Here is a 109,220-nt window from a genome sequence, read left to right on the forward strand (position 1 = left end):
GTAGGCCACAGCGGCAGACCGGGGAAGCGGCTCGATACAGGTGTGGAGCGCGTCCCGCACGAGCCTGGCCACGGCGGCGGTCGTGGTGGCCTCGACCGCCCTCAGCACCTGATCGAACCAAGCCGACGGTCGGCCACGGCGCAACGGCGATAGCTTGACCAGACTGATGAACATCCCGGGTTCCGGAACGCGAGATGTGGCGCGACGCGTTCCGGCGCCCGTGACGCCCGCGCCGACAGCGACGTCGTACTCCAGCCAAACATGATCCAACGTCGCGCGGAGCGACGCACTGGTGATCCAGCGACGGCAGAAGGCCTGGAGACTCGCCCACCAGCCCGGCGCGCACCCTGCGTCTGCGAACTCGTGTCGAGCCAGAATCGCGGCGCCGCGCGGATAGATCGCCAGGACCAGATCGACTTGCGGCGCCGCATCACGCAAGCGGCACTCGAAGTAAATCATCTTCGACAATGCGGCAGGCAGATGATCAACTGCCGCTCCCAATCTGCTCAGGACGTCGTTCGAAACGAGCGGAAGTGGCAGTCGCGAACTCGCGGCCTGTAGGGTCGTGGTCAGCGAGTGCATTAGCGTGGACCCGCGAGCGATCCCCAACGCATTGCGCTACTCGCCACTCCAGTTGTAACTACCGGTCGGATCGTAGATGGTGGCCGGGCCATCAACACCGATGCCTCCAGCAACCGCCTCGAGTTCCTCCGCCGACAGTTCGTCCTCGGAGACAGGGTCGGGCAGTACAAACAGCACATCGCAATCGCTGCCCTTCTCGATGAATCTCAACCGAAGGTTCTCCGGGAATGGGTAGTCAGTCATCGTCTGGAGAGTCCTTCGTGGATCCGTGAGCAATCCCCTGCGCAAGTCTTCGTCCGCTACAGCCCGCGCCAGCACCTTGTCGATCTGAGCCGCCAATTTGGTATTCACCGTGATTTGCCTCCTGGAATCCCCTTGTTCGTGCATACCTAAACGCCCCGCGCGGCAGCAGGACCTCGCCCGGTGGCCCCGGCCATGCCGCCGGAGCCACCGGCGTTCGCTGCGCGCCTCGCTCCCTACTCGCCGCTGAAGATCCAGCCGTTGCACAGGTTGATGTGGAGGTCGCCGACGCCACCCGCAACCGCCTCGAGTTCCTGATCGGTCAGTTCGTCACCGGAGATCGGATCGGGCAGCACGAACATCGCGTCGCAGTCGCTGTCCTTTTCGATGAACTTCACCCGCAGGTTCTCCGGCACCGGCTCGCCGGCCATCTTCTCGAGCGTGGTGCGCGGGTCGCTCAGCAGCCCCGCCCGGAACTCGCTGTCGAGGGCAGACTTCGACAGCACCTCCTGCACGCGATCGTTAACGTTCTCAGCCATGTCATACCTCCTTGGGATGATGAGGGGAGCACCGCACCATGCGTTCGCTCCGATGGCCGCAATGAACGCAAGCTGCATGCCAAGTGACGACGAACGTGTCGCGGCGCCCCGTTCCGGAACCCGTAGGTTGCGTCAGCAACTTCCGAAGAACGACAGATCCGCCCACAGGTAACGACCGACGTGATCCCATGGTGCGCGGCGGGGCGCCAGAAGCCCCTCTCGATTCGGAAGAAGCACGTCTACGGCGACTGCAACCGGAGATACCGGCGTCGCCGCCCAGCCTCGACCGTGTGCGTGCTGCGGGAGCGGTTCTCCTCGAAAAACACGGAGTGCGGTCGGCGCCGAACGCCGGCACCAATGAGTAACGCCGGTTGACATCGCTGCCGACACAGGGTGGCGGCAAGCTCGCTGGCTGGGTAGGCACCGGCAGTTCGCAACTCAATTGCGAGCCCGTAATCGCCAAGGCCAGGGTCACCGACCGGCGGTTCCGGCACGGACTTTGCATCCCCGCCGGACGTGCATCGAACCGCAAGCCCGCGGCCCGGAGATTGCAAATGGTTTCTGCCAGTTGGTCGTGGCGACCTGCTTGCGATCCTGAGCGCGGTTCCCCTGGCATGCACGCCCGTCGCGTTCGGGCAGACCGCACCCGTCGGAATCAGCATCGGCACCGTGATGACAACTGTCCTGGCGGAGAGCCCCGACATCGAGCGGAGCACCCTCGCGATCGAAGCAGACGCTGCCGACCGGATCACCGCCGCCAGCCCGTTCGATTTCCGAATGCGCACGACGGTAGGCGGCGGGCGCGACAACATCGAGGTGAGCGGGGCGCTCGCGCCGACCGGCAACCTGACCACGCTCCTCTCGGGGACAAAGCTCTTCCGGTCCGGCGTCGCCATCTCTGCGGACGCTTCACTCGGAAGGTCCCGCGGTCTAGGCTCCCTGTCGCTCAATCAGGCGGACTCGTCGGTCTCCATCCGTGTCCCGTTGGCCGGCGGGCGCAAGGGGGGCGCAGCGGCAGGTATCGAACGCTCGGCGGAGCAATCGTATCGAGCAGCTCTGTTGGATCGCAGTCACGTGTCGGCCCTCGCGGTATTGCAGGCAGTTGCAGGGTACTGGCAGTACGCCGCCGCGCAGGAGCGACTCGAAATCCACCGGGCTTCGGCCGAGCGTGCGGAAGTCCTGGTTGAAGTCACGCGGGCACTGATTCGCGCGGACGAAAGACCAGCCTCAGATCTCGATCTGGTGACAAGCAACCTGGCCAACAAACGGACCGCCGTATCGGCCTCCGAGCAGGGCGTGATCGACGCCCGCTACGCCCTGGGCCTCGCAATGGGCCTGCAAGCCGACCAGCTTCAGGGGCTCGGCCTCCCGCTGACGGCCTTTCCGGCTCCCGGAAGAGTCTCGGAGCGCGGACCCGGCGTGCTACCCGCTGTGTTGGTCCGCATGGCGATTGGCGCACGGCGCGACCTGGCAGCGGCCAGGGCGCGGCGCAACGGCGCGCGGCTCGCGTGGCAAGGAGCATTGCACGACCTCCGCCCCCGCTGGGACGTCGTAGCGACAGTCGGCCATACGAGCGTTTACCTGAGCCCGAATCAGGAGAAATCCGCCACACCGTTGGGCACGTCGGGCCTCAACACCTTTGTGCAGATGCGATACGAGCCAATCGCGACCAACAGCGCCGCCCGCGGGCTTGCCCTGCGAACGGAAACCTCGTACCGAACGGCGGCGGTTGCCGCAAACGACCTCACGCGTCGAATTGGAGCCAACGTACTGGCGGCGACTGCGGCGCTCAACAACACCGCAAGCGAGGTGGTAATCGCCCAGGATGCGGTCCGTCTCTCCGGACGCTCCGTTGAAACCGAAGAAGCGAAGCTCCGCCTCGGACTCGCCACGCTGTTCGACGCGATCCTGTCCACCGACGCCCTGACAAGTGCACAACTCCGCCTGACGGATGCGCGGTACCGGTACGCCATTGCCCTCGCTCGCCTGCGGTTCGAGACCGGCACGCTCCTGCAGCACAACGCGGGCGGCGTCTCCGCAGAAACCCATCGTGTCCTGACACTCGAACTGGAGGGCGAATCCCAATGAGCCGGGATCGAGTGTTTCGAAAGGTGGCGCTGGACCGCCTCGCCTCTCCCGAGCAGCTCGACAAGCTGCTGCAGGTGACGCGACCGCGCAGTTGGATTGCCCTGGCCGCGCTGGGGTGCCTGGTTGGATCCGCTGTTGTTTGGGGGTTTGAGGGCAGCATCCCTTCCAGGGTGAGCGGCCAGGGCATCTTGCTCAAGAGCGGCGGCGTCTTGGAAATCGCGACGGGCGCGGGCGGCAGGATCACTGATATCGCAGTGAATGTCGGCGATGTGGTTCGGGAGGGGCAGGTCGTGGCCCGAATTGCCCAACCCGACACCCTGAACCGCATCCGGCAGGTGCGGCTCGCGCTCGACAACCTCCAGGTCGCACATCGGCTGACGAGGACGCACCGAGAGGAAGAAACCAACCTGCAACTCGCCCAACTGGCACAACGTCGTGACGGACTCGAACAGTCAATCGACGCCGCGGCAGCCATCCTCATCTGGCTGGACAGCAAGATGGCCGCACAGGAGCAGCTCGTTGAACAGGGTCGATTGACGCGACAGGCACTGATTGACACTCGCCGTCAGCGTGACGGAACCGCGGAGGAAATGCGAGCTCGGCAAGACCAGTTGGCGGAGCTTCGAATCCAGGAAGTGGCAGCGCGAGCCCGTAACGCCCGTACTCTTCAAACCAGTGAATACGAAGTCGCTCGCGCGCGGACGGAACTGACCCAACTTGAGCGCGAGTTGAAGGAGATGTCCGAAGTGCTCTCCACTTTCTCCGGCCGAGTCATCGAAGTGATGACGGAGCAAGGCGATCTCGTCGCACCAGGACAGCCCTTGCTCCGGCTGGACCGCACCGGCCGCACTGTCACTGGCCTCGAAGCCGTCGTCTACGTGCCGTCGGCACATGGCAAGCGAATCCGATCCGGCATGACGGTGCGGATTGCGCCCGCGTCCGTTGCGCCGGAGGAGTATGGCTATCTGCTCGGCACCGTCACCTTCGTTTCGGACTTCCCGACGACATCACGCGCCGTTCAGCGAACGCTGCGGAATCCGGAACTGGTAGCCGCCCTCACCCGGGGCGACGCGCCGTACGAAATCCGGGTGGACCTGCGTCTTGATCCGACGACGGCAAGCGGCTACCTCTGGTCGTCATCGGACGGGCCGCCGATCGACATCCTTACCGGCACGCTCTGCAGTGTGCTCATCACGGTGGAGCGACGGCGGCCGATCGACCTCGTAATCCCCATGATTCGCGATCAGTTCGGGCTGTGACCGTGCCTTCCATTCCCGACCGGCTGCTGGCAGTCGTCAGTTCGTTCCGTGCAGGCCTGGAGGGACTGTCGCTACCTGGGCTTTCGGTCAGGTTTCCCGGGCAACGCCGGATCCACGTCCCGACCGTGTTGCAGATGGAAGCGGTTGAATGCGGCGCAGCCGCACTGGCCATGGTGCTCGGCTGGTTTGGCCGTTACGTCCCCCTTGAGGATCTGCGCGTTGCCTGCGGCGTGTCGCGCGACGGAAGCAAGGCTGCCAACATGCTAAAGGGAGCCAGGCAATACGGCCTCACGGCACGGGGTCTTCGCCGCGAACCGAACGACCTGCGACGGTTGCCGGTCCCGTTGATCGTCCACTGGAATTTCAACCATTTCGTGGTCCTCGAGGGCTTTGGGCGGGACCGCGTATTCGTCAACGATCCGGCGTCGGGGCCCCGCGCCGTGTCAGTGGAGGAGTTCGATCAAGCGTTCACCGGCGTCGTGTTGACGTTCGAGCGTGGCGCGGACTTCAGGCGAGGCGGGGCAAGGCGCCGCCTCGTTACGGCACTCCGGCCGCGGCTTGCCGGATCGTACCCGGCACTCGGCTACGTCGTCGGAACGGGGCTGCTGTTGGTCGTTCCTGGCCTGGTCGTGCCGACCTTCTCCAGGCTCTTCGTCGACGACGTTCTGGTCCGAGGCGCGGCTGAGTTGGCACGCCCGCTCTTCCTGGCGATGGGAGTCGCCCTGGCGGCAACCGCGACGCTGACGTGGTTGCAGCAACGCTACCTGCTGCGGTTGGAGACGAAGTTCGCCGTGACGACGTCAAGCCAGTTTCTCTGGCATGTGATGCATCTTCCGATGCAGTTCTTCTCACAACGATACCCGGGCGACATCGGTTCTCGTGTAGTCATAAACGACCGGATCGCCTATCTGCTGTCGGGGGAACTGGCGGCCGCCTTCATCAGCGCGTCCATGGCGGTTTTCTATGCGGCATTGATGTGGCAATACGACCGAGGGCTCAGCTTCGTAGCAATAGCGACAGCAGTGCTGAATGTCATCGCGTTGAAGTACTTCTCCGCCAAGCGGGTCCACCTCAATCAGCAGTTACTTCACGAGCAGGCGCGCATGCTCGGCACTGCCATGGGCGGACTGCAGAGCATCGAAACACTAAAGGCGATGGGCGCCGAATCCGACCTGTTCACCAAGTGGTCCGGCTATCAGGCCAAAGCTGTCGGTGCGGAGCAGCGGCTCAAGCTCCAGACAGAACTCCTGTCGACCGTACCTCGCCTGCTGATGCCGATCAGTACGGCATGCATCCTGGGGATTGGCGGCCTGCGAGTCATGGACGGAGGGATCAGCATGGGGATGTTGATCGCCTTTCAGGCCCTGATGCTGGGCTTCATCACCCCAATCAACCGCATGGTGGATCTCGGCAGCACGTTGCAGGAAGTCAAGGGCGACGTAGCGCGCCTCGATGACGTCCTGTCCGCTACCGCCGAGCTTCACCCGATGGATGACGGTTTCATGGTGATACCGGAGACCGGTACCGGCATGCAACAACCGTTGCAGCCCGCGACCGTCGGTTTCCAGGTCAAGCTGTCTGGATACCTGGAACTGCGGGACGTCAGCTTCGGCTACAACCCGCTCGAACCACCTCTGGTTGAACGGTTCAGCCTGAGGCTGCAACCCGGCCAGCGGGTAGCGCTCGTTGGCGGATCCGGTTGCGGAAAAACGACTATCGCCAGACTTGTCTGTGGCCTCTACCAACCCTGGAACGGCGATGTTCTCTTCGACGGCCGACCACGGCAGACGATCCCGAGACGATTGATGACCACTTCGTTCTCCGTCGTCGACCAGGACGTATTTCTCTTTGAGGGGTCCATCCGCGACAACCTGACACTCTGGGACTCAACCGTCGCGGAGGCAGACATGGTGCGTGCGGCGGCTGATGCTTGCATGCATGAAGAGATCTCCGCTCGCCCGGATCACTACAACGGCCCGGTCGAGGAGGCCGGGCGCAACTTCAGTGGAGGCCAGAGACAACGTCTCGAAATAGCCCGCGCGTTGGTAACCAACCCGACCGTGCTCGTGTTGGACGAGGCGACCAGCGCACTTGACCCGACCACCGAGGCCCGGATCGATGACAACCTCCGCCGTCGCGGCTGCACTTGCCTGATTGTTGCTCACCGCCTCAGCACCATCCGCGACTGCGACGAGATCATCGTGCTCGATCGGGGAGCGATTACCCAGCGCGGTACGCATGACGAACTGATGGAAACGGACGGTCCCTACAGCCGGCTCATCGCAGCCGCCTGACGGCGAGCCCGACCGGACGCACACGATGGAGATGAACGAGACGAGACATCGGGGAGTGACGCTGTTCTCCAAGTGCGATCCTGCCTACGAGACGGGGGCCAACCACCCGTTCCTGCTGGACGACGGCTCGGTGTGGTTCGTGCAGCAGGGAAGCCTGGACGTCTTCTGCCTCCGCCACAGCGCCGACGGCAAACTGTCCGGCCGAACGCTCGTGACTCGGATTGAAGAGGGAAGCTGCCTGGTTGGGGCGACCGCGGTCAGGGAAAGCGGCGGATCTCCGGGTGCGCTTCAGGCGGTGTCCCGCCCTGGAACGACGCTGCGCCACCTGGCCCCGGCAACCGCCCGCAAGCGGTTCGGGGAACCACAGGCGCGTGATGACGCGGCCCACCTTCTTGACCGCTGGATCGACGCGGTTTGTACTGGGCTGACCACCGACCCTCGGCCGCGGGACTGCCGTCCAGTCAGGCAAACGTCAAGTGTCCATCTCGCAAGAGGGGCAGCCGTCTCTTCGTTCAGTGGCGTTTCCTGGATTGCTCACCGCAAGGGCCGGTCGCGGTTGCTCGGGCAGGCCGCGCTTCCCATGGATGCGGCGCTGATTCCGTGCACGAAGCACATCTGGTTCGAGACCTACTGCCCGGCGGACGTGGCGGTACTCAGCACTCGGACCGTCCTGGCAACGGACGACATCTGGGCCGCGCTTGCCAACTTCCAGTCAGTCGTCATCCAGTGCGCTCTCTTGCGGATGGAACAGGCCGCAAAAACCGAGGCTGCCCGGCAGCAACGTCGCGACCTCAACCGGGTCGAATTGCTGACCGGTGCATTTGCCGACCTGCTTGCCGCGTACAACGCCTCGACCACCGGGTTGGCCGGCGACGTGAACAGGCCTGCGCGTACAGACGCAAGGAACAACGGCGACGGCGACGCGTCGTTCGCCAGGGCATGCGGCTTGATCGGAGACGGACTCGGCCTGCAGATCGCGACGGCGCCGAGCCGCGAGAGGGCGCCGGCAACCGACCCGGTGACGGCAGCGGCGAGGGCTTCCGGTATGCGTGTCCGGCAAGTTCTGCTGGAAGAGGGCTGGTGGCGAACCGATAGCGGCCCCCTACTCGCGCGGACTGAGGGCGAGCCGGCCCGATGGGTCGCCCTCCTGCAGGAAGCACCCGGACGCTACCTGCTTCACGGCCCCTCTGCTGCGGACGTTCCGCAGCGCGTAACGGGCGCCGTGGCGAAGACGCTGGCGCCTGTCGCCCACAGCTTCTATCGGCCATTCCCGGCGAGCGGGCTTTCGTTCCGCGGGATTCTGCGGTTCGCCGCCCGCGGATGCGGCCGGGACCTGACGAGGATAGTCCTGCTTGGCCTGGCCGGCGGTCTGCTCGGCCTGCTGACACCGGTCGCCACGGGCGCGTTGTTCAACACGATCATCCCGAGCGCGGAGCGCGATCAACTGTGGCAAGTGACCTCGATTCTCCTCGCCGGCGCCATCGCCACCGGGATGTTCGAATTGGGTCGGCGGCTGTCACTCGTTAGGCTCGACGGCCGGCTGGGCGCGACCGTACAGGCTGCGGTCTGGGATCGACTACTCAGTTTGCCGCTGGGGTTCTTTCGACCCTACTCGGCCGGCGACCTTGCGGTGCGCGCCATGGGCATCGATACGATGCGGCAGACACTGTCGGGCGCTGGTGTGACCGCGGCGCTGGGCGGAATGTTCTCGCTCTCGAACATCGGGCTCCTCTTCTACTACGGAGGAAACCTCGCGTGGTGGGCCGTCTTTCTACTCGTAGCCGCCATCGGCGCAACGCTGACGATTGGCTGCGGGCAGCTTCGGCTGCAACGCCGTATCGTCCCCCTCAGCACGAGGACTTCCGGCCTGGTCCTCCAGCTGCTGAACGGCATCTCCAAGCTCCGCGTCGCGGCTGCCGAAGGGCATGCGTTTGCCCAGTGGGCCAACCTGTTCAGTCAGCAGCGTCGCCTTCAAATACGGTCGCGCACGGTGAGCAACTCGCTCATCGTCTTCAATGCCATCTTTCCCTCTCTGGGCATGCTGGTGATCATGGCCGCGGCAACGGCAGGCGGGACTGCCGTCGCGGCGATACGGACAGGCGACTACCTTGCCTTCTCCGCAGCCTTCGGCGCCTGCCTCGCGGCATCGGTTTCGCTGAGCACCGCGGCGATCGAAGCGCTGGGCCTGGTGCCCGTCTACGAGGCGGTCAGGCCGATTCTGGCTGCAGCACCAGAAACGACCGACGCCGAGCGCGATCCCGGGGTGCTGAGCGGCCGGATCGAAGCGCAACACCTGACGTTCAGCTACCGGCCGGACGTGCCGGCCACGCTGATCGATGTGTCACTTTCGGTGCGGCCGGGTGAGTTCGTTGCGATCGTGGGACCGTCCGGATCCGGGAAGTCGACCCTGCTTCGCCTGCTGCTTGGCTTCGAACCACCAGACACGGGCTCGGTCTACTTCGATGGCCAAGACCTGGCCGGACTCGACGTGCGCGCTGTCCGCTCGCAGGTCGGCGTAGTCCTGCAATCGGGACGTATCATGGCAGGCGATCTCTTCACGAATATTGTCGGCTCGAGCATCCACACCCTGGATGACGCGTGGGCCGCAGCCCGCATGGCGGGACTTGATGACGACATTCGCGCCATGCCCATGGGAATGCACACCGTGGTCAGCGAGGGCGCCAATACCCTGTCCGGCGGGCAGCGCCAGCGGCTGCTGATCGCCCGGGCGATCGTCAACCGGCCGCGCATGCTCTTCTTTGACGAAGCGACCAGCGCCCTCGATAACCGTACGCAGGCGATCGTCAGCACCAGCCTCGCACAATTGAGCGCAACGCGCATCGTTATCGCCCACCGCCTCAGCACGATCGAACACGCGGATCGGATTCTCGTCATGGAACGGGGTGGCATCGTCCAATCCGGGCGATACGCCACGCTAATCAACCGGGATGGGCCTTTTGCCGAGCTGGCAAGCAGGCAGATGGCCTGATTTGGCAGGAACGGCGGCATCCATACGCGGTCACGCGCGCCGGAGGCAAGGAATGGGACGCTGGAATCTTGAACCCCTGCGTAACGCAATGGTCTCGATCGTACTGGCGGGGTTGCTCGGTACCGCTATGACCGGGTGTCAGGAGCATGAGTTCGCCAGAGGAGAGGAACAGACGCTCGCAGGGGGCCCGATCACCATTGCTGTGATCTGGCCGTGGGAATCGCGGGGAATGCTGCTCTACGGAGAAGGGCTGCAACTAGCGCTCGATGAAGTCAACGGCGCCGGCGGCCCCCTGGGCCGGCCGCTGGTCGTGCTGCGGGAAGACGATCACGAATCGGTGGATCGCGGACGAGTCGTAGCGCAGCGTCTCGCGCAGAACCATGACGTTGTCGCAGTGGTCGGTCACCTGCAGTCGTATGTGTCTCTTCCGGCGGCGGCCATCTATGACCTCTCCGGCCTGGTGCATGTTGCGCCGACCGCGACCGACCCGCGGCTGACGCAGCAGGGTTACCGCCGGCTGTTTCGCATCACCTTCACGGATCGGGAGACGGGTGCGCAGATGGCTGACGTCGCCGCGTCCCGTGGCTACCGTCGTCTGGCCATCTACTACATTCGAAACGCCTACGGGCGGAGCCTGGCGAACGCGTTCGAGGAGCAGGCGATTGAACGACGACTCGTAGTGGCGGATCGTCAGTCGTACGACCCGGACACGACGACCGGAAACCGCACCCTGTCAGACATCCTGACTGCCTGGCAAGACCTGGCGCTCGACGCGGTATTCGTTGCCGGAGAGCCGCGACAGGCCGCCACGATGATCGAGGCTGCGCGCGCCAGGGGGATCGGGGCCGTGATGCTCGGGGGCGACGCACTCGGCACGGTCGACTTCATCGATCGGGGCGGTGCGGCCGTAGAGGGAACCATCATTGCCACGGCATTCCACCCGCACGATCAACGCGAGGAAGTGCAGCGGTTCGCGGCGGGATTTCGGCAGCAGTACGGCCTGGAGCCGGATGCATCCGCAGCTCTCGGATACGACGCGGTTCATCTGATTGCCCACGGCATCGAGACGGCGAGATCGGTCGAGCCGGACCGAGTGGCGGACGCACTGCGCGCGACACGAGACTGGCGCGGCGTCACCGGTCGAGTGACATTCACCGACGCGGGAGAGCTGCTGGATCGCTCGCTCGGCACGGTCGTCGTGCGCAACGGCGGTTTCGACTGGCTGGGCGGTGCACGCGCCAATCCTCCGGAGAACGACTGAAGTGCCGGCGAGTATCGACGAGAGGGCTTCGGTGCTGAAGGACGCCGGCGCTTCGCCGGACGAGACGGAAGAACTGTTGTACTACAACGCCAATCGGTTCGATACGGCAGCACTCAAGACAACCGCTCATCTCCCGCTTGACGACGAACCGTTCGTGAAAACGTGGGAAGGATACGCCCGGGCCGCTGAGACATCCGGCGCATGGACCACGTTGCGCCAAGCGCTCCCTCAGCTCCGCTTTCCGGTCGAGGGAGGCATCAGCCGCAGACCCGCCTATCGAGCGTCGGTGCTCCGACTCGAACCCGTGCCGGAAGATACGCGGCCGCTGCGCCTGCATCGGCCAGAGGACCTTCGGATCACGCTCCACCAGACGCCGGCAGGCCGACTGCCGGTCCTTACCATTCCGCACAAGCCGGACTTCGTCCTACTGACGCAGGCGTTCACCGGATGGAACGAGCCGATCCCGGTCCCCGCGGCGCTGGGCGCGACAATGGTGTCCGGATACCCCAACGCGGATCGGATGCGACGTCTGAAGGCAAGCTGGCTGGTGTCGCATCCCGATGCAACCGAACTCGACTGGAGGATCGCGTTTCAGTCGTTCCGGTCGCAAAAAGGGAAGTACCTGGATCGGTTCATGCTGGCTTCGACCGCCCCCTACAGTGGCGTTCCGGGGGCGCGGCTCGGGCTCGATGCCAACACCTGGAAACGTCTTTCGCTCGCCATCCGTATCGAACACGAGGCGGTTCACTACTTCACGTGCCGCGTCTTCGGCTCGATGCAGAATCGTCTGCTCGACGAACTGATCGCCGACTACGCCGGTCTCGTTTATGGTACCGGCCGCTACCGCGCCGACTGGGCCCTGCGGTTCCTGGGCCTTGAGGCATTCCCTACGTACCGACGGGGCGCGCGACTGGAGTACTACCGAGGCGATCCGCCGCTCGGTGCTGGCGCGTTTCGTGTCCTGCAGTGCCTCGTCAAGCGCGCGGCACACAACCTGGAGGCGTACAACCGGGAACGTCGCACCAGTCTCCGCCCGGCGGGTCGTCTTCGGACAGTTGTGGCCCTAACCAGGCTCACGGTGGAAGACCTCGCCGCAACCAATGCCTCTCGACGGCTGGAGGCGGCTCTACACGAAGTGGAACCGCTATTCGCGCCAGCGGGCTCCGTCGAGCGGAACCAGGGTGACGAACCACCACTCTCCAGCGCAGGCGCCTTGCATCCCGGAGGGCCCCAACATGCCGTTTGAACCGAGGCTGGGTAGAGGCCTTATGGCCTTGTTGGACGCTGCCCGCCGCGCCGGCTACGCCTTTGAAGTGATCTGTGGCTACCCCGGGAATATCGTCCGCGTGGTGGACCACGACGCCTCGGGCTTCATCTTTCAGACCTGGCCTGGATTCCTGACGTTGCAGCGACGCGACGACTACGCCCGCTTGACTGACAAACCTGCGCAAAAACTGTTGCTGGCTGAGGTTGGATTGCCTGCGCCCCGGCTGCTTGCCTGTCTTGCCGCGGACGACGACGTGGGGGAGGTGCTTGAATCCGCACCGGTGTCCTTTCCCTGCGTGGTCAAACCATGCATCGGCACGTACAGCCGTTGGGTCTTCACTCACATACAGACGCGTCGGCTCCTCCGCATGGCTGTGGAACGGATCGCGGCCTCCGGCCACAGAGTGCTGGTTGAGCAACAGATCGAAGGGGCGCACTACCGGGTACTCTGCGTCGGAGGTGTTCTTGCCGGCTGCGTCGAGCGCCGGCCACCCCGGGTGACCGGTGACGGCGAGCGAACGGTGGCCGAGCTCGTCACCGAACGGAACCATGAACCAGGCCGCGATGGAAGCTGTGAAGACGGCCTGCTTCATCCGATCGTGATCGACAGAGCGGCCGAAGCATATCTCCGGCAGCAGGGTTACACACCAGAAAGTGTGCCACCGCCCGGAACAGCCGTGGCCCTCAACCGTCTCGTTACAGGGCTTGCGGGCGCCGACTTCATAGACGCCTCCGATCGGATTCACCCCGAAACTGTCCGCCTCTGCGAGACATTTGCCCGCCGACACCGCCTCTTCATCGCCGGATTCGATCTGATCACACCAGCGATCGATCGGTCGATCCGCGACGTCGGCGCGATCAACGAGGTAAACGTCCGCGAAGTCGACGCCACCTGCATCGAGCAGTGCAATGTCGGCAAGCGCCGTCCCGTTTCCAGCTACGTCTGGGAGCGACTGCCGTTCGACAGGATTGCAGCAACATCCTGCCCCATTTGGTAGTGGGCCCGCGAGGCCGGCGGGCGAGCCGAGGTCCGCTTGGCGGGATTCCCGCGTCCGGCGCGGATGGTAGAATCGCGCGACGGGCCGAATACCGGGGGGAACCATGTTCACGCGGGCTTCACGCGCGGTGATTCTGGGTGCGGCGGGAGCAGCCATCAGCCTCCAGGCGGGGCAGTCCGAGCCGGCGGCAGGGGCGGCACCGGTCGACTTCCAGCGCGAGGTGCGGCCGATCCTGGCCGACAACTGTTTCTCCTGCCACGGCCCGGACGAGAGCACGCGGCAGGTACGGCTGCGGCTGGACACGGAAGAAGGTGTGTTCCAGGAACGGCCGGCGGGGCAGCCGGTGGTCGTCGGCGACGCTGACGCCAGCCTGGTGATCCAGCGCGTCTCGCACTCGGACGAGCGGCTCCGGATGCCGCCCGCGGAGACGAACAAGTCGCTCACGGACGATCAGGTCGACACGCTGCGGCGCTGGATCGATGAGGGCGCCAACTGGGATCGGCACTGGGCCTTCGAGACCATCACGCGGCCCGATCCACCGGCGGTGGCGGACGCGGACTGGGCGCGGACGCCGCTCGACCGGTTCATCCTCGCCCGACTGGAAGCGGAGGGGCTCGCGCCGGCGCCGGAGGCGGACCGGCGGACCCTCGCGCGGCGGGCAGCCTACGACCTGACCGGCCTGCCGCCGACGCCGGAAGCGCTGCAGGCGTTTCTGGACGATGCCGCGCCGGATGCTTACGAGCGGTACGTCGACGGCCTGCTCGCAACGGAGCAGTGGGGCGAGCACCGGGCGCGCTACTGGCTCGACGCGGCGCGCTACGGCGATACCCACGGCATCCACATCGACAACTACCGCGAGATGTATCCCTACCGCGACTGGGTCATCCGCGCCTTCAACGAGAACAAGCCGTTCGACGAGTTCACCATCGAGCAGGTGGCGGGCGACCTGCTGGACGAGCCGACCCTCGATCAGTTGGTCGCCACCGGTTTCCAGCGGAACAACATCACCACCAACGAAGGCGGCGTCGTCCCGGAGGAGTACGAGGCGATCTACGCCAAGGACCGCGCGGAGACGATCGCCGGCATCTACCTGGCGCTCACCGTCGGCTGCGCCACCTGCCACGACCACAAGTTCGACCCGATCCGGCAGAGCGAGTTCTACGCGATGACCGCGTTCTTCCGGAACACGACGCAGTACGTGATGGACGGCAACGTCTCCGACCCGCCGCCCATTCTCGTGGTGCCGGAAGAGGCGGATCGCGAGCTGTGGCACGACCTGCGCACGGAAGCGGCCGAACTCGAGACGCGCATCAGCACGCGCGCCGCCGCGGTGGACGACGCGTTCGCGGAGTGGCTCGCCACCGGCGAGTACCGGACGCTGCGCGCGCCGCTCGAGGAGGCGTCGACCTGGATGGCGCTCGATCTGACGGACAGCGCGGCCCCGGCATTCGTGGTGGACGGCGAAGCCCATCCGGTCGAGTTCCACGGCGATACGCGGATTGCGCCCGGACCCCACGATCTGCCGGCGCTCCACTTCGGCGACGAGTCGTGGGCGGCTCTCCCGCCGTCGGCGATCGATAGCGACACGCCCTTCTCGATGGCCCTCTGGATCTACCAGCCGGAAGAGGAAGGGAACTACGTGGTGGCCGGCCAGTACGACCCGGACGACGGCAGCCGGGGCTGGTCTATGACCATCGGATCGCGGCAGCTCTCGTTCAGGCTGACCGGCGACAAGGACCCCGAAGACCCGGAGCGCCGCCCGGCCCCGCGCGTCTCCCCGACGAACCTGAAGCGGATGCCGCCGGGCGAGTGGACACACATCGTCCTCACGCATGACGGCACGGGCGAGCGGGCCGGCATGAACGTCTTCCGTGACGGCGACGTGCTGGAGGCGTCCGGCAGCGAGTACTTCACCCGGGCCATCGGCAGCATCCAGGTCGACACGCCGCTGGAGCTGGGCCGCGGCCGCACCACCGTCCGCACCGAAGACGCCATGCGCTACTTCGCGGGCGGGGGCGTCGCCGACCTGCGCATCTTCAACCGCGCCCTCACGGTGCAGGAAGCGGCCGTCGTCTCCCGCTGGGCGACGCTGGAGCGGGCGAGCGCGAAGGCGGCCGACGCCCTCGACGCCGGCGAGCTGGCGGCGCTGCGCCTCTACTACCTGAGCGTGCGCGACGAACCGTACCGGGGGATGCTCGCCCGCTCGCACGAGATCAACCGCGAGTGGCGCGAGATGCGCCGGCGGGGCGGCGTCACCCACGTGATGCAGGAATTGCCCGACACCGAGCCGGAAGCGCACATCCTGTACCGCGGCATGTACGACCAGCCGCGCGAACGGGTGGCGGCCGGCGTGCCCGCGGTGCTGCCGCCGATGTCGGAATCGCTCCCGCGCAATCGCCTCGGCCTTGCCCACTGGCTGGTCGACGAAGCGAACCCGCTGACGAGCCGGGTCACCGTGAACCGTTTCTGGCAGCAGGTGTTCGGCACGGGCCTGGTCACCAGCAGCGAGGACTTCGGCGCGCAGGGCGATACACCCACCCACCCGGAGCTCCTCGATTGGCTCGCTTCCGAGTTCCGGGAGTCCGGTTGGGACACGAAGGGCTTCTTCCGGATGCTGGTCACGTCGTCCGCCTACCGGCAATCGGCGCTGGCGACCCCCGACAAGCTGGAGCGCGATTCGGCGAACCGGCTGCTGTCGCGCGGCCCGCGCTACCGCATGGACGCCGAGATGTTGCGCGACACCGCGCTCGGGGCGAGCGGCCTGCTCGTGCCGACGATTGGGGGGCCGAGCGTGCGGCCCTACCAGCCGGAAGGAGTCTGGTCGACGGTCGCGATGCCGCAAAGCAACACCCGGCTCTACAAGGTGGACGACGGGGAGGCGTTGTACCGGCGCAGCGTCTACACGTTCTGGAAGCGTTCGGCGCCGCCCGCGTCGATGGAGATCTTCAACGCGCCGACCCGCGAGCACTTCACCGTGCGCCGCGAACGGACCAACACGCCACTCCAGGCGCTCGTGACGATGAACGATCCGCAGTTCGTCGAGGCGGCGCGGCATCTCGCCCAGCGTGCGCTGCGCGAAGGAGACAGCTTCGATGAACGACTTGATTTCGTTACCGTCCGCCTGCTGTCACGCCCGTTCGGCGACGCCGAGCGGGCCGTGAGCGAGAGGACGTTCGACCGGCTGCTCGACACCTATGAGGCGAATCCCGCCGAGGCCGACCGGCTGCTGTCGGTCGGCGAGTCCGAGGCGGACCCGGATCTCGGCGCGGCGGAGTCGGCAGCCTGGACGATGCTCGTGAACCAGGTGATGAACCTGGACGAGACACTGAACAAGTAGCGCTTCGGCAGGGAAGGGGTTCGACATGCATCCTGTGAAGGAAGCGGTTCTGGCCGAGACCCGGCGGCAGTTCTTCGGCACGGCGGCCAAGGGCATTGGCGGTCTGGCCCTCTCCACGCTGATGGCGAAAGACGCCTTCGCAATCCCGGGGCTGGTCCAGGCGGTCGAGGGAAGCGGCGAACGCGTGGGCGGACTGCCCGGGCTGCCGCACTTCGCGCCGAAGGCGAAGCGCTGCATCTATCTGCACATGATGGGCGCGCCGCCGCAGATGGACCTGCTCGACTACAAGCCGGAGATGCGCGACTGGTACGACAGGGATCTTCCCGAGTCGATCCGACAGGGACAACGGCTGACGACGATGACGTCCGGCCAGGCCCGCTTCCCGATCGCGCCGTCCGTCTTCGACTTCCATCAACACGGCCAGAGCGGGGCCTGGATCTCGGAGTTGCTGCCGCACACAGCGAGCATGGTGGACGAGATCGCCATCGTCCGGTCGATGCACACCGACGCGATCAACCACGAGCCCGGAATCACGTTCATACAGACCGGGCAGCAGATCCCGGGACGTCCCTGCATCGGCGCCTGGTTTGCCTACGGGCTCGGCAGCATGAATGAGGATCTGCCGACGTTCGTCGTCATGAACGCTGAAAAGAGCCATCCGAAGTCGGGCGTGCAGGCCATCTCGGCGAAACTGTGGAGCGCGGGATTCCTCTCTCCGGAGTATGCCGGCGTCGGTCTTCGGACGGGCGCCGACCCGGTGCTGTATCTCCGCGATCCGGAAGGGGTCTCTCGCGATGTCCGGCGCGAGATGCTCGACGGACTGAGCGAGCTGAACCGCATCCAGCACGAGCAGATCGGCAATCCGGAAACGCTCGCCCGCATCCAGCAGTACGAGATGGCGTACCGGATGCAGATGTCGGTCCCCGAGATGGCCGATCTCGGCAGCGAGCCCGACAGCACGTTCGAGCGCTGGGGCGAGGAGGCGAAGCAACAGGGCAAGTTCCAGAACGCGGCGCTGATGGCCCGGCGGCTGGTGGAGCGGGGCGTCCGCTTCGTCCAGATTTACCATCGCGGCTGGGACGTCCACGCGTTCGCGCCGGAGGTGCTCCCGGCGCAGGCGGCCGACGTCGATCGCGCGGCCTGGGCCCTGATTCAGGATCTGAAGGAGCGCGGCCTCTTCGACGAGACGCTGGTGATCTGGGGCGGCGAGTTCGGCCGCACCATCTACTCGCAGGGCCGGCTGACGCCGACCGACTACGGGCGCGACCATCACCCGCGCTGTTTCAGCCTGTGGATGGCGGGCGGCGGCGTGAAGGGTGGCGTCGTCTACGGTGAGACGGACGAGTTCTCGTACAACATCGTCAGGGATCCGGTGCACATCCGAGATTTCCAGGCGACCATCCTCCACCTGTTCGGCATCGACCACGAGCGCTTCACCCACAAACATCGCGGCCTGGATGCGAAGCTCACCGGCGTCGAGCCGGCAAGGGTGGTGCGGGAGCTTCTGGCGTAGCCGCTTACAGAGAACCGATCGCGGAGGGAATCGTGAAGAGACTGTTTGGCATCGTGGTGGCATTCGTGCTGGCGGCGACGCCGGCCTGGGCACAGGTGACGATTTCCGACTGGCGCGGAGCGTCAGTGACGGTCGAAGCGGGCGCGGTAGACAACGACGGGGTGCGGATTTCCTACCACACGGCGGGGGAGGGGCCGCTCGTCGTCTTCGTCCACAGCATCACCGGACCGTGGTTCGACTGGCGGCACCAGATGGTGGCGCTGGCGGCGGACTACCGCGTGGTCGCCATGTCGACCCGCGGCACCGACCGCAGCGACAAGCCGGAGGGCGTGGAGCACTACACGATGGCGAAGATCTCGTCGGATATCGACGCCATCATCCGGCACTTCGGCGAGGACAAGGCCATCGTCATCGGGCAGGACAGCGGCGGCTTCTATGCGTGGCACTTCGCCATGACGTATCCGGAGCGGGTGGAGCGCCTGGTTTCGGTCGGCACCGTCCATCCGGAAGGGCTGATTCGTCAGCTTGCCGTCGACACGGTGCAACAGGAAGCGAGCACGTTCCAGCGCGGCATGCAGGAAAACCCCAACGCGGGAGAGCAGTTCGGCCAGCGGATGCGTAACGCGCCGGCGCCTCCGGGCGAAGCCGAAGAGCTCGCGAGGCTGCGCAGCGAAGCGTACGGACGGCTCGACGGCCAATCGGTCGCCAATTTCTATCTCGCCAACTGGCCGCGGCCGCCCTTCACGCAGGAAACCGAAGGGTTCGGCTTCCGGCCCGGCGAGTTCCCGCCCGTGCAGGCGCCCACGCTGCTGATCTACGGCAAGGACAGCGGGCCGTTCACGAACGGTACGCTCGACGGCATGCATCAGTGGGTGGATGGCCGGCTGACGATCCACGTGCTGCCGGGCGTCGGCCACGGGCCGCACACCCAGGTCCCGGAGATCGTCACCCCCACCATTCTGGAGTGGCTCGCTTCCGAGTAGCGCCCGCGGATCGTCGACGGGCACGAGCGGCGTGCATATCCGGGTTGTAGACGGAAACGGCGCGCGGTGAGATAATCTGGGCTTGCGTTCTGGGGCCGTGGGTGGCACCCTTTGCGGAGCGTGTTCCGCAGGAGGATGAAATGACTCGCAATCTGAGCATCTGGAGCCTGGTGGCACTGCTGGCCGTCGCCGTGGCGTGTGGCGGTGGCAGCGGTGAGATGGAGTCGATGGACGAGGCACCGATGGCGGAGGCGCTGCCGCCCACGACGGGTGACGGGGCGCCGATGTTTGAGGTGGACCCGTTCTGGCCGAAGCCGATGCCCAACAACTGGCTGCTCGGCTCGACCATCGGTGTCGCCGTAGACGCGGACGACCATGTCTGGATCGTCCACCGCGGCAACCTGGGCGCCAACGAGCAGCCGGCCGCGCTCGACCCGCCGCTCGCCGCCGAGTGCTGCTTCCCGGCCCCGCCGATCCTGGAGTTCGATTCCGACGGGAATCTGATCCAGCACTGGGGTGGACCTGGTGACGGCTACGACTGGCCCGCTTCGAACCACGGGATCGCGGTCGATCACATGAACAACGTCTGGATCGGCGGCAACGGCGGCGACGACTCCCATGCGTTGAAGTTCACCCATGCCGGCGACTTCCTCCTGCAGATCGGCGAGCATGACCACGAAGGGCCCGACAGCATGTCGACCACGCGCTACTCGCAGGTCGCCAAGGTGTCGATTGACGCCGCGAACAACGAGGCGTACCTGGCAGACGGCTACGGCAACAAGCGGGTCGCCGTCGTGGACATGGACACCGGAGAGCTGAAGCGGTTCTGGGGCGCCTACGGGAACGAGCCGGACGACGCGGAGCCGCCACGGTTCGATCCGGACACGGCGCCGGCGAACGGTGACGTCAACACCGAAGCCAACGCGCACGATCCGCAGTTCCGCAACCCGGTCCACTGCGCCGATCCGACCCGCGACGGCCTCGTGTATGCCTGCGATCGCCCCGGCAACCGGGTGCAGGTGTTCACGACGGAGGGCGAGTTCGTCGAGGAGATCTACCTCCAGACGAAGACGCTGGGCGCCGGCGCGGTCTGGGATATCGCCTTCTCGACGGATCCCGACCAGACGTTCGCCTACGTCGCGGACGGCATGAACGAGAAGGTGCACGTCCTGCGTCGCCAGCCGCTGGAGTACATCTACAGCTTCGGCAGCGGCGGCCGGATGGCCGGCCAGTTCTACGGGACGCACAGCATTGCGGTCGACTCTCAGGGGAACGTCTACACGACCGAGACGTACGAGGGGAAGCGGGTGCAGAAATTCCGCTACACCGGCATGGGCAACCCGATGGGCGACGTCGGCGTGCCGCACCCCACCAACTAGGGCGCGACCGGACGGCGGAGTCTTTGATGGGAGGCCGGGTGCCCGATCCTGAATCGCGGCATCCGGCTTTTCACGTTTAGCGGGCTCAGACAGGACGGACCATGCGAATTCTTACTGGCTGCGTAGTGATGGTCACTCTGCTCGTCACCGGGTGCGGTGCGCCCGAGCCTCCTCCCGGGCCGCCGCTCGACCTGCGGCACAACACCCGCGATCTCATGGCCGGGATGATCGACGCCTCGGCCGACGCGCTCTGGGACGCGGTGGGCACCATACTCGACGACGAGGGGGAGACCTACTGGGAACCGGAGACCGAGGAGGATTGGCTTGCCGTGACCGGTGCCGCCATGACGCTGATGGAATCCGGCAACCTGTTGATGCTCGGCCCGCGGAAGCGTGACGACGAGAACTGGGTCCAGTTCTCCCAGGCGATGATCGACGCCTCGGCCATCGCGCTGGACGCGGCGCAACGACGCGATCCTCAGGCGGTCTTCGACAGCGGGGAAATCGTCTACAACTCGTGCAACAACTGCCACAACCTCTACTGGGTGGGAGACGAACAGCGCGGCCGCACGATTCGCTAGCGGCCCGTGGTGAAACCCCGCGTCGCACCGAGAGCGTCGAGGCACCCGGCTGCCAAGGCGCGACGAGAGAGCATAGCCCCAACCAGGTTTACTCGAATCGCCGTCGGCACGCCGGACCGGCGCGTCGGCGCGCGCCCTAGTTGGGCTGCGTCAGGTCGGCGATTGTGGGCGCCGACGCTTCCACGCACAGTTGCGCCCGGGCGTCGGAGCCGAGCGTGGAGACCGCGTCGTGCCGCGCTATATTCAGAAGGTAGAGACGATAGGCGGCCGGATCGCGTCCCGGGTGCCCGCACACCGCAACGGCATCCCCGCGCGTGAGTTCGGTGCCGTCGAGGCCGGCCCGCGCCAGACGGTCCGCCGCCCGCCACTCGACCGCCCAGGTGCGCGTCGCGCCGTCGCGGTCGGTCACGCGGATATGCAGAAGAGAGTGGGGGTTGCCGAAGAGGAACGCCTCCACTTCGCCCTCGAGGATCACCGTCCGCTCGTCGTCGTAGACCTCGGAGATGGGGTGATGGGCGCGCGCCTCAAGGCCCGCCAGAAGCAGGCTGGCGACGATCGGCGCGAAAAGCTTCCGGCTCACCACGAACCTGACCTAGTGCGTCATCATACTCCTGCTTGGCAGTGCGCGTACCTGACATTCCCCTGACACGGATTTACTGCCGGTCGTCTCGCCGGTAAGCTCGATCCGGATGGCATCCGCGATGCGCCTGCTGGTGGTCGAGGACGAACCAAAAGTGGCCGACGCGCTCCGCGACGGGCTGGAGAGCGAAGGTTACGATGTCGCCGTAGAGACTGATGGCGATGCTGCGTTCGCCCGGCTTGCAAGCGACCATTTCGACCTGCTGCTGCTGGACCTCACGTTGCCCGGCCGCGACGGCCTCGACGTGCTGGCCGCGGCTCGCCGCCTGGGGATAACCACCCCGGCGGTGGCGCTCACCGCCCGTGACACGCTCGACGACCGCGTCGCGGGTCTCGACGCGGGCGCCGACGACTACCTCGTAAAGCCGTTTGCGTTTGCCGAGCTGCTGGCGCGCATCCGGGCCATCAGCCGCCGAGGCCGCCCGCTGATGGTTGAACCGCTCACGGTCGACACACTGACAATCGACATTCCGGGCCGTCAGGTTACACGCGCCGGCCGGGTGCTGGACCTGACGTCAACGGAATTCGCGCTGATCGCCTGTCTCGCCCGGTACGCGCCGGGCGTCGTCACGCGCGACATGCTGATTCGCGAAGTCTGGCCGGACCAGTCCAGAAGCCTGACCCTCGACAACGTGATCGACGTCCATGTCTCACGGCTCCGCCGCAAGGTGGACGCGGCCGAGGCGGTGCCGCTGATACGTACCGTGCGCGGGATCGGCCTGGCGCTTCGGGCCGAGGAGAATGCGGAATGACCTTCCGGGTTCGTCTCACCCTCTGGCACATGGCGGCGATGATCGTCGTGCTCACCATCTATGCGGCCGCCGTGCTCACGCTGGTGACGCGCCAGCTCTCGGGTACTCTCGATGCACGTCTCCGCAGCGACTACCGCTGGGCCACCAGCATGGCGGAGCGGGCCCCGGACGGGTCGCTTACCTGGTTCGAGGGAGACCCATGGAACGAGGAGAGCCCCTGGCTCCAGGTCTGGACGCCGGACGGTCGGGAGCTCTTTCGGACGGCGGTTGCCTGGCGCCTGCCGGTGCCCGAGAGCGAGGCGCTCGCCAGTGCACCGGATGGGAGGATCGTGGCGGTGCCGGCCGAACCGGCGCCGTTCCGTATCCTGACCGAACGGACGACGGTGGGCGGCGATCCCGTGGTGATACAGGTGGGCCGTTCGGAAGCGCTGATGCGCGAGGAAGTGCGCGATCTGGCTCTGTTGTTGGCTCTCGGTCTGCCGCTCAGCGTCGCTGCAACGGGCCTGGGAGGCTACTGGCTCGCGCGCCGGGCGCTTGCGCCCATCGATCGCATGACGGAGCGCGCCCGCGAGATCACGGCGCGCCGCCTGCACGATCGCCTGCCGGTTGATCAGCCGAACGACGAGCTGGGACGACTGGCGTTTGTCTTCAACGAGATGTTGGCGAGGCTCGAGTCGTCGTTCGCCGAGATGCGCCGCTTCACGTCGAACGTCTCGCACGAATTGCGCACGCCGCTCACCGCCATCCGGAGCGTCGGCGAAGTGTCGTTACGCGGCGGCCGCGATGCGGCAGCGTACCGCGCGACTGTCGAGAGCATGCTGGAGGAGGCCGACCGACTCGCCACTCTGGTCGAACGCCTCTTGACCGTCGCCCGGGCGGACCAGGGCGACCGCCCGCGCGCCGACGAGCCGATCGATCTCGGGACGCTGGCCGATGCGGTGGTCGAGCAACTCGCCGTGCTGGCGGAAGAGAAGGAGCAGTCGTTGACCGTCACGTGCAACGGCGACAAGCCCGTCTGCCGTGGCGACCGTATCGTGCTACGCCAGGCCCTCGTCAATCTCGTGGACAACGCCATCCGCTACACACCCACCGGCGGCTCCATCGACGTGCGCGTCGACGCGGTGGACGGCGATTCAATCCTCGACGTGCGCGACAACGGCCCTGGGGTCCCCGAGAGCCGCGCGACGGCGCTGTTCGACCGGCTCCACCACGATCCGGCGGACCCGACCAACGCTGTTCCGCCAAAGGGCCTGGGCCTCGCCATCGCCCGGTGGGCCGTGGAGGCGCATCACGGCCGCCTCACCTATTCGCGAACCCCTACCGACCAAACCACGTTTCGCATCACGCTTCCCTCGACGTAAGGCAATCGTCAGGCCGATGGATCGGTAGACGGCTCGGGCCCTGGAGGGTAACCAGCTATCATCGTGACCATGCTGCGCCGCTGGCTGATCTGGACCCACCGCTACGTGGGCATTCCCCTCAGCGTGGTGTTCGTCATCTGGTTCGCCTCGGGAATCGTGATGATGTACACGGGCGGCATGCCCCGCATCACACCGGCGGAACGTTTCCTGCGCATCGACCCGGTCGATGCTGCGGAGGTTCGGCTGACGCCGGCCGAGGCTGCCGCGCGCGGCGGCCTGGACGGACCGCCGAGCCGCGTGGTACTGCTCACGGTGCTGGCGCGGCCGGCCTATCGCTTCGACGGCGTGACGGTGTTCGCCGATACCGGCGAACGGCTGGCGCCGATCGGATCGGCCGCCGCGGAGACGGTCGCGCTTCGATTCACTGGGGCGCCGGCGTTGGCCGTGACCTATGACCGGCTCCTCATGGATCCGGACCAGTGGACGCTGCAGTTCCGGGGCGCACTGCCGGCGCACCGGCTGCTCGTCGACGACGGGTCCGGGACGGAAGTGTACGTCTCGCAGCAGACGGCCGAAGTGGTGATGCTGACCACGCGGCGCAGCCGCGCGCTGGCGTGGGCGGGGGCGATCCCGCACTGGTTCTATGTTCGCGCGCTGCGGGTGGAGCAGACGCTCTGGACACGCGCCGTCGTCTGGACGTCGATCGTCGGTTGTGCGGTGGTGCTGCTCGGGCTCGCCCTCGGAGTGACGCAGTTCCGGTGGCGAGGAAACGGACGTCGGATTCCCTACGCCGGGTGGATGTGGTGGCACTACGTAACCGGCGTGATCTTCGGTATCGTCACCCTGACCTGGACTTTCAGCGGGCTGATGTCGATGGAGCCGTTCGCCTGGACCCGGGCCCGCGGCCTGGATCTGCCACGCGACACGCTGGCGGGGGGACCGCTTGACCTGGGCCAATTCCCGGCGATCCCGCCGGCCGCATGGAAGCGGGTCGTCAATGGACGCGAGGTGAAGGAAGTGGCGTTACGCCAAGTGGACGGCCAGCCCTTCTATGAGGCTCGGCTCCCGTGGGGGCCCACCAATGGGGCAACTGGCACCGGTCATGAGATCACTGGTAGTGCGTCCCCCGCGGCGGGATTCGACCGACTGCTGATCGCAGCGGATACGATGGAGGTTCGAAAGGAGCCGTTCGACGCCGCCACGCTTGTCTCTCGGCTGAAGGAAGCGTCGGGGGTCCCTGTCGTCGAGACGGAGCAACTGGAAGCGTACGACAGCTACTATTACAGCCGCCCGGAAGGCGCGCTTCCGCTGCCGGTGCTTCGGGTCCGTTTCGCCGATCCCCTGGACACCTGGGTATATGTCGATCCCGCAGCCGGGCAGATCGTCCGGAGTCTGCATCGGTACAGCCGCGCCGAGCGCTGGCTCTTCAACGGACTGCACAGCCTCGACTTCGGCTTCTGGTACAGCCGGAGACCGCTTTGGGATGTCGGCGTGATCCTCCTGAGCATCGGCGGCCTCGCGTCGAGCGGGATCGGCCTCTGGATCGGCGCTGGACGAATTCGCCGCGCGGTCTCGCGGTGGCTCGCGCCGGCGTGACGTGACGCCGCGAGCGGCGCACGAGGATGACCTCCGGACAATTAACCAGCTTACGCGGCGCCGGCAACCGAGACCAGCCAGTCGCCGTCGAGGCGTCGGACAGTCGCACTTACGCCGTACACCTGGGCGATCCGATCGGCCGTCAGCGTCGCCTCCGGCAGCCCGTCGGCAACGACGCGGCCTGCCGCCATCCAGGCTAGTCGGTCCGCGAACTGGGCGGCAAGCCCGATGTCGTGCGTGACGACGAGGACGCCGCAGCCGGCATCGGCGCTCGTGCGCAGCAGGCGCATGACCTGATGCTGGTGGAGGGGATCGAGCGCTGCCGTCGGTTCGTCCGTGATCAGCAGCGGCGCCTCGGCCGCGATGGCCCGCGCCACGTGCACGCGCGCCAGCTCGCCGCCGGAAAGGGTGGTCGCGGCGCGGCCTGCGAACGCCGTGAGATCGCAGACCGTCAGGGCGCGCTCCACCGCGGCGGCATCCGACGGACCCAGGCGGCCGAGCGCGACCCCATGCGCGAAGCGCCCGAGCGCCACGAGGTCGCGGACACGGATCGGCCAGGCGAGGGGACGGAGTTGCGGCAGGTAGGCGACACGACGGGCGCGCTCGGCGGCGCCGAGCCGCGCTGGATCGTCACCGCCAATCGCTACCGTCCCGCCGGTGCGCGGCGCCAGCCCGAGCAGACCGCGAAGGAGCGTCGTCTTGCCGGCGCCGTTCGCCCCGAGCAACGCCACCAACTCTCCCTCGCCCACCTGGAGCGACGCGTCGTCGACGATGGTCCGGCCGCCGAGCGCGACGCTCAACCCGCTTACTGTCAGGTCAGGCATTGCTCATGCTTCGACGTGCCGCGATCCAGACGAAGAACGGTGCGCCAATCAGCGCGGCCACGACACCCAGACGCAATTCCGCGCTGGTGGGTGCGATGCGGACGCCGATGTCGGCCACCACCAGGATCAACCCGGCCAGGAGCGCCGACGGCGCCAGGGTCCGGGCCGGGTCGTGATCAACGAATGGACGCACCAGATGGGGCGCGACGATGCCGACGAAACCGATGGCGCCGGCGACCGAAACCGCGGCGCCCGTGGCCAGACCCGCGCCGATGACGACGAGGCGCCGCGCGCGCGGGAGGTCGACGCCGACACCTGCGGCCGCCTCTTCACCCAGCGTCAGTGCCGAGAGACTACGCCGGGACAACGCCAGCAACCCCAGCCCGGCAATGCCGAATGGCGCAGCCAGCAGGAGATCGGCAAAGCTCCGGTTTGCGACCGTGCCAAGCGTCCAGCTCAACATGTCGGCAAGCGAGAAGGGGTTCGGCGCGAAGTTCATCAGGAGCGACATCATCGCCCCGGCGAAACTGGACAACCCGATGCCGACCAGGATGAGCGTCACCATCGAGCCGACGCGGAGCGCGGCGACGGTCAGAACGGAAGTAGCGGCGAGGGCGCCGGCGATCGCGGCCAGCGGCATCGCGAACGCACCCACGTCGACGAGGCCGTAGTAGATGACGAAGGTAGCTCCAAGCGATGCCGTGGCGGAGACACCCAGCACGCCCGGCTCGGCCAGGGGATTACGGAGCAGACCCTGCATCGCGGCGCCGGAGGCGCCGAGCGCGGCGCCGACGGCGAACGCGGCAAGGGCTCGCGGCAGGCGGATTTCCCAGACGACGATCTGATCGCCGGGAGATCCGGCGCCGGCCAGCGCGGCGACGACGCGGCCGATTCCGAGCGGTGTCGATCCAATCAGGCAGGCCGCGACGACAGCGGACGCGGACGCCGCGGCGAGCCACCAGAGGAGCGCGCGGCCAGTCAACCCGCAGACTCCACCAGCGCTTCGACGGCGTCTACCAGATACCAGCCGCCGCAGGTGACCGTCGCCCCATCGATCGGCGTCATCGGCCCCTCCGCCACGCGGCGGGTCGCGACCGGATGACGAAACGGGGTCCAGGCGTCGACGTGGCTTCGGTTCCGTCCGAACAGACCGACAGCGTAGCGTTCAGGTGTCTCGTAGGCGAGGCGTTCGAGCGGGAGCGAACGCCAGCCGGGCTGCCGCTGGAAGTTGTCAAAGCCCGCGGTCTCTATCAGTTCGTGGACGAAAGTGCCCGGTCCCGCACTCACGCCCGCGGGCGACAGGTAGAGGATGTCTGCGTCCACCGACTGGGCGCGCCGTTTCGCACGCTCGAGCCCGGCGTCCATCTCCGTCACAAGCGACTCGCCGCGCTCCGGGACGCCGAACGTGGCGGCGGCGCGACGAACGGTGGCCCGCACGGCATCGATATCCTGCATGAAGCCAAGTGCGAGAACCGGCACGCCCGCCTGCTGCAGGAAGAGCGTGGCGCGCGGCCCTCCGCCGTAGCTCCGGACCACAAGATCCGGGTGGAGCGCGAGCACGTCCTCGATGCGCTGGCGGACCGTCGACAGCCCCTCGGCCTCGTGGCGCAGGTACGAAAACGCCTCGCGGGCGTCGGGCGACAGGGCCAGGATCCGATCCCGGTCGGCGAGACCGAGGACGTACTGATCGGCGCAGTAGTCAAGGCTGACAATGCGCCGCGGAGATTCGGTCGGTGCATCCGGCGCCGGGCTGGCGGCCGGAACGGGCACGTCGGGCGAGGCGGTCGCCTCGTCGAGGGCCGGCAGCCCCGAGCCGTCGACCGCGCAGCCAGCCAGCACGCAACCGGCGGTGAAGAGTGACCAGAGACTTCGTGCGCGAGCGGCTTCGTGAGCGGCCACTGTTCCTCCTTGCCTCCCCATCGGAAGCAGTGCGAGGCGTGACCGGACCGGTCTCCTGGCTTGCAGGCGTCGCCTACTCTCCGCGCCTTCCCACCCCGAAGGGCAGTGGCCACCGTGCGGATTTCGTACCTGTTCACAGTTGCGAGGGCAGCGTCGGTCTAAGCACCGAACTTCCCGTCATCCGGTCACAACCGTGTTGTGCCCGCACTCTAGCACGCGCTCACCAAGCAGGGCAATCGCGCGTCCTCGCGTCCCTTGACAGGCGCGCCGTCGCAAGGAATCTATGGGTGCGCGCTACGGCGTGACGGTGACCGTCAGCTCGGCGCTGCTCGTGAGCGCGCCATCCCCCGCCATGCCGCGCAGTACGTAGGTGCCCGGCTCGTCGAAACTCACCGCGGCCATCCACCGGCCGTCTTCGGGTACCGGCGGGAGGATGTAAGGGGGCGACCAGGGAGAGTTGGAATAGACCCGCGTGTCCTGCCAGGTCTTCAACTGGTCCTCGCTGAACTGGACCTTGGACGCGTCGCCACGGTACACCATCCACGAAAAGCGGAGCGCCGCCGGGTTGCCCGGGACGATCTGGCGGGGCGGCGTGTAGGCGGGATGCGGCTTGCCCGGTTCCGGCTCCGGCGGCGTGTAGTTGCCGGTCGGGATCCCGTCGTCGGTTACAAAGGCGACCAACTGGAGCGGTTCGCCGACCCGGACCCGGCGCGGCTGATCCACTTGCAGGCGGACGGTCGGGAATTCGTTCGTTCGCCATTCGTCGATCACGCGGCCGAAATTCGCCCCCATCTCGGTCGCGATGGTCTGCGGATCCAGCAGGTAGTCGGTGCGGAGCGACCCGTAAGCGCGCTCCGTCCGTCCGTTGGTCGTGAGCGTCCAGACCACTTCGTCGTCACCGAAGTCCGCCGGCACCTCGACGGTGAAGAGGAACAGGTTCCGGCGCGGATAGAAGTGGGTCGGCTGGCCGCGGTCCGGGCCGCCCGGCTCGATGTGGTTGTCGGGGCCGACCGGGATGTGAAACGTCTCCTCCCAGTTGGAGTTCATGTACCCGAAGAACAGCGAGTACGTGCCGTCGTCGTTCTGCCACCACCCCTCGAACGCGGGGGAGACGCTCTGGCCGCGGCTATAGGTGAAGCGGGTCTGCGCCCCGGCGTTCGCCGCGGCAGCCACCAGCAACAGTGCCAGGACTACGGTCAGCCGCCGCATCGCCTGGGCTTAGGGACCGGCGTCGGCCGCCGCCTCCGCCTCCGACGGGAACTCCACGCCGCAGAGTGGACAGCCGATCAGATGGTCGTTCTTCGAGAGCTGCAACCGTTCGCGGCGTGCCGCCATCTCCGCTTCGAACTGCTCATCGGTCAATTCAACGGCCAGGCCGAGGTCGATGAACATGTTCGCGACGGACCGGCGGCCGCCACCCGACCAGTTGCGGGGGTCGGCGACGTTACGGTTCGACACGGTGGTGTCGAGCCAACCGATGATGTGCAGAATCGTGCCCTTCGGCAGCAACGGGGCGTAGTCGTCCTCATAGATGTACTGCTTCACCCAGTTGTGGTCGTAGTGGGCGCACGTCAGCGTCTCGATGTTGTGCCCCCAGATGGCCTCGAGACACATCCGCGTGCCGGGCGCGTGCTGGTGCGGCTCGAACGACAGCAGTTTCGTGTGTTGATCGAGGACCCGGTAGGCGTGCAGTTCCTGCCCCGCCTGATTCGGCTTGATATCGATATCGACGCCGTTGCCGGTAAAGGCGCGCGAGTAGTTGACCTCGGGCTCATACCCGGCAGGGTGCAGCTTGAACGCGAACTGCAGTCGGGCCCGGGTCTCGCGTCCGTTCGAATGCAGGTGAGCCGTCTCGAGATCGAGTACCGAGCCGGCTGCCAGCCGCCGCCCCGCGTTCGGCGGGAAGATGTCCGCGTTGCGGCCCACTTCGTGCACCGGCCAGCTCGTGGGCGCCGTCTGCGAGTCATCCTCGGGCGCGAAAGTGGTGTAGGTCTGGTGATGGAAGACGTAGCGGCCGCCCACCGTGTCACTCGCGGCGTCCTTGGGAACGTCGTTGATCTCGCGCACCTCCACCGCCGCCACGTAGCGATCCTCGGTGAGGCCGGTCGGGATCGAGCCAAGCGACGTCCACTTGTCGGGCGCCGCGGCGGGAACGACAATCTCCGGCGACTCCAGCACGAGGTCGGGTACGCCAATCGACCACTCGTCGGCGTTGCCGAAATCGAGCGGCGGCGGGAGGTTCGCCGGATCGCCGAGCGGCGCGCCGGAATCGGCCCAGGTGGCGATCTTCGCGATCTCTTCCTCGCTCAGGGAAGGATCGTTCTTGTAGTTCTGAATGCCGAGGTCCTTCTCGATGAACCAGGGCGGCATGGCGCCGCGCCGGTTGCGGAGCGCGGTCCGGTTCTTCATCGCGCGCGCCCAGGGCCGAGCCTCCTCGTAGGTGAGGAGCGACATCGGCGCCACCGATCCCGGGCGGTGGCACTGCTGGCAGCTCTGCTGAAGGATGGGCGCGATGTCCTTCGCGAAGGTCACGTCGGTCTGAGTCTGGGCCAGGGCGATAGCGGGAAGGAACAGGACGGCTATCGCCAGTCCGCCACGGACAAAGATCTTCATCGACATCCCCCGTCGGTTACGGCGTCCCCAGTATCCCCGAAAAGGACCCGCCACCGCAATCGGGCCCCGACCACCGGCCCAATTGACACGCTTCGACACGGTCTGCTACGCTCCGGCGCTACGATGACGTTTCCGGGTCGGCAGAGCGGTTCGTTCGAGAGTGGCGCGGCGCGTGCCCCCTACGGGTATTGGTGGCGTTACTCGTTTGGGCTGCCTGCTGGGGAGGCTGTCATCCGCACCTGATCAGAGACCGACGGACGACACCACAGCCTCTTCAGCCAGCCGGTTGAAGAGGCTTTTTTGTGTCCGGAGGCAGGACCGATGCCCAAGGCGTGGATTTGCGCGACCGTGACCGGCGACACGACAGCCGAGCTGCGCGCACACCGCGACGCACAGACCGAAGCGGACCTGGTTGAACTGCGCCTCGACACGGTCAACCGGCCGGACGTTGCCGCGGCAATCGCCGGCCGCCGGGCACCGGTTGTCGTCACGTGCCGGCCAACCCGGGAGGGAGGCCACTTCGACGGCAGTGAAACCGAACGTGAGTCGATCCTGTTCGAGGCGGCAGCCCGGGGCGCCGAGTACATCGATGTGGAACACGACGCGCCGTTCGCCAACAGGCTCATTCGGTCCCGCCGCGGCCACGGCGTTGTGCTGTCGTATCACGCCTTTGACCGCCGGCCCGACGATCTCGCCAAACGCTACCGCGCCATGCGCGCGACTGGTGCGGAGGTGGTCAAGGTGGCGGTTGCCGTCAGCAGTCTGACGGACGCGCTGCGCGTGACCGCCACCGGCAATCCGAGGAACGAAGAGGATGGCGGGCGGCGCGTGCTGGTCGCGATGGGCGCGGCGGGAATCCCGTCGCGCCTGCTCGCGGGACGCTTCGGATCCTGCTGGACGTATGCGGGCGACGGCGTCGCACCGGGTCAGGTTGACCTGAAACGCATGAGGAACCAATTCCGCGCCGGTGAAGTGACTTCACGCACGGCGGTCTATGGCGTTCTGGGCGCCCCAATCGGTCACTCCGTGTCTCCCGCGATGCACAACGCCGGTTTCCGCGCCCTGGGCATGGATGCCATCTACCTGCCGCTCGAAGCGGAGAGCACCGACGATTTCGCGGCCTTTGCCCGGTCGGCGGATCTACGCGGGGCCAGCATCACCGCGCCATTCAAGGAAACGGTGGCGGAATCCACTAGTGTCCGTGACGATGTGTCGTCGGCGGTCGGCGCCGTCAATACGCTACGGATCGTCGACGGGCGCTGGATCGGCTGCAACACGGACGTCGCCGGTTTTCTCGCGCCGCTCGCGGGTCGGCTGCGCCTCGCCGACGCCCGCGCCACGGTTCTCGGCGCCGGGGGCGCGGCCCGAGCGGCGGCGTACGCGCTCCGCCAAGCGGGCGCCATCGTGACGGTATGCGCGCGCCGACCGAAGCGGGCGGCCGAGGTGGCGCGCGCAACCGGCGTCGCCTCGGCGCCACTCCCTCCAGGGCGCGGATCATGGGACCTGCTCGTCAACACGACGCCGGTCGGAACGTTCCCCGATGTTGAAGCGAGTCCGCTGCCGGATGGACCGTTTGACGGCCAGATCGTCTACGACATGGTCTACAACCCGACCACGACACGTCTGCTGGCGGACGCGGCGAGCGCCGGATGTGAAACGATTGGCGGCCTCGCGATGCTGGTGGCGCAGGCAGAAGAGCAGTTCGCCTGGTGGACGGGCAAGCGCCCACCAGGCGGACTGTTTCGGGCTGCGGCGGAGAGGGATCTCGCGCGTCAGGCGACCGGCACAGATGGTGCGGCGACATGACGGAAAGCGCGATCGAAACGACGTTCGAGCAGTTCGCCGATCTCGCAGAGCAGGGGACCTTCATTCCCGTCTGCCGCGAAGTACGGACCGACCTCCTCACGCCCGTCTCCGCCTTCCTGACGGTGGCGGAGCACGCAGACCACGCGTTTCTGTTCGAGAGCATCGCCGGCGGAGAGCGGCTCGCACGCTACTCGTTCCTCGGCAAGGACCCCTTCCTCGTGCTGCGGTCCAGCGGCGGGCGGACTTTCTGCCGTGAGGCCGGCAGGAACGGCGGGGAGTCGATCGAACGGCCCGGGACTTTCATGGACGCGCTGCGTGACGTGATGGCGCGATACCGGGCGCCGCGTGTGGCATCGCTACCTCGGTTCACCGGTGGCGCGGTCGGCTATTTCGGCTACGACACAGCCGCCTGGTTCGAGTCCAAGCTTGCCGACGCCCGTTTCGCGCATCCGAAGCCGTTCGAGCAGGAGGGTGGCGGCGCGGCGGACGAGGCGGCGTTCATGCTCTTCGACACCGTGCTCGCATTCGATCACGTGAAGCATCGGATGCTCATCGTCGCCAACGCGGCGGTGGAGCAGGATTGCGACCTTCGCGCCCGCTACCATCTGGCCGTTGCGAAGATCGACTGCCTCCGCGCCGAGCTGCAGCGTCCTCTCTCGGCACCGCCTTCCGCGCCCGACGCGCCCGTCGCCTTCGAGTCGAACACGACGCGCGAGAGATTCGAGCAGGCGGTTCGAACCGCCAAGGAGTACATCGCCGCGGGCGACATCTTCCAGGTCGTGCTCTCGCAACGCTTCGACGCACGACTCGCGGCCGATCCCTTCGCCGTCTACCGGGCCCTCCGCCACGTCAACCCGTCTCCCTACATGTACTGCCTCCGGATGGGGGAGTTGGCGATAGTCGGATCGTCACCGGAGATGCTGGTCCGGGTGGAGAACCGCCGGGCCGAGACGCATCCGATTGCGGGCACCCGGCCGCGCGGCGCCACGCCGGAGGCCGACGAAGCGCTGGCGGAAGAGCTGATCGAAAACGAGAAGGAACGTGCCGAGCACGTCATGCTGGTCGATCTCGGCCGAAACGACCTGGGACGCGTCTCGGCGTACGGCTCGGTCCAGGTGCCGGTCTATATGACGCTGGAGCGGTACTCGCACGTGATGCACCTCGTGTCCCGGGTCGTTGGCCGGCTGACCGACGAGCACGACGCACTCGATGCGCTCACCGCCTGCTTCCCGGCCGGAACGGTATCCGGCGCGCCGAAGATCCGCGCCATGGAGATCATCGAGGAACTCGAGCCTACACGGCGCGGGGTGTACGCCGGCGCGGTCGGGTACGTCGACTTTGCAGGCCATCTGGACTGCTGCATAACCATCCGGACGATTGTGATCCGCGACGGGCGTGCCTCCGTGCAGGCCGGCGCGGGCATCGTGGCGGATTCCGATCCCGCGGCGGAGTACGAGGAAACGCGCGCGAAGGCGTCCGCGATGTTCCGGGCAATCCGGATGGCGCAAGGCGACTCCGGTGGAGACGGAGACCCATGACATGGTGTTGGTGATCGACAACTACGATTCGTTCACCTACAACCTGGTGCAGTACCTGGGTGAACTGGGCGCGTCGCTGCATGTGCGGCGCAACGACGCGGTCACGCTGGCGGAGGTGGAACGGATGCCTGTCGAACGGATCGTGATTTCCCCAGGGCCAGGACGCCCGGAGCACGCGGGCATCACGGTCGATCTAATCCGAGCGTCCGCGGGACGTATCCCGATTCTCGGGGTCTGCCTCGGCCACCAGGCGATCGGTCTGGCGTTCGGCGGCACGATTGTCGCGGCGCCCGCGTTGCTCCACGGGAAGACGTCAACCATCGAGCATGATGGGAATGGGCTCTTCGCCGGCTTGACCGGCTCCTTTTCGGCGGGGCGGTACCACTCGCTCGCCGTGGATCGCGACGGCCTGCCGGAAGAACTGGCGGTTGTCGCGACGGCGCGCGAGGACGGCACCATCATGGCGCTGCGTCACCGTTCATGGCCGGTGCACGGCGTGCAGTTCCATCCCGAGTCGATCCTGACCGGCGCGGGACGCCACATTCTCCGCAACTTCCTGGAGTGTGCATCGTGACGGAACCGACACCCCCGGGGACTCGGGCGCGGGAGGCTATCGAGACCCTGCTGCGTCGGGAAGATCTGGTCGCCGGACAGGCCGAGGCGGTGATGGAGGAGGTGATGTCGAGCGGGGCGACGCCGACCCAGATCGCCGGTTTCCTGATCGCCCTTGCCATGAAGGGCGTCCGGCCGCCGGAGCTGGTCGGGCTCGCAAGGACGATGCGCCACCACGCCGTGCGCCTTCCGGCGGTGCGTGAGGCCTGCTTCGACACCTGCGGCACGGGCGGCGATCGGTCGAACACGTTCAACGTGTCGTCCGTCACGGCAATCGTGCTCGCGGCGTGCGGGATCGAGGTGGCGAAACACGGTAACCGGTCGGTCTCTAGCCGGTGCGGCAGCGCCGATCTGTTCGAAGCACTCGGCGTCCGAGTGGACGCGGGCCCGGACATCGTGACCAGATGTCTCGACAAGGCGGGTATCGGGTTCTTCTTCGCGCCGGCGTTCCATCCCTCCATGCGCCATGCCGGCCCGGTTCGACGCGAACTGGGAGTGCCGACCGCGTTCAATCTGTTGGGCCCACTCACCAACCCAGCCGGCGCGCGCCGGCAGGTGATTGGCGTGCCGCGGCCGGAGTTGACCGACCTGCTGGCGCAGGCGCTGCTCGAGTTGGGGACCGAGCGTGCCTGGGTAGTCCATGGCACGGCCGGTCTCGACGAAGTGTCGACCGTCGGGCCGACGAAGGTGTGCGAGGTGCGCGACGGGGAGGTTGCCGCCTTCTTTCTGTCTCCCGGTGACTTCGGCCTGCCCGAGACGAACCTGAGTGACCTTCGCGTGGAGGGCCTCGACGAGAGTGTCGCCGTCGCGCGCTCCGTGCTCGGCGGAGAGAAGGGACCGGCCCGAGACTTCGTTCTCGCGAACGCGGGATCGGGCCTGCTGGTGGCCGGCCAGGTCGACTCGCTCAGGGACGGAGTGGCCTTGGCCGCGAGGGCAATCGACGAGGAAAGGGCGCAGGCAACGCTCGCCACGATGGCGCGGGTTTCGCAGGAGGGTAGCGCGTGACGTACCGTCCTGATCTCCTCGAGACGATCGTGGCCGCGACGCGGCGTGACCTCTCGGACCGGACGAGATCCGATCCGGCGGCTCGCGGGAAGGGCGCCGCACGCGGTCACCAGCCGCGGGGCCAGGTGTTCATCGAGACACTGCGCGAAACGGGTCGATGCCGGGTCATCGCGGAGTGCAAGCGGCGTTCGCCCTCTCGAGGCGTGATCCGCAAGGACTACGATCCTGCGGCCATCGCATCGAGCTATGCCGACGCGGGCGCCGCGGCGATCTCGGTTCTCACCGAGCGGGGTTTCTTCGATGGCGCCCTCGAACACCTCGCCGCCGTCCGGCGAGAGGTATCGTTGCCGCTGCTTCGGAAGGACTTCATCATCGATCGGCGCCAGCTGACGGACGCAGCCGAGGCGGGCGCGGATGCCGTGCTGCTAATCGTGGCGGCCCTCGACGACAGGAACCTCCGGGATTTGACGGATGCCGCCAGCGAACTTGGACTGGCAACCCTGACCGAAGTGCACGACCGCCGGGAACTCGACCGGGCGCTCGACGCCGGCGCGGACATCGTCGGTGTCAACAACCGGAACCTGCGGACGCTCGAGGTTGACCTCGATGCGTCACGCACCCTTATCGAAGCGATCCCCGAGGACGTCGTCGCGGTCGCGGAGAGCGGCCTGCGCACGGCGACCGATCTGGCGGGATTGCGGCGTGCCGGCTACGACGCGTTCCTGATCGGCGAGTCGCTGATGCAGGAGCCCGATCCGGGTGCATCGCTCGGTAGCCTCTTGAACGAGACGGGAGAGATCCCGCGTGGCAGGAGACCCGCGGCAGCGCGGATCCAGGCAACCGCATGATGGTGAACGTGAAAGTGTGCGGGATCACGCGGGCGGGAGATGCCGCTCTTGCAGCGAAGCTGGGCGCCTCCGCAGTCGGCTTCATCTTCTGGCCGCGCAGTCCCCGCTACATCGAGCCCGCGGTTGCGGCCGGGATCGTGCGGTCTATGCCCGGGAACGTCGTCCCGGTCGGTGTCTTCGTGAATCCGACGCGTGAAGAAGTGCAGGAGGTCGCCGGCACGGTCGGTCTCGCCGGGGTGCAGTTGCACGGCGACGAGCCGGCGACCCTGTGCGACGGCCTTCCGTACGATGTCTGGAAGGCCGTGGCGGTCGATTCGAATCGTGACGTCACGCGTGCCCGGGTTGATGAGGTGCCAGACGAAGTGACCGTGCTGCTCGATGCCTCGGACCGCACCCGCCGAGGCGGGACGGGCCGGACAATCGACTGGGAGATAGCCGCTGTCATCGCCGCCGAACGCCGCACCATGTTGGCGGGTGGACTAGCCCCCGACAATGTCGGCGCGGCGCTCCGGCGGGTACGGCCCCATGGCCTCGACGTGTCGTCGGGCGTCGAAGCGTCGCCCGGTCAAAAGGACCCGGATAGACTGCGCGCGTTCTTCAACGCGGTTCGCGCCACCCATCAGGCGATGGGCGACGGCATGCGGGCCGCGCCCCGGCGTACCCTGGAGAACTCGCGATGACGGCACCGGTCTTTCACCGGCGCGATCCCGATGCACGGGGCTACTTCGGCGCCTACGGCGGCCGGTTCGTCCCGGAGACGCTGGTAGCGCCGGTTGAAGCACTGGCCGCGGCCTATGACGAAGCGCGCGCCGATCCCGCATTCGCCGATCGACTCGCTGGCCTGCTGGAGCGCTACGTGGGCCGGCCGACACCGATTACGGCAGCCGACCGCCTGCGCGCCGCCGTCGCGGCGGACGCGGGAGTCGCCGTGGACCGGGTAGCCCGCATCCTCCTGAAACGCGAGGATCTCGCGCATACGGGCGCCCACAAGATCAACAACGCGCTGGGCCAGGGGTTGCTTGCGGTTCGGATGGGAAAACGGCGCGTCGTCGCGGAAACCGGGGCGGGGCAGCATGGCGTCGCGACGGCCACCGCCTGCGCCCTGCTCGGCCTCGACTGCCATGTCTACATGGGAACGGAAGACATGGCGCGGCAGGCGCTCAACGTCTACCGCATGCGTCTGCTCGGGGCGGACGTGACGGGAGTCGACGCGGGCAGCCGGACACTGAAGGATGCGATCAACGAGGCGATGCGCGACTGGGTAACGAACGTGACGGACACGTACTACCTGCTCGGCTCGGTGCTTGGCCCGCACCCGTACCCGTTGATGGTGCGTGAGTTCCAGTCGGTGATCGGCCGTGAGGCGCGCGCGCAAACCCAGACGCTGGTCGGCCGCAACCCGGATGCCGTGGTCGCCTGCGTAGGCGGCGGCAGCAACGCGCTGGGCATCTTCGACGGTTTTGTCGATGACGGACAGGTCCGGCTGATCGGCGTCGAGGCAGGCGGCGAATCCCTTGCGCCCGGACGCCACGCGGCCCGCTTCGCCACCGGCATGGCGGGCGTACTGCAGGGAACGCGCACCTTCATCCTGCAGGACGGCGACGGCAACATCGAGCCGACCCATTCCATCTCGGCCGGACTCGACTATGCTGCGGTCGGTCCGGAGCACGCGTGGCTGCGCGACCTCGGACGCGCCGAGTACGACTCGGTCTCCGACACCGATGCGCTGGCCGCGTTCCGGGAACTGGGACGGACGGAGGGCATCCTGCCGGCGCTGGAGTCAGCGCACGCCGTGGCTTACGCGAGGCGCCTGTCCCTTGCCCTGGGAGGCGGCAACGTAGTCCTTGTGAATCTGTCCGGAAGAGGCGACAAGGACGTCGAAGCGGTCCGTGATCGCGAGGCGGAAGGCAATCCAACCCCTGGGGGGAGCGCGAGCTGATGTCGCGCCTCGAAACGACATTCGCCGCATTGCGCCGGGCGGGCCGGCCCGGTCTGGTGACGTACACGACGGCGGGCGACCCCGACCTGGCTTGCTCCGGTCGCATTCTTCGGGCCCTCGATGCGGCGGGCGCCGACGTACTCGAAGTAGGCGTGCCCTTTTCCGATCCGCTGGCTGATGGGCCGGTCATTCAGCGTGCTTCCGAACGGGCGCTGTCCGCCGGCGCCACGCTCCGCCGGACCCTGTCTCTCGTGGCGGAGGTTCGACCGTCGATTCGGGCCGGAATCGTGTTGTTCACGTACGCCAATCCGGTGATTCGGATGGGGCTCGAAGACTTCGTCGACCGGGCGTCCGCGGCGGGCGTTGACGGCGTGCTGATGCTCGATCTGCCGATAGAAGAGGCTGACGGGTTGCGGGCGGCGTTGGACGGATCGGGAATCGACCCGATATTCCTGCTGTCGCCGACGACCACCGATGCGCGGCTCCGGAGGGCCGCAGCACTGGGACGAGGGTTTCTCTACGGCATCTCGAGACTCGGGGTGACCGGCGCGAGAGATACGATCGCCGTAGGCGCCAAGGCGCTCGTCGAGAGGATACGCGCGGCGTCCGAACTGCCCGTCGCGCTGGGCTTCGGGATATCGCGACCGGAGCAGGTGGCTGAAGTGACCCGCTGGGCGGACGCCGCGGTTGTCGGCAGCGCGCTCGTGGACGTGATCGCCCGTGCCACCCCGGACACGGCAGCGACAGAGGCGGCCCGGTACGTCGCCTGGCTCCGGGGAGCGGATGGAGCGGTCGCCGTCGCAAACGGAACGGCGGCGACGGCAGGGCCGGATGACGACTGAGCGACCTGGATGGACGGCGCGGGAACGCGCGGGAGCGAGACCCATGGGGGCAGACCAAAAGACAGAGACTCAGGGGGCGCCAGCGGCAGATGGCGGAAACGACATCACCACCAGCCTGGACGCCTTCCGGGGACAAATCGACCGGCTCGACGCAGAGATCGTGCGCCTGCTGAACGCGAGAGCCACCTGCGCAAACGAGATCGGCTGGCTCAAGGGTCGGGTGGGCATGGAAATCTACGATCCGGCCCGCGAGAAGGCGGTGCTCCAGCATGTCCGGCAGACGAATCCCGGCCCGCTCGACGGTGACGCGGTTGCTCGGGTCTTCGAGCGGATCATCGACGAGTCGCGCCGGATGGAGCGGCTGACAACGGAAGGACGCGAACGGCAGTAGGCACCGTTCGGAAACAGGATGAAGGAGAGAGATCATGGTTGTAGTGATGGAAGAACGGGCGTCGGAGGATCAGATCCAGCATGTCATCGCGACGCTGGTCGAGAAGGGGTTCGACGTGCACCGGTCGACCGGCGCGCTGAAGACCGTGCTCGGCGCAGTGGGCGGTAACCGGGAATTCGACTCCGCCCTTCTGCAGGTGATGGAGGGCGTGCAACAGGTACTGCGAATCACGGAGCCGTACAAGCTGGCGAGTCGAACCTTCAAGCCGGAACGGACGCTTGTCTCGATGGGCGACTTTCGCATCGGAGGCGACGAGGTGATTGTCATGGCCGGTCCCTGCTCGGCAGAGACGGAAGAGCAGGTGGAGGCATCAGCCACGGCCGTCGCCGGTGCCGGCGCCAAGATGTTGCGCGGCGGCGCCTTCAAGCCTCGCAGCTCGCCCTACAGCTTCCAGGGCCTCGGCGAGGATGGCCTCAAGATGATGCGCGCGGCATGCGACCGGCACCACCTGAAGCTCGTCACCGAGGTCATGGACGTCAGCCAGATCGACCTCGTGGAGCGCTACGCGGACATGTTGCAGGTCGGAGCCCGCAACATGCAGAACTACTCTCTGTTGCGGGAACTGGGTCGCCGACGGACGCCGATCCTCCTGAAACGGGGCATCTCCGCCACTATCGAAGAATGGCTCCTGTCGTCGGAGTACATTCTGTCGGGCGGCAACACCGACGTGGTGTTGTGCGAGCGGGGAATCCGGACCTTTGAGACGTACACGCGGAACACCCTCGACATCTCCGCCGTGCCCGTGATCCACAAGCTGAGCCATCTGCCGATCGTCGCGGATCCGAGCCATGGCACGGGACTGCGAAACAAGGTGGCGCCCATGGCTCGGGCCGCCGTCGCGGCAGGCGCCGACGGGCTGATCATCGAGGTGCATCCCGACCCGGACCATGCCAAGAGCGACGGGGCGCAGTCGATGTTCCCGGAGCAGTTCGACCGCCTGATGGCGGAACTGCGGATCATTGCGCCGGCCATCGGCAGGAGCATCTGCGTCGAGCCGGCCGCGCGCCGCGTCCCGGCGAGGGCGTGACACGGATCCGGACCGCCAGACGATGTCAGACGACGCGCGCCGCCTCCCCGTCGTGCAACCAGGGCGGGCCGGGACGATCCCGGCCACCGGCGACCCGCCGATCTTCGACAAGGTAGCCATCGTCGGCTTCGGGCTGATTGGTGGCTCCATCGCACTCGCCGCACGCCAACTCTGGCCTGCGGGTTTCGTTATCGGAGTCGACGACAAGGCGGTTCTCGAGCGCGCCATGGTCCGCCACGCGATTGACGTGGCGGCAGACGACCCGGTCGTGATGGCCGAGGCGGATCTCGTGATCCTGGCGGCGCCGGTCCGTGACAACCTGACGATCCTGGCCGACCTTGAACAGCACGTTTCCGGGCACGCCGTCGTCACCGACGTCGGCAGCGCCAAGCGGGACATCGTCTCGGCGGCACGCGCCCTGCCGACGCGCCTCACTTTCATCGGCGGACATCCGCTTGGCGGCGCGCCTCGGAGCGGGTTCGATCAGGCGCGCCCAGACCTCTTTCAGACTCGCCCCTGGCTCTTCACGCCGACGGACGATCATCACCCCGAGGCGCTCGACCGCCTCCGACGATTCGTCACCGCGCTCGGCGCGACACCGCACGTCGTCACCGCGGAGGCGCACGATCGGCTGATGGCATTCCTCAGCCACCTCCCGCAACTGGCGGCCAGTGCGCTAATGCACGTGGTGGGTGAGGAGATCGGAGCGGAGGGGCTTTCGCTGAGTGGTAGAGGGTTGTCCGATACGACGCGCCTCGCGTCGAGTCCGGCCGACATATGGCGGGACATCTGTGCAACGAACGAAGACGAAATCCACGTCGCACTCGATCGGCTTATTGCCGAACTGGAGACTATCCGCGATGGTCTCTCCGACGGAGGCGCGATAGACCGCGTGTTCGAGTCGGCCGCGGCGTGGCGCGAGGTGATGGCGGCAGGTTCCCGGACGGCGGGTCGCTGAACGCGCCGGACTTCTACCGGAAGCGCTGGCCGCGCACCTCAATGCGGGTTCGGGCCGAGATCAGCACGTCGTCCTGCCGCTTCAGGTGCAGCCGCACTTCGTACCGCCCGGGGTAGTCGAAGGTGTGGCGGACGGAGAAGCGCCGCCGGATCTCGCTCACGCCCGCCTCGAACGGATCGCAGTCAGGCGTGTTCTCCGAGATCGTGTCATCCCCCCAGTCCCATTCGATGGTGGGGCAGTAGAGTTCCTCGTTGTCGTCAGGTCCTCCCCGCAGTTCCCCAACGAAGAGAATGTCGTTGCCTGCGAACGCCACCCGCGGCGTTGCGCGGAGCCGAAGGTCCGCGTCGTCATCCTCATCCTGAGCGACAGGTGTCACGGCGCCGATGCTGCCCGCAAGCGCGAGCGCAAACATGAAGGTGAGCAGTCGGTAAGCCATGTTTCATTCTACTCCGGCCGGGGCTCGAACAGGCCGGAATTCGCGCGCCGCCGATATAATTGTGCCGATGCCCCGCACGCTCACGCCGGACGTGACCGCCGGCGCGTCCCTTCCGGCTGCAACCGATGCGGACGTGGTGGCCATTCCGATTCTGGGCGCTCCAGACGCCGATTCGCTGGATGACCTTCCCGGACTTGACGGCGCGGCGGACGGCGCGATCGCCCGGGCACGCACGTCGGGCGAATTCCGCGCGAAGCGGCATGAGACGTTCGTCGTGCATCTTCGGAATGACGCCTGGAGGACGTCGCGCGTCGTCCTGGTGGGCGCACCGGCAGCGAAGGCCGGCACGGTAGATGCCAACTCCGGCGATACGGATCGCTTGCGCGACGCCGCGGCTGTCGTGGGACGTCTCACGCGCGCGCGGCGTTTCTCGCGCGTGGCGTTCGTCTGCCGTGGTCCGGGCGACCGGCAGGAGTTGGCGCGGGCCGCGGCGGAAGGCCTGGTCCTTGGCGGCTATTGCGACACCCGCTACAAGACCGATGCCGACGTCATGGGGAATGGGCGCTCTGGCAATTCCGGCGACAACCCATACGCCTGCACGGTTCTCCAGCCGGATGGAACGCACACGGAGGCAATGGGAGACGCGGTCCGGCGCGGCGTGGCCCTGGGAGATGCAACCAACGTGGCGCGTCGTCTCGCAAACGAACCATCCAACATACTGACGCCCCGCGTCTTCGCCCGGGAGGCGGTCGAAGCGGTCGACGGCGCCGGCATCCATACGGAGGTGCTCGACGAGCGCGCAATCGCGAACTTAGGGATGGGGCTATTCCTCGGCGTCGCCCAGGGAAGTCGCGAACCGCCCCGTCTCCTCGTGATGCGCCATGACCCTCCCGGCGCCCCGCCGTCACCGCTGCTTGCCCTCATCGGCAAAGGAGTTACCTTCGACAGCGGCGGCATCTCGATCAAGCCGGCGGGCGGCATGGAGTGGATGAAGAGCGATATGGCGGGCGGAGCAGCCGTGATCGGTGCGATGCGCGCAATCGGCCAGCTCGGCGCCCGGCGCCGAGTGCTAGGTGTAGTTCCCATGACCGAGAACATGCCCGGTGGACGCGCGATCCGTCCGGGTGACATCCTGACCGGAGCCAGCGGTACGACGGTCGAGGTAATAAACACGGATGCCGAGGGGCGTCTGATCCTGGGCGACGCGATCTGGTACGCGCGCCAGCAGGGTGCTACCCACCTGGTTGATGTCGCAACCCTGACCGGCGCCTGCGTGATTGCGCTAGGCCATGCCACGAGTGGACTCTTCGGGCGGCCCAAAGCCTGGTCCGCGACCGTACGCAGCGCGGCTGCGCGCGCGGGCGAGGCGGTCTGGCCGATGCCGCTTTACGAGGAGTACCGGGAACAGCTACGGTCGGAGATGGCCGACCTCATGAACGTCGGCGGACGATCGGCGGGCGCCTGCACCGCCGCATCGTTCCTCGAGGCCTTCACTGACGGTTTGCCCTGGGCCCATCTCGACATCGCGGGCACCGCCTGGCACGAGAAACCCCGCGACGAAGCGGCGGCCGGCGCGACAGGCGTGATGGTCCGGACACTCGCGACTCTGGCGAACGACAACGGCTCCTGGGAGGCATGATGCTCGCGCAGCCAATGACCCCGGCTGTCTACGAGGTGGTGGAGCAGACGACGGAGCAGACCACGGTCGTTGACGTCCTGCTCGGGACTTTCGCCTTCGTCGGTGTGCTCGGCCTGGTAGCCGTGCTGCTTGGACTCGCGATGGCGGGCGGTCTGATCCTGCTCAACAAGGACCGCGGCGATCCGGCGTCTGGAGGCACCGGCGCTACACGCCTTGGTCTTGACACCACGAACCGGTAGACAGGCTGATCTCGACGTCCCGTCGGGTGACCGGACAAGGCAGGAACACCTCGTCCCGTCGCCGGGAGCTTGGCGCCGGCGCACCCACAGGGCGCGCTAGCGCAGGTGGGCGTCGATTTCCTCGAAGTAGTCCGGCTTGACGAGCACTTCGCGCGGCTTGCCGGCCGTGCCGGCCGAGACGAGACCGTCCGCCTCCATCATGTCGACAAGCCGGGCCGCCCGACTGAATCCGATCCGGAGTCTCCGCTGCAGATAGGAAATGGACGCCTGTCCGCTCGAGACCACGATACGGGCCGCCTGATCGAACAGATCGTCCCGCTCGATCGGCACCGCATCCGGCGCGGCCTCGTCTTCGGTGATCGATTCGTCGTAGCCCGGTCCGCCCTGCTTTCGAAGAAAACTGCAGAAACGGGCAGTCTCGCGCTCCGAGATGTACGGGCCGTGCAGCCGCACGCTACGTGACGTAGCAGGCGCCAGGAAGAGCATGTCTCCCTTTCCGAGCAACTGCTCCGCGCCGTTCGCATCAAGGATGGTCCGCGAGTCGATCTTCGACGACACGCGGAAGGCGATTCGCGAGGGGAAGTTCGCCTTGATCAGACCCGTGATGACATCGACCGACGGCCGCTGCGTCGCCAGGATCAGGTGGATACCGACCGCGCGCGCCATCTGCGCCAGGCGGGCAATCGACTCCTCGACGTCCTTGCTCGCCACCATCATCAGGTCGGCCAGTTCGTCGATCGCCAGCACCAGGTAGGGAAGCGGCCTGGGAAGTCCATCCTCTTCTTCCTCTTCCCCCGGCTTCGGCCCGGCGGGATTCTTCTCCTCCGCTTCCGCGCGGAGCAGGCGGACGTTGCGGTTGTACTGGTCGATGTTCCGAACACCCTCCGCGGCAAGCTGCTTGTAGCGTTCCTCCATCTCCCGAACCGCCCAGCGAAGCGCGTTGTTCGCCTGTTTGGGTTCGACGACAACCGGCGTCAGCAGGTGGGGGATGGCGGCGTACATTCCGAGCTCAAGCCGCTTCGGATCGATCAGAATCAGGCGGACATCATCGGGAGTTGCACGGTAGAGGATGCTGGTCAGCATCGCGTTGAGCGACACCGACTTGCCCGTGCCCGTCGCGCCCGCTATCAACAGATGGGGCATCGTCGCGAGGTCTGAGACGACCGGCTCGCCATGGATGGTCTTGCCAAGCACCAGCGTCAGCTTCGATGTCGAACGCTGGTACGGTTCGGATTCCAGCATCTCGCGAAGGGAGATCTGGTCGCGCACGGGATTCGGAATCTGAATGCCGACGGTGTTCTTCCCCGGAATCCTCTCGATTAGGACCGACTCGGCCTCCATCGCCAGGCAGAGGTCGTCCGCCAGGCCTGTCACCTTGCTGTACTTCACGCCTGGATTCGGACTGAATTCGAAAGTAGTGACGACCGGCCCGGGCTGAATCTGCGACACGGCTCCATCGACAGCAAACTCGCCGCACTTCTGCTCAAGCAGCCGAGCGCCTTCCATCAACCGGCGTTCGTCCACTTTCTGGGCCCGCTTCGGAGCGTCGAGCAGCGTGATCGGTGGATTCGTAAAGTCGCCGCCCCGCAGCCCGACCGGACGCTCCGTTTCCAGCGGCAAGCGCGGCTCCGCAACCGGCGCCCGCTTCTTCGACGCCTTGATCTTCGGCGGTGGCGAGAGCGTGATTGCGCCGGCCGGCTCGCCGCTGACAGGCGGCGCCTCGGCAACCGGAGGGTCGTCCACTTCCTCCGACGCGCGCTCGCGCCGTGCCTCCGCCCCGGTTTCGCTCCTTGCCAGGATCTCCATTCGGGCGGTGGAGGCGCCCGTCTTTGCCAGGTGCTTGTTCACCACGTCCCTGCGCTGACGCGCCTTGGCCCGTTCCGTCCGCCATCGGTGAATCCGCCCGCTAATGCTCCGGGCCGTGCGCGCGGCGAACCGGCCGCCGTGGGTGAATCCGTGACCGAGCGATGCCTGCGTCGACAGGATGATCGAGAGGCAAAGCAACGTCAGGACCACCACCAGAGACCCGGCGTGGTTGAAATAGTCGGCCATGCCGGTGGCAATCAGCCCACCGAGGATGCCGCCGGCATCAAACGACCGGCCCGTCGTCTCCGGCGAACCGAGCGAGAGGCTGAGAAACGCCGCCGTGCAGATGAACAACAAGCCCACACCGGCCAGTCTCATGTAACCGGCACTGATGGGACGGCACCAGAAGGCATGCCAGCCTAGCGCTCCCAGTGTCACGGGAACGAGTACCGCCGCAAAACCGAACACCTGGTGGGACACTTCCGCCAGGAACGCCCCAACCTGTCCGCCCAGGTTCGTGGCCTGCGTCTGCCCGCCCGTCTTGAAGAACCAGACGGGGTCCGCCGCTTCATAGGTCGCAATGGCAATCAGCCAGAACAGAGCCAGCCCGAACAGGGCAACACCCGTGCACTCGCTTATGCGTCGCGACAGAACGTCTCCAGACACGATGTGATCTCCATTCGACAGTCGGCGGACGCACCCGCCGAACGGGTCTACCACAATCTATCGGCACGACCGGGCGTTCAGATCAAGCGCAGGCTGCTGGGAAGGCCTGCGAAGGCGAGACGCGCTGCACGCAAGTGTAGCACGCGCGGTGGAAACACCCTCAGCACGCCATGCGGGCGTGTCAGCCCGCGCGCCTCAAGCCAACGCTACCCGTCATCCGCCCGCGGTGACCAGCGCCGCGTCCAGAGCCATCAGCTCGATGAGGGACAGAGTGCCAGGCCGCCGTGCCGGGTCAATGCCGGCCGCCCGGCAAATCCCGGCCGGATCCCGGTTCGCAGGATCTTCCGCCGGCAGCAGGGCATTCACGAGCTGCTTGCGCCGTCGCGTGAAGAGCCGCCGGACGAATGCGTCGAACCGAGCAGGATCGGGCGGCCCACACGGCAGGTCGCGGAACCTGAGGGTCACCACCGTGGAGCGGACCTTGGGCGGCGGACGGAACGCGCGCGGCGGAAGCTGCAGCACGCAACGCGCCGTGGCGTGAAGCATGGTCAGAATCGCAAGCGGACCATAGTCGCGCATTCCGGGCTCCGCCACCACTCGTTCCGCCACTTCGCGTTGCAGCATAAGAACGGCATCGCGGAATCCTGCGGCACGCGCGCTCCGAAGCATCATTGTGAGAATCGGCGAGGAGATCGAGTAGGGGAGGTTGCCAGCTATCCGCAGCGTTGCGTCGGCTGGCCCATGGTTCCGCAGGCGACGCGCCCATTCCCTTAGATCGTCAGCCAGAATGTCCTGCTCGACGATCTCGACGGTGTCGGGGACACGCTCCTGCAACCCGCGTGCTAGCGCTGGATCGCGTTCGACCGCCACGATCCTGGCCGCGCGAGCCGCCAGTGGCAGGGTCAGCGCACCGTGCCCGGGACCGATCTCCAGAATGTGTTCGTGAGCCTCCGGCGCTACCGTATCGATCACTCTCGCGACCCAGCCAGGTTCCAGGAAATGCTGGCCCAGGCGCCGGCGACGGCTACCGGTCGCTTGTATCTTCCGCTTCATCTGGATCGAGTCCGCGCGCTTCGAACCACTGGTCCCGCCAGAGCGCTTCCGCTTCGTCAATCTCCTCCTCGCTCAGACCGAAGTGGTGGCCGAACTCGTGGATCACCGTCTCGACAATCATGTCGCGCACAGCATCCTCGTCTTCGGCATCCACCAGGATCGGCTCCCGGAAGATGGTGATGCGATCCGGCAACATGCCGCTCATGCTCCATTCACGTTCCGTTAACGGCGTTCCTTCGTAAAGCCCGTACAGCGTGTCGGGAGGCGTAATGTCGAGCTCGGCGAGCGTCTCCGCAGACGGACGGTCCTCCACCACCAGCACCACGTTCTCCATCAACTCGCGCAACTCTTCGGGGATACGCCGCTGCGCGTCGGACACCAGCTCTCCAAACCGCGCGCTGGTCATCGATGCCCCGCCGCCTGCCGCCCGTCTCGTTCGACCATCGTCGGGTTTGCGGCGTACGCGCAATCCGAACGGGCGCCGCAACGGTCACAGAGCGGTCTAGGCCTGCAGATCCTCCGCCCGTGCAGGATGAACGAATCCGACGCGACGGTCCACTTGGTGCGCGGAAGGAGCCGGCAGAGCGCCGTCTCGGCGGCGACCGGATCGTCGGTCGCGATAAGACCGAGCCGGCGCGTGACGCGCAACACGTGCCGATCAACCGGGAAGCCCGGGATTCCGAACGCATGCCCGAGGACCACGTTGGCGGTCTTGCGGCCGACACCCGGCAGCCCGACGAGATCGTCCATGGAGGGCGGAACATCCCCGCCATGGCGTTTGACGAGCGCGCCCGCCATGCCAAGCAGCGCGCGTGTCTTCGACCGGAAGAAGCCGGTGGTCCGGATGAGCCGCTCGATTGTCTCAGGTCGCGCACGAGCGAGCGCCGACGCGTCCGGGTAGCGCCGGAACAGCGCCGGCGTCACCTCGTTTACCCGCGCGTCCGTGCACTGAGCCGACAGGATCGTCGCCGTCAACAGCTCGAACGGCGTCGCGTAGCGCAACTCCGTATCAGCTCCAGGATGGAGTCGCTCCAGCGCTCGCAGGATGCGTCGCGCGACTGTCTTCGACACCCGCACCGGCGCCTCAGAGGCGCCCGCCTGCTTCTCAGTGGACGGCATCGCGGGGCGGCGTCACTTTGGGTGGCGACTCGCTGAAGTTGCGCAGATGGTTCTGCAGCGCCGCAATCAGGTTGGGGATGAACTGCGCCGGCACGACAATCTGCGCGCGAACCGGCGCCCGAAGCTGCCGATTCGTCTCGGCCCGCCGCACGTCGCTCTCGGTTGGCGGTTGAACTTCACAGAAAGTAAGCGTGAAATCATACGGCGTGTGAGAAAGCGCGCAAAAGTTCGAGTAGAAACGGGGCGCGTCACCCGGTTCGCCCGGCACGACGGTGAAGTTGATTTGCTTGCGTTCAGCCATAGTTCTCCTGCGTCTGATGAAGTCGCCAATGCGACAGATGGTGGTCAGTATGTTCGCATGACACCAATGACGACCCCTTGCACCTGCACGCGCCCGGCGTCGACTGCGCTGGCCCCGACGGCAGGAGTCGCCGCTCCCAGGTGAATACGCTGGCCCCGCTGGCGGAAACCGCGCACCGTCACCGCCTTCCTGTCGATGAGGGCCAATACGAGGTCGCCATTCCTTACGCCTTTTCGCTCAGCGATGATGACGATGTCCCCGTGGCGAATCTGCTCCTCGAGCAACGTGTCGCCCCTCACGGCGAGCGCATAGAGATCGCTCTCGCGGGCGAGATCTTCCGGTACTGCCACCGTCTCTCGTGGGAGCACAGCGTCTATCGGCATACCGGCCGCCAGGTAACCAAGCAGTGGGACATCGACCGCGCGCGCGCCGGTCCGCGCCGGTAGCAACGTGATCGCTCGACTCCGGTTCCAGGACCGCTTGATGAATCCCTTGTCCTCCAGATTCGTCAGGTGTTTGTGCACGGTGGCGAGCGAGGAGAGGCCGAAGCGCTGGCCAATCTCCTCCAGACTCGGCGGGCGGCCCTCCCGGTCGATGCACTCCCGCAGGAAGTCGAGGATTTGTCGTTGCCGACGTGTCAGAGCCGGTTGCACGAGGGTCTCCGGTCGGAGTGTATCCCACCGCGCGGCGGCGGTTCGGCAGCGTGGTACAGTGAGAGCGTGCCGTGGCTGATGGCCATCGCGGTAGGGGCGGCAATCGCGAGCGCCGGTCAGACTGGGACGCTCAGCGCGGCGGACGGGCGGGCGGTCGAAGAGGCGCTCGACCAGATCCTTCTCAACGCGGCGACGGAACATACGACGGGCCGGCCACGAACGGTAGCGATCGCCGAGCGTTCCCTCAATGCGTGGTTCCGCTTTCAGGGAGCCGATGGCTTCCCCCCCGGCGTGACCGACCCGGAGCTCGCGTTCGAGGGGGCGGGCCGCCTGATCGCTCGCGCGACGGTCAACCTCGACGATCTTCACGCGGAAGAATCGGAGCGCGGCCTTTTCGACCCCCTTCGTTATCTGAGCGGTCAGTTGCCAGTCACTGCGGTTGGGCTCGTGCGGGCGCAGGACCGGACCATCCGTGTCGACATCGAATCGGTTGAAGTGGGCTCGGTGTCCGTGCCCGCCACCCTGGTCCACGAGCTCGTCCGGTACTACACCCGTTCCGACAGCCAGCCCGATGGCATCGATCTGACCGACACGTTCGACCTGCCGTACAGCATCGAGGCGGTCCGCATCGAGCCGCGCCAGGTGGTGGTGGTGCAATAGCGCGTGACCACGTCAGCAGCCGGCGTTGCTGCGGCGGCAGGCGCGCCGGCCCCGGTCGGGGCGGCCGCTCCGTCCCGCGGCTCGCTCGATGCGCCGGTGTCGGCTCTCCATGGCGTCGGGCCACGCCGTCTCGCAGACCTTGAAGCGGTCGGCATACGGACTATCGAGGACCTGCTGCTGTCACTGCCGCGCCGGTACGAAGACCGGGCGCCCGTCCGTTCGATCGCCACCCTCGAGCGGGGCACATCCGCTACCGTTGCCGGTCGCGTCGTTTCCTGCCGGCTGCGACGAACCCGGCGGCCGGGATTCACCCTCGTCGAAGTGACCATCGAGGACGACACAGGCCGAGCACGTGCCACATTCATGAACCAGACGCACATGGCCAGCTTCTTTCGGCCAGGACGACGCGTGGCGCTGCATGGCTTGTACGACCGCGGCCGAGGCGGCCTGGAGTTCACCAACCCCGACCACGAACCCCTCACGGACGCAACGGAAGGAACGGACGATGAGGACGAGGCGCCATACGGCAGCGGCAAGACTCCGGAGCCGGACAGTCTCCATACCGGACGAATCGTCCCTGTATATCCCGCAGCAGGGACGTGCACATCGAGAATGCGACGGCGATGGGCTCATGACGCGTTGGCGCGTCTGCCATCGAAGCCCGGAGACGACGCGCCATCCGATCCCCTGCCGGAGGAGATCCGGCGCAGGCACGGCTTCCCGCCGCGTGACGAGGCGCTGCGGTCGGCTCACTTCCCACCGGCCGGGACGTCGCTCGAGACGCTGAATGCGTTTCGGACACCGGCACAACAGCGGCTGGTCTACGAGGAGTTCTTCGAGTTCCAGGTCGACCTCGTGCGCCGACGGCGCCTTGCGGCCCGACGGGCCTCGTCCCGCCCCCTGCTGATCGATGATCGGATCCGCCGGGCGGCACGCGAGCTCCTGCCGTTCCGGTTGACCGGCGATCAGCGGACCGCGCTCGCGTCGATTGCCGACGACCTGCGAAGTTCCGCGCCGATGCGGCGCCTGCTGCAGGGCGACGTCGGTTCGGGAAAGACGATCGTCGCAGTGCTCGCGGCCCTGATTGCCATGGAGAACGGACGCCAGGTGGCGCTGATGTCACCCACGGAGGTGCTCGCCGAGCAGCAGTACGCCAACGTGGCGCGCCTGCTGGCGCCCTCGCATTTCTCTCCGCTCCTGCTTACCGGAGCGCTCACGCCCACCGCCCGGCGCGAGGCGGCGGCCAACATCGCGAACGGTAGTACGCGGTTCGTGGTAGGGACACACGCGCTGGTCCAGGACGAAGTCGCGTTCCGCGACCTGAGCCTCGGCATCGTCGACGAGCAACATCGCTTTGGCGTCATGCAGCGCGCAGCGCTTGCCGCGAAGGGGTTCCATCCGAACCTGCTCGTCATGACCGCAACACCGATCCCGCGCACGCTTGCGATGTCGGCGTACGGAGATCTCGATGTTTCGGAGCTGCGCGAGCGTCCACCGGGACGCCAGTCCGTCACGACCCACGTTTGGACGATGTCACGTCGCAACGAGGCTTACGAACGGGTGCGGGCCGAACTGAGTTCGGGCCGCCAGGCCTTCGTGGTCCATCCGCTGGTCGACGAATCGGAAACGCTCGACCTGCGGGGCGCAACCGCGCTTGCGAGGGAACTGGACACTATCGTCTTTCCGAAGCACCGGGTCGGCCTGGTCCACGGCGGACTTCCTTCGGTCGGTCGTCAGGAGACGATGACCGCCTTCAGCGCGGGCGCCATCGACGTTCTTGTCGCAACCACCGTGGTTGAGGTAGGCGTCGACGTGCCGAACGCGACGATCATGGTGATTGAGCAGGCTGAGCGGTTCGGCCTCGCACAACTGCATCAGTTGCGTGGCCGTGTCGGACGAGGCGAAGCTGCGTCCACATGCATTCTGCTGCATGCACCGGAGGCGGGCGAGCGGGCGCTGGCCCGTCTGGAGGTGCTCGCCGAAACCTCTGACGGCTTTGCGATCGCCGAGCGCGACCTGGAATTGCGCGGCCCGGGCGATCTCCTTGGTACGCGCCAGTCAGGCCTGCCGTTCTTTCGTATTGGCGATGTCGTCCGCGATCATCGCCTGATGGCAGACGCCCACCAAGCCGCCGCGGCGTGGGTCGCGGCGGCCGGCGCCGGGAAAGCCGGAGCGCCACCCGATGCGGATCATCTCGGGTGAGCTGAGGGGGCGCCGCCTCCGGACTCCCAGGTGGCCCGGACTGCGCCCGACTTCCGATCGATTACGCGAGACGCTCTTCGCCATCCTCGGGCACGGCGTCACAGGCGCCACCGTGCTCGACGGATGCGCCGGGACGGGAGCCATCGGACTCGAAGCGATCAGCCGGGGCGCTGCTTCCGTCACGTTCGTTGAGAGCGACCGCCGCGCCACGGCGCTCATTAGGACGAATCTGGAACAGTGCGGCGTCGCCTCCCGAGGGCGAATCATCCATGGCGCGCTGCCGGCCGCGCTCGACCGTGTCGAGCAGCCGGCCGCCTTCGATCTGGTCCTGCTGGACCCGCCGTACGGGTTTGATGACGGGGCCGTCAGTGCGATACTCTCCGCACTCACCCGGCGGACGGCGCCGGGGGGCTTGCTGGTGATTGAGCGGCCACGGCGCCGTGAACCGCTCGCGATGGAAGCGGAGGGGAACATCGCGCTGATCCACACGCGCCGCATCAGGGCAGGTGACAGCGCCCTGGACGTTTACCGGCGCGGCGCGCCGGACTCGGCCACCGACGAGTGACCGCAAGCGAACATGGCACCTGAAACACGAGACGACATCGCCGCGACAGCGAGCGACTCGCGGCGGCGGCCCCGGCTCGCCGTCTATCCCGGCTCGTTCGATCCGCTCACGAACGGCCATGTCGACATCATTCAGCGGGGCGCACGCCTCTTTGATCGCATCGTCATAGCGATCCTCGTCAACCTCGACAAGTCGCCCCTCTTCTCGATCGACGAACGCGTGGAGATCGCCCGCGAGGTGTTCCGCGATCAGCCGGCCGTCGAGGTAGAGACGTTCAATGGCCTGCTGGTGGACTATGCGGAGCGGCGTGGTGCCGACGTGATCGTACGGGGGTTGCGCGCCATTTCGGACTTCGAGTACGAGATGCAGATGGCCCTGATGAACCGGCACCTGCGCCAGTCGATCGAGACGGTCTTCATGATGCCGGATGAGCGCTACACGTATCTCAGCTCCCGCCTCGCACGCGAGGTGTTCGCCCTCGGCGGATCCATCTCCGGACTCGTGCCGCAGGTGGTCGAGCAGCGGCTCCGGCAGAAGGTGGGACCGGTGACGCCCGGCGTCCGGACGTAGAACGACCATGACCACCGCCACCAGGCAACGCCTTGCGCGCCGCCTCGACCGCGTCGCGCCGTCCGCCACCCAACTCGTGCTCCAGGCCGCGTCTCAGTTGCGCCGCGATGGTGTGGACGTGGTCGACCTGGGAGCTGGCGAGCCCGATTTCCCCACTCCGGAACCGATCCGCGCCGCCGGCATTGCAGCAATCAACGAGGGTTTCACGAAATACACGCCGAGCCGCGGCATCCCGGAACTGCGCGAAGCCATCTGTGACCGCTACCGCGCGGACTATGGCGTAACGTACCACCCGGACGAGGTCATCGTCACCGCCGGCGGAAAGCAGGGGCTCTTCAACGTCGCGCTGGCGCTCTGTGATCCGGGCGACGAGGTCGTGACTCACGCGCCGTACTGGCCGTCGATAGTGGAGCAGATCAAGCTGGCCGAAGCGGAGCCGGTCATTGTTCGGACGTCGGCGGAGCAGGACTTCACGGTGACCGCCGACGGGATTCTGGAGGCAGTGACACCGCGGACGCGCGCCATCATCATCAACTCGCCGGGCAACCCGACGGGGGCGCTGATCGCCGAATCGGAACTCGAGGCGATTGCACGCGAGACAGCTGAGGCCGGAATCTGGCTGGTGATCGATCTCTGTTACGAACGGCTTGTCTACGACGACGTTCCGCACAACCTGGCGAAGGTGACCGCCGAATATGCGCGCGACCGGACGGTCCTGGTGGGCAGCGCATCGAAGAGCTGGTCGATGACCGGATGGCGTTGCGGCTGGGCAGTCGGACCGAGGGAGCTCATCAAGGCGGCCGACGTCGTACAGGGCCATGCCACGACGAACGTCTCGTCGATTACGCAGCGCGCCGCTCTCGCCGCCCTGACTGGCCCGGATGACGACGTGCGGGCGATGCTCGGCGAGTACCGCGCGCGGCGCGATCGACTGATCGCCTGGATGGCGGACGAGCCACGCTACCGCGTCGTGCCCCCGGCCGGCGCGTTCTATCTCTTTCCGGATATCTCGGAGCTGCTGGCACCGAACGGCATCCGAACATCGGCGGAGTTCGCCTTGCGCCTGCTCGACGAGGCGCACGTGGCGCTGACGCCGGGAGAGGCCTTCGACGCCCCCGGATTCCTGCGACTGTCGTACGCGACGTCCATCGACCGGCTCGCCGAGGGCGCCGAGCGGCTGAAGAGATTCGCAGGCGGCCTTGGCTGATCCGCACGTCCCCGCCCACCCGCCAGGTCCTGGAAGTTCCTAGCGATTGGCGATCAGAAGTACGGTCAGGACGTAGCGGTCCGGATCGGGGTCCAGGAACGTCCGAAGGTTGAAGTTGCCGGTGTTGACGTAGGGAACGCCGGCGATACGGGCGAACGGTACGCCCCGCAGCGCAAGCGCCTCCGCGTCGTCGGAACGGAGAACGACAAGGACCCGCTCGGGGGAGCGGAGGAAATCGCGCACCGCCTCAAGGCTCACGAGTTCGGTGTGTGGCGTACCGACGTAATAGACCAGGTTCCGATCGAAGACGCGGTAACGCCCGTACGGTTCGTCCGCCTGTCGTGCTTCCGCCACGAGGGAGGCCATCCGCTCGACCGGAGCGGGTCCCGGTCCCGCCAGCACCATGGTGCGGGTTGCCGCGGCGGTGACTACCACCGCAGCCGCGATCGCAACCGGCACGGCCCGAAGGTAGCGGGACTTCCATGCGGCCCAGAGCGTGACCGTGGCCGCGATGCCGCCTACCATCGCGATAGCGTCGGCGACCCCACCAACCACCACACCCGGCCGCTGAATCAGAAGAGCACGCGCGTACCAGACGGACGCTCCGATCAGCGCAACGACGATACCCGCCGCAACCCCGCCAGCGACGAAGAGGCGCCGGTCGGTTCTTGTTGCATCGGCCTGCATCGCCTGGGTCAGCGCACGGCCGATCAGGACGGCGAGCGGAACCAGCATGGGCAGGATGTAGCGGGGCTGCTTGCCGACCGACAGCGTGTAAAAGAGCAACGGCACCGCAGCCCAGGCAACGAGGCGCACCGCGCGCGTGTCGAACTCCCTGCGGTTCCAGGCTCGTCGCAGCGCCGGGATCCAGAGCGTCATGAAGGGAGTCCAGGGAAGCATGCCCCCCGCAACGATAGGGACGTAGTACCAGATCGGACGCGGATCGTTGTACCGATCGGTCGCGAATCGATCGAAGTTCTCGGCGAAGAAGAAGCGATCGAGGTACGCGGAGCCGTGCCCGATCGCCATCGCGCCGTACCAGGGCAGGGCGAGCAGAAAGAAGAGCGCCGCCGCAAGCAACACATCCACCGTCCGCGCCCGCCAGAGAGCGCCGCCGCGCCACCAGTCGAAGGCGGCGGCAGGAACGACCGCCAGGGCCACCAGCACCGGGCCGACCGGCCCTTTCACGAGGAACGCACCGGCTGCGGCGACACCTGCAACGACCAGCCATGCGCGCCGATGGCGGCCGTCAGCGGCAGCGCCACCGTCGTGCGCGGTTTCCTCCAGCAATCCGACCAGCGATGCCCACGTGGAGAGCGCAATCAGGAACGCGAGCGGCAGGTCGGGCAGCGACTGGTGCGCCATGGCGACCGCGGCGAAGCAGGTCGCTGCCACCACACCGGCCATGAGCGCCGTCGGCGCGCCGTAGTACCGCCGCGCGCACGCCCAGGCAACGAACACCAGACCGAAGCCGGCCAGGGCCGACGGCAAACGCGCCGCCCCGGGAGAGACCCCGGCGATCTGATAAGCGGCGGCGGCAAGCCAGTAGTAGAGAACCGGCTTCTCGAAGCGGGGCTGACCGTTGAAGTACGGTGTCAGCCAGTCGTTCCGTTCGACCATCTCACGGGCGCTCTCGGCGTAGAACGCTTCGTCCGAGTCAGTGAGCGCCGGTTGCCCCAGGCCGACGAGGAACGTCAGCCCGCAAAGGCCGACGAGAATGGCCGCGTGACGGAACACCGCAGCGGATTATATGTCTCCGCTTGCCGTCCGGCGGCGGAGTTGACACACTCGACGCATGCGTATCGCAGTGGTAGGCGCGTCGACCGATCGGCGCAAGTACGGCAACAAGGCCGTCCGGGCACTGCTCGCCCAAGGGCACGACGTGGCGGCGGTGAATCCCGGACGCGCGGCGGCAGGGGAGTCTATCGAGGGGGTGCCGGCGCATGCCTCGCTTCGCGACGTGCCGGGCACGATCGACATTGCGACCTTCTACGTGCCTCCGGCGGTGGGGGAACTCCTGCTCGACGATGTCGTGGCGCGAGAGATTCGCCAGATATGGTTGAACCCGGGCGCCGAGAGTGACGCGTTGATGGCCCGAGCCCGTGAACTAGGCCTTGAGACGCGTCTCCAGTGCAGCATCCTCGCGGTGGGCGATTCGCCCGCGAACTACAACTAGCACGCCTTTCACGGGCGGGCGCGCAAGCTCCTGGCCCGGGGGCGGCGGGCGCGGCGGCGACTTGACAATGGTCCCGCGCGTTCCTATGCTACGTGGCAACCTGCTGCCGGAATTCTCGCGGGCAGCACTTTCCTGAACATTCTGGCCCCTGCGGCCGATTCACCACACCAATCGTCACCCCGGAGGTTTATCCGAGCATGGCCGACAAGAAGAACGCATCCACCGGAACTGTCGCCGTCCCCCCGTCAGACGAGCCGGTGCCGGTCGACGCCGAGCCGGGCGACGTTGAAGCCGAGGCCGAACCACACAGCAAGCCGCGCGGCAAGGGGAGAGGGAAGCCGGCCCTGAAGATTGCCGACCTGAAGGAGATGGGCATCACGCCCCTTACCAAGGTGGCCCAGGATCTTCACGTGCCGGGGGCTACCGGCATGCGGAAGCAGGAGCTCATCTTCCAGATCCTCAAGGCGCAAACCGAACAGAGCGGGTTCATCTTCTCGGAAGGCGTACTGGAGGTTCTGCCCGACGGCTTCGGCTTCCTTCGGGCGCCGGATTACAACTACCTGCCCGGCCCGGACGATATCTATGTCTCCCCATCGCAGATCCGAAAGTTCGACCTGCAGACGGGCGATACCGTCTCCGGACAGATCCGCCCACCGAAGGAGGGTGAGCGTTACTTCGCCCTGATCAAGGTGGAGGCAGTCAACTTCGAATCTCCGGATCAGGCACGCGAGAAGATCTTCTTCGAGAATCTGACGCCGCTCTATCCGCTGGAGCGCGTCCGGCTGGAGACCGCCGCCGACAATCTTTCGGCTCGCGTCATGGACCTGATGACGCCGATCGGCAAGGGGCAGCGGGGCCTGATCGTCGCCGCGCCGCGAACCGGCAAGACGATGCTCCTGCAAAACATCGCGCAGTCGATCGCCAGGAACCACTCGGAGGTGTACCTCATTGTTCTCCTCATCGACGAGCGGCCTGAAGAAGTGACCGACATGCAGCGATCGGTCGATGGCGAGGTGATCTCGTCAACCTTCGACGAGCCGGCGCAGCGCCACGTCCAGGTGGCCGAGATGGTGATCGAGAAGGCCAAGCGCCTGGTCGAGCACAAGAAGGACGTCTTTATCGTGCTCGATTCCATCACGCGCCTTGCCCGCGCCTACAACACGGTGATCCCGCCCTCCGGCAAGGTGTTGTCGGGCGGTCTCGATTCCAACGCCCTGCAGAAGCCGAAGCGGTTCTTCGGGGCGGCGCGCAACATCGAGGAGGGCGGCTCGCTCACCATCATGGCGACCGCCCTGGTCGACACCGGATCCCGCATGGACGATGTCATCTTCGAGGAATTCAAGGGGACCGGCAACATGGAGATCCACCTCGACCGCAAACTGGTCGACAAGCGCGTCTTCCCGGCGATTGACATACAGAAGAGCGGGACCCGGAAGGAGGAGCTGTTGCTCAGCCGAGAGGACCTGAACCGCGTCTGGGTGCTCCGCAAGGTCCTCCACCCGCTCCTGTCGGTAGAAGCGATGGAACTGCTGCTCGACAAGATGAGCAAGACCAAGTCGAACGCCGACTTCCTGGCGTCGATGCAACGGATGGGATGACTGCCATGCCGACTACGATCAGACTGCGCGACAACGGGCCTTGCCTTGTCGACGGTGACGACATCACCGTCGTGGACGCGGAAGGAAACCGGTACGAGATCGCCAGGCGGCCCTTTTCCCTTTGCCGCTGCGGACACTCGGAAAACAAGCCGTTCTGTGACGGCTCGCACCGAGGAGCAGGCTTCACGTCGGCACCGCGCGCCGGCTCGTAGTCCGCCCGCCGGGGCTGCTATGCCTCGGTTGCCTCGGCCATCTTGGCCGACACGGCGAACGACAACCCATCACCCCCGGCGTCCACTACAACCGTATCGCCTTCGCTGAACTCGCCCCTTAGCAGACGTTCGGCGAGTGGATCGAGCACGCGACGCTGCATCGTACGCCGCAGGGGGCGCGCGCCGTAGGCGGCGTCGTAGCCTTCGGCGACCAGATGCTCGGTTGCCGCGTCGGTCAGCTTCACGGTAACCCGGCGATCTGCCAGGCGGCGTCCGAGTGATGCCAGCTGCATGGCAGCAATCTGCCTGAGATGCGCACGGCCGAGTGCGTGAAAGACGATAATCTCGTCGATGCGGTTCAGGAACTCCGGCCTGAAGTGCGCACGCATCACCTCGTCGATTTGACGGCGCGTTCCCGCGTCCAGATCAACGTCGCCCCCCGAGGCCAGGCCGCTGCGTTCGGCGATCAGCTCGCTCCCCAGGTTGGATGTCATGATGACGACCACGTTCCGGAAATCGACGGTTCGTCCCTGCCCATCGGTCAACCGCCCGTCGTCAAGAAGCTGCAGCAGGACGTTCAGCACATCGGCATGCGCCTTCTCCACCTCGTCGAACAACACCACGGCGTACGGCCGCCGACGGACCGCTTCCGTCAGCTGGCCCGCTTCGTCGTAGCCGACATACCCGGGCGGCGCGCCGACGAGGCGCGAGACGGCGTGTTTCTCCAGGTACTCCGACATGTCGATCCGGATCAGAGCCCGTTCGTCATCGAAGAGGAACTCGGCGAGAGCACGTGCCAACTCGGTCTTTCCGACGCCGGTCGGACCCAGGAAGATGAAGCTGCCGAGCGGGCGGTTCGGGTCCTGCAGACCGGCCCGCGCGCGCCGAACCGCGTTCGCCACCGCGACAATGGCGTCGTCCTGACCGACCACCCGCTCGCGCAGGCGTTCTTCCATCCTGATCAGCTTCTCGACTTCTCCTTCCACTAGCTTGCTGACGGGAATGTGCGTCCACTTGCTGACGACCGCCGCGATATCCTCCTCGTCGACCTCTTCCTTCAGCATCCGCGGCGCCTCTCCGTCGCCTGGGTCGTCGCGACTTGACGCCAGCCTCTGTTCGAGTTCCGGGATGCGTCCGTACTGCAGTTCCGATGCGCGCGCGTAGTCCCCCTCGCGCTGGGCGCGCTCCACCTCCAGACGGAGGCCTTCGAGTTCCTCCTGCAGCTTGCGATCACCCTGAATCTGCGCCTTCTCCCGTTCCCACTGCACCCGCAGCCGCTTCCGTTCCTCCTTCAAGCCAGCCAGCTCCGTCTCAAGCCGGCCGAGGCGCGTCTTCGACGAGGTATCGGTCTCCTTGCGGAGGGCTTCACGCTCGATCTCGAGCTGCATCAGGCGCCTTTCCACCTCGTCGAGTTCGACGGGCAGCGAGTCGATCTCCATCCGGAGCTTCGACGCCGCCTCGTCAATCAGATCGATCGCCTTGTCCGGCAGGAATCGGTCACTGATGTACCGGTTCGACAGGACGGCCGCAGAAACAAGCGCCGCGTCCTTGAACCGGACGCCGTGATGGATCTCGTAGCGCTCACGCAGGCCACGCAGGATGCTGACCGTGTCCTGGACGGTCGGCTCGGCCACCATGACCGGCTGAAACCGGCGCTCCAGAGCGGCGTCCTTTTCGATGTACTGGCGGTACTCGTTGAGCGTCGTTGCGCCGATCGTGTGGAGCTCGCCGCGCGCGAGCAACGGCTTCAGCATGTTCGACGCATCGATGGCCCCTTCGGCCGCGCCGGCACCCACGACCGTGTGCAACTCATCGATGAAGAGAACGATGCGCCCTTCGGCGTCGGTGATCTCCTTCAGCACGGCCTTGAGACGCTCCTCGAACTCGCCGCGGTACTTCGCTCCCGCGATGAGAGCCCCCATGTCGAGCGCCGCCAGCCGCTTGTCCTTGAGTCCTTCGGGCACATCGCCTCGGACAATCCGCTGCGCCAATCCCTCGACGATGGCGGTCTTGCCAACTCCCGGATCACCGATCAGGACGGGGTTGTTCTTGGTTCGGCGCGACAGCACCTGGATCGCGCGGCGGATCTCCTCGTCTCGACCAATCACCGGGTCGAGCTTCCCGCCACGCGCCAGTTCAGTCAGGTCGCGTGCGTACCGCTCCAACGCCGGTTGCTGCTGTCCGTCCTCCGGCGGCGGTCGTCCGTGTCCGTTCATGATGGATCGTCAAGCAAACGGGCCAGCGACTCGAACTGTTTCCGCGCTTCCGGCGAGAGACTGCGGGGAAGCTTGACGTGCGCCGTTGCGTATTGATCCCCACGGTCACCGCCATTCCCGAGCGAGGGCATGCCCTGGCCACGGATTCGGAAGACCTGCCCCTCCTGCGTGCCGGCTGGCACCTTCAAGCGAACCCTCCGGCCCTCTATCGTCGGCACCTCCACCTCGCCACCCAGCACGGCGGTGGCTAGCGGCATCGCCGCACGCATGTAGAGGTCGCGGCCCTTCCGGGTGTAGATGGGGTGGGGCACGACCTGCACGCGGAGGTACAGGTCGCCCGCTGCGGCGCCGCCCGTCCCCTTGCCTCCCTTGCCTGTGACGCGGACGCGCGAGCCTGTGTCGACGCCCGCCGGGATCCGGACATCTACCGTGCGCTCTCCGGTATCGCCGCCCAGCCTCAGGCGCTGCGTCACGCCGCCAAACGCCTGCTCGAGGGTCAGCTCCGTCGCGTACTCCGCGTCACGCCCCTTCCGGGCGCGTGTCCGCTCCGCGTCGCCTGGGACAGCCCCGCGAGACTGGTCCGTCTCGCCTCCGAAGAACGCCTGGAAAAAGTCGGAGAAAGGACGCCCCTGGCCGCGGCCCGTACTGGCGGCGCCCCCAATCCCGCCGAACAGCTCTCGCAGTTCCTCCTCGGAGATGGACCGGAATCCGCCGCTGCCACCGGTCGTCGTCCAGCGGAAGCCACCCGGTCCTCTACCGGCGAACGGATTCTGGCCCGCCGCGCGGGCGCGCTCGTATTCCTTCCAGTTGGCGCCCAGCTCGTCGTACTTCTTCCGCGTGTCGGCGTTCCCCAACACTTCGTACGCTTCGTTCACCGCCTTGAAGCGGCGCTCCGCCTCCGAATCGTTCTGATTCACATCGGGGTGGTACTTCCGCGCCAGTTTCCGGAACGCTCTCTTGATGGCGTCCTGGGATGCCGATCGATCAACCCCGAGGGTCTTGTAGTAGTCCCTGAATTCCATTCCCCGTCGTCTCGATTCCAGTATAGAGGGGCAACCCCGGCTGGTGGCGAGGCTCGAGTCGAAGCAGGCGGGAATGCTCCCGGGGACTGCTACACTTCAGCGAGCCATCCGACACGGCCCGCTGGCCCGCACGCGATGCCGACCCAGACCAGCACCACCGGCTCCGACTTCTTCACTTCCCGCTGGGGTGTCATCGTCGCCGGTATCGGCATGGCGGTCGGTGCGGGCAACCTCTGGCGCTTTCCCCGTATCGCGGCGGAGAATGGCGGCGGCGCGTTCCTGATTCCCTGGCTCATCTTCCTCTTCGCGTGGTCGATTCCGCTCCTGATCGCCGAATTCGGCCTTGGACGCGGCGCGCGGCGCGGACCAATCGGAGCGTTCGCCGCCCTGGTAGGTCGCCATACCGCCTGGATGGGCGGTTTCGTCGTCGTCACCACCGTGATGATCATGTTCTACTACTCGGTCGTCACCGGGTGGGCGCTCAAGTACTTCACGGCGTCACTTGCCGGCGACCTTGCCTCCGGCGCCGACCCCGGAGCCTACTGGGAGACCTACAGCAACTCCATCTGGCAACCGATCCTGTTCCACGTCGCCGCCATTGCCGCCGCCGGCACCGTCGTGGCGCGTGGCGTTACGCGCGGTATCGAGCGCGCAAACCGGATTCTGATTCCGACGCTCTTTGTCCTGCTGTTGCTCGCGGTGACACGCGCGGTAACGCTGCCGGGAGCGGAGGAGGGGTTGCGCTATCTCTTCGTTCCGGATCTGGCCCGCCTCGCCGACTATCGCACATGGCTCGAGGCGCTGACGCAGTCCGCCTGGTCGACCGGGGCCGGTTGGGGACTGCTGCTCAGCTACGCCGTCTACGTTCGGTGCGACGACGACGTGGTAACAAACGCCGTATCGATCGGCCTGGGTAACAACCTGGCGTCGATCCTCGCGGCCATGGCGATTCTGCCGGCGGTCTTCGCCATCCTGCCGACCGCCGAAGCACTCGATGCGATGGCGGCTGGAAACACCGGACTGTCGTTTATCTGGATCCCGCAGGTATTCGCACTAATGCCGGCCGGGGAGGTCTTCCTGCCGCTTTTCTTTCTCACGCTTTTCTTCGCGGCGCTCTCCTCCTTGATCGCGATGGTCGAACTGGCGGTTCGCGTGCTGCTGGATGGCGGACTGCCGCGCAAGCGGGCCGTCAGCCTGGTAGTAGCGGCCGCCGCCGTCTGCGGGATGCCTTCGGCGGCAAGCCTGCAGGTATTCGACAATCAGGACTGGGTCTGGGGACTTGCGCTGATGGTTAGCGGGGTGTTCATTGCGGTCGCCGTAATCCGCTATGGAGCGGAGCGGTTTCGCACGGACCTGGTCAACACGAACAGCACGGGCCGCCGCGCCGGCTCACTCTGGAGCTGGGTGCTGACCTGGCTCGTGCCCATCGAGTTCGTGGTGATGTTTGCCTGGTGGATGTACCAGTCGGCGACCGTGTACGACCCGGAGGGGTGGTGGCACCCGATCCGCGTCCTCAGCATCGGCACCTGCGTCGCGCAATGGGGGATTGCGCTGACCATTCTCTGGCTCGGCAACCGCAGTCTGGCCGAACGTAGCCTTGCCGCGCCCCATCGGGGCGAAGCGGTATAATCGTGCTCGATCTTCGGCGCCATCCCAGGCGCTGGCGGGAATCGTAGAGTCACCAAGGAGCAAGAACGTGTATCCAGAATTCTTCATCGCCCCGATGCGGGAGGAATTGACGCGGCTCGGGGTCAAGGAACTGCGAACGGCCGAGGCGGTCGATGAGGCAGTTGCCGGTACTTCGGGAACCTTGATGGTCGTCGTCAACTCCGTCTGTGGCTGTGCCGCCGGCAGGGCCCGTCCCGGAATTGCGCTCGCGCTGCAGCACGGGACTCGGCCGGATGTCGTCGCCAGCGTCTTCGCCGGAGCCGACCTCGAGGCGACCGAGCGGGCACGTGGCTATTTCGTCGGCTATCCTCCGTCTTCGCCTTCAGTCGCCCTGCTGCGCGGCGGCAAGCTGGTCTACATGATGGAGCGGCACCAGATCGAGAATCAGGAAGCGGACGCGATAGCCCGCGACCTGGCCGCCGCCTTCGACGAGCATTGCGCACCGGCCGGGGCTGCGGTCAGCTAGCCGTCCGGCCATCGTCCTACGGTTTCTTCGGTTCCGAGCGGCGTCATGACCGGCTGTACCGACGCAGCGTGCTCGCGCCGGGCGGGTGGTGGCGGTTCGACTCGCGCCGGAGGATCGGGCGAGACAATCGGCAGCGGGCGCCCACCACGCGCCCATTCGTCGCGTGTCAGTTCCGCCAGCAGATCGAGGAATGCCGGATGGTCGTTTGCGGCGGACGCCCGTTGCATCGGAAGGTCCATCGCGCGGCAGAGGTCCGCCGCTTCCGTGTCGAGGTCATAGAGGACCTCCAGGTGATCGGCCACGAAGCCGATCGGCGCAATAACTACCGCGGCTAGACTACGGTTTCGTTCCACCCGCAGATAGTCGTAGACGTCCGGCTCCAGCCACGGATCCTGGGGACGTCCGCTCCGGCTCTGGTACGTGAGGGCCCAGTCGCAAGCGCCGGCGGCGTTGGCGACGAGACGCGCGGACTCCAGCAATTCCGCCTCGTAACGGCATGCATCCGCCATCGATTGCGGAATGCTGTGGGCAGTGAAGACAACCCGGGCGTCCCGCTGCAATTCCGGCGGCAATCTGCGCCGCGCTTCGGCGACGCGTTCCGCGTTCGCCATGACATAGCCTGGATGCGCGTGCCAGTCGCCGGCATACGTGACCTCGATGTCGGGGCGGCCCGCGGATCGGAGCGCCCGGCGTGCGTCGTCGACGTTCTGGCGGTACTGGCCGCAACTCGAATAGCTGTGCTGCGCCGCCATGATGATGCCGAGGGCGCGACGAACACCGGCATCAGCCATTCCGGCAAGTGTCTCGTCGAGGAACGGATGCCAGTTGCGCATGCCTATCCATACCGGCAGATCGGGCGTGGCCGCGGCCAGACGCGCACGTAGACCCTCCGCCTGCCGGCGGGTTATCGCAGTGATCGGTGATCTCCCGCCAAACTGCTCGTAGTGATGCGCCACCGCTTCGATCCGTTCCGCGGGTATGCGGCGACCACGCAGCACGTTGCGGAGAAAGGGCCGGATCTCGTCCGGACCCTCCGGGCCGCCGAAGCTGATGAGCAGGACGGCGTCGAACGGGCCGCCGGTACGTGCCATCACCGAATGATAGCGGGAGCACGTCAGACAGCCGCGAGCGGCGGCGTGATAGGATGGGCGCCTGCCGGGGGAGACGACTGATGCCCAGATTTGCCGCCAGCGTGGCGATGATGTTCAACGAGTGGGATCTGCTCGACCGTTTCGAGCAGGCGGCACGCGTCGGGTTCGAGGGAGTGGAGATTCAGGCGCCCTACGGAGAATCTCCCCAGGACATCGCGGATCGGGTACAGCAGCACGACCTGGTCGCAACCCTGATGAACGTTCCAGTTGCGGCTGGCGCGATCCCCGGGCGCGAGCAGGAGTATCGTGACGGCCTGTCGCGTGCATTCGACTATGCGGAGGCGGCGGGCTGCGGTCAACTCCATTGCCTCGCCGGCCGGACCGATGATGCGCGGGCGGAGGACACGTTCGTGGCCAACCTGGAGTGGGCCTCCGAACGGGCGCGCCCGCTCGGGATCCGGCTGCTGCTCGAACCCCTCAACACGCAGGACAATCCCGGCTACTTCCTGAGCGGGTCGGCGCAGGCCAGAGGCATCATCGAGCGGGTCGGCGCGGATAATGTCTTCCTGCAGTACGACTTCTACCACATGCAGATCATGGAGGGATACCTGGCCGAGACGGTCCGGGCAAACCTGGACATCATCAGCCACTTCCAGATCGGCGGCGTGCCGGGGCGGAATGAGCCGGACGAGACCCAGGAAATCAACTACCCGTACCTGTTCGGGGTGATCGACGAGATCGGCTTCGAAGGGTGGGTCGGCTGCGAGTACCGCCCTGCGGGAGAGACCATCGCGGGGCTGGAGTGGGCCCGACCGTACGGAATCAACCCGGGTTAGGTAGAATAGAAGACCCCTTGGTCGGGGCGTGGCTCAGCCTGGTAGAGCACTCGGTTCGGGACCGAGGGGTCGGAGGTTCAAATCCTCTCGCCCCGACCAACCTCCACCTTCCGGCTACGGACCTTCGTTCGTCGTGACGTACTGCTGCGCTTCCGTGTAACCCGGGTCGCTGGAGTCCCCGATCCAGAAGTCGGCCAACGTCGCGTAGTACCCGCGGGCTGCCTCGCGGTCACCGGCGGCGGCGGCGGCGCGCCCGGCGCCTAGCAGCGATCGCATTCGATTCGGCATCCGGAGAAGAGAAGTCTCGAACTTCTCAAGCGCCTCCCCGGGACGGTCCAACTCGAGCAGGATCTCGCCATACAACTCGTACGGGGGCTTTATGGGGCTCGCCGCGCCATTCGGAAGCCGGAGCGTCTCCACGATCTCAAGTGCCTCGTCCATCAGCGCGATCGCTTCATCTGCCTTCCCCTCGGCGGTGCGGACGGATGCCGCGACCTCGCGATAGGCGATACGATTCTGGGCGCTGTCCTCATCAGCCATCGTCTTGAGGGCAGCTTCCGCTTCCCGTGCGGCCGCGAGATTGCCGGTCCGCACGGCGCTCAACCCAGTCGCGAGCAGCTCATGCATTGACGAATCGTCCGTTACGGGCAAGACCCGCCACTCCTCGGTTTCCACGACATAGCGGGCGTTCACCAACGGCAACGTGTTAACCGCGCGCTGCTGGCCATCGCTGTCGGCGATCAGGTTCTCCAGTCGCTCGATCCAGACGCGGGCCTTCCCATAGTCGCCGCGCTGCAGGTCGCCGTACTGCCCCCAGTCGAGCGAATGGACCGCATCGCCCACGCTGTCGCCCGGCTGCCAGAGGGCGATCGCCGCCTCGTGGGCCGACTGGTTATGGTTTGAAACGAGATCCCACATGCCATGCTGAATGAAGATGTGCGTCGGCATGTGCCGGGCGTGCGAAACAGCAGGCGCGATCTCCGCGTACCGCCGTGCGGCAGCGAGCGCAAGCGGCGCATGAATCGGATCGTCGAATGAGTGGATCGTGTAGTGCGGCGCGCCCGGATGATCCGGGTTCTCGTTGAAGACGCGCATCGCAATCGTTCCCGCCCGCACCTCAAGGCGTAGCGACTGATCGCCCAGCGCGCGCGATCCGGCCAGCATCGAGAGGGCATAGAAGGTGGCGACCTCGTGGTCGTCGGGGTACCGGTCGTAGAGTCGCTCCATCGCCTCCATGTAGCGGACCTGCCGTTCGGCGTAGGTTCCATCCTCCGACCAGAGCTCCTCGACCGCCTCGAGGAAGCCGCGCTCTCGGTCCGTCGGCGCCTTCGCGGCGCGCTCGGACCGGGTCGGAGCAAGGCGGCTCAGGACCGCGCGCGGGTTCTCCTCGTCGAGGCCGCGACCTGCCCCGAACAGGGGATGGTTGTAGCAGAGCGTCTCGCCCCAGTACGCGAGGGCAAAGTCGGGCTCAATCTCCTGCGCCGCCTGAAACTGCTCGATCGCCTGCTTCCAGCCAAAACTGTGCAGGATGGCAACGCCCCGCAGAAAGTGATTCTGCGCCGCTTCCGAGCTGGCTGAAGTAGGAAAATCGAGCGAACCCACCTCCGTGAACTGCGCCGCGGCGGGAACCGCCGCGCCGAACGTCAGAAGAAGGGCAAGGAGAATGGCGGGAGTGCGGGCGCATGCTTGCATCATGTTCTCTCCGTACAGACGTCAACTGAGGGTAACACAGGAAGTCCGCTTCCGACCGATGGTTATAATCCCGCAGGCAATCTGTGGCGGACGAAGTCCAATGCACATAGCACGTCGTTTCCTGGTGAGTGGCCGCGTACAACGGGTCGGTTTCCGCGCGTTCGTCGCTAACGCCGCGCGCCGTGAGGGAATCCGCGGCTTCGTCCGAAACCTGGCCGACGGGCGCGTGGAAGCGGTGGGCGAAGGGGACCGGGAAGCCGTCGAACGCTTCGTCCGGGCTCTACACCAGGGCCCGCCCTTCTCGAAGGTGCTGGACGTGATCGTCGAAGAGCTGGCCCCGCTCAACCTGACCGGGGATTTCACCGTCCGCGTCTGATCGCACGAACCTTCACGCAGCTCGCGCAAGCACTCCACGGAAGAACGAGGTCACATGGAAGCACTGAAGCAATTGATCCGGGAAGTGCCCGACTTCCCGAAGCCGGGAATCCTCTTCTATGACATTACGACGCTCCTGATGGATCCCGACGGTCTGCGTCACGCGATTGACTGTGTGGTGAAACCGTACCGTGACGCGCCAGTCGACAAGGTGATCGGCATCGAGAGCCGCGGATTCATCCTGGGCGCAGCAGTCGCGAATCACCTCGGCGTGGGCTTCGTGCCGGTCCGCAAGCCCGGCAAGTTGCCGTCGCGGTCGGTGCGGAGGGAATACGCGCTGGAATATGGCACCGACGCGCTCGAGATGCACGCGGACGCGGTGAGTTCCGGGGAGCGCATCCTGATCGTCGACGACCTCCTTGCGACCGGCGGCACCGCGCGGGCGGTCGCGGATCTGGTTGGCGAACTGGGCGCCACGGTCCATGCACTGGCGTTTCTGATCGAACTGGACGCGCTGCATGGCCGCGACAGGCTCGACGGACACGAGATCTTCTCGGTCCTGCACTACTGATCCCAACGCGGGTACCGGAGCCTTGGATCTCACGCTGATCGTCGTCGCGGTAGTGCTCGCCGTGGCCGCGGCCGGCGTGGCCGAGCGCTACCGGCGAGAGAGGCGCCGCGACCACCAGGAACGCATCGTTGCGCTGCTCCTCACCACCTTCATGCCAGCCGTCGCGCGCGCCGACCCGCGCGAGTTGCTGGCGTGGCGAACTTCCGCGGACTCCGTCCGCGAGTTGTTTCCGGAGGCGGTGGCAACGATAGAAGCGCAAACCGGCGAACGATTTCCGTTCCCGCGTGCCGTGGTCGAAGACGCCCACGCACAGTGGACCGCCGATTGGCTGGCGTGGGAGCGGCAGCATGACACGGCATATCGCGAGCGGGCCGCGACGCTCGAGGCGGAACTTCAGGCGACGGGCGGTGATGACGCCGCCGCGGCCGTGCGCGCAAAGATCGCCACGCTCGAGGACGAGAGGCTGCAGACGTATCAACGCCGTTACGAGGATTACGTCCGGGTGGGCAACGGCCTCATTGCCCTGACCGAGACGGCCGGCTGAGGGCCGGAGCACCGTATACACTCATGGAGCGCGTGCGCGTGTAGCTCAGCTGGATAGAGCAGCCGCCTCCTAAGCGGCAGGCCCCCGGTTCGAATCCGGGCACGCGCGCCACCCACCCGTGGGTCCGTTCCGGACACATGGGCTACGGAAACTACGGATTCGGAGTCGATTACAGGTCCCGGTTGGCGTAGTGGTTCCAGCCGAACGCTTCCTTGACGGCCATCGACAGGTCGAAGCCGTGCTGTACCGCGTCGGGCACCGTCAGGTTGAAGTCGAAGGGGAAGATGGCGTGCCCTTCGAACTCCTCGTTCCACGACCCGACGATGTAGGTGGGGGCGGGCAACGCTGGCGTGCCGAGTTGCGCAAGCCAGTTGGTCTCGATGTACTCGTGCAGGTGGACATCGCGCAGCAGTTTCAGAAAGTCCGTGTAGGTTGCGCGGTTGATCTGCAGCGTCGGATAGCCAGGCTTGGCGAACCCGGGCGACAGGTTCGGAATCACCAGGATGCGCCGGCCGGTGAACGCATTGTTGATCGAGCCGATCGTTGCGTAGTTGGTCCGCAGGATCGTGAGGAGGTTCTCTATGTAGGCGCGGCTTACCGGCAGCGCGAGAGGCGTCTGCGTCGGCTTGAGCGCGGCGTGATGATAGACGTAAATCGCATCGAAATTCGTGGACCGCAGTTTCCGATCCTCCGTGACATCCCGCGTCGACGCCAGGTAGACCTCGTCACCCACGAGGTACGGGAAGGCGCCATATATGTCGCGGAACCGGTTCCGTAGCATTCGGATCGCGTCCCTGATGGCGGTGTAAGCAGCAGCGTTGGGGGGAATCGTCCCCCAGGTATGCGAGCCGAAGATGAAGATGACGGGGCGGCCGTCGAGTGTGAAGATGCGGACCGGTGTCTCGTCGCGCACCTCCACCAGGAAGCGGGCCATCTCCTCGAAATCGTCGCGCAGTCGTTCGATGACACCCGCGGTACGGAAATCGAGACGCTCGAAGGGATCGCCCGAGTTCCTCAGGTTGGCAATCGTGTTCTCGTAGATCAAACAGGCGTAACGCGTGTTGGCATTCGGCGCCTGCAGGTACCCCTGCCGGTAGTTTTCCTGGTTCGAGTGGTTGTGGAGATCGCGCGCCGGAATCCAGCTCAACGCGTCGACCGTCACGCCAAACTCGTTCTTCAGCTCGTTAAAGGTCGTCTCGACCACGGGATCCGCGGAGAGGTAGTTCCCGCCTCGGAAGCGTGTCGTCTGAAGGGCCACGGGCCGGATCGTGGACTTGTACCAACCGTAGTGCCAGGCAATCGTGATCGGCCGGGTTCGTGTCTGCAGGCCGGCGCCGTAACGCTGCACCGAGTGTTCGATGGAGTTGACGGAGGTGGCATCCACCGTGCCTCGTCCGAAAACATCGGCCCGCGGATCGAAGCCGTGGGCAGGCTGCAGGCCGAAGCCGCGGTTCGTGAACAGCGCCGATGCGGCCAGGTCCCGATCGGACGCACCGACCGCGCCGTCGCCGTCGACATCCGCGACCCAGGAGGGAAGCAGCACCGGCGTCTGTGCATTCGACTGACTTACCCGCGCGGCGGCGGCCGCCACCGCTGCGCCCGCGGTCGCCATGAACCGCCGCCGGGGCGCGGTCCGCGTCATTCGTGACCGTCCCATGGGAAGTCAGCAGTGCTTCAATTCCAATTCCGTCCCGCTCCGGAGCGCGGCAGCCAACAGTCGCCGCAGGGGCCGTACCGTAGCCCAAGATCCGGGCATCCTGTCAAGCCCTGCATGGGCCCACTGCTCCGGGCCTTTCGCCAGTCAGCGCACGACACCGCCAAAACGGGCGGATTTGGTAAGCTAACTGGTCGGAGAGGCGGTTGTGCGCCCGGATGGACGCGCGCCGGAGCTCGCACCATGAAGCGATCAGAACGGCACCACCTGAAGGAAAACCCGCTCGCGACCTTCCTCGCGGAATTGTCCGAGACCAACTGGGTGAGCACGCGAGCGGTCACGGGCGCCGCCCTGGTGGTGGGCGCGCTGATTGTCGCCGGCACCGTCTTCGGCTGGCAGCAGTACCGTTCGTCGAGAGCGAGCGCGCTCCTCGCCTCGGCGATGGCCATCGTCGATGCGCCGGTCGCCGCCACGGACGCAACCGATGGTGCGAGCGGACCGGCGTCGAGCACGGAGCCCGGCACGCCGACGGAATTCCCCTCAGTCGCCGCCAAGCTGGAAACGGCCGTGCCGCAACTGCTTGAGGCGGCGGAAGCCTATCCGAGCCTCTCGCAGGGGATCGCCGCACGCTACCAGGCTGCGGTGGCCCTGAGCGTGCTCGGAAGGACCGAAGAAGCGGATACCCAGTACCAGCAGGTCATGGAATTGGACGGAGACGGTACCTACGCTCGAATGGCCCGTCTCGGCCGTGCCGAGGCACTGTTGGCCACCGGTGACTACGACGGCGCCATCACCCTCCTGGCCGAGGCGTCGGCCGCGCCGGCAACCGACGGCGCGGGACTGCCGCGCGATGCCCTGCTGATGCGTCTCGGCCAAGTGTACGCGCTGGCCGGCCAATCGGCCGAGGCGGTCTCCACCTTCCGTCAGTTGATTGATGAATTCCCGGCCTCCGGGTACCGCTTCGAGGCCCAGCGCGAACTCAATACCCTCCCGCAACCGGGCGACGGGTAGACACCCCGCCTTGCCTGGCGCACCAGCCATGCACGCCGGCAGTTTCACCGTCGGCCTCGTGCAGATGCAATGGCCCGGATCCACAGCCGCCGCACACGATGCGGCCGAGGCGGGAATCCGCGAGGCGGTGGGGCAGGGAGCCCAGATTGTGTGCCTCCAGGAGCTCTTCGGTTCTCCCTATTTCTGCCAGAAGGAAGATGCCGCCTGTTTCGACCTGGCGGAGGCGCTGCCAGGCCCAACCACGGACCGGTTCGCGGCGGTCGCGCGTGAACTGGAGGCGGTGCTTGTCGTTCCCGTCTTCGAACGGCGAACCGCTGGCCTCTACCACAACACGGCGGCAGTGATCGATGCGTCGGGGGAACTGCTCGGGACGTATCGAAAAATGCACATTCCGGACGATCCCCAGTACTACGAGAAGTTCTACTTCGCACCCGGCGATCTGGGGTACCCGGTGTTCGAGACGCGCTACGCCCGGCTCGGTGTCCTGATCTGCTGGGATCAGTGGTACCCCGAAGCGGCGCGCCTCATGGCTCTGGGGGGAGCGGAACTGATCTGTTATCCGACCGCCATCGGATGGCCAGCCACCGAGCCCGGACCGGAAGGCGAGGCGGAACGCGACGCCTGGCGCACGGTGCAACGGGGGCATGCCGTGGCGAATGGCATCTGGGTGGCGTCCGTGAATCGCGTCGGCGTGGAAAGCTCCTCGTCCGACCGCCTGCGGTTCTGGGGTAGCTCCTTCGTATGCGATCCGGCCGGACGGGTCGTGGCGGAAGCGTCGGAGGAAGCCGCCGTCGTCGTCGCGCGATGCGAGCGCAATCTGGTGGAACAACAGCGCCGCGCCTGGCCCTTCCTTCGTGACCGGCGGGTCGAAACCTACGCACCCCTGAGCCGGCGGTTTCTCGACGGCCGCGAATGAGTGCGCAAGTCGCCGGCGCCCGGATGCCGGCGGAGTGGGAGCCACATGCGGCCACGTGGCTCGTCTGGCCCCACAACCGTGACGACTGGGGCGTCAAAACCGGCGCCGTCGAGTGGTGCTACGTCGAGATGATCCGTCATCTGGTACGTGCTGAGCGCGTAGCACTCGTCTGCCAGGATGCGCGCGTGCGTCAGCGCGCGTGCAGTCGCCTCGAGCGATCCGGGGTCGACATGGCGCGCATCGACCTTCATTTGATCGCGACGAACCGCTCGTGGATTCGCGACAGCGGACCCATCTTCGTCGTGCGCGGCACGGGGCCGCGCAGGACCGTCCTGGCCACCGACTGGCGTTTCACGGGGTGGTCGCGGTACCGCGCGCATGCGCTGGACGACGCACTGCCCCGACACATCGCACGGCGTCTCGGAATGAAACGGATCGACTTGCGTGACGGAGCTGGCCGCGTCGTTCTCGAGGGCGGCAGCATCGATGTCGACGGCTCCGGCTTACTGCTGACGACCGAGACCTGCCTGCTCGGCCATGCGCAAGCGCGCAATCCCGGACTCTCACGCGAGGTGCTGGAACAGATCCTTGAACGGTTCCTGGGAGTCAAGCAGGTGCTGTGGCTGCCGGGTGGCGACGGAGAAACGGTGCTGGCTGGCGACGATACCCACGGGCACGTCGACAACGTGGCGCGCTTCGTCGGACCGGCAACCGTATTGGCGGCCGAAACGGACAATCGGCACGATCCGCGCTACCCGCTCCTCGCGGCGAACATGGCGCGGCTTCGGTCGCTACGCACGGCGCAGGGCAGAACCATCGGCGTGATCCCGATCCGGATGCCGCGGCCACTCGTCTTCGACGGAGAACCGCTGCCGGCAAGCTACCTCAACTTCTACATTGCGAACGACGTTGTGCTCGTGCCTACGTTCAACGACCCGGCGGATCGCGACGCGCTCTCGACCCTCGCCAACTGCTTCCCCGAAAGGGAGGTGGTAGGCATCCACGCCGTCGATCTGATCGTGGGTCTGGGCGCCATCCATTGCGTCACGCAACAACAGCCGACCGGCCACAACAGCCCGTGAGGCAGGCTTCCTCAGGCTTCCGCGGCTTCGCCATCGAAATGATCGACGGGGACGGGCCGGCCGTCCACCACGAGGATGCGGTCCTTTAGGTCGAACGCCGGTGGCCGGCGCATCGAGAGCTCGTCAGTGGCGGACCCCGCCAGCGCGGTGGCGATGATCGGCAAGGCGACGGTCGCATCGGCGGACACCGTCACGCGATCCGCGTCACCAGCCAGCTTGCCCCAGCTCTCCGCTTCGTCGAGGGTCGATCCGCTCGCGCCTCCGAAGTGCGGCACGTCCGTTACGACCTGAAGCGCGTAGCGGTGTCCCTCGATGCCGTCGCGATAGAACGCCGCCTGGACGCTCGCCTGGTTGATGAAGTTCTTCGGCGTGCCGCCTCCCAGAACCACGGACGCGGTCCGCGGGCGGCGGATCACAAGGTTGGCGGATTCGATGATGTCGCCAATGACGTCGATCTGACCCGCCTCGGCGGCGTCGTGACGCGCTTGCGACAGTCCCATCCCGAGGGACGAGTCGGCGATGGCGGGGCAGAAAATGGGGACGTTCGCCCGGTAGGCCGCGGTCAGAATACCGTCCGCGCCCGTTTCATTCCAGAGTCGTTCACCCAGCCGGTAAAGGAACTCGCGCGTGGTGTGTCGTCTCGGCTCCAGGGTCGCGGCGAATCCCGCAATCCAGATGTCGTTGCGGACGAACTCATCTTCATCGACAAACGTGTCGTAAACACGGTCGATACGAGCATCGGCCAGCGCCCGGTCATCGGTCCGAGGCGAACCGATGAAGTGGCGCTGACCACGTGTCTCGTGCAGGTCGTGGTACAGGTTCGCGCCGGTCGACACTACGCAGTCGACGGCGCGCCGGTGAATCAAGTCGGCGAGGATCAACCGCAATCCCCCCGCGCTGAGAGCCCCGGCAATGCCCAGAAAGATCAGTAGCTCGTCGCCGAGCATCCTCTGCCATACCCGATGGGCCGCAGCGAGGTTCCGTCCCTGGAACGAGATCCGCTCCATCCGCCGAAGCACCTCGTCAACCGGGAGACCTCCTTCTACCCGGTAGGGTTCGACCGGCGTGGCAAGAAACCGCGACTTCTTGGACCTGGTCATGGAGCGGCGGGCTAGCGTCCTCGTTCCCGGGCGCGCACTGCGTCGGGGCGGCGAACGTACAACGGCTGTACCGCGTGCGGCTCGACGGCGGTGTCAACCGTTTCGACAGCCAGGCGGATCATCGCGGGAGCGAGCGGCGGCGGCTCGCGCAGCTTCCCACGTGATCCCAGCCTCGCGTCGAGCAGATCGCGCGTCGCCTCGATGCCGTCGCCTATCACCGTTAGGGAGCGACTCGCCAGTAGGGGCGCCCAGTAGTCCAGCAGCGCCGCCGCCGGACCAACGCGCGGCTCGTCGAGGGGAGTCCGCCCGTCGGCATCGTAGAGGCCGCCGAAGATCTCCTGCCGCTGTCCGTCCATCCAGACGACGACCCGCTCCTGGGCGGTTTCTCCCTGCGGACCGGTATCCGCGCCAATCCGGGCAAGGACATCCAGCGTCGACAGCGGTACGACCGGACGCCCCGCGGCGAGTGCAAGCGCCTGCACGGTCGCGATGCCGACACGGAGACCGGTGAACGATCCGGGGCCGATCGCAACGGAATAGTAGTCGATGCCGGCCAGGGCAACCCCGGCGGTACCAGCCAGCCCAATCAGGTCGTTGGGCAGGCGCTCGCCATGCGTCCGGGACGGATCGCCCCGCAGGGAGGCAACTACGTTGCCGTCCTGGGCAACCGCCGCGCTGCCACCCCGTGTGCTCGTGTCAAGCGCCAGAATCCACATGAGCGGTCCCTGATGGTGGCGATGCTACCATCGGCACGATGACCGCCTCGCCGCTGACGCTGACGGAGGCACGCCGCCATGCCACTCCCGCGATGCGTCAGTACCTCGACGCAAAGGCCCAACACCCGGACGCCCTGATCCTCTTCCGTATGGGCGACTTCTACGAGCTCTTCTTCGATGACGCCGTAACTGCGGCCCGCGAGCTCGAACTGACGTTGACGTCGCGCTCGAAAAACGCCGCTGGGGGCGAGATTCCCATGTGCGGGGTTCCACACCACGCAATCGACGGCTATCTGGTCCGCCTTGTCAAGAAGGGGTACCGAGTCGCGCTTTGCGAGCAGATGGAAGACCCGAGAAAGGCGAAGGGCCTGGTCCGTCGGGAGGTCGTGCGCGTCGTCTCGCCCGGCACGTTGACCGACAGCGGGTATCTCGAATCACGTGAATCGGTGTTCCTGGTGGCGATCGCGCCAGAGCAGGCGGGAGGCCTACCCAAGGGGATTCCAGCATACGGACTGGCGACGGCCGATTTGTCGACTGGCGAGTTCCGCGTCTCTCAGCACGCTGGTGCGTCTGCCGCCGCATTGGTGGCGGACGAGCTGGCCGCACTCCGTCCGCGCGAATTGTTGCTGCCGTCCGAAAACGGGGCAACGCCGACGATGCCCGGGCTCGACGCCGGAATCCGCGTCACGGGCGCCGCTCCCTGGACCTTCGATCTGAACCATGCGATCCGTGCGTTGACCGAACAGTTGGGGACCGCATCGCTTGACGGCTTCGGCCTGGCGCCCGATCGCCACTCGGCGGCGATCTGCGCCGCGGGCGCGCTGGTTCACTATCTTCGCGAAACGCAGAAGGCAGAGCTTGCGCACTTTGCAACACTCGAATTCCGTCCCGAAGCAGACTATCTGCTGTTAGACGCGGCGACGTTCGAACATCTGGAGATCCTGCGGGGCGCGAACGACGCGCGAACCGGATCGCTCGTGGCCGAACTGGATCTGACCACTACCGCGATGGGCGGCCGTCTGCTCCGCGCGTGGCTGCAGCGGCCGCTCGCCTCGCGGGATCCAATCCGCGACCGGCTGGACGCAGTCGGTGAGTTCGCCGCGGGTACGACGCTCCGGACACGCGTCCGGACCGTGTTGAAATGCGTACAGGATCTCGAGCGGCTGATCTCCCGCGTCGCCCTCGGCACCGCGGGACCGCGCGAGTTGCTTGCCCTGGGTCGCTCGGTCGCCGCCATACCGGACCTCCTGCCGATCGTGGCCGAGTTGCGCGCCCCGCTCTGCGTGAAGCTGGTCGGCGAGCTGGACGAGCTGGCGGATGTCCGCAAGCGCGTCCTCTCGACGCTGACCGACGACCCGCCGGCCCTTGCGCGGGATGGTGGAGCGATCCGCAAAGGAGTGGATCCCGAGCTGGACGCGCTGCGGAACATGAGCGGCGACGCGAAGCACGCGATCGCCGCAATGGAAACCTCTGAACGGAAACGGACCGGCATAACGAACCTCAAGGTCCGATTCAACCGGGTCTTTGGCTACTACATCGAAGTATCGAAGTCGAACCTGGAGGCAGTACCCGACGACTACACGCGGAAACAGACGGTGGCGACGGGGGAGCGGTTCAGCACCCCCGCCCTGAAGGAGTACGAGCAGAAGGTGCTCACCGCGGACGAACGGATCGTGGAGCGTGAGCAGGCACTGGTGGAGGAGCTTCGCCTTGGGGTGCTAGCCGAAGCGGAACGGGTGCAGCGGACCGCGCGTGCCCTGGCCACGCTGGATGTCCTGGCGACATTCGCCGAAATCGCCACCCGGCGGGACTATGTCAAGCCGGCGATCGCCGAGGACCGCGAGCTGACCATCACCGATGGCCGCCACCCGGTGGTGGAAAGGACCGTCGACGGCTTCGTTCCGAACGACCTTCACCTCAACGATACCGATCACCAGGTGCTGTTGCTCACCGGACCCAACATGGGAGGCAAGTCGACCTTTCTTCGACAGGCGGCCCTGATCGTGCTGATGGCGCAGGCGGGCTCGTTCGTCCCGGCTCGCGCGGCGTCACTGCCGGTGGCAGATCGCATTTTCGCCCGGATCGGCGCCTCCGACAACATCGCGCGCGGCCAGTCGACCTTCATGATCGAGATGCAGGAGACGGCGAAGATCCTCCACCAGGCGACCTCCGACAGCCTGGTGCTGCTCGACGAGATTGGCCGCGGCACCGCGACATTCGATGGATTGAGCATTGCCTGGGCGGTGGCCGAACATCTGGTGAGCAACCCGCGCGCCCGGCCGCGAACGCTATTTGCGACGCACTACCACGAACTGACCGATCTCGCCGACACGCACGCCGCAGCGGTCAACTATCACGTCGCGGCGCGCGAATGGAGGGATGGCATCGTCTTTCTTCGAAAGGTCGAGCCGGGACGCTCCGACCGCAGCTATGGCATCCATGTCGCTCGTCTCGCGGGACTGCCTCCCGAGACGGTAGCCCGTGCCCGGACCATTCTTGCGGGCCTCGAGCGCGACGAACTATCGCGCGGCGGACGGCCGTCGTTCAGTGGCCCCTCGATTGCGAGTGACCGTACCCAGCCTCAGCTCGCCCTGTTCGAGCGCGCGGCGCCACCCCCCGCGGAGGGGGAGGCGGCGGAGCGAATCCGGAGCGTCGATCTCGACGAAACGACACCCAGGGAAGCCCACGCGCTGCTGACCGACCTGCAACGGCTTCTTGGCGTGGATGACTCCGAACGACGGTAGTGATCGTCCACTCTCGGGGCCGCCCACCACCCGGTTGAAACGGCCCATGCCGTGTGATACGTTGCAGTCGGAATGCGCAATCGGCGGTCAGTCCTAAGCAACGATATCCCGGACAGGAGGCGCCATGACGCGAGAGCAGCACGCCCGTGAAGTGTTGCTGCAGGAGGACGACGAGTACCGTCGTCTGGCCGAGCAGCATCAGCAACTGGAATCCCGCCTTGACGAGCTGCTCGGCAACCGTTACCCCTCCGGCGCCGATGACCTGGAACGAACCACCCTCAAGAAGCAGAAGCTGCAGGTGAAGGATCGCATGGAGCGGATCCTCCGCCGCCATCTGTGACCATCGATCGCGCCGGAATCCCGTTCATCGCGGCCCCCGCCCTGGCGGGGGGCACGCTTTGGCTTGTCGGACAGCCGGCGATCGGTGCAGCGCTGGTGCTGATCGCCGGAGCCATCACGCTGTTCTTCCGGGACCCGGAGCGTCCCTTGCCGGCTGGCGTGAGTCCGGATGCAGTTCTCGCGCCAGCGGATGGCACGGTACTCCATGCCGGGGAACCCGATCCGGAAGCTGCCCCCGAGGGCGCCTGGTGGCAGGTGAGCATTTTCCTGTCCCTCCTTGATGTCCACGTGAACCGCGTGCCCATCGGCGGGCAAGTCGTCTCCGTCAACCACCGCCCGGGGCGGTTTCTACCCGCGTTTCATCAGCACGCGGCTGACCGGAACGAACGGACCGAGGTGCTGATCGACCATGACGGCCAGCCGGTCGTCTTTCATCAGGTCGTGGGAGTGCTGGCGCGCCGGGTCGTGTGCCGCATAGAACCTGGAATGGAGGTGGCACAGGGACAGCGGTTCGGTATCATGAAGTTCGGATCGCGCATGGACCTGTTTGTTCCCCGCTCGGCGAAGCTCGTAGTGGCGGTTGGGCAAACGGTGCGTGGCGGGGAGACCGTCCTGGCTCGCCTGGCAGCCTGTAGTGAGACCCCACGCCGCACCGAGAGCGGCGAGGCGCCCGGCTGACGAGGCGCGACGAGACACAAGAATGAGTCCGGTCCTGGCGATGTTCAAACGGCGGCAAAGGCAGCGGCGCAGGGGAGCGTACCTTCTGCCGAGTCTCTTCACGGTCGCGAACATGTTCTGCGGCTGGGCCTGCATCGTCTTCACCCTCAGAGGGGAGTACGTGACCGCTGCCCCCTTTGTCGGCTTCGCAATGGTCCTCGACCTGCTCGACGGCCGGATTGCGCGGTCGACCGGGTCGACGAGCGAGTTCGGAACGCAGCTAGACTCGCTGGCCGACGTCATCTCGTTCGGCATCGCACCGGCAACGCTCGTCTTCGCCTGGGGGCTCGAATCGCTTGGCCGGGTCGGCTGGGCGGTGGCCTTCCTCTGGCTTACCGCCACCGCGGTTCGCCTCGCCCGGTTCAACATCAGCGGACACGAAGGAGACAGACGCTACTTCATCGGGCTGCCGAGTCCGGCGGCGGCGGGTGTGCCGGCAGCGACGGTATTCGCCTGGCCGCTTGGCTTCGGGGATCCGGCGACCGCTGTTGCGGCCCTGTCGATTGTTCTCGTCCCGGCAATCCTGATGGTGAGTCGTCTCCGCTTCCGGAGTTTCGGCGCCCTGATTCCGGGCCGCCGGCGTTCCTATCTGACGCCGGTTGTGATTGGAGCCGTGATAGCCGCCATCGCGGCACAGCCGGAAGTGGTCCTGCTGCTGATGGCCTACACGTATCTCGCCTCCGGCCTGGCCGGCGCCCTGTGGAACCGCGCCCGGCACCCGCCCCGCGACGAAACGGCTTCTGAAGCCTCATCCGATCGACGCCATCGCCCCGCCTAGCAGCTCCGTCTGGACGGCGTTCCCCAGTAGACAAGGTCCTCCTGTCACTTGCCGGGTCAGAAGGTGGAGTCTCGAGTTGCCGGCCTGGAGACCGACGCACCAGCCGGCGCACCGCTAACCGGCCGGAAAGCGGAGCGTGACGGTCGTCCCCGTACCCTTTGCGCTGGTGACGCGGATCGTTCCGCCGTTCAACTCCACGTTTCGCTTCGCGATCGCCATTCCGAGACCCGTGCCGGAGGTGCGTGTCGAGAAGTACGGCTCGAAGATACGCCCGAGCGTCGCCTCGTCGAGACCGATGCCATCGTCCTCAAGCCGCAACGCGACTTCTCCGTCGTCTGCGTAGGCGTCAATCGTGAGCGTTCCTTCGCCGGGCATCGCGTGAAGCGCGTTTTCGATCACGTTGGTGAGGGCGCGGGCAATCAATGTCCGATCGATCGTGAGAGCTGGCAGCACCGGTGGAACGTCGACCTTCAGACGGATCCGTTCGTTGAGACCGACGCGGTACGGCTCGACCACATCCGCCACCAACACAGCAAGCGACGTCGGTTCCCGCGCGACCGGCGGCGAAATCGCGTAGGTCGAGAAGTCTGACGAGATCTGACGGAGGATCCGCACCTGTTTCAGGATCGAGTCGACACAGTCACGCATCACCGTACCTAGCGGCTCGCCCCGGTCGCGGTGAACGCGCAGCAGGTGCTCAGCCGAGAGCTGCACCGGCGTCAGCGGGTTCTTGATGTCGTGGGCCACCTGCCTCGCCATCTCCGCCCAGGCCTCCAACCGGTTGGTCCGCTCCAGCTGACGGCGCTGTTCCGACAGGTCCTGCGCCATGCGGTTGAACGACCCGACGAGCCGTGCCAGCTCGTCAGCGGATCGCGTGGCCACACGCGCTTCGAAGTCGCCTCGAGCGATTCGGCGCGTCGCGCGCGTCAGTCGCTGAACCGGATCGGCAATCCTCTCGGCCATGGTGAAACCACTTGCGGCGCCCAGCAGGATCAGCAGGGTCACGCCAAGCAGGATGCCCCTATCCAGATTCGTGATCTGCTGTTCGATGGCCTGCTGCTGAGACGCCAGCGGGATAGTCAGGATGGCATCGGGACCAACCGAGTTGATTGGCACTGCCGCCACGAGGTAAGGCTGCGCCCCGATCCGGTCCTCGGCCACGAAGCTGGGCGCGCCAGCAAGCGCAATCGCGCTGTAGACGGGTGCGGGTGTACGGGCCGGGAGCAGTCCCGAAGCGAACAGGTCGCGCTGGCTGGTTGCGAGCAGTTGCGCACCGTTGTAGACGTGGACGTCCTGATCGAGGATCTGGCTGACGAATACCAGCAGATCGTCGGTCACGACGGGACCGGTATCGCTTCCCGCCTGCTCCAGCTCGTCGATTACCCTCTGCGCCGTGGTCGCCGTCTGCGCCGCTCCCGCCTCGATGTCCGCCCGCAACTCCGCCGTCGAGTAGTTTCGGATGATCGTGGCGAGCACGAGCACCGGCGCGACGGCAACTACCACGAACGCGAGGAACAGCCGGCGATAGAAGCTGACCCGCAGTTCGCGAACCAATTCCCGCCCCAGGCGGTACCGGTCCCGCGTGAACGGCTGCACCAGTGTAAGGACAATCAGCCAGACGAGAAACGCGGTTCCCAGGATGGCCACAATCTCGGCCAGTTGGACAGCGTGGTCGAACATCGACAGCCGGCGATGCCCGACGGCGTAGATACCGCTCCGATCGTTCGAGATGTAGACGTCCGAAACACCACCACCGGCGCGCAGCGTCGTCCAGAACGGCTCGCGGGATGCATAGATCCGGCCAAACAGCTCCTCGTCGATTGTCCAGGCGCCCGTTCCCGACGTGAAAATCGGCGAAAGACCCCAGCCGTAGATGGACAGGGCGAAGTCACTCTCCACGCGGGGCGGCACAGCCGTCTCCGTGAACGGCCCGCGGAGCAGTTCGCCGTACGGGCTCGCCGAGGAAATGAACGGGAGCGACTGGTAGTCGAGGGGGACATGCACCACGACCGAGCCTAGAAGGCGCCGGCCGCCAACCTCTATGCCGTCTCCGTCGGGCGATCCGCAGATCGCCCGCTCCGCATGAAGCAGCCGGCGCTCCTGCGATCCGAAAGGAGAGACTTCACCGTAGGTGGTCCAGTCGCATGAGGTGGCCTGAAAGGACTGCGCGGTTGCCGTGTATTCCGGGAAGTTCAACGCGAAACGGCTGGCCAGCGCCCCTGCCGCGTCGTACAGTTCGATCGCCGAAGACAGACGCTGATCCGCCAGATCGGTCTCTCTCCACAGGGCAAAGGCAGCGTCCGGGGTGGGGCGGTCCGTCGAGTCGGGCACCGGCATCACCACCTCGCCGAGGTAGTCGTCGATATCCGCGCGGGCACGTGTCAGCGACGCAAGAAGCGTTTCGGGGTGGCGGGCCATTGCGGGTGCGAACTCCGCCTCGATGAATGTCCGGCGGGCGGCGTCCTGATAGTGGGTGATCGAGGGATAGGCCAGGATCGCCGGCAGGACGAAGCACGCCAGCAAGATCGTCAGGCGGCCGGACTCCGACGCGTGCCGCAGGCGCGGACGCAGTCGCCGCGACAGCAACCCGATTCCGATCGCCGCGCTTACCGCTGCCAGGTACGGAGTGGTCGGAACCGGAAGCACGAGCAGCATCACGATAGGGGGCAGGATCCACGCGGTGAGTCCGGCGACACCCAGTCGAAATCGGCGCCGGTTCCAGCGCGCGTCGGCCAGAACCAACGCCTGCGCGCCGAGCCAGATCGCCGATGAAGCGCCCACCAGGAGGCCGAACAGGACACCGAGCCGCGCCGGATTCCAAGGACCGGGCGTCGGGTCGAGCAGGTTGACCAGCGATCCGGTCAGGTTACGGTTCAGGACGCCGTCACAAACGACGAACCAGAGCGCGGTGAGCCCTCCGGCGACAAGGTGGCCAAACAGCATCACGCCACGCGAAGAAGCAGGCCGTGTCCGCCAAGCGAAGCGCGCGCCCTGAACGAAACGCACGGACGTTCCCGCGATCGCTGCGCCGAACAGCGAGAGCAGTAGCACGTCGACGGACGATCGGACGACTGGAGCGTCAGCGAACGGTCCCTCCGTAATCGGTTCCGCCGGAGCGCTGACGTACCACAGAAGGGCAGTCGCGACAGTCAGCCCACTCGCCCCGAACAAAGTCCGGCGAAGCACTTCCTGCCTGGCGGTGCGACGCGGCGCCAGCGCAAGTTCCGGCAAAGCGGCGACAAGCAGCATGGCCGCCACAAACCCGAGCAGCAGCCGGCGCATCGCCTGACGCCACTGCGCGCGGGCCGCCTCCAGGTCGGCCATCGCCACTTCGACATCAAGCAGTGGCGTACCGTCCGGCGCCTCCAGAACGAACCGGTTCGATCCGCCGGCCGCGGCCGATCCCGGCGTGACAGCGGTCGCGGCGGGCCGGAGGGTGACAGGGGCCAGCGGCGAATTGACGAGCGCCGGCTCCTGCGTTGAACGGAAACCGCCCGATAACGACAACGCGCGCTCTACGGCGACTGAGCCGAGGCGGCGTCCGGGCGTGACTTCATCGCCTGGCGCACTGATCGGCTCGACATGAACGAGGCGGAGACCAGCCGCCCCGGACGTGATGAACAGCGCGGCATCGGGCAGTCGCTCGAGAGCAATCTCCGACGGCTGCCCGCTCCAGGCACGAGGCGTGCCGCCGGAGTCATAAACGGTAACGTCGAGCCCGATCGGCCCGCCGGACGCTAGAAGATCGAACAGAGACGCGGACGCTGGAGCAGCGCTCCCGAGCCGTTGTGTCACTTCCGCGTGACGCGCCACGTCCGCCGCGCTCTCCGCCAACTCGCCGGTGAGTTGCGAGAATCGGTTCCGCACTTGTGCTTCCACCCGGTCGGCGGTGTCGTCGACCGAGGCGCCAAACCGGAAGGGCTCCCCGATCCACCCGACGCCGAGGAGCAACAATGCGCCGACAATCGTGAACGTCGCAATCCGGCGCCAGAGACCGAAAGGGGTGCTCATTGCGTCATCGGCGGTGTCGGCAGACGCAGCGGGTGCAACTCGGTCATCAGCGCCGGAGAAAGCCGATCCGGAAGCGGCAGGAGAGGGTGCGGCGGGAAGGAGATCGCGATCCGTGGCGGCCCCTCCGGCGCGGTCAACGCGACAAGGCGGCCGTTAGTGGTAATCAACGCGAGATGGGGCAAGACCGGCGGTGCTCCATCGTCCTCCGTCTCGGGCGGGGGAATGAGATACGGCGGCGCGGCCAGCTCGCCCGGCGCGTCGTAACGGCCTGCCGGGGCTCCGCTCTCGGCGTCGAAGAAGGACGCCGACTCCGACACGCCGGTCACGAGCAGAAGCGATCCCGCGAGAACCGGCCCGCTCGTCGGCCGGGAATCCAGGAAGCTTCGCCAGCGCCGAGCGCCGTTTTGCCGGTCTAGCGCCCGGAGCACGTTGTCGCGCGCCGTGAAGTACACGCGTTCTTCATCAACGACCGGCATGCCAACGATGCCGCCACCGGCCCGCCAGTACCAGTCATGGTCTCCATCGGAGAGCGCGAGTCGGTACAAGTGCCGATCCGTCGATCCGACAAAGATGGCCTCGCTTGCCAGTACCCCCTGCGGTTGCCCTCCCAGCGGACTCTCCCACAGGACCTCTCCCGTGACGAGCTCCAACGCGACGACGCGGCCGACATCAAGCGAAACGTACAGTCGATCCCCGGAAATACTGGGACGGACACCTGCGGTCGTGCCGATCTGTTGCCGCCACACCGTGCTTCCGTCCCGGCCCCGCAGCGCGAACAAACCGCCGCCGACGGTCGCGGCAACCAGCCAATCGCCCACAAACGCGAGTGGTGCGGCGATTGCGGTCTCGAACGACAGGGTCCAGTGGGGAAGGCCATCCCCTATGCGCCGGGCCGTTAACCGAGTCCCGTCGGCGACCACCACGAGTTGCTCACCGACGACTGGAGGCTGATCCGCCGGCTGCTCCACCGACCACAGGATCTCCCCGGAATGGAGTGCAACCGCGGCTAGTCTCCCGTTGCGCAGCGTAACGTACGCGGTCCCGGCGTCCCAGGCAGGTGCGTGCAGAGGACCGGTTTCAAACTCGAGCGTCCAGGCGACGTCAGCCGGGAGAACGGGCAGAGCCGCCGTCTCTTCATCCGGGGAGGGCTCCGCCTGACCGGCAGCCGGCTGTGGGGCAACCCCCAGCCAACAAACCGTCAGACCCGCGACGAACGCACGGATGCGCGCGCAGCTGGCCCAACCGGCGCCCATCCCGGTATAATACCGGGAGTCGCGACTTGCCCTGTTCCGGTGTTCCTTCCTTGCAGGGAATTCGCGTCGCCTCCGTGGACAGGTGAACCATCAAACCATTCTGGTTCTCGACTTCGGATCCCAATACACCCAGCTGATCGCCAGGCGCCTGCGCGAACTGTCGGTCTACTCCGAGATCGTCCCCTTCGATACGGGCGCCGCGGCGATCGTCGAGCGAAGAGCGGCGGGAGTGATCCTGTCCGGCGGGCCGTCGAGCCTTTCCGATGAGGGGGCGCCTCTGGTCGACCGGGCAATCTTCGAAGCCGGCGTACCGGTACTGGGTATCTGCTACGGCATGCAGACGATGACCGACGCGCTGGGCGGCGGAGTCGTGCCGGCAACCGAGCGTGAGTACGGAGACGCCACCGTCACGCTATGCGAGCGGGACGGGCTGTTCGACGGAGTCCCGGAGACGCTTCGCGTCTGGGCAAGCCATGGCGACCGGATCAGCAAAGCGCCGCCCGGCTTCATCGTCACCGCATCCAGCCCGAACGCGCCGGTGGCGGCCATGGCAGACCCCCAACGCCGACTCTACGGCCTGCTGTTTCACCCCGAAGTAGTCCACACGGAGCATGGCGCGGAAATCCTGCGCAACTTCGCCGGCCGCGTCTGCGGCTGTGCCGGCGACTGGACGATGGCCTCGTTTATCGAGGAGGCGACCGAACGGATCGATGCGCAGGTGGGACCGGACGGACGCGTGGTCTGCGGGCTGAGCGGCGGTGTCGATTCCACCGTCGCCGCCCTTCTGATCCATCGCGCCATCGGTGACCGCCTGACCTGCATTTTTGTCGATAACGGCCTGCTGCGACTGAACGAAGCAAAGCAGGTAGAGGAACGCTTCACCACCCGGATGCATCTACCGCTCGTGTGCGAGGATGCCTCCGACACGTTCCTGACGGCGCTCGATGGCGTCACCGATCCCGAGGCAAAGCGGAAGATCATCGGCCGTACCTTCATCGACGTCTTCGAGTCGGTAGCGGCGCGGCTCGGCGGGTTCGACTTCCTGGCACAGGGGACGCTCTATCCCGACGTCATCGAGAGCGTGTCCGTAGTCGGCCCGTCATCGGCGATCAAGAGTCATCACAACGTGGGTGGCCTGCCCGAACGCCTCCGGTTCAGGCTCATAGAGCCTCTGCGTGAACTGTTCAAGGACGAGGTTCGCGCCCTGGGAGAGGAGTTGGGACTGGAGACGGACTTCGTTTGGCGCCAGCCGTTTCCCGGTCCGGGCCTCGCCGTACGCATCCTGGGGGAGGTGACCCACGACCGCCTCGATCTGCTGCGGCTCGCAGATGCCATCGTCGTGGACGAGGTCCGGCAGGCGGGGCTGTACCGAAAGACCTGGCAATCCTTCGCCGTCCTCTTGCCGGTGCAGAGCGTGGGTGTCATGGGGGACGGCCGGACGTACGAGTACACGGTGGCTGTCCGTGCGGTCGAAAGCCGCGACGGTATGACCGCCGACTGGGCGCGCCTGCCCCATGATCTGCTGGCTGCCATCTCGTCGCGCATAGTGAACGAGGTGCACGGCATAAACCGCGTCGTCTACGACATCAGTTCCAAGCCCCCCTCCACTATCGAGTGGGAATAGGTGCTGGGTCGAGGGAGGAGTCCTCAGGTCGTGGCCGACTTCGTTCACCTTCATCTGCATACCGAATTCTCACTCCTTGACGGTGCCTGCCGCATTGGCGAGATGCTCGACCGCGCGGCGGAGCTGAAAATGCCGGCGGTGGCCGTCACCGAACATGGGAACCTCTTTTCAGCAGTCACCTTTCACGATGCGGCACGAGAGCGGGGGATCAAGCCCATCATCGGATGCGAGGTGTACGTCGCTCCTCACGACCGGCGCGACCGTAGCGGACAGCCAGGCGATACGGCGAACCATCTTGTGCTGCTCGCGTCGAACGAGACCGGCTACCGCAACCTGATCAAGCTGGTCTCATCCGGCTACACCGACGGCTTCTACTACAAGCCGCGGATCGACAAGGATCTCCTCGCTCAACACGCCGGCGGATTGATCGGGCTGAGCGCCTGCCTCAAGGGAGAAGTAGCGCAGCGTATCACTCGCCAGCAGATCAACGAGGCTCGCGCCGCAGCCGCCACGTTTCGCGACATCCTCGGCGCCGAGAACTTCTACCTGGAGATGCAGTACCAGGGGATCCCCGATCAACAGGTGGTCAACCGGGGACTGCAACCGATCGCGGCGGACCTCAACCTTCCCCTCGTATGCACGAATGACGTTCATTACCTGCAACAGGCGGATTTTGAGCCGCACGACGTTCTGCTGTGCATCGGCACCGGCAAGAACGTAGACGACGAGAAACGACTCCGCTACCACGGCGATCAGTTCTTCCTCAAGACACCGGAGGAGATGGCGGCTGTCTTTGGCGACTTCCCGGAAGCGCTCAGCAATACCCTGGCGATCGCGGAACGATGCAACGTGCAGATTCCGGGGGACAACTATCACCTGCCGCGCTTCGACGTACCCGATCCCTTCACGGGCCCGGACGACTACTTTGCGCACGTCACGCGGGAGGGATTCACCCACCGGCGGGCCCGGCTCGAGGATCTCGCGGCCCGCGGCCTGCTGAAGCATGGCCTCGATGAGTACGATCAACGGCTCCAGTACGAGATCGGCGTGATCCAGAACATGGGTTTCGCCGGTTACTTCCTGATCGTCTGGGACTTCATACGGTACGCGCGAGAGCGGGGCGTACCCGTCGGTCCCGGACGCGGATCGGCGGCCGGCAGCCTGGTTGCCTATGCTCTGCGGATCACCGACATTGATCCCCTGGAGTACGACCTGATCTTCGAGCGGTTCCTCAATCCGGAACGCATCTCGCTGCCTGACATCGATATCGATTTCTGCGAACGGCGGCGCGGCGAGATCATCGACTACGTCACCCGCAAGTACGGCCGCGAGAACGTGGCCCAGATCATCACGTTCGGGACGATGAAGGCACGCGCGGTAGTGCGGGACGTCGGTCGCGTGCAGGGGCTGTCCTACGCGGAGGCGGACCGGGTCGCTAAACAGATCCCGTCGGCGCTCGACATGACGCTCGAGAAGGCGCTCAAGGAAAACGCCGTGCTTCGCGACATGGAACAGGGCGACCCGAAGGTGCAGAACCTGCTCAGGGTGGCGCGCCGTCTCGAGGGGGTGACGCGCCACGCGTCCGTTCACGCCGCCGGGGTCGTGATCGCCCCGGAAGCGATCTCGGAGTTCGCTCCGCTCTACAAGAGCCAGAAGGACGAGATCACGACCCAATGGGGCTGGAAGGAAATCGAGCGGGTCGGGCTGCTCAAGATGGACTTCCTCGGCCTCAGCACGCTGACGCTTCTGCACGACGCAGTGGAGATGATTGAGCGGACGACAGGGAACCGCGTTGCCCTTGATGGTCTCCCGCTCGATGACGCCCCCACCTACCGGCTGTTCACAGACGCGCAGACAAACGGCATCTTCCAGTTCGAGAGCTCCGGCATGCGCGATGTGCTGCGCAAGGCGAAGCCACAACGGTTCGACGATCTGATTGCCCTCAACGCCCTGTATCGGCCCGGCCCGCTCGGTGGCGGCGTCATCAGCGACTACATCAGGCAGAAGGAGGGCTCGCAGAAGATCACGCACCCCACTCCGGAGCTCGAACCGATTCTGCGGGAGACCTATGGCGTGATTGCCTACCAGGAGCAGGTGATGCGGATCGCCGGCGAACTGGCCGGCTTTTCCATGGGCCAGGCGGACATCCTCCGCAAGGCCATGGGCAAGAAGAACGAAGCCGTAATGGAAGGGCAACGCGAGCCGTTCATGCAGGGGGCACTGAAGGAAGGCCTGCAGCACGAAACGGCGAAAGTGCTCTTCGACCGAATCAAGCACTTCGCCGGTTACGGCTTCAACAAGAGCCACTCGACGGCTTATGCGCTCCTGGCATACCAGACGGCCTACCTGAAGGTGCATTACCCGGCCCACTTCATGGCGGCGCTGTTGACCATCGAACGACAGAACACGGACAAGGTCGCGCTCTACCTGTCCGAGTGCCGCGACCTTGGCGTAACGGTGCTGCCACCGGACATCAATGAAAGCGACTGGCCGTTCAGCGTCACGCCGGACGAGGTTCGATTCGGCCTTTGCGCCGTGAAGAACGTTGGCGACGGCGCGGTCGAGGCGATTCTCGAGTCACGGCGGCGGGTAGGCCGCTTCACGTCGCTCCATCATTTCTGCGAAGAGGTGAGCCTCAGGCAAGTCAACAAGAAGGCCGTGGAAAGCCTGGTAAAGGCGGGTGCGTTCAACTCCTGTCGGCCGGAGGCCGATCCGGCGGGCGCAAATGGCGCCAGCGGGAGACGCTGGAGCGCACAGGTGCTCGCAGCTATCGATCCCGCGCTCGAACAGGGCGCCCGGCGCCAGCAGGATCGCGCCCAGGGTCAGCATGACCTGTTCGGCGACGGCGAGGGAAGCTCGCTGAACGAAGCGGCGAGGCGGCTTCCGGACGCTCGGCCCTGGACAGAGGCCGAACAGCTCGCTCACGAGAAGGAAGCGCTCGGCTTCTACCTGAGCGGACACCCAATCGACCGGTTTCGTGATGATCTGGCGCGCGCGGACGTACGGGCAATCGACACGCTGGACCGTCCGGCTAAATCCACGCGTGTCGGCGGCATCATCGCCGCCATCCGCCGCCTGAAGACGAAGAAAGGGGACCCGATGGCGGTGGTCACGGTTGAAGACCGTGGCGGCCGGATTGAGGCGGTGGTCTTCCCGGAGGCCTACCGGAAGTACGGCAGCATGCTCGACGCCGATCGGCTGGTGGTGGTGGAAGGAAAACTCGAGGTGGACGAAGACGAGCCCCGACTCACCGTGAACGAGGTGAAGGCGCTCGATACGGTGCTCGGCGAGGCGGGTCGCTTCCTCGCAATCCATGTGGCGTCGCCTCCCGCCGACAAGGCGACCTTCGTCGCACTCGCCGAGGTGTTGGGGCGGCACTACGGCGGCGGGAAGGTAGCGATCGACATAGAGCTCCGCGATCAGGTGCCACCCATCCGCGTTCGCGCAGAGTTGAGTCGGGCACGCGTCAATCCGTCGGAGGCCCTGGTCGCTGATGTCGAAGCTGTCTGCGGCAAAGGGGCCGTCACCTGGTAGCAGCGCGGTGAACAACGGCGGCGCTACGAACTCCGAGAGCAACGCAACCGTCTGGCGGCATCTCCCGCCGGGCGACCGCGCGGCGGCGAAGCATATCGAACGGGAACTAGGGATCCATGCGACGGTCGCCCGGCTCCTGGTACAACGGGGCCTCGCGGATCCAGCCGCAGCCGAACGCTTTCTCCATCCCGGCCTGGATCAGCTCCACGACCCGTCGCGGCTGAACGATCTCGACCGAGCCGTAGATCGGCTGCAGCAGGCAATAGAACGGCGCGAACCGATCGCGATTCACGGTGACTACGACGCCGACGGCGTGAGCGCCACCGTCATGCTGCGTCGCGTGCTGGAACTGTTGGGTGCCGACGTCACCCACTTCATACCGGAACGGCTGACCGACGGCTATGGGCTCCAGCCAGACACGATTGACCGGCTGAAGGCCGGCGGCCGGTGCGTCATTGTGACAGTCGACTGTGGCATCCGCAGCGACGCGGCGGCGGAGCGGGCGCGCGCGCTCGGCGTTGACCTGATCGTCACCGATCACCACGAGCCGGGACCAACATTGCCCCCTGCGCTTGCCGTCGTGAATCCCCGGCGGGCGGACAGCGTCTATCCCGACCGGAACCTGGCTGGCGCCGGCGTCGCCTTCAAGGTAGCGCAGGCGCTCTGCCAGCGGACGGACCGTGCTGCGTGGTTGCCAGCGTTGAGCAAACTGGCGGCAATCGGCACGCTGGCCGATGCCGTGCCGCTCCTGGGTGAGAATCGGATCATCGCCAGAATAGGCTTGGAGCAACTCTCGCAAGGACCGAATTCGGTTGGGCTGCAGGCGCTTCTCGAAACGTGCGGACTGGCCGGGGAGGCAATTGACAGCGACGCGGTTGCTTTCCGAATCGCGCCCCGCATCAACGCGGCCGGCCGTATGCAGTCGCCCGAGCTGGCGACCCGCCTGCTGCTGGCGACGGGCGACGCGGCGTCCACCGATGCCAGGCAGCTGGCCGAGACCCTGGACAACGAGAATACGCGGCGCCGCGCCGAGGAAACGGCTATTGCTGCGGAAGCGCGACGGACGGTGGAGAACGACCCGCAACTATCGGCCGAACGCCTGCTCGTGGTCTGGGGCGAGGAATGGCATCGCGGCGTCATAGGAATCGTGGCCTCGAAGCTGGTGGAGACGTTCGGACGGCCGGCGATCGTACTGTCCGTCGACGGTGCGGTGGCTCACGGCTCGGGGCGCAGCGTTCCCGGCTTCAATCTGCTCGGGGCACTCGAGAGCTGCGCCGATCTCTTCACGCGCTTCGGAGGGCACCGCCAGGCGGCCGGTATGGAGATCCGGTCCGAGCGGCTGCTCACGCTGCGTCGACGTCTTGCCGCCTACGCCGCGGAACGGATCGATCCGGAAGCGCTCGGCCCGCAGCTGACGGTCGACGCGCCGCTGCCGCTCGACGCGATCAACAGCGCGTTCATTCACGGCCTGACCGCCATGGAACCGTTCGGTCAGGGAAATCCGCGGCCGGTTTTCTGCGCCGAGCGAGTCGATGTGGTCGAGGGACCGCGCCCGTTGAAAGAACGCCACCTGCAGATGACGGTCCGCCAGGGCGCGGCGCGCTTCCGGGCCGTTGCCTGGCGGGCGGCCGAGCGGATCGATCGATACACCGATCGGGGTGACGGAATCAATCTCGCCTTCTCGTTGAGCGAGAACCGTTTCCGGGGAAGCGTCTACACCGAACTGACCGTTGCTGATGCGATGCCCGCCCGATAGAGTGAGTACGGGAACCGACCAACTGACATGTGGCAACGACCTCTGCGGCTTGCGCTGGCCCTTTCGGTCGTGGCGTTCGGCGTCGTTGTCGGGCTGGGGGTGCGCGACCGCAGGGCGCCGGAGGCGACCGTTGCCCTGGATGGCGCCGATCCGGACGCCATCCTCCAGAGTCGCGGTGCTCGGATCACGCTTGGCGACGGGACGGTCATCAAGGCGGATCAGCAGTTCGCGTATGCGGACGGCCGGTCGCGTCTGGTGGCAGTCGACGTGGCGGTGCCCGAGAACGACGAACGGATCGGCCTGCGGATCCGGGGAGGCGAGGCAACCGGCAGCCAGGACGAGGGGGAATGGACGCTATCGGGCGATGTCGCGATCGAGACTGACGACGGCATGACCGGGCTTACGGACGAAGCCTCCTACGCCGATGGTGACGGGATTGTCAGAATGCTGGCGCCGGCCCGCTTCGAACAGGGCTGGATGACATTGACGGGCGGGACGTCACGCTACGACCGTCGCCGCGGCCTGCTCCATCTCGATCGGCAGGCGCGCGTGCGCCTGCGAACCGGCAACGACGATACGGCAGGAGAGACCCGGATCGAAGCGGATCGCGCCCTGGTTGCCCGAGCGGACGGTTACATGCGTTTCGAGGGAAACGTCGTGATCGACGCGGGTGACCGGCAGATGGCGGCAAACGAGGCAATTGTCAATTTCGACCCCGACGCGTCTCGCCTGGAAGGCGTCGAGCTGACTGGTGGTGCGCGCCTAGAGGGGAGTGACAGTGCGCCAGGCGGCCTTCGCGCGCTGTCCGCCGAGGTGATTACCGTGACGTACGTCGACGGCGGGCTCGATCGTGCCGCGGTCGCCGGCGGTGGACACGTAGAGCTGCACAGCGATGCCGACCGTGACGGTGCAACGATTGCCGCCCAGACGTTGGACCTTCGGTTTGCCGGAGGCTCTGACTCCGACGGCTTCGATCAACTGCGTGCCCGCGACGGCGTCACGCTCAACCTTCCTGCCATCGATGGTCCCGCCCGGCAAATCGGGGCGGATCGGCTCGACTTGGAACTGGGCGAGTCCGTCGACCGGACTACGGAAGTGCGGCTCGACGGCGCTGTCGAGTTCCGTGAACCGGAGCCTACGGAATCGGGGGCCTCGTCCGGCGAACGGATCATACGAGCGGAACGGCTTGTAGCGGCGCTGCAAGACAACATTACGCGCCTCGGCGACGCCCGCTTCAGCGGCGCGGTAACGCTGGAGACGGGCGCAGTTCGCGGCGTGGCGGACGTCGCGACGTACGCGCCGGACGAGGCGACTTTCATTCTCCTGACCGACGAGGCGGGCAATCCGCCACGCGTTGAAGATCGCTGGGGGTCGATACAGGGCGCAACGGTAACTGTCCGTCTTGACGGCCCTGACATTGAGGCGGTCGAAACGGTTCGCGGAATCCTGCAGCTGGACAACGATGCCGACGGGTTGACGACGCCTGGCCTGTTCGACGAGGGACCGCCGATCTACGCAACGGGGGAGAGGTTCGTTTACGACGCTGGAGAGTCGAGTGCAACGTACGCAGGACAGGCGCGACTCTGGCAGGGAGAAACGGAGATCCGCGCCGAGACGATCTCTATTCAGGAACTGACGGGCAACCTGGAGGCGCGGGAAAGCGTTACGACGCGCACCACGATGGTGAGGCACGATCACGAAACCGGCGAGGCCGCACCGACGACCGCCAATTCTCGCGGGGCCGCGTTCGAATACGACAACGAAGCACGGCAGATCAGTTACCTGGGTGAGGCGAGGCTCGACAGCGACGGCACCGACCTGGCAGGGAAGACGATTACTCTCCAACTGGCCGACGATGCCAGGACCCTGGAGCAGATTGAGGCCAGCGACGAGGTGCGGCTGCTGCTTGATGGCCGACGCGCCGCCGGCGAGACACTCTCGTACGACGACGCCGACGGGCGTTACGACATGACGGGCACGCCAGTTCGAGTGGTCGAGGAACTAGGTGGCGGATGTCGTGAAACAACCGGCCGTGCCGTCACGTTCTACGTCGCCGGCGACTCGGTCACCGTGGACGGAAGGGCTGAGGCCCGTACGGCATCCTCCACCGGTCCCTGTCAGGAATTTTGATCGGACGTCCGTCCGTCCATGGCTTCCCTCAAGACTTCAGACCTCACCAAGTCGTACGGCCGGCGCACCGTCGTCAGCGGCGTCAGCCTTGAGGTCCGTCCGGGCGAGGTGGTCGGCCTGCTCGGCCCGAACGGTGCGGGCAAGACAACTACCTTCTACATGGTCGTTGGCCTGACTCCGCCCGACTCGGGACGAGTGTTGCTTGACGACGAAGACATCACCGGCCACCCGATGTACGTCCGTGCGAAGCGGGGTATTGGGTATCTCCCGCAGGAGCCCTCCGTGTTCCGCGGCCTGACCGTCAGGCAGAACATCCTCGCGATCCTCGAAACGCTCAAGCTACCGCGTGCTGAACGCCGACGCCGGGCCGACGATCTGCTCGCCGAACTGCATCTCAAGCCGCTCGCCGACGCCCGGGCGCACTCGCTTTCCGGAGGAGAGCGCCGACGGGTAGAGATCACCCGGGCACTGGTGATGTCGCCCTCGTTCATTCTGCTCGACGAACCCTTCGCCGGCATCGATCCGATCGCTGTGGCAGATATTCAGGGGATCATCTTCCACCTCAAGGAGCGGGGAATCGGCGTACTGATGACCGACCACAACGTCCGCGAGACGCTCAAGATCACCGACCGGGCGTACATCATCCATGACGGTCACGTGTTCAAGAATGGGACGCCGGACGAACTGGCGGGCGATGAAGCGGTCAAGCGTATCTTCCTTGGTGCCGACTTCCGACTCGACTGAGCACCCGTTGAGAGCCGCCGTCGGTCGGCGCTGAGAGCGCACCGTTTGGACTAAGATCGAAGGAAGCGTGCCGCGCCCGGCGGCGGCTGCATCAGGCGCTCGATGGCCATTCAGCAACGACTTCAGACGCAGCTTTCGCAAAAGCTCGTCCTGACACCGTCACTGCAGCAGGCGATAAAGCTGCTTCCGATGTCGACGCTCGAGTTGGCCGACCTCCTGAACCAGGAAGTGGTCGAGAACCCACTGCTCGAGGAGGTGCCGGAAGAGGAAACAGCATCGTCAGAAACCGCTGACACACCTGCGGCGCCCGAAACAGACGACGCCGCCTATCCGGAGGCGGCAGAGAGCCCGGCACTCGACGCGGCCCCGGACGGGACCGACGCCGGCGCGCCCGAACCGGCGGAGGCGCCGGCTACACCGGACAACTCGGCGGAGGCGCCCGAGGGAACGACGCAGCAGGAGGAATCCACCTGGGACGACGCCGATTACGAGTATTTCTTCGGCGACTATCTGGACGACGGCTACCGGCCGCGGAACGCCACGGAGACTCCGGAACTGCCGCCGATCGAGAACACTCTCGCGACCGCCGGCTCTCTGTCAGACCATCTTCGCTGGCAGCTGCTGATGCAAACCGATGACGATCAACTGCGGGAAATCGGTCTGGCTATCATCGGTAACCTCAATGAAGATGGCTACCTCGTCGCGTCGATCGAGGAACTGGCAGCGATGGGCAACTGGTCGCACGACGACGTCGAGGCGGCGCTCGCGCTGGTGCAGACCCTCGACCCGGCCGGTGTCGCGGCGCGCGATCTGCAGGAGTGTCTTCTCCTTCAGATCGACCGGCTCGACCTGACCGGCACCCCGAGCGAGACGATCGTCCGCGAACACCTCGGGTTGCTCCAGAATCATCAGTTGCCGGACCTGGCGAGACGGCTCGGTCTGACCCTGGCGGGGCTGCGTGAACACGTCGAGGTGCTGCAACGGCTGGATCCGAAGCCTGGCGCCAGTCTGAATCCGGTTCGATCGCAATACGTGATCCCGGATGTCTCCGTGGTCAAGGTGGACGACGAATTCGTCGCCATGCTGAACGAGGACGGCATGCCGCAACTGCGAATCAGCCCGGTCTACCGGCGCATGATGAACAAGAAGAGCGAGAACTCCGAGGAAACGCGAGCGTACGTCCGGGAGAAGTTCAGGTCGGCAATCTGGTTGATACGGTCCATCGATCAGCGGCAGAAGACTATTCAGCGCGTCGCGACCAGCATCATCCGGTTCCAGCGCAGTTTCTTCGAGCATGGAGTGGAGTGCCTCCGGCCGATGGTGTTGCGTGATGTGGCGGATGACATCGGGATGCATGAGTCGACGGTTAGCCGCGTGGTCACGAACAAGTACATGCACACCCCGCAGGGTGTGTTCGAGATGAAGTACTTCTTCAGTTCAGGTGTACATACCGTGTTCGGCGAGAACGTCTCGTCCGTGGCCATCAAGCGGCGAATCCGCAAGATGATCCAGGAGGAAGATCCGCGCAAACCACTCAGCGATTCCCGTATCGTGCAGCGTCTGGAGGAGAACGAAGGACTGAAGCTGGCTCGGCGCACGATCGCCAAGTACCGCGAGGAGATGAAGATCCCGACGTCCAGCCGCCGACGTACCCACTACTGACGTGATGAGCAGAACGAGAGACCCGGCAGGTGAGCCTCCCCGTCGGGTTGAGAAGCCCTGGGGCCACGAGTTGATCTGGGCGCGAACCGACCGTTATGTCGGGAAGGTAATCCACGTCCGCGCAGGCCATGCCCTCAGCCTGCAGTACCACGAGAGGAAGGAAGAAACCATCCTTCTTTGGCGGGGACGCCTGCACTTCGAGCTCGGGACGGGTGACAACGGCCAAACATGGGAGATGCAGCCAGGCGAGTGCGTGCACATCACGCCTGGCGTGGTTCACAGGATGACCGCCATGGAAGATAGCGACCTCTTTGAGGTCTCGACTCCCGAACTGGACGATGTCGTTCGACTCGATGATCGCTACGGCCGCACCGGAACGTCCGATCCCTAGCAGCTAGAACGGGATGTCGTCGTCCGCGAGATTGACGTTACCGCCACTGCCGCCGACACTGGCCGCGTCAGCAGCCGCCGCGGGCGCCTGATCGTCGTAACGATCCTGGCGACCCTCACCGTCCCGCCGCGAGCCGAGCAGCACGACGTCGTCCGCCCGCACGTCGAGCGAGTACCGAGCCTTGCCGTCGCGGTCCTCGTAGTCCCGCACGCGCAGCCGTCCGTCGACGAAGACGCGTTGCCCCTTCGTCAGGTAGTCCTTGATCCGTTCGCCGCGCTTGCCCCAGAAATCCACACGAAACCACTGGGTGTGCTCCTCCCGCTCACCCCGGTTGTTCCGCACCTCGGTCGTAGCGACGCTGAAGGTGACGACCGCGTCGCCGCCTGGCGTGTACCGCTGCTCGGCGTCCCGACCGAGATTACCGACAATACTGACCTTGCAAAGACTTGCCATGATGTGTTGTACCCCCCGCGCGCCCGCGCTCGAAGCTGGTTCGTGTGTGTGGTGCCTGTCTCTTCCTCTTATGTGAAGTCGACCGGCTACGGCTGGGGTTGACCAAGCCGATCGAGCGCCTGTTGTGCCATCGCCGCCATGTAGTGCTCGGGGTAGTTGACGACAACCAGTTCGAACGCCTGGCGCGCGCGATCCGGATCGTCGAGCCGTTCGAGCGCGAGGCCCCGCTTATAGGACGCATCCGGAACAACGTCGCCGTCGGGGTAGTTCAGCAACACCTGTTCGAAGGCGTCGACCGCTTCTTCAAAGCGACTTTCCGCAAAGTACGTTTGGCCGATGTAGAAGGCTGCGTCGTCGGCGAAGTCGGACTGCGGCACGGTCTCTATGTACGCCTCGAAGCCCTGCACCGCGAGCGCCCACTGTCCGTTGGTGTAGTCCGCCCACGCAGTGTCGTACAACCGCTGCGGCGACATGGCGACGCCCGGTGAGACCGCGGCGACCGGCGGTGGCTGAGCGTCGGTCTCAGCGGAGTCGGCATTGGGATCGGCGCCCGCGACCGGCTGGGGTGCGTTCGCCCCCGCAGTGGGCGCAATTGGCAACCCGGTCTCCGGATCGACCGACAGTATTGTCGTGGGCATCGGCATCGGCGGAATCGCTTCTCGCAGCGCTTCGATCTCCTGCGACAGCGACGAGATCCGAACATTCGACTCATCCACCTTCTCGCGGACGACGCGGATGACGGTCGCAATGTTCTCGGCCGTCAGTTGCTGATCCGCGAACGCGCGACGCATGGCGTCACCGATCGCTTCCTGGCCCGCCACGAGCTCGTCCATACGGGTGTCGAGCGCGTTCATCATCAGATGGAGGCGAAGCGCATGCTCCTGCAGCATCCGGATGTCGGCCATTAACTGCTCGTGCTCCCGGTCAGCTGCGGTGGCTGTCGCCGGGAAAGCCAGGATTACCGTAAGCATCACGCCGGCAACTGCGGTGAATGGGACTCTCATCACAATCCTCCGGAGGGGGTGTTTCAACTACTGTACTCTGGCCGACAACCGAACGCCAGAGCCCGCACGAGGGCGCTACCGGCAATCGGAATCGGCACGCGCGGCGCGCGGTTCACCGGGCCGTAACGACGAAGTGTGCGCGTCGGTTCGACGCCCAGGCCGCCTCGTGTTCCCCCGGCGTAAACGGGAATTCCTCGCCGTAGCTGATCGTCCGGATACGGTTCGCGTCGATCCCGAGATCCACCAGGTGGTTGCGGACGGCGAGGGCGCGCCGCTCGCCCAAAGCGAGATTGTACTCCGGCGTGCCGCGCGAGTCACAATGCCCCTCGATGGTGATCGACCAACTGGAGTACGACTCGAGCGTCGTCATGTTGGACCGGATCGCTTCCAGGGCATCCGCGTCCAACTCGATGCTGTCGTAGCCGAAGAAGACCGGCTCCAGCGGTGACGCGCGATTGATCTCCTCGAGCGTCCGCGACGAGAACTCGTCATCCGACAGTCGGGGAGGCGCATCGGGGGAAGGTGCCGCGGAAGGCGCTGGCGCCGGAACGGGTCGCGGTGACGCCGGGTCCGCCTCCGCCACCGATGGCGCCGGTGGAGCCGAAGGTGCAACCTGGGGAGGCGTTCGGACGCAGGAGGCGGCGAAGACAACAATCGCCGCCACCATCAGGAAACGGTACGCCGTCCACTTGCGACTCTGCATAGTCATCAGTTCTTCGTCCTCCTTGCCGAGGTCACCGAGACCAACTTGGCATCTCGTTGTTGCCGGCGTGCGTGACGCGACGCACACCACGTCCATCTCGTCCGATCTGCCAGATCTGCTTCTCACCGGAACCCCGCGTCGACGAGAACGCTAGGTGTCGGCCGTTGGCGGAGTAGCTGGGGCTCTCGTTGGTGCCGAGACCAAAGGTCAACTGCCGCACTTCGTTTGTAGCGAGGTCGACGATCTTGATGTCGAAGCCGGGGCCGGTGCGCGACGCATACGCGATTTCGTTGTACGGGCTCGGCGACCAGGTGGGACGATCGCAGTACGACTCGAAAGTGATGCGGCGGAGACCCGTGCCGTCGACCCCGACGACGTAGATCTGCGGTGATCCGGTCCGATCGGACGTGAACGCGATCTGTAGACCGACCGGCGACCAGGTGGGGCTGGCATCGATGCCCGGATGGGAAGTCAGGCGGCGAAGTCCCGTGCCGTCTACGTTCATCACGTAGATCTCCGGGTTGCCGTCCCGGTTCGACATGAACGTCATTTGCGTGCCGTCCGGAGAATAGGCGGGCAGGAAGTTGTGCGCGTCGCTGGTCCCGGCCGCGGGTGTCTCAAGGCGCCCTTCGTAAAGGTGCGAAACGACGATGTCCGGAAGACCGCTGCGGTACGACGTGTACGCCACCGAGCGGCCGTCCGGCGCCCACGCGGGATTGACATTGAGCGTGCGGCCCGTCGTAACGCGGCGGACGTTCGCGCCATCGTAGTCGGCGACGTAGATCTCCTTCGTCTGCCGATCCGGCACCAAGCCGAGAACCGACTGGCTGTCGCGATCTGACGTGAATGTAAGCTGGGTCTGCGCCACGCCCTCAAGGCCTCGCTGCCGTCGATGTATCTCGTCGGAGAAAGCGTGGGCGTAGGCGCGAACGTTGCGGAGACTGCCCGTATAGCGTTCGCCAACCGCGGACTCGTACGTCCGGGTATTGAACAGCCTGGCGTCGACCTCCACCCGATCCTCGTCAAGACGACGGACCGAGCAACTGATAACGCCGTCAGCGCCCAATTCGCGCCAAGCGTCGAACGGCAAATCCGTAAGCGTGCGGGCAACCGGGATCGAACCGTAGGTGTCGCGCGCGACCATCCGGAACTCCCGTTCGAATGCCAGATCGTCCCAGAGCACCTGCGCGATGATCTGCGAGGCATCCTGCATCTCGTCATCGCTCGTCAACGTCAGGCAGTCGGGCACCGCGAAACGTGGCTGCGCGCCGATCCGCCCTCCGATCCTGAGATCCACCTCGGACCGCTGGTTCTGAGACACGGGAAGCGGCGCCGCCAGCAGCCAGGTGCCAGTGACGGACACCGCCAAGAGGAATGCAACGGGCAAGGGACGGGCAATCTGCATCATGACTGGTACTCGAACGTGAGCCGGACGGCCAGGGTGTCTTCCGGGAACCGGGACGGCAGGGGAGGCATCGTGGCGGCGAGTACCACCGCCCGCTGCGCGCTGAGATCGAGTGCAAAGTGGCCACTGGAACGCGCCACCTGCACATCCCCAATCGCGCCACTCCGTTGTATGACGAACCGGATGACGACGAGACCGGGTACCCGCTGATTGTTGTCCCACTGCCGCCGGATCAACTCCAGCATCGTGGCGAGGTACTCCGGACAGCAGAAGTTGCCCACATCGAGTTCCAGGCCATCGCCCCCGAGACCGCCGGCGGACAGGCCGTCGCCCAATCCCTGGACGCCGGTATCCGCCATCGACGTGCCCTCGCGCACTTCGGGTCCTCTGGTGGGGGTCCGCCCGCGCGCTTCCTCCGGTTCGGTTGTCGTCTCGACTTCCGGTTCGGGACGCCGGCGTGACTCCGCCTCGGGCACCGGCAGGATCATCTCCGGCGGGGCTGGCGACGGAGGTTGAATCCACTCCGGACGGCGCGCGTCCGCGAGCGGCGCCACCTGCTGCACGGGCCGTCCGCCGAGCGGCGTCGCCCCGCCTTCGCCCGGCCCTTCCGGACCGCCCAGGCGAAGCACCATCACATCCAGGTCGGCCTCATCGCTTCCGGCAGCAAGCCACGACGACGGCGCGAGGAGCAACCCCACGACCAACAGGACGTGCGCTCCGGCGGAGACGGCAAACGGCCGCCGCAACTGGTCCGGCGGCTGCGCCCGTTCCGCGATGACCTGTGACGTTGCGTCCTGCACCCTGCTTCACCTTGCGTCAGGCCCCGGCTACCGTTGCGGGGGAAGGTCGAGCACCAGGCCGATCTCCTGAACGCCTCCGTCCTGCAGATAGTCCACTACCGAGATCAGCTCACCGTAGGTAATCTCTTCATCGCCTCGCAGGAACACCGACTTGTCCGTCCGGGCCGCCATCTCGTCTCGCATGAGGTCGGCCAGCACCTCGACCCGGACATTGTCGTCTCCCAGTTGCACGACACCGTCCGACCGGTAGGAGAGGGGCACGGTGACAAACAGGCGCTCCGCAACCAGCGGCTCCGCCCTGCGTGCCTCGGGTAGATTGACGTCGAGGCCACGCTGCATCATGGGGGCGGTCACCATGAAGATGACCAGCATCACCAGCATCACGTCGACGAGCGGCACGACGTTGATCTCCGAGAGAGACGTCGCGACGCGCCGTCCGCGCCGTCGGCCGCCACCACCTCCACCGCCGTCCGTTCCCTGAACCTTTGGCATCGTGCGATCGCATCAGGGCGAGAAGTGCCGCTCCGCAATGTTCAGGAACTCAAGCGAGAAGTCGTCGATTGCCGAGGCCGTGAGCTTCACTTTGTTGGTCAGATGATTGTAGAAGTAGACGGCGGGGATTGCCGCGAAAAGCCCCGCCAGCGTCGCGATCAGCGCATCGGCGATTCCTGGCGCCACTGCCGCCAGATTCGTCGACCCGGTCTCCGCGATCCCCTGGAAGGCGATGATGATGCCCCAGACGGTTCCGAACAGGCCGATGAACGGCGTGATGCTCGCCGTCGTCGCCAGTATTGGCACGTGGCGTTCCAGTTTCGTTACTTCCACGTTCGAGGCGCGGAGCAACGCGCGATCCAACGCCTCGAAGCTCCGGAGCGACGGCTGCTGACTGCCTTCCATCCCCGTGCCCTCGGACTGCCGGAGCTGGGTATTCAGCTCGACGTAACCGGCCTGAAAGACACCGGTGAGGGGGCTGGCCGCGAGTGACTTGCAGACGGATTGCACTTCGGAGAACTTCCGGCTCTTGCGGAAGACCTCCACGAACGCGCCGGTCTGCGACTCGACACGGCGGAACTGCAAGAGCTTGAAGACGATGATGCCCCATGAGGCCACGGAAAAGATCAGCAGCGTCGCCAACACCGCCTGCGACAGCAATGACGACTGCGCGATGAGGTTGATGATTCCGCTGCCGAACGCGCCGGACGACTCGGCTTCCATCCCGGTATCCGGCTGCAGAGCCAGTGCCTGAAAGAGAGGAAAGAAGTCCGCGCTTGTGCCGAACCGCCCCTGCAGCCCTTCGAGCCACTCCGTCAACGCGGGCGCCTGAAGGATCACAAAGGCAAGGTATCCGAGGATACGCACCTTAGTTCTCCCGTCGATGCTGACACTGGCGCGCCGCTGGGAAGGCGCAGACTTCGGCAAGCGTAGCCCGTGGCCTTGCCGATTGTCAAACCGTGCAGTCCTGTTTACGTCCTCTGGCGAAGACCCCCAACCGGGCTCCACGGCATTGCGTTCATCTGGGTGATACGATCGCTCGCCTCCCTCCCATGATCCGCTTTCTGGGTATTCGCGACCTCGCCATCGTTGACACCCTGGAGTGTGAATTCGATGCGGGATTCAACGTCCTGACGGGGGAGACCGGCGCCGGCAAGTCCATCATCGTCGGCGCGTTGGGCCTGCTGCTGGGCGAGCGGAGCAGTGGCAACACCGTCCGGACCGGGGCGGAATGCGCGGTGGTCCAGGCGGCATTCGAAACGGGCCTCGGTGAAGAGAAGATCGTCCGCCGCGAAGTGCCGGCGAGTGGCCGCGGACGCATCTTCATCGATGACGCGCTCAGCTCTGCCGCAACACTGAAAAAACTGGGCACCGGACTGGTCGATATCCACGGCCAGCATGCGCACCAGGCGCTTCTTGATCCCCGGAATCACCTGAGGCTTCTGGACACCTACGGCACACGTCGAACCGGCGTCGATCCCACAGGTGCGGTGAAGACGCGCTACGAACAGTGGCGCGACGCGAGGGCACTGCTTGCTGAAGCGGAGCAGCGGGGTCATGACCGCGCCGAGAAAGTCGACGTACTGAAGTTCGCCCTGGCCGAGATCGACCGCGTGGCGCCACGGCCGGGTGAAGACGGCCAGCTCCTGATCGAGCGCAACCGTCTCGCCAACGCGGAGAAACTGCAGGCGCTCGCCGGCGGCGCCTACGCCGCGCTGTACGAGAAGGATGACTCGGTCATTTCGCTGCTGGCCGCGATCTGGCGTCAGGTGGAGGAGCTGGCGCGCCTCGACCCGTCGTTTGCCCCCTATCTGGAAACCCGGGGCACGGTCGATTCGACCCTCGACGAACTGGCTCGGACCCTGCGTTCCTGCGCCGCCGACATCGAGACAACGCCCGACCGTCTCGCTCATGTCGAGTCCCGCCTGGCGGAAATCGAGCGTCTGGCAAGGAAGTACGGCGGCCACCTGGACACGATCCTGGAACGCCGGCAGACGATTGTGGCCGAACTCGACCGCGCCGCCGACGAGACGGCGCGCCACACCGATCTGGTTGCGGCTCTCGAGGCGGCCCGCGACGCGTACCTGGCGGCGGCGGGGGAGTTGTCGGCCTCGCGGGTCCATTGGGCCTCGGCTCTGGCGCCGGCGCTCGAAACGGAGTCGAAGGACCTCGCGATCGCCAACGGCCGGTTCGAGGTGCGACTGGAATCCGGGCTCCCCGAGACACGCTGGAGCGCCCGAGGCACCGACGAAGCCGAACTCTTCTTCTCCGCCAATCCGGGAGAAGACCTTCAGCCGCTCTCGAAGGTTGCCTCGGGTGGTGAACTGTCGCGCGTCATGCTGGCACTGAAGACGCTCGCGGCCACCGACGACGCGGGCAAGACACTGGTCTTCGATGAGGTCGACGCAGGCATCGGCGGTGACGCCGCGTACCGGGTGGGGGAGCGCCTTCGCGCCCTGGGAAAACGCTTCCAGGTACTGTGCGTCACGCATGCGCCGCAACTGGCCGCGCACGCCACAACCCACTTCCAGGTAACGAAGGAAGTGGCGGGCGGACGGACCCGGGCCCGGATCGAACGGCTCCCGGAGGACCGCCGGGCGGCGGAGCTGTCAAGACTGATGACCGGACGCGCCGGCGGCGCGGCCCTGGCTGGGGCGGAAGAACTACTGGCGCGCGCCGCAACGGGGGCGAAAGGCGAAAGAGAAAGTAGGGGCGAAAGGCGAAAACCCGCGTCGGCGGGATGACCTTCGGCCCCTTCTGCGGCGACTGCTACCTGTGCGGGTAGCCGAGAATAGAGGTAGGCTCAACATCGGCAATGGCCAGGACCTACATCATCGAGACGTTCGGCTGCCAGATGAACGTTCACGACAGCGAACGTCTCGCAGGACTGCTGCACCAAGCGGGCTATGCGCCGTCGCCGTCGGTCGACGGGGCAGACCTGGTAGTGGTGAATACCTGCAGCGTGCGCGAGCGGGCGTCGGAGAAGCTGTTCTCGCGACTTGACCGGTATCGCCACGTCGCGGTGGACGAGCGGCCGATCATCGCGGTAACCGGTTGTGTCGCGCAACAGGAGGGAAACCAGCTCCTCGACCGGGCGCCGTTGATCGATGTCGTCATTGGAACGCAAGCACTAACGCAGTTGCCCAGCGCCATCGAGGCAGCCCGCCGGACGCGCGTGTCGCAGGTCGACATCCACCCGTACGACAACATCTCGTTCCCTCTCGGAGTTGCGGTTCGAAGTGATCCCGTCAAGGCTTTCGTCACCATCATCGAGGGATGCAACGACTTCTGCGCCTTCTGCGTCGTTCCCTACACCCGCGGTCACGAACGGATGCGGCCGGCCACGGAGATTGTGGCGGAAATCGAGGAAGCTGCTGCTTCGGGACGCCGCGAAGTGCACCTGTTGGGCCAGATCGTAAACCACTACCAGGCGCCGGATCGGGGCGACTGCGATTTCGCCCGGCTCCTGGCACTTGTGCACGAGGTCAAAGGGATCGATCGAATCCGGTTCGCCAGTCCGCATCCCCGCCACGTCACCGGGCGTCTGATCGAAACCATGCGCGATCTACCCAAGGTATGCAAACACCTGCACCTGCCTGTGCAGTCAGGTTCCACGCGCATCCTTGGACTGATGCGGCGGCGACATACTCGGGAGCGCTACCTCGAACTGGTGGATGAAGTCCGTGCGGCAATACCGGAGATTGCGCTTTCGACCGATATTATTGTCGGGTTCCCGGGAGAGACTGTGGATGATTTCGAGCAGACCCTCAGCCTCGCGGAGAGCATCCGCTTCCATGGGATGTTCTCGTTCAAGTACTCCGAGCGGCCGAACACACTGGCGCGCCGTCGAATGCCGGACACCGTCCCGGAAACGGAGAAGGGGCGACGCCTGACCGTCCTGCAGCAAGCGCAACAGGATATCCAGCAGTCGCTTCACGAAGCCATGGTCGGCAGGCAGGTTACCGTTCTGGCCGACGCTTCCAGTCGCCGACGGGAGCGATCGAACGAATACACCGGACGCACCTGCGGCAACACTGCGGTCAACTTCGAGGCAGGACCGGACTGCCTGGGGCAGTTACTGGATATCAACGTTCGGCGGGCCGGGCCAAACAGCGTCTGGGGCGAGGTGATCTGATGCAGATCGAGATGACCATCAAGGGGCTCATGGTCGATCCCATCACCAGCATGCCGATTGTCATCCTGCGGGACGACACCGGCGATCGCGTGCTGCCGATCTGGGTGGGGGTCTTCGAAGCAAATGCTATCGCGATTCAGATCGAGAACATCACAACGCCGCGTCCCATGACCCACGACCTCCTGGGAAATCTGATCGCCGGGCTCGACGGCACGGTGGAGAAGATAGTCGTCTCCGACCTGAAGGAGAACACCTTCTACGCGCTCATCTACGTTCGCATCCGAGGCGACGTTGTCGCAGTGGACGCGAGGCCGAGCGACGCCATCGCGCTGGCGCTTCGCGTAAGCGCGCCTATCTTTGTCGAAGACGAGGTGATGGACAACGCGAAGAGCCTCGAGTTCGCACCCGGAAAGAGCGACTCGGAACGGCTCACCCGCTGGCTCGAAAGTCTCGATCCGGAGGACCTCGGCAGATACAAGATGTGACAATTGTCGGCCGGCCGACAATTGTGCGATCCTCCAACAATTGCGGGCCTTTTGAAGGCTCCGGTCAGGACTCGGTCGGTGCCGTTTCTTGACACGATCCGGCGTCACCCCTAGAATCACGTCACCCCGCGCTGCTGCGGGCGGTGGTCCCGCGTCCATCCACGCTTCGGCGAACCGGCCCATGATCGTCGCCATAGCCAACCAGAAGGGTGGAGTAGGAAAAACCACTACCTCCATCAACCTGGCTTCGGCGCTAGCCTTCCGCGGCAAGCCGACACTCCTCATCGATCTCGATCCGCAGGCAAACAGCACATTATCGGTCGCGCATCCCGATTCGGAGCGTCGCTCCGTCTACGACGCGATCACCAACGGCAGTTGCGGCCTCGCGGACACCATCATCCCGACGAACCAGGAGAATCTCGCCTTGGCGCCCGCGCGTATCGCCCTCGCCAAGATCGAATCGCAGCTCGTAGGCGAACTGGACGCGCATTTCCGTCTCAAGGATCAGATCGCCACGGTTCGCGAGCGCTTTCCCTGCATAGTCGTCGACTGTCCGCCGACGCTCGGCCTGTTGACCGTCAACGCCTTGGTAGCCGCGACGCACCTGTTGATTCCGATTCAATCGTCCTATTTCGCCCTGGAGGGAACGGACGACCTGCTCGAAACGGTCGAGAGGGTGCGCCAGCGCGCCAACCCCAGCCTGAGCATCCTGGGTGCGCTGATCACGATGCACGACCGGCGGACCACGATAGGGCGCGATACCCGCGATCAGATTCAGAAGGTCTTCGGGGACAAGGTCTTCCGGACCGTGATCGCCAGGAACGTCCGACTCGAGGAGAGTCCGGCGTACAAGGAGTCTATCTTCCAGTTCGCGCCTCATTCGACCGGCGCGCGGGACTACTACAGCCTGTGCGAGGAGGTGATGGACCGTGTCTAAGCGAGGATTGCCTTCAACCGTACAAATGCGGCACGGAGGACACTACGTCGACGCCCTCGCCGCATCGGCCGGTGAACCGATCGGGCGGCTGCTGCCGATCGATCGGATCGACCCGAATCCGGATCAGCCGCGGCAACAGATGGGAGATCTCTCCGAGTTGATCGCGTCGATCACCGAGAAGGGAATCCTCGAGCCGCTTATTGTCCGCGAGCGCGAGGGCCGGTTCCACATCATCGCCGGTGAACGACGCTACCAGGCAGCCATCCAGGTGGGATTGGCCGAGATACCGGTGATCATCCGACAGGCGGACGAAGCAGAGACCCTTGAAATCGCACTGATCGAGAACCTGCAGCGCAAAGATCTGACACCGTTTGAAGAGGCCGAAGCCCTGCACACCCTGGCGCAGAAGTTCGGCCACACCCACGCGGAACTGGCACAACGCATCGGCAAGTCGCGCACGTCGATCACCGAGTCGCTGGCCGTGCATACGATGCCGGACGAAATCAAGCAACTGTGCCAGCTTGGCAACATCACGTCGAAATCGTTGCTGCTGGAGGTCGTCCGGCAACGCACTCCACAGGCAATGACGGCGCTGATCGCGGAAATCTCGCGCGAAGGCACCGCCACGCGGAAGAAGGCGCGCGCCGCGCGCCGGCAGCCAGGGCGCCGGCCGAAGCCGTTCGTCTACAGCTACGCTGCACCCAACAAGGCGTTCAATGTACGGCTGGCATTCCGGAAGTCGAGCGTGCCGCGGAGTGAGCTGATTGACGCGCTCGAGAAGATCCTCGAACAATTGCGGCAGCGAGACAACTGAAGCAGCGCCTCTGCATGTCCGTCGCGGGAGGCACATCCAAGCCAAAGTTAACATAACATACCTTATCGGACGTTGGCTGGCGCCAACGTCCGATGAAGGTTTGGTCTCGCGAAACGGCTCCAGCGCTGCTGACACCACAGATGCCCCGGCCTGCCGAAGGCTGGCTGGCGCCAACGTCCGATGAAGGTTTGGTCTCGCGAAACGGCTCCAGCGCTGCTGACACCACAG

General features: G+C 66.1%; 93 protein-coding genes, 2 tRNA genes, 1 pseudogene and 1 riboswitch (1 of these 97 only partly in view). Of the genes and pseudogenes, 63 read left to right on the forward strand and 33 right to left on the reverse strand.

The genetic code is table 11. The annotated features are described in order from the left end of the window. From F4Y45_08620 to F4Y45_08630, 3 genes are all read right to left on the reverse strand, one after another. Positions 1 to 468, reverse strand: partial view of a hypothetical protein gene (locus tag F4Y45_08620; protein MXY24570.1) — the beginning only. The gene continues 543 nt to the left of window position 1, outside the view; the window shows 468 of its 1,011 coding nt (coding positions 1-468); the start codon lies at positions 466 to 468; its stop codon lies beyond the left edge, outside the window. Between the two features lie 150 nt (positions 469 to 618). After that, the gene (locus tag F4Y45_08625) at positions 619 to 933 is read right to left on the reverse strand and encodes a hypothetical protein (GenBank protein MXY24571.1); all 315 of its coding nucleotides are present in this window, start codon (positions 931 to 933) and stop codon (positions 619 to 621) included. A gap of 125 nt (positions 934 to 1,058) precedes the next feature. Further along, entirely contained in the window at positions 1,059 to 1,439 is a 381-nt protein-coding gene (locus F4Y45_08630; protein MXY24572.1) for an NHLP leader peptide family natural product precursor, read from the reverse strand. 594 nt (positions 1,440 to 2,033) lie between these two features. Here F4Y45_08630 and F4Y45_08635 point away from each other — a divergent pair. From F4Y45_08635 to F4Y45_08690, 12 genes and pseudogenes are all read left to right on the forward strand, one after another. Further along, the gene (locus F4Y45_08635; GenBank protein ID MXY24573.1) at positions 2,034 to 3,449 is read left to right on the forward strand and encodes a TolC family protein; all 1,416 of its coding nucleotides are present in this window, start codon (positions 2,034 to 2,036) and stop codon (positions 3,447 to 3,449) included. Beyond that, positions 3,446 to 4,708, forward strand: a complete 1,263-nt coding sequence (locus tag F4Y45_08640) for an NHLP bacteriocin system secretion protein (protein ID MXY24574.1) — start codon at positions 3,446 to 3,448, stop codon at positions 4,706 to 4,708. The genes F4Y45_08635 and F4Y45_08640 overlap by 4 nt, the downstream gene beginning before the upstream one ends. 65 nt (positions 4,709 to 4,773) lie before the next feature. Next, entirely contained in the window at positions 4,774 to 7,002 is a 2,229-nt protein-coding gene (locus F4Y45_08645; GenBank protein ID MXY24575.1) for an NHLP family bacteriocin export ABC transporter peptidase/permease/ATPase subunit, read from the forward strand. A 25-nt stretch (positions 7,003 to 7,027) separates the two neighbouring features. Beyond that, on the forward strand, positions 7,028 to 9,991 hold the full coding sequence (locus F4Y45_08650; protein ID MXY24576.1) for an NHLP bacteriocin export ABC transporter permease/ATPase subunit: 2,964 nt from the start codon (positions 7,028 to 7,030) through the stop codon (positions 9,989 to 9,991). Beyond that, complete coding sequence (locus F4Y45_08655; GenBank protein MXY24577.1) at positions 9,951 to 11,252, forward strand: ABC transporter substrate-binding protein; 1,302 nt, start codon at positions 9,951 to 9,953, stop codon at positions 11,250 to 11,252. The genes F4Y45_08650 and F4Y45_08655 overlap by 41 nt, the downstream gene beginning before the upstream one ends. A gap of 1 nt (position 11,253) precedes the next feature. Next, positions 11,254 to 12,372 (forward strand): annotated as a pseudogene (locus F4Y45_08660) (hypothetical protein). 148 nt (positions 12,373 to 12,520) lie between these two features. Next, positions 12,521 to 13,516, forward strand: coding sequence for a hypothetical protein (locus F4Y45_08665; GenBank protein MXY24578.1), 996 nt, complete (start codon positions 12,521 to 12,523; stop codon positions 13,514 to 13,516). 103 nt (positions 13,517 to 13,619) lie between these two features. Further along, the gene (locus F4Y45_08670; GenBank protein MXY24579.1) at positions 13,620 to 16,853 is read left to right on the forward strand and encodes a DUF1553 domain-containing protein; all 3,234 of its coding nucleotides are present in this window, start codon (positions 13,620 to 13,622) and stop codon (positions 16,851 to 16,853) included. Positions 16,854 to 16,878: 25 nt separating this feature from the next. After that, entirely contained in the window at positions 16,879 to 18,366 is a 1,488-nt protein-coding gene (locus F4Y45_08675) for a DUF1501 domain-containing protein (protein MXY24580.1), read from the forward strand. 17 nt (positions 18,367 to 18,383) lie between these two features. Beyond that, positions 18,384 to 19,349 carry an alpha/beta hydrolase gene (locus tag F4Y45_08680; protein ID MXY24581.1) on the forward strand — a complete coding sequence of 322 codons (966 nt, stop codon included), beginning with the start codon at positions 18,384 to 18,386 and terminating at the stop codon, positions 19,347 to 19,349. Between the two features lie 218 nt (positions 19,350 to 19,567). Further along, positions 19,568 to 20,728: a hypothetical protein gene (locus F4Y45_08685; protein ID MXY24582.1), complete on the forward strand. Its 1,161-nt coding sequence runs from the start codon at positions 19,568 to 19,570 to the stop codon at positions 20,726 to 20,728. Positions 20,729 to 20,829: 101 nt separating this feature from the next. Then, positions 20,830 to 21,309: a hypothetical protein gene (locus tag F4Y45_08690; GenBank protein MXY24583.1), complete on the forward strand. Its 480-nt coding sequence runs from the start codon at positions 20,830 to 20,832 to the stop codon at positions 21,307 to 21,309. Between the two features lie 136 nt (positions 21,310 to 21,445). On the opposite strand, the gene F4Y45_08695 is transcribed toward F4Y45_08690, so the two are convergent. Next, a complete protein-coding gene (locus F4Y45_08695) occupies positions 21,446 to 21,889 on the reverse strand; it encodes a hypothetical protein (protein MXY24584.1) in 444 nt (147 codons plus the stop codon). A 121-nt stretch (positions 21,890 to 22,010) separates the two neighbouring features. On the opposite strand from F4Y45_08695, the gene F4Y45_08700 reads away from it, so the two are divergent. The 3 genes from F4Y45_08700 (at position 22,011) to F4Y45_08710 (ending at position 25,657) form a co-directional block, all read left to right on the forward strand. Next, positions 22,011 to 22,700 carry a response regulator transcription factor gene (locus F4Y45_08700; GenBank protein ID MXY24585.1) on the forward strand — a complete coding sequence of 230 codons (690 nt, stop codon included), beginning with the start codon at positions 22,011 to 22,013 and terminating at the stop codon, positions 22,698 to 22,700. Then, the gene (locus tag F4Y45_08705) at positions 22,697 to 24,061 is read left to right on the forward strand and encodes a HAMP domain-containing protein (GenBank protein ID MXY24586.1); all 1,365 of its coding nucleotides are present in this window, start codon (positions 22,697 to 22,699) and stop codon (positions 24,059 to 24,061) included. The genes F4Y45_08700 and F4Y45_08705 overlap by 4 nt, the downstream gene beginning before the upstream one ends. A gap of 69 nt (positions 24,062 to 24,130) precedes the next feature. Next, entirely contained in the window at positions 24,131 to 25,657 is a 1,527-nt protein-coding gene (locus tag F4Y45_08710; protein MXY24587.1) for a hypothetical protein, read from the forward strand. A 50-nt stretch (positions 25,658 to 25,707) separates the two neighbouring features. On the opposite strand, the gene F4Y45_08715 is transcribed toward F4Y45_08710, so the two are convergent. From F4Y45_08715 to F4Y45_08735, 5 genes are all read right to left on the reverse strand, one after another. Next, positions 25,708 to 26,481, reverse strand: a complete 774-nt coding sequence (locus tag F4Y45_08715; GenBank protein ID MXY24588.1) for an ABC transporter ATP-binding protein — start codon at positions 26,479 to 26,481, stop codon at positions 25,708 to 25,710. After that, the gene (locus tag F4Y45_08720) at positions 26,474 to 27,463 is read right to left on the reverse strand and encodes an iron ABC transporter permease (GenBank protein ID MXY24589.1); all 990 of its coding nucleotides are present in this window, start codon (positions 27,461 to 27,463) and stop codon (positions 26,474 to 26,476) included. Before F4Y45_08720 ends, F4Y45_08715 begins: the two co-directional genes overlap by 8 nt. Further along, positions 27,460 to 28,401, reverse strand: coding sequence for an ABC transporter substrate-binding protein (locus F4Y45_08725; GenBank protein MXY24590.1), 942 nt, complete (start codon positions 28,399 to 28,401; stop codon positions 27,460 to 27,462). The genes F4Y45_08720 and F4Y45_08725 overlap by 4 nt, the downstream gene beginning before the upstream one ends. A gap of 6 nt (positions 28,402 to 28,407) precedes the next feature. Continuing rightward, a riboswitch (cobalamin riboswitch) is annotated at positions 28,408 to 28,580 on the reverse strand. Positions 28,581 to 28,674: 94 nt separating this feature from the next. Continuing rightward, positions 28,675 to 29,589 (reverse strand): hypothetical protein, encoded by a 915-nt coding sequence (locus tag F4Y45_08730; protein MXY24591.1) that lies wholly within the window; start codon positions 29,587 to 29,589, stop codon positions 28,675 to 28,677. Between the two features lie 9 nt (positions 29,590 to 29,598). After that, entirely contained in the window at positions 29,599 to 30,993 is a 1,395-nt protein-coding gene (locus F4Y45_08735; protein ID MXY24592.1) for a cytochrome c, read from the reverse strand. A gap of 321 nt (positions 30,994 to 31,314) precedes the next feature. On the opposite strand from F4Y45_08735, the gene F4Y45_08740 reads away from it, so the two are divergent. Genes F4Y45_08740 through F4Y45_08790 form a run of 11 tightly spaced genes read left to right on the forward strand, consistent with a single transcriptional unit; the run spans position 31,315 to position 42,019 of the window. Further along, the gene (locus F4Y45_08740) at positions 31,315 to 32,799 is read left to right on the forward strand and encodes a type I 3-dehydroquinate dehydratase (protein ID MXY24593.1); all 1,485 of its coding nucleotides are present in this window, start codon (positions 31,315 to 31,317) and stop codon (positions 32,797 to 32,799) included. Then, on the forward strand, positions 32,796 to 34,337 hold the full coding sequence (gene trpE / locus F4Y45_08745) for an anthranilate synthase component I (GenBank protein MXY24594.1): 1,542 nt from the start codon (positions 32,796 to 32,798) through the stop codon (positions 34,335 to 34,337). Before F4Y45_08740 ends, trpE begins: the two co-directional genes overlap by 4 nt. Position 34,338: 1 nt before the next feature. Beyond that, positions 34,339 to 34,911: an aminodeoxychorismate/anthranilate synthase component II gene (locus tag F4Y45_08750; GenBank protein ID MXY24595.1), complete on the forward strand. Its 573-nt coding sequence runs from the start codon at positions 34,339 to 34,341 to the stop codon at positions 34,909 to 34,911. Further along, on the forward strand, positions 34,818 to 35,954 hold the full coding sequence (trpD, locus tag F4Y45_08755) for an anthranilate phosphoribosyltransferase (protein ID MXY24596.1): 1,137 nt from the start codon (positions 34,818 to 34,820) through the stop codon (positions 35,952 to 35,954). Before F4Y45_08750 ends, trpD begins: the two co-directional genes overlap by 94 nt. Further along, positions 35,951 to 36,802, forward strand: a complete 852-nt coding sequence (trpC, locus tag F4Y45_08760) for an indole-3-glycerol phosphate synthase TrpC (GenBank protein MXY24597.1) — start codon at positions 35,951 to 35,953, stop codon at positions 36,800 to 36,802. Before trpD ends, trpC begins: the two co-directional genes overlap by 4 nt. Next, positions 36,799 to 37,482 (forward strand): phosphoribosylanthranilate isomerase, encoded by a 684-nt coding sequence (locus tag F4Y45_08765; protein ID MXY24598.1) that lies wholly within the window; start codon positions 36,799 to 36,801, stop codon positions 37,480 to 37,482. The genes trpC and F4Y45_08765 overlap by 4 nt, the downstream gene beginning before the upstream one ends. Then, positions 37,479 to 38,741, forward strand: coding sequence for a tryptophan synthase subunit beta (trpB, locus tag F4Y45_08770; protein MXY24599.1), 1,263 nt, complete (start codon positions 37,479 to 37,481; stop codon positions 38,739 to 38,741). Before F4Y45_08765 ends, trpB begins: the two co-directional genes overlap by 4 nt. Then, on the forward strand, positions 38,741 to 39,583 hold the full coding sequence (locus F4Y45_08775; protein MXY24600.1) for a tryptophan synthase subunit alpha: 843 nt from the start codon (positions 38,741 to 38,743) through the stop codon (positions 39,581 to 39,583). Before trpB ends, F4Y45_08775 begins: the two co-directional genes overlap by 1 nt. Positions 39,584 to 39,626: 43 nt before the next feature. Beyond that, positions 39,627 to 39,974 carry a chorismate mutase gene (gene pheA, locus F4Y45_08780; GenBank protein MXY24601.1) on the forward strand — a complete coding sequence of 116 codons (348 nt, stop codon included), beginning with the start codon at positions 39,627 to 39,629 and terminating at the stop codon, positions 39,972 to 39,974. 34 nt (positions 39,975 to 40,008) lie between these two features. Then, positions 40,009 to 41,061, forward strand: coding sequence for a 3-deoxy-7-phosphoheptulonate synthase (gene aroF, locus F4Y45_08785; protein MXY24602.1), 1,053 nt, complete (start codon positions 40,009 to 40,011; stop codon positions 41,059 to 41,061). Positions 41,062 to 41,083: 22 nt separating this feature from the next. Then, positions 41,084 to 42,019: a prephenate dehydrogenase gene (locus F4Y45_08790; GenBank protein MXY24603.1), complete on the forward strand. Its 936-nt coding sequence runs from the start codon at positions 41,084 to 41,086 to the stop codon at positions 42,017 to 42,019. Positions 42,020 to 42,032: 13 nt separating this feature from the next. Here F4Y45_08790 and F4Y45_08795 read toward each other — a convergent pair whose 3' ends face one another. Next, the gene (locus F4Y45_08795; GenBank protein MXY24604.1) at positions 42,033 to 42,455 is read right to left on the reverse strand and encodes a hypothetical protein; all 423 of its coding nucleotides are present in this window, start codon (positions 42,453 to 42,455) and stop codon (positions 42,033 to 42,035) included. A 67-nt stretch (positions 42,456 to 42,522) separates the two neighbouring features. On the opposite strand from F4Y45_08795, the gene F4Y45_08800 reads away from it, so the two are divergent. Continuing rightward, positions 42,523 to 44,094 (forward strand): leucyl aminopeptidase, encoded by a 1,572-nt coding sequence (locus F4Y45_08800; protein MXY24605.1) that lies wholly within the window; start codon positions 42,523 to 42,525, stop codon positions 44,092 to 44,094. Next, positions 44,094 to 44,333: a hypothetical protein gene (locus tag F4Y45_08805; GenBank protein MXY24606.1), complete on the forward strand. Its 240-nt coding sequence runs from the start codon at positions 44,094 to 44,096 to the stop codon at positions 44,331 to 44,333. Before F4Y45_08800 ends, F4Y45_08805 begins: the two co-directional genes overlap by 1 nt. Before the next feature lie 96 nt (positions 44,334 to 44,429). On the opposite strand, the gene F4Y45_08810 is transcribed toward F4Y45_08805, so the two are convergent. The 6 genes from F4Y45_08810 to lexA form a co-directional block, all read right to left on the reverse strand. After that, the gene (locus tag F4Y45_08810) at positions 44,430 to 46,805 is read right to left on the reverse strand and encodes a hypothetical protein (GenBank protein MXY24607.1); all 2,376 of its coding nucleotides are present in this window, start codon (positions 46,803 to 46,805) and stop codon (positions 44,430 to 44,432) included. 213 nt (positions 46,806 to 47,018) lie between these two features. Beyond that, positions 47,019 to 47,858, reverse strand: a complete 840-nt coding sequence (rsmA, locus tag F4Y45_08815; protein MXY24608.1) for a ribosomal RNA small subunit methyltransferase A — start codon at positions 47,856 to 47,858, stop codon at positions 47,019 to 47,021. Continuing rightward, positions 47,830 to 48,264: a metallopeptidase family protein gene (locus tag F4Y45_08820; GenBank protein MXY24609.1), complete on the reverse strand. Its 435-nt coding sequence runs from the start codon at positions 48,262 to 48,264 to the stop codon at positions 47,830 to 47,832. The genes rsmA and F4Y45_08820 overlap by 29 nt, the downstream gene beginning before the upstream one ends. Beyond that, positions 48,261 to 48,935: an endonuclease III gene (nth, locus tag F4Y45_08825; GenBank protein ID MXY24610.1), complete on the reverse strand. Its 675-nt coding sequence runs from the start codon at positions 48,933 to 48,935 to the stop codon at positions 48,261 to 48,263. Before nth ends, F4Y45_08820 begins: the two co-directional genes overlap by 4 nt. Before the next feature lie 28 nt (positions 48,936 to 48,963). Beyond that, the gene (locus F4Y45_08830; protein ID MXY24611.1) at positions 48,964 to 49,278 is read right to left on the reverse strand and encodes a DUF3467 domain-containing protein; all 315 of its coding nucleotides are present in this window, start codon (positions 49,276 to 49,278) and stop codon (positions 48,964 to 48,966) included. Between the two features lie 44 nt (positions 49,279 to 49,322). Further along, a complete protein-coding gene (gene lexA / locus F4Y45_08835; GenBank protein MXY24612.1) occupies positions 49,323 to 50,132 on the reverse strand; it encodes a transcriptional repressor LexA in 810 nt (269 codons plus the stop codon). A 90-nt stretch (positions 50,133 to 50,222) separates the two neighbouring features. Here lexA and F4Y45_08840 point away from each other — a divergent pair, with 90 nt between their 5' ends. The 5 genes from F4Y45_08840 to F4Y45_08860 are packed head-to-tail and all read left to right on the forward strand — an operon-like array spanning position 50,223 to position 55,135. After that, positions 50,223 to 50,591 carry a hypothetical protein gene (locus F4Y45_08840; GenBank protein MXY24613.1) on the forward strand — a complete coding sequence of 123 codons (369 nt, stop codon included), beginning with the start codon at positions 50,223 to 50,225 and terminating at the stop codon, positions 50,589 to 50,591. 3 nt (positions 50,592 to 50,594) lie between these two features. Beyond that, complete coding sequence (gene recG, locus F4Y45_08845) at positions 50,595 to 52,793, forward strand: ATP-dependent DNA helicase RecG (protein MXY24614.1); 2,199 nt, start codon at positions 50,595 to 50,597, stop codon at positions 52,791 to 52,793. After that, positions 52,774 to 53,358, forward strand: a complete 585-nt coding sequence (rsmD, locus tag F4Y45_08850) for a 16S rRNA (guanine(966)-N(2))-methyltransferase RsmD (GenBank protein MXY24615.1) — start codon at positions 52,774 to 52,776, stop codon at positions 53,356 to 53,358. The genes recG and rsmD overlap by 20 nt, the downstream gene beginning before the upstream one ends. Positions 53,359 to 53,370: 12 nt before the next feature. Beyond that, positions 53,371 to 53,928, forward strand: coding sequence for a pantetheine-phosphate adenylyltransferase (coaD, locus tag F4Y45_08855; protein MXY24616.1), 558 nt, complete (start codon positions 53,371 to 53,373; stop codon positions 53,926 to 53,928). 7 nt (positions 53,929 to 53,935) lie between these two features. After that, positions 53,936 to 55,135 (forward strand): pyridoxal phosphate-dependent aminotransferase, encoded by a 1,200-nt coding sequence (locus F4Y45_08860; protein MXY24617.1) that lies wholly within the window; start codon positions 53,936 to 53,938, stop codon positions 55,133 to 55,135. A gap of 39 nt (positions 55,136 to 55,174) precedes the next feature. On the opposite strand, the gene F4Y45_08865 is transcribed toward F4Y45_08860, so the two are convergent. Then, entirely contained in the window at positions 55,175 to 56,872 is a 1,698-nt protein-coding gene (locus F4Y45_08865; protein ID MXY24618.1) for a glycosyltransferase family 39 protein, read from the reverse strand. Positions 56,873 to 56,930: 58 nt separating this feature from the next. On the opposite strand from F4Y45_08865, the gene F4Y45_08870 reads away from it, so the two are divergent. The 3 genes from F4Y45_08870 (at position 56,931) to F4Y45_08880 (ending at position 59,121) form a co-directional block, all read left to right on the forward strand. Further along, entirely contained in the window at positions 56,931 to 57,311 is a 381-nt protein-coding gene (locus tag F4Y45_08870) for a CoA-binding protein (protein ID MXY24619.1), read from the forward strand. Positions 57,312 to 57,655: 344 nt separating this feature from the next. Further along, entirely contained in the window at positions 57,656 to 58,909 is a 1,254-nt protein-coding gene (rho, locus tag F4Y45_08875) for a transcription termination factor Rho (GenBank protein MXY24620.1), read from the forward strand. Beyond that, positions 58,906 to 59,121 (forward strand): CDGSH iron-sulfur domain-containing protein, encoded by a 216-nt coding sequence (locus F4Y45_08880; GenBank protein ID MXY24621.1) that lies wholly within the window; start codon positions 58,906 to 58,908, stop codon positions 59,119 to 59,121. Before rho ends, F4Y45_08880 begins: the two co-directional genes overlap by 4 nt. A gap of 17 nt (positions 59,122 to 59,138) precedes the next feature. Here F4Y45_08880 and F4Y45_08885 read toward each other — a convergent pair whose 3' ends face one another. Beyond that, positions 59,139 to 61,337, reverse strand: coding sequence for an AAA domain-containing protein (locus tag F4Y45_08885; protein MXY24622.1), 2,199 nt, complete (start codon positions 61,335 to 61,337; stop codon positions 59,139 to 59,141). Then, positions 61,334 to 62,359 carry a DnaJ domain-containing protein gene (locus F4Y45_08890; protein ID MXY24623.1) on the reverse strand — a complete coding sequence of 342 codons (1,026 nt, stop codon included), beginning with the start codon at positions 62,357 to 62,359 and terminating at the stop codon, positions 61,334 to 61,336. Before F4Y45_08890 ends, F4Y45_08885 begins: the two co-directional genes overlap by 4 nt. 135 nt (positions 62,360 to 62,494) lie before the next feature. Between F4Y45_08890 and F4Y45_08895 the strand changes: the two genes are divergently transcribed. Beyond that, complete coding sequence (locus F4Y45_08895) at positions 62,495 to 63,988, forward strand: sodium-dependent transporter (GenBank protein ID MXY24624.1); 1,494 nt, start codon at positions 62,495 to 62,497, stop codon at positions 63,986 to 63,988. 67 nt (positions 63,989 to 64,055) lie between these two features. After that, positions 64,056 to 64,493, forward strand: coding sequence for a BrxA/BrxB family bacilliredoxin (locus F4Y45_08900; GenBank protein MXY24625.1), 438 nt, complete (start codon positions 64,056 to 64,058; stop codon positions 64,491 to 64,493). On the opposite strand, the gene hemH is transcribed toward F4Y45_08900, so the two are convergent. Then, on the reverse strand, positions 64,490 to 65,584 hold the full coding sequence (hemH, locus tag F4Y45_08905) for a ferrochelatase (GenBank protein ID MXY24626.1): 1,095 nt from the start codon (positions 65,582 to 65,584) through the stop codon (positions 64,490 to 64,492). The two genes, F4Y45_08900 and hemH, sit on opposite strands and share 4 nt — an antisense overlap. A gap of 80 nt (positions 65,585 to 65,664) precedes the next feature. Between hemH and F4Y45_08910 the strand changes: the two genes are divergently transcribed. Together F4Y45_08910 and F4Y45_08915 are read left to right on the forward strand one after the other, a co-directional pair. After that, a complete protein-coding gene (locus F4Y45_08910) occupies positions 65,665 to 66,420 on the forward strand; it encodes a TIM barrel protein (GenBank protein MXY24627.1) in 756 nt (251 codons plus the stop codon). Positions 66,421 to 66,442: 22 nt separating this feature from the next. After that, positions 66,443 to 66,519, forward strand: a tRNA-Pro gene (locus tag F4Y45_08915). Positions 66,520 to 66,534: 15 nt separating this feature from the next. Here the strand turns inward: F4Y45_08915 and F4Y45_08920 are convergent. Beyond that, the gene (locus F4Y45_08920) at positions 66,535 to 68,112 is read right to left on the reverse strand and encodes a tetratricopeptide repeat protein (GenBank protein MXY24628.1); all 1,578 of its coding nucleotides are present in this window, start codon (positions 68,110 to 68,112) and stop codon (positions 66,535 to 66,537) included. Positions 68,113 to 68,212: 100 nt separating this feature from the next. Between F4Y45_08920 and F4Y45_08925 the strand changes: the two genes are divergently transcribed. From F4Y45_08925 to F4Y45_08940, 4 genes are all read left to right on the forward strand, one after another. Continuing rightward, positions 68,213 to 68,488, forward strand: coding sequence for an acylphosphatase (locus tag F4Y45_08925; protein MXY24629.1), 276 nt, complete (start codon positions 68,213 to 68,215; stop codon positions 68,486 to 68,488). 54 nt (positions 68,489 to 68,542) lie between these two features. Continuing rightward, positions 68,543 to 69,058 carry an adenine phosphoribosyltransferase gene (locus F4Y45_08930; protein MXY24630.1) on the forward strand — a complete coding sequence of 172 codons (516 nt, stop codon included), beginning with the start codon at positions 68,543 to 68,545 and terminating at the stop codon, positions 69,056 to 69,058. 22 nt (positions 69,059 to 69,080) lie between these two features. Continuing rightward, positions 69,081 to 69,602, forward strand: coding sequence for a hypothetical protein (locus F4Y45_08935; protein ID MXY24631.1), 522 nt, complete (start codon positions 69,081 to 69,083; stop codon positions 69,600 to 69,602). A gap of 34 nt (positions 69,603 to 69,636) precedes the next feature. Further along, a tRNA-Arg gene (locus F4Y45_08940) sits at positions 69,637 to 69,713 on the forward strand. Positions 69,714 to 69,771: 58 nt separating this feature from the next. Here the strand turns inward: F4Y45_08940 and F4Y45_08945 are convergent. Continuing rightward, the gene (locus F4Y45_08945) at positions 69,772 to 71,244 is read right to left on the reverse strand and encodes a hypothetical protein (protein MXY24632.1); all 1,473 of its coding nucleotides are present in this window, start codon (positions 71,242 to 71,244) and stop codon (positions 69,772 to 69,774) included. 129 nt (positions 71,245 to 71,373) lie between these two features. Here F4Y45_08945 and F4Y45_08950 point away from each other — a divergent pair, with 129 nt between their 5' ends. The 3 genes from F4Y45_08950 to F4Y45_08960 are packed head-to-tail and all read left to right on the forward strand — an operon-like array spanning position 71,374 to position 74,265. Then, complete coding sequence (locus F4Y45_08950) at positions 71,374 to 72,267, forward strand: tetratricopeptide repeat protein (protein ID MXY24633.1); 894 nt, start codon at positions 71,374 to 71,376, stop codon at positions 72,265 to 72,267. 28 nt (positions 72,268 to 72,295) lie between these two features. Further along, a complete protein-coding gene (locus F4Y45_08955; GenBank protein ID MXY24634.1) occupies positions 72,296 to 73,183 on the forward strand; it encodes a carbon-nitrogen hydrolase in 888 nt (295 codons plus the stop codon). Next, positions 73,180 to 74,265 (forward strand): agmatine deiminase family protein, encoded by a 1,086-nt coding sequence (locus tag F4Y45_08960; GenBank protein MXY24635.1) that lies wholly within the window; start codon positions 73,180 to 73,182, stop codon positions 74,263 to 74,265. The genes F4Y45_08955 and F4Y45_08960 overlap by 4 nt, the downstream gene beginning before the upstream one ends. A gap of 11 nt (positions 74,266 to 74,276) precedes the next feature. On the opposite strand, the gene F4Y45_08965 is transcribed toward F4Y45_08960, so the two are convergent. Together F4Y45_08965 and tsaB are read right to left on the reverse strand one after the other, a co-directional pair. Continuing rightward, a complete protein-coding gene (locus tag F4Y45_08965) occupies positions 74,277 to 75,365 on the reverse strand; it encodes a deoxyhypusine synthase (GenBank protein ID MXY24636.1) in 1,089 nt (362 codons plus the stop codon). Between the two features lie 11 nt (positions 75,366 to 75,376). Continuing rightward, positions 75,377 to 76,081 carry a tRNA (adenosine(37)-N6)-threonylcarbamoyltransferase complex dimerization subunit type 1 TsaB gene (gene tsaB / locus F4Y45_08970; GenBank protein MXY24637.1) on the reverse strand — a complete coding sequence of 235 codons (705 nt, stop codon included), beginning with the start codon at positions 76,079 to 76,081 and terminating at the stop codon, positions 75,377 to 75,379. Positions 76,082 to 76,140: 59 nt separating this feature from the next. Here tsaB and mutS point away from each other — a divergent pair, with 59 nt between their 5' ends. The 4 genes from mutS to pssA all read left to right on the forward strand — a co-directional run bounded on the left by mutS (position 76,141) and on the right by pssA (position 80,659). Then, the gene (mutS, locus tag F4Y45_08975) at positions 76,141 to 78,825 is read left to right on the forward strand and encodes a DNA mismatch repair protein MutS (GenBank protein MXY24638.1); all 2,685 of its coding nucleotides are present in this window, start codon (positions 76,141 to 76,143) and stop codon (positions 78,823 to 78,825) included. 124 nt (positions 78,826 to 78,949) lie between these two features. After that, the gene (locus tag F4Y45_08980; protein MXY24639.1) at positions 78,950 to 79,165 is read left to right on the forward strand and encodes a DUF465 domain-containing protein; all 216 of its coding nucleotides are present in this window, start codon (positions 78,950 to 78,952) and stop codon (positions 79,163 to 79,165) included. Beyond that, the gene (locus tag F4Y45_08985) at positions 79,162 to 79,842 is read left to right on the forward strand and encodes a phosphatidylserine decarboxylase family protein (GenBank protein MXY24640.1); all 681 of its coding nucleotides are present in this window, start codon (positions 79,162 to 79,164) and stop codon (positions 79,840 to 79,842) included. The genes F4Y45_08980 and F4Y45_08985 overlap by 4 nt, the downstream gene beginning before the upstream one ends. A 22-nt stretch (positions 79,843 to 79,864) precedes the next feature. Continuing rightward, complete coding sequence (gene pssA / locus F4Y45_08990; protein MXY24641.1) at positions 79,865 to 80,659, forward strand: CDP-diacylglycerol--serine O-phosphatidyltransferase; 795 nt, start codon at positions 79,865 to 79,867, stop codon at positions 80,657 to 80,659. Between the two features lie 114 nt (positions 80,660 to 80,773). Here the strand turns inward: pssA and F4Y45_08995 are convergent, their stop codons facing one another. Both F4Y45_08995 and F4Y45_09000 read right to left on the reverse strand, forming a co-directional pair. Then, positions 80,774 to 84,670: a HAMP domain-containing histidine kinase gene (locus tag F4Y45_08995; protein ID MXY24642.1), complete on the reverse strand. Its 3,897-nt coding sequence runs from the start codon at positions 84,668 to 84,670 to the stop codon at positions 80,774 to 80,776. Next, positions 84,667 to 85,923, reverse strand: coding sequence for a PQQ-binding-like beta-propeller repeat protein (locus tag F4Y45_09000; GenBank protein ID MXY24643.1), 1,257 nt, complete (start codon positions 85,921 to 85,923; stop codon positions 84,667 to 84,669). Before F4Y45_09000 ends, F4Y45_08995 begins: the two co-directional genes overlap by 4 nt. Positions 85,924 to 86,005: 82 nt before the next feature. Between F4Y45_09000 and guaA the strand changes: the two genes are divergently transcribed. The 7 genes from guaA (at position 86,006) to F4Y45_09035 (ending at position 97,764) form a co-directional block, all read left to right on the forward strand. Then, positions 86,006 to 87,547, forward strand: a complete 1,542-nt coding sequence (guaA, locus tag F4Y45_09005; GenBank protein ID MXY24644.1) for a glutamine-hydrolyzing GMP synthase — start codon at positions 86,006 to 86,008, stop codon at positions 87,545 to 87,547. A gap of 30 nt (positions 87,548 to 87,577) precedes the next feature. Beyond that, positions 87,578 to 91,081 (forward strand): DNA polymerase III subunit alpha, encoded by a 3,504-nt coding sequence (gene dnaE / locus F4Y45_09010; GenBank protein MXY24645.1) that lies wholly within the window; start codon positions 87,578 to 87,580, stop codon positions 91,079 to 91,081. Continuing rightward, on the forward strand, positions 91,041 to 92,837 hold the full coding sequence (gene recJ, locus F4Y45_09015; GenBank protein ID MXY24646.1) for a single-stranded-DNA-specific exonuclease RecJ: 1,797 nt from the start codon (positions 91,041 to 91,043) through the stop codon (positions 92,835 to 92,837). The genes dnaE and recJ overlap by 41 nt, the downstream gene beginning before the upstream one ends. Before the next feature lie 27 nt (positions 92,838 to 92,864). Beyond that, positions 92,865 to 94,967: a hypothetical protein gene (locus tag F4Y45_09020; protein ID MXY24647.1), complete on the forward strand. Its 2,103-nt coding sequence runs from the start codon at positions 92,865 to 92,867 to the stop codon at positions 94,965 to 94,967. An 18-nt stretch (positions 94,968 to 94,985) separates the two neighbouring features. After that, complete coding sequence (gene lptB, locus F4Y45_09025; GenBank protein MXY24648.1) at positions 94,986 to 95,711, forward strand: LPS export ABC transporter ATP-binding protein; 726 nt, start codon at positions 94,986 to 94,988, stop codon at positions 95,709 to 95,711. Positions 95,712 to 95,813: 102 nt separating this feature from the next. After that, positions 95,814 to 97,373 (forward strand): RNA polymerase factor sigma-54, encoded by a 1,560-nt coding sequence (rpoN, locus tag F4Y45_09030; GenBank protein ID MXY24649.1) that lies wholly within the window; start codon positions 95,814 to 95,816, stop codon positions 97,371 to 97,373. Positions 97,374 to 97,377: 4 nt separating this feature from the next. Beyond that, entirely contained in the window at positions 97,378 to 97,764 is a 387-nt protein-coding gene (locus F4Y45_09035; GenBank protein ID MXY24650.1) for a cupin domain-containing protein, read from the forward strand. A 3-nt stretch (positions 97,765 to 97,767) separates the two neighbouring features. Here the strand turns inward: F4Y45_09035 and ssb are convergent, their stop codons facing one another. The 7 genes from ssb to F4Y45_09070 all read right to left on the reverse strand — a co-directional run bounded on the left by ssb (position 97,768) and on the right by F4Y45_09070 (position 103,344). Beyond that, the gene (ssb, locus tag F4Y45_09040) at positions 97,768 to 98,217 is read right to left on the reverse strand and encodes a single-stranded DNA-binding protein (GenBank protein MXY24651.1); all 450 of its coding nucleotides are present in this window, start codon (positions 98,215 to 98,217) and stop codon (positions 97,768 to 97,770) included. 86 nt (positions 98,218 to 98,303) lie between these two features. Further along, positions 98,304 to 99,221, reverse strand: coding sequence for a tetratricopeptide repeat protein (locus F4Y45_09045; protein ID MXY24652.1), 918 nt, complete (start codon positions 99,219 to 99,221; stop codon positions 98,304 to 98,306). 112 nt (positions 99,222 to 99,333) lie between these two features. Then, positions 99,334 to 99,888, reverse strand: a complete 555-nt coding sequence (locus F4Y45_09050) for an OmpA family protein (protein ID MXY24653.1) — start codon at positions 99,886 to 99,888, stop codon at positions 99,334 to 99,336. A gap of 67 nt (positions 99,889 to 99,955) precedes the next feature. Beyond that, complete coding sequence (locus F4Y45_09055) at positions 99,956 to 101,332, reverse strand: hypothetical protein (protein ID MXY24654.1); 1,377 nt, start codon at positions 101,330 to 101,332, stop codon at positions 99,956 to 99,958. Continuing rightward, complete coding sequence (locus F4Y45_09060) at positions 101,329 to 102,129, reverse strand: TonB C-terminal domain-containing protein (GenBank protein MXY24655.1); 801 nt, start codon at positions 102,127 to 102,129, stop codon at positions 101,329 to 101,331. Before F4Y45_09060 ends, F4Y45_09055 begins: the two co-directional genes overlap by 4 nt. A gap of 27 nt (positions 102,130 to 102,156) precedes the next feature. Further along, positions 102,157 to 102,621: a protein TolR gene (locus F4Y45_09065; protein MXY24656.1), complete on the reverse strand. Its 465-nt coding sequence runs from the start codon at positions 102,619 to 102,621 to the stop codon at positions 102,157 to 102,159. Positions 102,622 to 102,633: 12 nt separating this feature from the next. Beyond that, positions 102,634 to 103,344: a Tol-Pal system subunit TolQ gene (locus F4Y45_09070; protein ID MXY24657.1), complete on the reverse strand. Its 711-nt coding sequence runs from the start codon at positions 103,342 to 103,344 to the stop codon at positions 102,634 to 102,636. 329 nt (positions 103,345 to 103,673) lie between these two features. Here F4Y45_09070 and recN point away from each other — a divergent pair, with 329 nt between their 5' ends. The 5 genes from recN (at position 103,674) to F4Y45_09095 (ending at position 108,992) form a co-directional block, all read left to right on the forward strand. After that, entirely contained in the window at positions 103,674 to 105,365 is a 1,692-nt protein-coding gene (gene recN / locus F4Y45_09075; GenBank protein MXY24658.1) for a DNA repair protein RecN, read from the forward strand. Positions 105,366 to 105,436: 71 nt separating this feature from the next. Further along, positions 105,437 to 106,756 (forward strand): tRNA (N6-isopentenyl adenosine(37)-C2)-methylthiotransferase MiaB, encoded by a 1,320-nt coding sequence (gene miaB / locus F4Y45_09080; GenBank protein ID MXY24659.1) that lies wholly within the window; start codon positions 105,437 to 105,439, stop codon positions 106,754 to 106,756. After that, complete coding sequence (locus F4Y45_09085; protein ID MXY24660.1) at positions 106,756 to 107,241, forward strand: bifunctional nuclease family protein; 486 nt, start codon at positions 106,756 to 106,758, stop codon at positions 107,239 to 107,241. The genes miaB and F4Y45_09085 overlap by 1 nt, the downstream gene beginning before the upstream one ends. A 181-nt stretch (positions 107,242 to 107,422) precedes the next feature. Continuing rightward, on the forward strand, positions 107,423 to 108,178 hold the full coding sequence (locus tag F4Y45_09090) for a ParA family protein (protein ID MXY24661.1): 756 nt from the start codon (positions 107,423 to 107,425) through the stop codon (positions 108,176 to 108,178). Positions 108,179 to 108,203: 25 nt separating this feature from the next. Beyond that, complete coding sequence (locus F4Y45_09095) at positions 108,204 to 108,992, forward strand: ParB/RepB/Spo0J family partition protein (protein MXY24662.1); 789 nt, start codon at positions 108,204 to 108,206, stop codon at positions 108,990 to 108,992. Positions 108,993 to 109,220 lie beyond the last annotated feature (228 nt).

The organism is Acidobacteriota bacterium, assembly GCA_009838525.1.
GTDB lineage: Bacteria > Acidobacteriota > Vicinamibacteria > Vicinamibacterales > UBA8438 > VXRJ01.

Excerpts from the sequence above, each read along its gene's own strand:
- F4Y45_08630 (MXY24572.1), bottom strand. The coding sequence starts at position 1,439 with ATGCAGCTTGCGTTCATTGCGGCCATCGGAGCGAACGCATGGTGCGGT.
- F4Y45_08635 (MXY24573.1), top strand. The coding sequence starts at position 2,034 with ATGACAACTGTCCTGGCGGAGAGCCCCGACATCGAGCGGAGCACCCTC.
- F4Y45_08640 (MXY24574.1), top strand. The coding sequence starts at position 3,446 with ATGAGCCGGGATCGAGTGTTTCGAAAGGTGGCGCTGGACCGCCTCGCC.
- F4Y45_08650 (MXY24576.1), top strand. The coding sequence starts at position 7,028 with ATGGAGATGAACGAGACGAGACATCGGGGAGTGACGCTGTTCTCCAAG.
- F4Y45_08655 (MXY24577.1), top strand. The coding sequence starts at position 9,951 with ATGGGCCTTTTGCCGAGCTGGCAAGCAGGCAGATGGCCTGATTTGGCA.
- F4Y45_08665 (MXY24578.1), top strand. The coding sequence starts at position 12,521 with ATGGCCTTGTTGGACGCTGCCCGCCGCGCCGGCTACGCCTTTGAAGTG.
- F4Y45_08670 (MXY24579.1), top strand. The coding sequence starts at position 13,620 with ATGTTCACGCGGGCTTCACGCGCGGTGATTCTGGGTGCGGCGGGAGCA.
- F4Y45_08675 (MXY24580.1), top strand. The coding sequence starts at position 16,879 with ATGCATCCTGTGAAGGAAGCGGTTCTGGCCGAGACCCGGCGGCAGTTC.
- F4Y45_08685 (MXY24582.1), top strand. The coding sequence starts at position 19,568 with ATGGAGTCGATGGACGAGGCACCGATGGCGGAGGCGCTGCCGCCCACG.
- F4Y45_08690 (MXY24583.1), top strand. The coding sequence starts at position 20,830 with ATGCGAATTCTTACTGGCTGCGTAGTGATGGTCACTCTGCTCGTCACC.
- F4Y45_08700 (MXY24585.1), top strand. The coding sequence starts at position 22,011 with ATGCGCCTGCTGGTGGTCGAGGACGAACCAAAAGTGGCCGACGCGCTC.
- F4Y45_08705 (MXY24586.1), top strand. The coding sequence starts at position 22,697 with ATGACCTTCCGGGTTCGTCTCACCCTCTGGCACATGGCGGCGATGATC.
- F4Y45_08710 (MXY24587.1), top strand. The coding sequence starts at position 24,131 with ATGCTGCGCCGCTGGCTGATCTGGACCCACCGCTACGTGGGCATTCCC.
- F4Y45_08715 (MXY24588.1), bottom strand. The coding sequence starts at position 26,481 with ATGCCTGACCTGACAGTAAGCGGGTTGAGCGTCGCGCTCGGCGGCCGG.
- F4Y45_08725 (MXY24590.1), bottom strand. The coding sequence starts at position 28,401 with ATGGGGAGGCAAGGAGGAACAGTGGCCGCTCACGAAGCCGCTCGCGCA.
- F4Y45_08730 (MXY24591.1), bottom strand. The coding sequence starts at position 29,589 with ATGCGGCGGCTGACCGTAGTCCTGGCACTGTTGCTGGTGGCTGCCGCG.
- F4Y45_08735 (MXY24592.1), bottom strand. The coding sequence starts at position 30,993 with ATGAAGATCTTTGTCCGTGGCGGACTGGCGATAGCCGTCCTGTTCCTT.
- F4Y45_08740 (MXY24593.1), top strand. The coding sequence starts at position 31,315 with ATGCCCAAGGCGTGGATTTGCGCGACCGTGACCGGCGACACGACAGCC.
- trpE (MXY24594.1), top strand. The coding sequence starts at position 32,796 with ATGACGGAAAGCGCGATCGAAACGACGTTCGAGCAGTTCGCCGATCTC.
- F4Y45_08750 (MXY24595.1), top strand. The coding sequence starts at position 34,339 with ATGGTGTTGGTGATCGACAACTACGATTCGTTCACCTACAACCTGGTG.
- trpD (MXY24596.1), top strand. The coding sequence starts at position 34,818 with ATGGCCGGTGCACGGCGTGCAGTTCCATCCCGAGTCGATCCTGACCGG.
- F4Y45_08765 (MXY24598.1), top strand. The coding sequence starts at position 36,799 with ATGATGGTGAACGTGAAAGTGTGCGGGATCACGCGGGCGGGAGATGCC.
- trpB (MXY24599.1), top strand. The coding sequence starts at position 37,479 with ATGACGGCACCGGTCTTTCACCGGCGCGATCCCGATGCACGGGGCTAC.
- F4Y45_08775 (MXY24600.1), top strand. The coding sequence starts at position 38,741 with ATGTCGCGCCTCGAAACGACATTCGCCGCATTGCGCCGGGCGGGCCGG.
- pheA (MXY24601.1), top strand. The coding sequence starts at position 39,627 with ATGGGGGCAGACCAAAAGACAGAGACTCAGGGGGCGCCAGCGGCAGAT.
- aroF (MXY24602.1), top strand. The coding sequence starts at position 40,009 with ATGGTTGTAGTGATGGAAGAACGGGCGTCGGAGGATCAGATCCAGCAT.
- F4Y45_08790 (MXY24603.1), top strand. The coding sequence starts at position 41,084 with ATGTCAGACGACGCGCGCCGCCTCCCCGTCGTGCAACCAGGGCGGGCC.
- F4Y45_08795 (MXY24604.1), bottom strand. The coding sequence starts at position 42,455 with ATGGCTTACCGACTGCTCACCTTCATGTTTGCGCTCGCGCTTGCGGGC.
- F4Y45_08800 (MXY24605.1), top strand. The coding sequence starts at position 42,523 with ATGCCCCGCACGCTCACGCCGGACGTGACCGCCGGCGCGTCCCTTCCG.
- F4Y45_08805 (MXY24606.1), top strand. The coding sequence starts at position 44,094 with ATGCTCGCGCAGCCAATGACCCCGGCTGTCTACGAGGTGGTGGAGCAG.
- rsmA (MXY24608.1), bottom strand. The coding sequence starts at position 47,858 with ATGAAGCGGAAGATACAAGCGACCGGTAGCCGTCGCCGGCGCCTGGGC.
- F4Y45_08820 (MXY24609.1), bottom strand. The coding sequence starts at position 48,264 with ATGACCAGCGCGCGGTTTGGAGAGCTGGTGTCCGACGCGCAGCGGCGT.
- F4Y45_08830 (MXY24611.1), bottom strand. The coding sequence starts at position 49,278 with ATGGCTGAACGCAAGCAAATCAACTTCACCGTCGTGCCGGGCGAACCG.
- lexA (MXY24612.1), bottom strand. The coding sequence starts at position 50,132 with ATGTTCCGTCGCCGCGTTGAGAAGGATCTGGTCGAGCGCCTCTTCGAC.
- rsmD (MXY24615.1), top strand. The coding sequence starts at position 52,774 with ATGCGGATCATCTCGGGTGAGCTGAGGGGGCGCCGCCTCCGGACTCCC.
- coaD (MXY24616.1), top strand. The coding sequence starts at position 53,371 with ATGGCACCTGAAACACGAGACGACATCGCCGCGACAGCGAGCGACTCG.
- F4Y45_08860 (MXY24617.1), top strand. The coding sequence starts at position 53,936 with ATGACCACCGCCACCAGGCAACGCCTTGCGCGCCGCCTCGACCGCGTC.
- F4Y45_08870 (MXY24619.1), top strand. The coding sequence starts at position 56,931 with ATGCGTATCGCAGTGGTAGGCGCGTCGACCGATCGGCGCAAGTACGGC.
- F4Y45_08880 (MXY24621.1), top strand. The coding sequence starts at position 58,906 with ATGACTGCCATGCCGACTACGATCAGACTGCGCGACAACGGGCCTTGC.
- F4Y45_08885 (MXY24622.1), bottom strand. The coding sequence starts at position 61,337 with ATGAACGGACACGGACGACCGCCGCCGGAGGACGGACAGCAGCAACCG.
- F4Y45_08890 (MXY24623.1), bottom strand. The coding sequence starts at position 62,359 with ATGGAATTCAGGGACTACTACAAGACCCTCGGGGTTGATCGATCGGCA.
- F4Y45_08895 (MXY24624.1), top strand. The coding sequence starts at position 62,495 with ATGCCGACCCAGACCAGCACCACCGGCTCCGACTTCTTCACTTCCCGC.
- hemH (MXY24626.1), bottom strand. The coding sequence starts at position 65,584 with ATGGCACGTACCGGCGGCCCGTTCGACGCCGTCCTGCTCATCAGCTTC.
- F4Y45_08910 (MXY24627.1), top strand. The coding sequence starts at position 65,665 with ATGCCCAGATTTGCCGCCAGCGTGGCGATGATGTTCAACGAGTGGGAT.
- F4Y45_08920 (MXY24628.1), bottom strand. The coding sequence starts at position 68,112 with ATGCAAGCATGCGCCCGCACTCCCGCCATTCTCCTTGCCCTTCTTCTG.
- F4Y45_08925 (MXY24629.1), top strand. The coding sequence starts at position 68,213 with ATGCACATAGCACGTCGTTTCCTGGTGAGTGGCCGCGTACAACGGGTC.
- F4Y45_08930 (MXY24630.1), top strand. The coding sequence starts at position 68,543 with ATGGAAGCACTGAAGCAATTGATCCGGGAAGTGCCCGACTTCCCGAAG.
- F4Y45_08945 (MXY24632.1), bottom strand. The coding sequence starts at position 71,244 with ATGACGCGGACCGCGCCCCGGCGGCGGTTCATGGCGACCGCGGGCGCA.
- F4Y45_08950 (MXY24633.1), top strand. The coding sequence starts at position 71,374 with ATGGGCCCACTGCTCCGGGCCTTTCGCCAGTCAGCGCACGACACCGCC.
- F4Y45_08955 (MXY24634.1), top strand. The coding sequence starts at position 72,296 with ATGCACGCCGGCAGTTTCACCGTCGGCCTCGTGCAGATGCAATGGCCC.
- F4Y45_08960 (MXY24635.1), top strand. The coding sequence starts at position 73,180 with ATGAGTGCGCAAGTCGCCGGCGCCCGGATGCCGGCGGAGTGGGAGCCA.
- F4Y45_08965 (MXY24636.1), bottom strand. The coding sequence starts at position 75,365 with ATGACCAGGTCCAAGAAGTCGCGGTTTCTTGCCACGCCGGTCGAACCC.
- tsaB (MXY24637.1), bottom strand. The coding sequence starts at position 76,081 with ATGTGGATTCTGGCGCTTGACACGAGCACACGGGGTGGCAGCGCGGCG.
- F4Y45_08980 (MXY24639.1), top strand. The coding sequence starts at position 78,950 with ATGACGCGAGAGCAGCACGCCCGTGAAGTGTTGCTGCAGGAGGACGAC.
- pssA (MXY24641.1), top strand. The coding sequence starts at position 79,865 with ATGAGTCCGGTCCTGGCGATGTTCAAACGGCGGCAAAGGCAGCGGCGC.
- F4Y45_08995 (MXY24642.1), bottom strand. The coding sequence starts at position 84,670 with ATGAGCACCCCTTTCGGTCTCTGGCGCCGGATTGCGACGTTCACGATT.
- F4Y45_09000 (MXY24643.1), bottom strand. The coding sequence starts at position 85,923 with ATGGGCGCCGGTTGGGCCAGCTGCGCGCGCATCCGTGCGTTCGTCGCG.
- recJ (MXY24646.1), top strand. The coding sequence starts at position 91,041 with ATGTCGAAGCTGTCTGCGGCAAAGGGGCCGTCACCTGGTAGCAGCGCG.
- F4Y45_09020 (MXY24647.1), top strand. The coding sequence starts at position 92,865 with ATGTGGCAACGACCTCTGCGGCTTGCGCTGGCCCTTTCGGTCGTGGCG.
- lptB (MXY24648.1), top strand. The coding sequence starts at position 94,986 with ATGGCTTCCCTCAAGACTTCAGACCTCACCAAGTCGTACGGCCGGCGC.
- rpoN (MXY24649.1), top strand. The coding sequence starts at position 95,814 with ATGGCCATTCAGCAACGACTTCAGACGCAGCTTTCGCAAAAGCTCGTC.
- F4Y45_09035 (MXY24650.1), top strand. The coding sequence starts at position 97,378 with ATGAGCAGAACGAGAGACCCGGCAGGTGAGCCTCCCCGTCGGGTTGAG.
- ssb (MXY24651.1), bottom strand. The coding sequence starts at position 98,217 with ATGGCAAGTCTTTGCAAGGTCAGTATTGTCGGTAATCTCGGTCGGGAC.
- F4Y45_09045 (MXY24652.1), bottom strand. The coding sequence starts at position 99,221 with ATGAGAGTCCCATTCACCGCAGTTGCCGGCGTGATGCTTACGGTAATC.
- F4Y45_09050 (MXY24653.1), bottom strand. The coding sequence starts at position 99,888 with ATGGTGGCGGCGATTGTTGTCTTCGCCGCCTCCTGCGTCCGAACGCCT.
- F4Y45_09055 (MXY24654.1), bottom strand. The coding sequence starts at position 101,332 with ATGATGCAGATTGCCCGTCCCTTGCCCGTTGCATTCCTCTTGGCGGTG.
- F4Y45_09065 (MXY24656.1), bottom strand. The coding sequence starts at position 102,621 with ATGCCAAAGGTTCAGGGAACGGACGGCGGTGGAGGTGGTGGCGGCCGA.
- F4Y45_09070 (MXY24657.1), bottom strand. The coding sequence starts at position 103,344 with ATGGAAGCCGAGTCGTCCGGCGCGTTCGGCAGCGGAATCATCAACCTC.
- recN (MXY24658.1), top strand. The coding sequence starts at position 103,674 with ATGATCCGCTTTCTGGGTATTCGCGACCTCGCCATCGTTGACACCCTG.
- miaB (MXY24659.1), top strand. The coding sequence starts at position 105,437 with ATGGCCAGGACCTACATCATCGAGACGTTCGGCTGCCAGATGAACGTT.
- F4Y45_09085 (MXY24660.1), top strand. The coding sequence starts at position 106,756 with ATGCAGATCGAGATGACCATCAAGGGGCTCATGGTCGATCCCATCACC.
- F4Y45_09090 (MXY24661.1), top strand. The coding sequence starts at position 107,423 with ATGATCGTCGCCATAGCCAACCAGAAGGGTGGAGTAGGAAAAACCACT.
- F4Y45_09095 (MXY24662.1), top strand. The coding sequence starts at position 108,204 with ATGCGGCACGGAGGACACTACGTCGACGCCCTCGCCGCATCGGCCGGT.